Below are 114,200 nucleotides of genomic sequence, written 5' to 3' on the forward strand. Positions count from 1 at the left end.
ACGCGACGGTGACAGCGGCATCACCACCCTCGCCGCCGGCACCCTGCCGCTGGGGCTGTTCACCGACCGGCACATGATCGATCCGGCCGCGCTCGACGCCTCGCTGCACGCGCTCTTTCTCGACGCGCATGTGGTGGACGGGGAGACCCGCACCAATCTCCCGGTCCGCATCCGCTCGCTCCGCCTCTGGCAGCCCGGCGTGGCAATCGCCAAATCCGTTACCCACCGGACCCACGAAAGCCGGTTCACCACCTCCGTCGACATCACCCTCCATGCCGCCGACGGCAGCGTGGTCGCGGACGTGCGCGGACTGGTGCTGCGCGAGGTCGTGCTCTCGCGGCGGAGTGACGAGGAGCGGCGTTTCCGCGTCACTTACGACGCGCTGAGGCAGGCATCGGCTACGCCTGCGGGCGCGGTCGATCTCGCGGGCCTGACTGCCGAGCCGCTGGATGCCTTCCTGCTGCTGCGCGGCTTTGTGCGTTCCCTCGTGCGCGAGACCATCGTCGCGCTGGCGGGGGGACTCGATGTCGTGCCCGCACGCCTCATCGCCGTCGGTCGACTGGCGGCCGAGGCGGAGGGGCGCCTCACCGCGCTCATGGACCAGTTCGCAGCGACCGGCCTGGCCGAGCGAACCGCGGAAGGCTGGCTCATCACTACGGCCGAGTTGCCGCCGTCAGATCTGCTCTTTCGTACGCTGGCCGAGCGCTATCCCGAGGCCAATGCGGAAGTCCGGCTCGCGGCCCAGCTGAAGGCGACGCTGGCACCGCACCTTGCGCAGGGCGCTTCTCTGGAACTTCCGCCTTCGCTCGCCGACCTCGTCGCCGAGGACGGCATCGCTTTCTCTGCCGGCCTCGGGGCGGTCCGGGCGGCAGTGGAGGAGCGCATCGCGGCCTGCGCCCCCGTGCGTCCGCACATCCTGCTGCCGCGTCCCTGGACCGCCGGGCTGGTGCGCACGCTCCTCCCCTTGGTCCGCGAAGGGCTTGTCCAGGTGACGTTGGCCGGGGCGGACGCAGCCGGCTTCGAGAAGGTGACGTCGCGCACAGGAGCCGGTGATCTCTTCTTCCTCGACACCGCAGCCGCGGGCGGGGACGAGGCGCCCGACTTCGCTCCGGTCGATCTGGTGGCGGGGCTCGCAGCCCAGGCGCCTTTCGGCGGCGATCCGGCCGAGGCCGCGCGCATCGGCGCAATCGCCGCAGGTGCCCGGTGCCTCGTCGCCGAGCCCCCCTTCGACGGGCTCCTCGACGTCCTCGTTTCCCCGCAGCCGGCCGGCGCACAGCGAGGACAGATCGAGGTCCTTCTCGCGCACATGAACTGCGCGCCGGTAGAGGCGATCCCGCTCGCCGACGGCCTCTCCACAGCATTCAGCGGCCCTGTTGCGGCCCATTCGGACGGGCGGATGGCCGGTCCCGTTCTGGTCCTCGGCGGTAGCGGCACGGATGCATTCGCCCAAGCGCTGACGCGCGACGGCGACACCATCATCGACGACCTGATTCTTCCGTCCGTTGAGCGGTCCGAAGCACACGGGACGGTCATTTTCCCCGTCGCGTTCGAGCCAGCCTGGGCGCCCAGGGCCGCGCTGGTGCAGAGGCTGCTCGACCTCAAGCGCGTGCTCGAATGGGCGAATGCGAGCACGGGCAAGCTGACCCTTTGGCTCGTGACGGCCGGCGGCCGCCAGCTCGCCGGTGAGACCGTCGATCCCGCCGCCGTGGCCATCTCGGCCTTCTACCGCGTAGCGCTCAACGAGCATCCAGGCCTCGATCTGCGCCTCGTCGACGTAGATGCATTCGACGCCGAAGCCGCCCGCCGCGTGCGCGAGATCGTCGATCTGCAAAGCGCCGAGGCGGAGCGTGTCTCCCGCACGGACGGCGAGTTCGGCGTGCGCGTCCTGCGCGGCGAAGCCATCGCCCGGGAGAAGGTGTCAGACACCCGGCGGGTGCAGCTCGACGTGCCCCAGCAGGGCGCCGTCAGCTCCATGGAATGGGTGATGCGCGATCGCGTCGCGCCTCAGGGCGACGAGGTCGAAATCGAGGTGGCAGCGACCGGCCTCAATTTCCGCGACGTGATGCTGGCGCTCGGTGCGCTCGACGACGATATCCTCGGGCCTGGCCTCACCAGCGCCTCGCTCGGCTTTGAATGCGCCGGGACGGTGGTCCGCGTGGGTCCGCAGGTTAGCCATCTCGTCGTGGGAGACCGGGTGATGGGCTTTGCCCCGGACGCCTTTGCCTCCCACGTCACGGTGCCCGGCTGGTTCGCCTTCAAGGTGCCGGATGGTGTTTCGGAGGTGGCCGCGGCCAGCATTCCGGTGGCCTTTGCCACGGCGTGGTATGGCCTCGTAGAATGTGCGCGCCTGCGCGCCAACGAGACGGTGCTCGTCCACGGCGCCGCCGGTGGCGTCGGTCTTGCCGCCGTCGAGATCGCTCTTGCACGCGGCGCACGCGTGATCGCCACCGCAGGCACGCCCGAGAAGGCGGCTCTGCTCAAGGGTCTGGGCGTCGCCGCGGTCTACAATTCCCGGGACGTTGATTTCGCAGCGGAGATCGAACGCGACTTCGGCAAGGTGGACGTGGTGCTGAATTCGCTGGCCGGTGAAGCCATGACGGCCAGCCTGCAGCTGGTGAAGCCGTTCGGCCGCTTCGTGGAACTCGGCAAGCGCGACTTCCTCGCCAACACCAGCATCGGACTGCGGCCATTCGCCCGCAATCTCAGCTATTTCGGCGTGGACCTCGACCAGCTTCTGGCACACGACCCGGAACGCGCCAAGGCCATGATGCAGGACATCAATGCCGCCTTTGCGTCCGGCGCGCTCCGACCCATCCCATATCGGCTGATGGACGGGGACGAAGTGGAGGAAGCCTTCCGCCAGATGCAGGCAGCGCGCCACGTGGGCAAGATTGTCGTGCGTCCCCCGATGCATGGCAGGGTGCGTCCGCAGATGCCCGCGCTCGCGCTGCGCGAAGGCGTCCATCTCGTGCTGGGCGGCAATGGCGGCTTCGGGCTTGAGACGGCCCTGTGGCTGGCGGCCCAGACCGCCGGCACGGTGGCCATCGCCTCGCGCTCTGGCGTGCGCGCGGCCGGCGATCTTTCCCGCATCGAGGCGGCCCGCGCGGCCGGCGCGCGGATCGTTGTCGAGCAGGCGGATGCCCGCGACGAGGCGGCGCTTGAGGCTCTGGTGGAGCGGCTCGTCGCCGCGCACGGCCCGCTTCGCAGCGTGGTCCACACCGCCATGGTGCTGCGCGACGGCGCCATTCCCAACCTTGATGCGGAGAGCCTCGACGCCGTTCTGGCGCCGAAGGTCGATGGCGTTCTGACCCTCGACCGGATCACCGAGAGGCATCCGGTCGACCATTTCGTCGTCTACTCCTCCGCCTCGGCCATGATCGGCAGTCCCGGCCAGGGCGCCTATGTCGCGGCCAACGCCTTCCTGGAAGGCGTGGTGCGCAACCGCCGCGCGCGCGGGCTTCCGGGCCTTGCGGTCGCCTGGGGTGCCATCTCCGACGCCGGCGTCATCGCCAAGGACCAGGAACTCGGCCAGAGGCTGACGCGGGCCACCGGCGTCGCCGGCATCGCCTCCGCCGAGGCGCTCGGCTTCCTCGGCCGGCTGATGGCGCAGGGCATGGCGGCGGATGTGGTGAACGTCTATGCGCAGGTGAACCGCACCGCCATCGCCAGCCAGCTGCCGGTGCTGCGCACGCCCACCTTCCCCCGCCTGTTCTCTTCCGCGGCCGATGGGGCAGCGGGGAGCGGCGAGGATCTGATGGAGCAGATCGCCGGTCTCGGCGATGCGGAGGCGCGCGTGCTTCTGCGCGAGGTGCTGGGCCGCGAGGTCGCCGGCATCCTGCGCCTGCCGCCGGACGCGGTGACGGGTTCGGCGGCGCTGTCCGAACTCGGCATGGATTCGCTGATGGCTCTGGAGTTGCGCCTGACGCTGGAGAAGAAGTTCGGCTTCGAGCTGCCCCTGCTCTCCATCGGCAGCGGACGCACGCTGGACGATCTGGCGGCCGTCGCATTGTCGAGCCTCAGGACGCCCGAGAACGCCGAACCTGCCGAGACAGCCGCCTCGGCTGTGGTTCTGGCTCCCGAGGAAGCCGCTCTTGCGGCCCGGCACGGCGTGCGGCTCGACGCGGAGTCCATCGAGGCCCTGAGGCCCGTGCCATGAGCGGGCGTCGCGGACTGTCGGACGAGGATCTCGCGCACCTGCTGGGCGAGATGCGTGCGGGCACGGCGGCGCCAGCGCCCGCTCCCTCCCCCGCCTTCGTGGATCGGGACGGGCTGCTCTCATTCGAGAGCCTGCCGCGCTACAAGGAACTGACGGCGCAGCAAGCGGCGGCTGACATGCTGGGGCTGAAGAACCCCTACCACCGGCTGCACGAGGGACGATCCGGTGCCACCGCTCGCATCGACGGGCGCGAGGTCGTCAATTTCGCGAGCTACGATTATCTCGGCCTCAATGGCGATCCGCGCATCACCCGCGCCGTAGCCGCCGCGGTCGAGACGTGGGGCACAAGCGTCTCCGGCAGCCGCCTGTCGTCGGGTGAGCGTCCGGCGCATCTGGCGCTGGAGCGGGCGCTGGCCGACGTCTACGGGGCGCAGGATGCGGTCGCGTTCGTGAGCGGCCACGCCACCGCCATCGCCGCCCTTCCGACGCTGATGGGCCCGAAGGATCTCGTCGTCACCGACGCCTTCATGCACAACAGCGTGGTGCTCGGCGCCCAGTATTCGCCGGCCACCCGCCGCAGCTTCCCGCACAACGATCTCGATGCGCTGGAGACCATGCTGGGTCGCGAGCGCCACCGCTTCGAGCGGGTGCTGGTCGTCAGCGAGGGACTGTTCTCCATGGATGGCGACGGGCCGGACCTCGCCCGGCTGGTTGCCTTGAAGGAGCGGTTCGGCTTCTGGCTGATGATCGACGACGCGCACGGCCTCGGGGTGCTCGGCGCGACCGGACGCGGCATCGCCGAGCATGCGGGCGTCGATCCGCGGGCCGTGGATATCTGGTTCGGCACGCTGTCAAAGTCGCTGGTGAGCTGCGGCGGCTATATCGCCGGGCCGGCGGCGATGGTGAGCTATCTCAAGGCCTTCGCGCCAGGCATGGTCTACAGCGTCGGCCTGCCGGTGCCGGTGGCCGAAGCCGCGCGCACGGCGCTGGGCCTGGTGCTGGAGGAGCAGGAGCGCGTGCAGCGGCTCCAGGCCAACAGCCGGGCCTTCCGCGATGGTGCGGCCGCGCTCGGCCTCGACGTGGGGCCGTCCTGGGGTGCGGGCATCGTGCCGATCATGGTGGGCGAGACGATCCGGACCGTGATCCTCGCCCAGCGCCTGCTGGAACGCGGCATCAACGCGTTCCCGGTGCTGCCGCCGGGGGTGCCGGAACGCTCGGCGCGGCTGCGCTTCTTCCTCTCCGCATCGCATCGGCCAGAGCAGATCGACGCGGCGCTGACTGCGCTTTCTGAAGAGGCCACTGCGCTGGGCCTGATCAAGGATCGACCGCGCTGAGCGCATCGATCCACGCGGCGAAGGCGCGGTCCCAGTCAAGAAGCGGACGCTCCGCCAGTGCCCCCGCGCGAAGGACACTGCGAGCCGCCGCGTCCTCCACCAATCGTGCGGTGCCTGCGACGAAGCCGGGCACATCTCCGGGCCTGAACAACAGGCCGTTGACGCTGTTGCGCACCTGCCCGGGCAGGCCGCCGGCCTCAAGCGCGAGCACGGGAACTCCGCTCGCGAGGGCCTCGTAGACGGCAAGGCTGGCGTTCTCGAAGCGCGACAAGGTGGCGTAAAGATCGCTGTTGGCGAGAAGGACGCCAATCTCCGCGCGCGGCACCGGCCCGGCGAGGAAACCGCAGGGCAGCGCCGCGACCAGTTGCTCGACCTCCCCCCGCAGGGCGCCATCGCCGGCGACCACCACCGCCAGCGCATCGCCCAGCCTCTCGGCGAGCGCCGGCAGCACCCGCCGCCAGTCCGCCCAGCCCTTGTCGGCGGTCAGCCGGCCGGCGATCAGCATCACCGCCCGGCCATCGAGATCGGGACGGCCCCAGCGCGCGCGCCAGTAGCCGGGACGGCGCAGATCGGGACGGAAGTCCTGTGTATCCGTCCCGTTGAACCGGCCGGCGAGGCCGTTCGCGAGGCCGACACGTTGGAGCCGTGCAAGGGTGGCCGCGCTTGGGACAAGGGTGGCGTCGTAGCGATTGTAAAGCCGCGCCACCGCCCGCCAGAACGCCGCGCGCAGGGGGGCATAAAGACCGTAACGGCTGCCACCACCACCCAGATAGTCGGCGAAATTGGTGTGGAAGAAGGCGACCAGCGGCACGCGGTGGCGCCGCGCGAAGGCGTGGGCGGGAAGGCGGCGCAGGCCCAGGGCGAGACGCTCGGGCTCATCCACGTGAATGAGGTCGGGTCGGAAAGCGGCAAGCGCCCGGTCGATCTCGCCCCCGGCTTCCGGCACCACGTTGCGGTCCGACGCCGCCGCACCGAAGGGCGCACTCGGCAATCCCGCAAAGGTGACGGCCGGCGACAGACCGGCGGGTCGTGCGCCGTCCGCAGCTGCGGGCGCCAGCAGCAGCACCTCGTCGCTCCGCGCCACCAGCCGGCGAACGCGGGCATCGACGCTGACGGTGACACCATCGAGCACCGGCAGAACGCCGGAGGCGAGGATGGCGATCCTCATGCCGGCCTCCTCAAGCGGGGACCGGACTGGTGTCTGCCGGAACGGCGCCGAAGGCGCGGTACATGGCGAGAAGGTCGAGCGCCATGTCGCGCTCGGTGCGCTCGTAGGAAGTCGTCCGGCTGAGGGCCGCAGCGAGGCCGGGCTCGTCCACGAAGCGTTGGAGCACCAGAGCCAGCGCCTCGGCGTCGCCGCGCGGGAAGGAGAAGCCGTTGACGCCCTCCTCCACGAACTCGGTCATGCCCGGCACGTCGGAAACGATGACCGGCGTGTGCGTGGCGAGGGCCTTCAGCAGGGTCAGCGGTGCATTCTCGAACCAGGTGGAGGGCATGACCAGCACGTCCACCTCTGCCAGCAATCCTGCCATCTCCGCTTCCGGAAAGGTGCCGCGGAACCGCGCCGGCAAGGGCGGGACCGTCTGCTCGGCCACCGCGCGCAGATCGCGGGCATAGGCCGGTGACAGGCTCTCCGACCCCCAGATATCGACGGTGAAGGCATCGCGCGGCAGGGCCCGCAACGCCTGGAGCAGCAGGTGCGGCCCCTTGTGATAGGCGAGCTGGCCGATGAAGCCGAAGCGAACCGGACGGGCGGGCGCGACGGGCTTTGGCGTGCGGTCGATTTCGACGCCGAACGGCGAGCGGAACAGCGGCGGCCCCGCCCCATAGGCATCAAACAGCTCGGCAAGGAACGCGCTGGGCGCAAAGGCCGCCCGGCAATGGGCAAAAGCAACGCGCAGCACGTGCGCCCGGTCGCGAACAGCCCGCGCGTCGCGTCCGAGCGAGAACGGCAGCACGGGCGCGAGCGTGGCGGCCGTCACGGCGGCAGCGGAACGGACGGCGGGCTGCGCCAGAATGCGCCAGAATACGCTGTCCGGCCGCTCGGCCGACCGCGCGAGAAGGCCGCAGGACAGGCAATTGCTGCGGATCGCATTCGGCCCATGACACAGGCCGCCATCCGGCAGCTCCAGCCGGGTGGTGATGCAGAGATTGAAAAAGTCCGTCAGCGTCGCAAATGTCGGGATGCCCAGCCGCGCGGTCACATGCGGCAGAACAGCAGTGAAATTGGCGAGGTGACAGATGTGCACCACGTCCGGCGCGAGCGTGTGCAGGATGCGTTCGAGGAGCGGAGCAAGGCCGGGATGGTCGTAATCCTCACGGGCCGAGCGGGAGGGAGTCCGGTTGCGGTCGATCCGCACCACCGGAATGCCCTCGACTTCGTAGCGTACGATCTCCTCCGCCTGCTCGGGCTCGCCGGCCGACCGCGCGGTCACGACGGTAGGGGCATGTCCCAGCGCCTTGAACTGGCGCGCCAGCGCGAGCGTGTAGGCCTCGGTGCCGTAGACGTGGTCCGGATAGAAGGCGTGCACGAACAGTGCGACGCGCAATGGCCGCAGCGAGAGTCTCGGAACATCCTGCGGCACGCCGCGCATCGAATCTGAACCTCCTGCGATGCCAGCGATTGGCTTACTCTGCGTTGTGATAGCCGTGCAACCGATGTGAGATGACAACGTGTTACGGGGCCGCAACCACCCGAGGTAGACATTCGGCACGTTTTTGTTGCACCGCGAAAGGGAATGAGCGAAGGGATTGCAGACGGCTGGAGGTCAGCGCGAGCGGCGCCCGGGCGATCCTGCACGCCTGATCGCGGATTCCAGCCGCATCCAGGCCGAACTCGGCTGGCGGCCACGGTTCGACGATCTCGAGGTCATCGTCCGCTCGGCTCTGGACTGGGAAGAGACTCTGGCGCGCCGGCAGCTTCAGCCGGCCTGAGGCCTCAAGTGCCCTTCCTAGCCGCGGACGGCAGCCTCGCATAAACTGCGGCAGGCGCCCATTGATGCGCTGGCTGGATCGGGAGCGGCATGTTCGACGCGGTTATCATCGGCGGCGGTCCGGCAGGGGCGTCGTGCGCGCTCTGGCTGAAGATGCTCGGCTTCCGGCCCTGCATCGTCGAGCGCCGGCCGGTGCTGGGCGGGCTGGGAAACGACAATCCCTATCCCAACCAGTGGATCGCGCCGATCCGCGACAAGACCGGCATCGAGATTGCCGCCGAGGTCGACCGCCACATGCGCGACCACGACATCGTCTGTCGCACCGGCGAGGCGGTGACGGAACTGGAGGTGGTGCCCGGCGGCTTCCGCATCACCACCGCCACCGGCGAGATGGTGATGGGGCGCGCCTGCGTCCTCGCCACCGGCGTGCGGCCGGTGAAGGGCGGGTTCACGGCCTCGGAGAACATCATCATCGGCCCTGGCCAAACCCTGTTCAATGCGGACTTCGAGGGGCGCTCCGTCGCCATCCTCGGTGGCGGCGACAATGCGTTCGAGAACTACATCTTCGTGCGCAAGCGCGGCGCCGCCCGCGTCACCCTCTTCGCCCGCACCATCAGGGCGCGGCGCGAGTTCCTGGAGAAGGTGCCACCGGCGGACGTGCGCATCGGCCCCTATCCGGTGGAGCCGGACCTGCCGGCGGTGGCGGGCGAGCGGTTCGAGCGGTTCCTCGTGCTCTATGGCTGGGAGCCCTATCTGCCCTACGCGCGCCACCTGGGCCTCGCGCGGGATGCCCGCGGCTTCGTCGAGACCAGCCTCGATTGCGAAACCTCGGTGCCCAACCTCTACGCCATCGGCGAGATCGCGCAGCGGATGCATCCGTGCTGCGTCACCTCCATGGCCGACGGGGTGGTGGCCGCCAAGGCTATCCAGCGCACGCTGGAGCAGGACGCCGTGGCCCGCTTCGCTGAACGCGTCCGCCGCGCCGCAGCCGATGCGGCACCCACCGTGCACAAGCCGCGCATCAAGTAGACGCCCTCAGGAGGCGGCCACCGTCGCCCGGCCCGCGAGAGAGAGCCGCTCGCGGGCACCGGAAACCGCAAGACACGACGCCTCGGGCGCGGCGAGGGCGGCCGCGATCTCGGGCCGGCGCAGCAAAGCGGCCGATGCCTCATAGGCCGCACCAACCGACGCGAGCATGGGCGCCTGCGTCACCTCCGCCACCACGCAAGCGGGGCGCGGGGAGAAAACGACGATCCGGTCGGCGAGGCGCACCGCCTCGGTCACGTCGTGGGTGACGAACAGCACCGCCGCCCCTGCCCCTTCCACCTCTGCCCGCAGCAGCGCCTGGAGATCGTGGCGCAGGCCCACGTCGAGGGCGGAGAACGGCTCGTCCATCAGCACGAGATCCGGCGAAAGGGCGAAGGCGCGGGCGATGGCGACCCGCTGCATCATGCCGCCCGAGAGCTGGGACGGGCGCTTGTCCAGATCCCGCACCGAAAAGCCGAGGCGCAGCAGGATCGCCTCGGCGATGGCGCGCCGCTCGGTCTTGCCCATTCCCGCCGCCTTGAGGCCGAAGGCGGCATTGTCGCGCGCATCGGCCCAGGGCAGCAGGCGCGGGTCCTGAAACACCATGGCCACGCGGCGAAAGCCGTTCTCGACCCGTCCGGCGGTCGCCCGCTCGACCCCGGCAGCGATGCGCAAAAGACTGGTCTTGCCGCATCCCGACGGCCCGAGCAGAACCACGAGCTCGCCCGCGCCGATATGAAGGTCGATCCCGGCGATGATCTCGGCCTCGCCGAACCGCAGCATCAGGCCGCTCAGGGATAGCATCCTCATGCCTCCACCGAGACGGGTGCCGGATGCCCTCTCCCCGCCCTTCGACGCCGCAACGGCGCGAGGAGCAGGGCGTCGGCGAGGATCAGTGCGGCGATCGCGAGGACGATCCACGCCATGGTTTCCGGCAGGTCGAAGTGGGAGCGCGCGGTGGCGATGCCGCCGCCCACCCCGTCCGCACCGCTCAACACCTCCGCCATCACCGCAACCTTGAAGGAGAAGGCCAGCGCGGTGGCGACGGCCGGGATGAGGAAGTCCGCCAACGCCGGCAGGACCAGATCGGTGAAGCGCATGAGGGCCGGCGCGCGATAGAGCTGCGCCATCTCGGCGAGCGCGCGGTCGCGGCTTCGGACACCCTGGAGCGTGGCGATGAACAGGATGGGTGCAACGGTAATGGCCACGGTGAAGGTGGCGGCCGCGCCGCCGGGTCCAAACCAGAGCAGCGCGAGCACCACCCAGGCGATGGGCGGCGTGCCGAGAAGCGCGGTGAAGACGGGATAGGACATGGCGCCCACGGGCAGCACCAATCCCCCCGCCACACCTAAAAAGAAGCCGGCCGCGCCCCCCGCGACGCAGCCGGCCAGAGCGTGCACCAGTGTGGCCAGCAGCGCCGGCCCCGCCTTTCCGGTGGTGACGAGCCGGACGACGGCCTCCCCTGTCTCCGCAAGGCTCGGCAGCACGAACGGCCCGAAGGCCGCGGCCCCCCATTGCCACGCGCCGGCCAGAGCCAAGAGCCCCGCCGCCCCCCACAGCGTGGCGAGGAGCGCGGGAGAGAGCGTGCGTGCCGGAGCCGCCATCGCGGCGCTCAGAAGTCGAGATAGAAGCTGTCGGGCGGCAGCTTCCCAGCCAGGGCCTCCGGCTGGAAGGAAAGCAGCGTCTCGTAGAAGGCGACGAGGCCCGGCTTCAGCTTCGCCGCCGGCTCCGCAACCACATTGAAATGGGAGAGCGCGCTGGCGAGGATGGGCGCCTTCATGTCCATCTTCTCCTCGCCCAGCTGGCCGGCGGCGGCGGGATCGGACAGCACCCAGTCGCGGGCGCCCGGCAGACCGGCGGCCATGGCCTTGAGGAGTTCCGGGCTCTCCTCGATCAGCCGCTCATGCACGGCGATGCCGGCCATGGGCAGGCCGAGGCCGCCGTGCTGCTTCTTCCAGTCGTCCTGAAGGCTGATGGCACGGTTGAGCGTGCGGCCCTCCTTCTTCGCCATCATGATGGCGGCGGTGGCCGGCGGCTCGGAGAGGATGGCCGTGGTGGCCCGCCCGGCGGCGAGCATCTGCGCCGCCTCCATGGGGGTGCGCACATAGGTGATGGTCATGTCCTTGTCAGGGTCCATGCCATAGCCGCGGGCGATGGAGCGGAAGACGAGATCGGGCATGTCGTTCTTGAAGAAGCCGACCAGCTGCTTGCCGGCGAGATCCTTGAACGAGGTGATGCCCGTGTCGGACGAGATGACGAACAGATGGCCCATGGAGAGGATGGCGAACAGCTTCAGCGGCAGGCCGCGATTGGCGAGGTTCGCCGGCACATGGGTCGGGGTCGTGAACAGGCTGGTGCGGCCGGAGACGATGGCGGCGCGCAGTTCGTCGGTGTCGCGCCACAGGCGGAAGGTGGCGTCGGGTGCTGTCGCGTTGAGGGCACCGGACTGGAGCAGGCGCAGCAGCACGATGGTGGAGCCGTTCGGCGCGCCGAGAATCTCCAGCCCCTTCGCCGGCGCGGCGAGCGCCGCGCCCAGCGACGCGGCGGATGCCCCGGCCGCCGCAGCGGCGATGGCGCCCAACATGCGGCGCCGGTTGAGCAATACGGTCATGTCCAATTCCCCGGCAGAAAAAGCCGGCGCGGCCGGCCAAGCTATATCCATATCAATATAACAATTTCGCATCCGCACAAAGGCAAGTCGGCTGCGGCGGAACGGCCGCAGGTGGGAGCGCCGAGGTGGGCGCGAAGATCATCGGCAGGGCGGGAGGGTTGCTTTCGCGCCACAATGCGCGCCAGCTTCCTTCAGCAACCGTCGAAGTCCTTGGCCGCGCACGGCGAGCCGGGCAAGATCGGGCGAAATGGACCGCGGGGGGCGGCACAGGGGGGCGCGGATGGGTCGGGAGATCGGGCTGGAATTCAGCTCAAGCATCAGGTTCGCGGGACTGCGGGCGGCGATGATCGTCGCCGGGCTTGCCGCCCTCCTGCTCGCGTTCGGCGCCCCGGCCGGCGCGCAGACACTGGACCGCCTGGCAAAGGGCGACCCCTTCCGCATCGGCTATCGCCAGTTCGCCCCGCCCTATTCGTACGCTGCGAGCAACGGCCAGCCGGCGGGCTACATCGTCGATCTCTGCCGTGAGGTGGCGGATGCGCTCAAGCGCTCCCTCAAGCTGCCGAATCTTCCGGTTGAATACGTCAAGGTCTCGGCCGAAGACCGCTTCGAGGCGGTCCGCGACGGGCGCATCGACATCCTGTGCGAGCCCTCGTCCATGACCATGTCACGGCGGGCGCTGGTGGACTTTTCCCTCCCCACCTTCCTCGACGGTGCCGGCGTGGTCACGCGCGGTTCGGCTGTCAAAGGGCTGGAAGAGCTGCGCGGCAAGAAGGTCGGCGTGCTCAAGGGCACCACGACCGAGGAGACGCTGCGCTCCACCCTCGCGCAGATGGGCATCACCGCCACCATCGTCACCGTCACCGACCATCCGGACGGGCTGAAGCAGCTGGCGGACGGCAAGCTGGACGCCTATTTCGGCGACCGGGGCATCCTCAACTATCTGATCGCCAATACCGCGTTCGGCAATCGCCTCAGCCTCTCGGACCAGTATTTCACCTTCGAGACCTACGCGCTCGGCCTGCCGCGCGGCGACCAGGCATTCCGCCTTCTGGTGGACACCACCCTCGCCGACCTCTACCGCACTGACCGCATTCGCGACATCTATGCCAAGAGTTTCGGCAAGTTCCCGCCCGACCAGTTCCTGAACGCGCTGTTCGTCATCAACGGCGTGCCGAAATAGACAGGGCTTTTCCCCGAAGGCATATTTGTTGCTTATCGCGAGGGCCTGAGGACGCGGCAGATGCGCCGCGCCCGCCCCACCGGAGCGCGCCATGGCTCATGTCCATCGCATCGGAGCGAAGTCCTTCGTTTTCTCCGACCTCAAGGACCTGATGGCCAAGGCGACGCCGCCGCGGTCGGGCGACATGCTCGCCGGCATCGCCGCCGCCACGGCCGAGGAGAATGTGGCGGCGCGCATGTGCCTCGCCGACCTGCCGCTCAAGACCTTCCTCGCCGAGCCGCTCGTTCCCTATGAAGGGGACGAGGTGACGCGGCTCATCCTCGACAGCCACGACAGCCCGGCCTTTGTGCCGGTCTCGGCCATGACGGTGGGCGACTTCCGCGACTTCCTGCTCTCCCCCGCCGCAACGCCGCAGGTGCTGGCGGCCCTCGCGCCCGGCCTTATCCCGGAGATGGCGGCGGCCGTGTCCAAGATCATGCGCAATCAGGATCTGATCCTCGCCGCGCGCAAGTGCCGGGTGGTGACGCGCTTCCGCAACACCATCGGCCTGCCCGGCACCATGGCGGTGCGCCTCCAGCCCAACCACCCCACCGACGACGCAGCCGGCGTCTCCGCCGCCATCCTCGATGGCCTTCTCTACGGCTGCGGCGATGCGGTGATCGGCATCAATCCCGCATCCGACAGCGTCCCGGTCATCGACCGGCTGCTGAAGCTGATGGACGAGATCATCTCGCGCTTCGAGATTCCCACCCAGAGCTGCGTGCTGACCCACATCACGACTTCGATCGCGCTCATGGAGCGCGGCGCGCCGGTGGACCTCGTGTTCCAGTCCATCGCTGGAACGGAGGGGGCGAACCGCTCCTTCGGCATCGACCTGAAGCTGCTCGCCGAGGGCACCGATGCGGCACGGTCGCTCAAGCGCGGCACGGTGGGGCAGAACGCCATGTATTTCGAGACCGGCCAGGGCTCGGCCCTCTCCGCAGGCGCGCACCACGGGGTGGACCAGCAGACGCTGGAAGCGCGCGCCTATGGCGTCGCCCGCGCCTTCGATCCGCTGCTGGTGAACACGGTGGTGGGCTTCATCGGCCCGGAATATCTCTATGACGGCAAGCAGATCATCCGCGCCGGTCTGGAGGACCATTTCTGCGGCAAGCTGCTCGGCGTGCCGCTTGGTGTGGACGTCTGCTACACCAACCACGCCGAGGCCGACCAGGACGACATGGACACGCTGCTGACCCTGCTCGGTGCAGCGGGCGTCACCTACATCATGGGCATTCCCGGCGCCGACGACGTGATGCTGAACTATCAGTCCACCTCCTTCCACGATGCGCTCTACATCCGCGAGGTGCTGGGGCTGAAGCGCGCGCCGGAATTCGAGGCGTGGCTGGAGAAGATGGACATCACCGGCACCGACGGCCGCCTGCTGCCTGCCGACGCTGGCAATCCGCTGCTCGGCTATGTGGCGGAGCGTGCGGCATGATCGCGCGCGATCCCTGGTCAAAACTCTCTCGCCACACCCCGGCCCGCATCGCGCTGGGCCGCACCGGCGCGAGCCTGCCCACCGAGGAAGTGCTGCGCTTCGCCCTCGCCCATGCGCAGGCGCGCGATGCCGTACACACCCCGTTCGATGCGGCGCGGGTGGAAGAGGAGGTGCGCGGCCTCGGCTTTTCCACCCTGCGCGCCGAAAGCGCGGCGCAGGCGCGGGACGTCTATCTGCGCCGGCCGGACCTCGGCCGGCGTCTCTCCGATGAAAGCCGTACCCGCCTTGCACAGGCGGCGGGCGAGCCTGTGGACCTCGCGCTTGTGGTGGCCGACGGCCTGTCCTCGGCAGCCGTCCACGCCCACACGCTCCCCTTCCTGGCGGCGTTGAAGGCGCGCATCACGGATGCCGGCTGGACCACCGCGCCTGTGGTCATCGCCTCGCAGGCGCGGGTGGCGCTGGGGGACGAGGTGGGGCACCTGCTGAAGGCGCGCACGGTTGTGTTGCTTGTGGGCGAGCGACCCGGCCTCTCCTCCCCGGACAGCCTCGGCCTCTACCTCACCTACAATCCCAAGCCCGGCCGGTCGGACGCCGAGCGCAATTGCATCTCTAACGTGCGTCCGGAGGGTCTTGCCTACGATCTGGCCGCCTTCAAGCTCGCCTGGCACATTCGCGAGGCATTCGCCCGCCAGATCACCGGCGTCGAATTGAAGGACGAGAGCGATCTCCTGCTCGAAACCGGCCTGCCGCCGCAGCATCTGGGCGCGCGCTGACGGTTTTTGTCCGCGCCCTTGGGGAATGGCAACAAAGTTGCCTCTAGGGCAAGCGCGCCGGACCTTACCCCGGTGCAAGCGGAGGGCTGGGCATGGCCGAAGGCAGCAAATCCGGCGTCACCTACACCACGGTTGATGTTTCCTATTTCGAGCAGCGGGCCCTGAAGCGGCACGCGCGCGTCTGGTCGCTCTGGGCGCTGGGCGTCGGGGCGGTCATCTCCGGCCATTTCTCGGGCTGGAACCTCGGCATCGCCTCGGGCGGCTGGGGCGGCATGTTCATCGCAGCGGTCATCATCGCCATCATGTATCTCGGCCTCACCTTCTCCATCGCCGAGATGTCGCCGGCCCTGCCCCACACGGGCGCCGCCTATTCCTTCGCGCGCACCACCATGGGGCCGTGGGGCGGCTTCGTCACCGGCCTGTGCGAGAACGTGGAATATGTCATCACCCCAGCGGTGGTGGTGTCCTTCATCGGCTCCTACATGGGCTCCATCTTCGGCACGCCGCCGGCGTTCCAGCCGGTCTACTGGATCTTCGGCTACATCATCTTCGTGGGCCTCAACATCGCCGGCGTGGAACTCTCCTTCCGCGTGACGCTGGTGGTGACGCTGGCGGCGCTGGCCTGCCTCGTGGCCTTCTGGGTCAGCGCGCTTCCGGTGGCCAATTTCTCCCGCTGGGCGCTGAACATCGGTGTCGGGCCGGACGGCACGGCGGTGGAACTGCCCAACGGTGGCGGGCCGTTCCTGCCGTTCGGCATCGGCGGCGCGCTCGCCGCCCTGCCCTTCGCCGTCTGGCTGTTCCTCGCCATCGAGCAATTGCCGCTGGCGGCGGAAGAAGCGGTGGATCCGAAGACCGACATGCCCAAGGGCATCATGGCCGGCATGGCGACGCTCATCGTCTCCGCCTTCATGATCCTGTGGCTCAACTCCTCGGTGGCCAATGGGTCTTTCGGCCTCTCCACCTCGCTGGAGCCGCTGCTGGACGGCTTCAAGGCCATCTATGGCGACGGCCTCGCGCGGCTTCTCGCGCTGGTGGCGGTGATCGGGCTGATCGCCTCGTTCCACACCATCATCTATGCGCAGGGCCGGCAGATCTATTCGCTCTCACGGGCCGGCTACTTCCCGCGCGGCCTGTCCGTGACCCATGGCGGGCGCAAGACGCCGCACGTGGCCATGGTGGCCGGGGCTCTGATCGGCCTCGTCATCATGCTCGGCATCTGGTTCGCGCTGGGGGCGGAGGCAGGGGCGGCGGCCATCGGCGGCACGCTGCTCAACATGGCGGTGTTCGGCGCCATGCTCTCCTACGTAATGCAGGCCATCTCCTTCATCCTGATGCGGAAGAACATGCCGCACATCGAACGGCCCTATAAGAGCCCCTTCGGCATCCCGGGCGCAGTGGCGACCATCGTGATCGCCATCGTCACCATCTGGTTCCAGCTCTCCGACCCGATCTACCGCAATGGCGTGATCGGCGTGGCCATCTGGTTCGCAGCCGGCATCGCCTATTTCGGCATCTGGGGCCGACACAAGCTGGTGCTCTCACCGGAGGAGGAATTCGCCCTCTCCAAGGGCACGGCCGAATACAAGAGCTACTGACGGGGCCGCGGTCCGCCTTTCCCGGCGGACCGCATTGCCCGGATCAGACCACCGAAACCACGCGGAAGGTGTGCATCTCGTCGTCCTCGTGGACGGAGACATACTCGCCCACCTCAAACCGCTCGTCGCCGAAGCGGTAGCCGGCCTCGTCATCGTCGGCGCCGGAAATGTCGTAGCGAAACGCCCAGCTGCCGCCGGGCCGCCGCACCAGATGGCCCACCTCGTCGGCCTCATCGGGGCGGAACTTCACCACCCGGCAGCTGTCGCGGTGCTTGGCCCACTCCGCCGCATCAATGCGGCCGGCGCTGTCGAGGGGCGCCACGAAGCTGTAGCCGGAATTGCGGGCGCCGTCCGGATGCCCCTTCTCACGGGCAAGCTCCATGCGGATCTGACGGAAGCCGTGCGGCAACTGGGTCATGTTGTCTTCTCCCCGACCTTGCGGCCTGTGGCTCCGTCCCGAGCGCGGACATCACGATGCGTTGACGGAAGCCTGATTCTCGCCCCGCCTCCCGGTGCGGCCATAGGCAGCAAGGCGGCGGAGTGCGATGATGATGTCGCCCCGAAGGGCAACGGGTGGAAATGTGATTTTCCCCGATCCGGCACGCAAGGCATTTGACCTTCCGCAACGCCGAAGTCTCACATCCGTGAAACGGTAAATCCAATGGGCGCTGGGGGCTGCTCAGGTCCGGGGGTCATCGTCAGACGGGAGAAATGGACATGAACGACTCGGTGATGTTCCAGGGTCTCGCCCGCGCGCTGTCGCCCGCCACGCCGCCCATGGCTTGGCCGGTCGCCGCATGGAAGAACCTGTTCCTAGATTGCCCGATCGCGGTCAGCACGCATCTGCAGCAGTTCGTCGGCCGGCAGATGCAGGAGCAGATGGAGTTGCTCAGCCAGCTCTCGCGGGAGCAGAACCCGTCCGCCTTCGTCACCCGCGAAGCGGCCTTCCTGCAACAGTCGGCTCTCGCGTGGAGCACCGAGCTGGTCGCGGTGGGCGAGATTGTCCAGTCCAAGCTGCTGAACGCCACCCAGGCCGAGCAGCCGGAAGACCAGCCGCCGTTCGCAAAGGCGGCCTGAGGTTTCTGGGTAAGCCGAATTTATCGTTTTCCCCGGCCTGCCGGGGGAATTCGCGTGATGACCACCGGGCCGTCGGTCGCGGCGCAGCCTGCGGCCTCTCGCCCGTCCGGATTGCCCCAGCGGCGTCGTGGCGCCATGGTGGGACCGAAGCGTTCTGAATCGGTCGCCCCCTGTGCTTATCGTTGAAATCCCGTACCGCGACCCGTTCGCCGCGTTCCAGGCCTTCGCCGACGCCCCCCAATGCGCCTTTCTTGACAGCGCGGCGGAGGGCGACGTGCGGGCGCGCTGGTCCTATATCGGCGCGGATCCTTATGCCTTCATCACCTCCGGCCCGGACGGCGTCCGGCTGAATGGCACCCTTGTGCCCGGATCGCCGTTCGACGTTCTGGCGCGCGCGCTCAATCCCGGCGATCTGCCGCCCTGCCTCGGCCCCTCCTCCGCGCCGGTGCCGTTCCTCGGCGGCGCCATGGGCTATCTGGGCTATGAGCTGGGCCGGCATCTGGAGCGCCTGCCGCCGCCCCGGCCGGCGACGCCTTCCGTGCCCGAGATGGCCATGGGCCTCTACGACGCCATTCTCGCCTTCGACGGGCTGGAGAAGCGCGCCTTCATCGTCTCCAATGGTCGGCCCGAGACAGGCGAGGCGGCCGAGGCCCGCGCCCAGCGCCGTGCGCAGGAGCTGTTCGACCGGCTCGCCACGGCGCCCGCAGCGGCGCCCGCCCCCGATTTCAGCCGGACCGGCACGTTTGCGCCCGACCAGCCCCGCGCGGAGGTGGAAGCGGAAGTGGCGCGGGTGATCGAATACATCCGCGCCGGCGACATCTTCCAGGCCAACCTCACCCACCAGATGCGCGCGAAGGTGCCGGAAGGCCTCACCGACCTTGCCCTCTACACCCGCCTGCGCGCCCTGAGCCCCTCCCCCTTCGCCGCCTTCCTGCGCACCGGCGATGATCTCGCCGTGCTGTCCGCCTCGCCGGAGCGCTTCCTCTCCCTGTCCTCGGATGGGCGGGTGGAGACGCGCCCCATCAAGGGCACCCGCCGCCGCAGCGACGATCCTGCCGAGGACAAGGCGCTCGCCGACGCGCTCCTCGCCTCGGTGAAGGACCGGGCGGAAAATCTGATGATCGTGGACCTCATGCGCAACGACCTCTCGCGGGTCTCGCAGGTGGGGAGCGTGAAGGTGCCGGTGCTGTGCGGTCTGGAGACGTTCGCCAGCGTTCATCACCTCGTCTCGGTCATCGACAGCCGGCTGAAGCCCGGCCTCGGCCCGGTGGACCTCCTGAAAGCCTGCTTCCCCGGCGGCTCCATCACCGGCGCACCGAAGATCCGCGCCATGGAGATCATCCACGAGCTGGAGCCCACCCCGCGCGGGGTCTATTGCGGCTCGGTGGCGTGGATCGGCTTCGACGGGGCGATGGATTCCTCCATCGTCATCCGCACCATCACCCGCTCCGGCGACACGCTGCTGACCCAGGCTGGTGGCGGCATCGTCGCGGATTCCGATCCGGCGGACGAATATGAGGAGAGCCTGGTGAAGCTCTCGCCCATGCTGCGCGCGCTCTCGGGAGAGGGCGCATGAGGCTGTTCCTCGGCACCGGGCTGGTGGAGGAGGCGGAAGCGACCGTCTCCCCGTTCGATCGCGGCTTCACTCTGGGCGACGGCCTGTTCGAGACGCTGCGGGTGAAGGGGGGCAAGGTGCTGCGCGTGGACGCGCACCTTGCCCGCCTCGCGGCCGGCGCGGGCCTGCTGGGAATGCCCCTGCCGTCTCTCGACCTTGCCGCGGCGCTGGCACAGACCGCCGACGCCAATGGCCTGTCGGACGGCGTGCTGCGCCTCACCCTCACGCGCGGCACCGGCCCGCGCGGCGTGCTGCCGCCGGCAGAGCCGAAGCCTACCCTCGTGATAACCGCCGCCCCGCTCTCCCCGCCCCTGCCAGCCGCGCGCCTCGTGATTGCGCAGGGCACGCGCCGAAACGATCGTTCCCCGCTGGCGCAGGTGAAGTCGCTGAACTATCTCGACGGCATCCTCGCCCGGCAGGAGGCCGCGCGGCGCGGCGCAGACGATGCCATCCTCCTCAACACGCGCGATGGTGTGGCGGAAACGTCCATCGCCAACCTGTTCGCGGTCATCAATGGGGGGCTTGTCACGCCGCCTTTGTCCGAGGGCGTCCTGCCCGGCGTGATGCGGGCGGAGGTGATCGCCGCCGGGGCGCAGGAACGGCCGCTGACAGTGGACGACCTCGCATCGGCCGAAGAAATCCTGCTCACCTCGGCGCTCGGCATCCGCTCTGTCGCGTCGCTAGAGGGGCGCCCCCTCCCCTCCACCGCGGCTGCCGAGCGCCTGCGCGGCCTGATCGATGGCGCATGAGACGCCGGCGATGACCGCCCCGACACTGGCCACTGCCCGCCTCACGCTGCGACCGTGGCAGCCCTCCGACCGCGAGGGCCTTTGGCGGATGCAGTCCGACCCGCGCACCATGGAATTCCTCATGCCGGTGGCCGACCGCGCCGCGAGCGATGCAGTGGCCGATCGCGCCGAGGCCCATTTCGCCCGCCACGGGTTCGGCCTGTGGGTGGTGGAAGCACCGGGCGTCACCGACTTCGCCGGCTATTGCGGGCTGGTGCATGTGCCCTATGCGGAGCACTTCACGCCGGCGGAGGAGATCGGCTGGCGCTTCGATCCCGCCTTCTGGGGACGCGGCTATGCCACCGAGGCGGCGCGGGCGGCGCTGGATTTCGGGTTCGCGACGCTGGGGCTGGAGGAGATCGTCGCCATCACCGTGCCGACCAACTTTCGCTCGCGGGCGGTGATGGAGCGGCTCGGCATGGCGCGGGACGAAGGCGGGGATTTCGACCTGCCGTCCACGCCGCCGGGCCACCCGTTGCGGCGGCAGGTGCTCTATCGCCTCAGACGGTCATAAGTGCGGGCCTGACCACCGCCGCCTCTATGAGATCGGCGGCATCGATCACGCCGTGGCCCTGCGCCATCTCGGCCGCGATATGCCGCGCATTCTCGCGATAGCGTGGCTGCTCCAGCACGGCCCGAAGCGCGGCGGTGAGCCGCTTCTGGCTGGCGCGGCCGGCGGGCACGACTTCGGCGACGCCGGCATAGGCGAGTCGCGCGGCGGTGGCCGGCTGCTCGAAAGCGATGGGCATGGCGACGAGCGGCACGCCCTCGGCCATGGCATCGAGCACCGTGTTCATGCCGCAATGAAGCACGGCCGCCGCACAGCGCTTCAGCACCTCCTGCTGGGGCACGAAGGCGCGCACCTCGGCAAGATCGCTCAACCGGCCAATCTCGGCCTGTGAAAGAAGCCCGCCATGGGCGATCAGCAGGCGCACGCCCAGCTCCCGCGCCGCCAGCGCCACCTTGCGGAAGAGGTCCACCCGCGCCCCCTGCAATGTGCCGAGCGAGCAGAAAACGAGCGGCTTGTCCCCCACTTCCGGCAGCGGCGCCGTTGCGGCCGGGATGGCGGCAGCATCGCGCCAGGGGGAGCCGTAATGGAAGGTGGCGGGCAGTTCCGTGCGGGGAAAATCCAGCCCCTTGGGCATCTGCGCGACCGTCAGCAGCGGCGAGAAGCCGCCGTCGGCGAACGGATCGAGGCCAAAGGCTTCGCCATGCCGCGCCAGCACCTTGCGCATGGACGACATCAGGAAATCGGTGACGCGATAACCGCCCTTGTTGCGAACGAGCGCCTTCTCCCCCGCCTCATAGGGCCACGGCACGAACGGCGGCGGCACGCCCACCTCGCGGTTCAGCAGCAGCGCCGTCGCGGTGGAGACCACCGGCAGGCCGAGATGGCGCGCCACCAGCGTGCCGGCGGCCTCCGTCTGGTCGGCGATCACCGCGTCAGCACCGATGTCGCGCAGCACGCCGGGCAGGTCCCGGCAGAGCATGTCCGTCTGCGCGGCGGTCGCGCGCAGGGTACCGAGAAGACCGAAGAGGCCGGTGGGCTTGGCGAGGCGGTTCACATAGGTGTCGAGGGCGCCAGCGGGATAATCGCGCGCGCCGACCGCCGCGAAGCCCGCGCCCTTGCCCTTCACCAGCCGCTCGGCATCGGCCATGTGGACGAAGGTGACGCGATGACCTCGCGCGCCAAGCTCACGCGCCAGCACCAGCAAGGGGTTGTAGTGCCCCGGCAGCGGCGGGGCGACGACGGCGAAATGGGTCATCGCGGCCGGGTCCACAAATGCTTCGGCCGCGGCGGCTGGGGGCCGCTGCGGCGGGTGGCGAGGGCCAGGCCGATGCCCTGCATGAGATAGCCGATCTTCTGCGCCTTGGTGGTGGAGACGCGCGCATCCCACGCCTGCGCTCCGCGCCGGCGCACCTCGGTGCCGATGGCGCGATAGACGCAGCGGGCCGCGCCCACGGCGGCGGCGGCGCGGAACGGCAACGCGCCCATGCCGATCACGGCCTGCTCGTAGTAGGGCTCCGCGACATCCAGAAGCCGCGCGACGGCGGCGGCGACGGCGGCCCGATGCTCGGGCGCGGCGATCCCGGCCTCGGGCACGCCTTCCATGTCGAGGAAGGTGCCCGGCACATAGATGCGGCCGATGCCGGCATCCTCGATCACGTCGCGGGAGATGTTGGTGAGCTGGAAGCCGAGGCCGAGATCGCTCGCCCGGTCCAGCACCACCTCGTCCCGCGCCCCCATGATCAGCGCCATCATCACCCCCACCACGCCGGCCACGTGGTAGCAGTAGGTGAGCGTGTCATTGAGGGTGTCGTAGCGGCGGCCGTCCACATCCATGCGGAAGCCCTCGAGCAGGTCGAGGGGGTGGCGCTCGGGAATGTCGTTGCGGCGGACCACCTCGGCGAAGGCCGCGAAGGCGGGATGGGAGGACGGGACGCCGCGATAGGCCCGGCGGGTCTCCTCGAACAGCGCGTCCAGCCGCTCGGCCGGCGTCTGGGCGCTGGCGATGCGGCCGTGGCCCAGCTCCTGTCCGTCCACCACGTCGTCGCAGTGGCGGCACCACGCATAGAGCATCACCGCGTCTTCCCGCATCCGCGGCGCGAACAGGCGGGCGGCGGCGGCGAAGCTCTTCGAGCCCTTGGCGATGGCCTCCTCGCTCGCGCCCACCACGTCCGGAGCGGCATCCGCCCCGCTCATGCCGGCGACCGGGCGGGGATGCCAAGATCTTGGAGGATCAGGCCTGCCGTCGCCTTGGCCGAGCCCACCACGCCGGGGACACCCGCGCCCGGATGGGTGCCGGCGCCGGCGAAATAGAGGTTGGCGATCTTGTCGTCCCGGTTGTGCGGGCGGAACCACGCCGACTGGGTCAGGATCGGCTCCACCGAGAAGGCCGAACCGAGATGGGCGGAGAGTTCATCGCGGAAGCCGAAGGGCGTGAGGATGCGCGTGGTGACGAGGCTTTCCTTGAGCCCCGGCAGCAGGCGCTGCTCCAGATGGCCGAGGATGCGGTCGCGATACTTCGGTCCCTCCACCTCCCAGTCGATCTCCGCCTTGCCGAGATGCGGCACGGGGGAGAGCACGTAGAAGGCGGTGGAGCCCTCCGGCGCCAGCGACTTGTCGGTCACGGTGGGCGCGTGGAGATAGAGCGAGAAATCGTCCGGCAGGCGCGGGCCCTTGAAGATCTCGTCCACAAGGCCGCGATAGCGCGGGCCGAACAGCACCGTGTGGTGCTGGAGATGGTCCCAGGTGCGGTTGGCGCCGAAATAGATGACGAACAGCGACATGGAATGCCGCTTCTTCGCGAGCTTGGCGCCCTCCGCCTTCCCGCGCGCGCTGTTGCGCATGAGGTGGGCATAGGTGTGCACCACGTCCGCGTTGGAGGCGACGAGATCGAACGGGATCATCTCCCCGCCGACGCGCACGCCGGTGGCCCGGTCGCCCTCCACCACGATCTCATCAACCTTGGCGGAGAGGTGGATGGTGCCGCCGAGGTCGGTGAACAGCTTCACCATGCCGCGCACCAGCGCGCCGGTGCCGCCGCGGGGGAAGAACACACCCCATTTGCGCTCCAGCGCATGGATGAGGGCGTAGATGGACGAGGTGGAAAACGGGTTTCCCCCCACCAGCAGCGAGTGGAAGGAGAAGGCCTCCCGCAGGTGCTCGTCCTGTATGAAGCTCGACACCATGGAATAGACCGAGCGCCACGCCTGGAGCTTGGCCAGCTGCGGTCCCGCCTTCATCATGTCGGAGAAATTCAGGAACGGCACGGCGCCGAGCTTGAGGTAGCCCTCCTCGAACACCGCCTTGGAATAGGCGAAGAAGCGCCGGTAGCCTTCCACATCCGCCGGGTTGAAGGCGGCGATCTGGGCGTCCAGGGCGGTCTGCTCGTTCACATAGTCGAACTGCCGCCCGTCCGACCACAGCAGCCGGTAGAAGGGCGAGACCGAGATCAGGTCCACATAGTCGCTAAGGCGCCGGCCGGCCGCCTCAGCGACCTCTTCCAGGCAGGAGGGGTCGGTGATGACGGTCGGCCCGCCATCGAAGGTGAAGCCCTTGTCCTCGTAGACATAGGCCCGGCCACCGGGCTTGTCCCGCTGCTCGAAGATGGTGGTGGCGATGCCGGCCGCCTGCAGGCGGATGGCGAGAGCGAGCCCGCCGAAGCCGGAGCCGATGACGGCGGCGCGGCGGGGAGACTTGGTGACGTCGAGCATTATCTGGGACCGGTCGCGGATTTCGTCTCGGGGAGGCAGGAAAGCGCCTTCAGCACCGATACGGGCGGACGGCCCGTAAGGATGCGTGCCTTGTCCTTGAAGGTGAGGCGATCCCCGTAGAAGCGTTGGATCAGGTCCTCGGGCAAGCGGTAAAAGCGCTCGAGGATGGCATAGCGGCGATCCGGCGCGGCCGCGCGGAACAGCATCCGGTTGAGCAGCCGGAAGAAGCCTCGGCTTTCCCAGCGTCGGGCCGCGTGCTGGCGCACGAAGGCTGCGATCGCGGGGCCAGAGATATCCGGCAGCTCGCTCACGAGGTCCGCGAGTTCCAGTGCATCCGGCAGCGAATAGCCGGTGGTGGGGTGGAACAGCGCGGCGCGCAGCCCGACCCGCGCGACCCCCTGGGGCGCCTCGGCCAGGAAAGCGCCGATATCGCCGCCAAGGGCGATGGGCAGAACGCCTTCCTCCTCCCGCACCACGTGGTCGATCTCCCAGCCCTGCCCGGCGGCGTAGGCGGCGATGCGCCCGCGCAGGGTCTCGATGGGAAGCTCGGCGCCGCTGGAATAATAGGTGTCCTCGATCAGCACCGTCTGCGGATCGAGCGGCAGCACATAGACGAAGCGATAGCCGTCGATCTGCTCCACCCGCGCATCCATGATGAAAGGCCGATGCAGACCGTGCGGACGGGTGAGCTGAACCTCCTGGCCGAGGAACTTCTGAAAGCCGAGGTCAAGATGACGCGACGAAACCGGCCCGCGTCCGTCGATCACCGCTCCCGCATCGATGCGCTCGCCGCCGGCGAGGACGACATGATCGGCCGCCACATGGGCCACCTTGGCATTGAGGCGGATGGACGGATTGAGGCGCTCGTGCATCACCTGCGACATGCGCTCGGAGGTGATGGTGCCGTAATGGCCCTTGAGGATGCGCGAGTAGGCCGGGAAGTGCACGTCGTGCCCCATCCACACATGCGCGCGGAACGGGCTGAGGAAGGCGTGCTGCATGCGGCCGAAATCGCTGGAATGATAGGACCAGCTGTGGTTGCCGCCGACGCTTTCGCCGGCCTCCAGCAGCAGCACCCGGACGCGGCTGCGCCGTTCGGCGATGCGGGCGGCGATCAGGCAGTTGGCGAGCCCGGCACCGACAAAAACGATATCCATGCCCGCCCCGTTCCGTTGCCCAATTCCCTTGGGTTGCGCCTCCTGAAACCCGAATAAAGGGCGGCCGGCCGTGTGTCACCCCCTGCGTCAGCATGGATGCGGCCTGGTGCCGCTGCGACTCGGTCTCACTTGCGGGTGGCACGGCCGAGACTTACCTCACGGGAGCACACTGCGCCGGCGAACAATCGCCCGACCCGCGTGACGCCGGACGGGCAGACGCCCTCACCGGCCCGGGAGAAGACATGAACGAACAACATTGGCCGAGGCTCTCGCCCCTTTCGACGGGCGTGAGGGGCCGCTGCCCCCGCTGCGGCGAGGGCCACCTCTTCAATGGCTTCCTCACCATCGCTCCAGCCTGCGAGGTCTGCGGCCTCGACTATTCCTTCGCCGATCCGGCGGATGGCCCGGCCTTCTTCGTCATGTGCTTCGCCTGCGTGCCGGCGGTTCTCTTCGCCATCTGGCTGGAGGTGGCCTTCCAGGCGCCCTATTGGGTCCACCTCGTGACCACGCTGCCCCTCTTGCTGCTCACCTGCATTCCGCCCCTGCGACCGTTGAAGGGCTGGCTGGTGGCGAGCCAGTACTATTACAAGGCCGAGGAAGGCCGCCGCGTCACCGCCGACCCTTCAACGGCCCCGTCCGCCCCCGAGGGACGGACGGGCGCCTGATTCTTCTTCGCGTTCCCCTGCCTCAGCGGCCGAGCCCCATGGCGTGGGGCAGCCAGAGGGTGAGGCCGGGAATGTAGGTGATCGCGAGCAACGCGATCATCAACGGCACCAGCCAGGGCAGGATGGCCATGGTGGTGCGCTCCACCGAGAGCCGCGCCACCCGCGCCAGCACGAACAGCACCATGCCCAGCGGAGGGTGCAGCAGCCCGATCATCAGGTTCAGCGTCATGATGAGCCCGAAGTGGATCGGGTCGATGCCGAGCTTGAGCACGATGGGCAAAAGGATCGGCACCAGGATCGTGATGGCCGCGATGGTGTCGATGAAGCAGCCCACGAACAGGATGAGCAGGTTGGCCAGCGCCAGGAACACCCACTTGTTCTGGGTGAAGCCGAGGATGGCGTCCGACAGCATCTGCGCCGCCTGACTCGCCGTGAGCAACCACGCGAAGATGGACGCCGCGGTGACGATGAACAGCACCGAGGCCGTCGTCTCGATGGTGTCGAAGGTCGCCTTCGCCAGCGTCTTCAATGTCATGGAGCGGTAGCGCACGAGGCCTAGGAACAGCGACCAGATCACCGCCGCCACCGCCGCCTCGGTGGGGGTGAACCAGCCGAGGGTCATGCCACCGATGAGGATGACCGGCGTCATCAGCGCCATGACGGCGGAGAAATCGAAATACCAGTCGAGGGCGACGAGCACCGCCAGCGCGATGAGCACCGCCTGGTTGGTGGAGAGGCCGAGGGCCATCATCACATAGACCGCCGCCGGGAACGCCAGCACGATCACCACCTCAACGCCGGCCGAGAGCAGCTTCCCCCACTCGAACGCCGCATCCGAGCCCCAGCAGTTGCGCCGGGCGAAATAGGCGACCGTCGCCATCATCAGCAGCGTCATCACGGCGCCGGGCACCACCCCGCCGAGGAAGAGCGCGCCGATGGAGACGTTGGCGAGCATGCCATAGATGACGAACGGCAGGCTGGGCGGAATGATCGGCCCGAGCGTCGCCGAGGCGGCGGTGACGCCCACCGAGAATTCGGTGGAATAGCCATGATCCTTCATGGCCTTGATCTCGATGGTGCCGAGCCCGGCCGCATCGGCGATGGCGGTGCCGGACATGCCGGAGAAGATCACCGAGCCGATGATGTTCACCTGCCCCAGGCCGCCGCGCATCCAGCCGACCAGCGCCACGGCGAAGGCATAGATGCGCCCGGTGACGCCGGCGATATTCATGAGGTTGCCGGCAAGGATGAAGAACGGCACCGCCAGAAGCGGAAAGCTCTCCACGCCGGCGATCATGCGTTGGGCGATGACCACGTCCGGCACCGTGCCGCTGACGAGGATGTAGACGAGCGAGGCCCCGGCCATGGCGATGGCCACCGGCACGCCGCAGAGCATCAGGAAGAGGAACCCGCCGATGAGCAGCCACATGGCTCAGTCCCCCTTGTGATCGTAGGTGCCTTCGAACGCCTCGGGGCGTTCGAGCACGCTGTAGCCGCGGCGGATGTTGCCGACGGCGACCTGCACCGAGCGGATCAGCATCATCACGAAGCCGAACAGGACCGCGTAGTAGACGACGCTCTTCGGCGCATCGACCATCACCATGGGCTCGTCGCCGACGAGGGCGATGTAACGCACCATCAGCCACACGCCGTAGGCGATGAAGCTGGTGCGCACGAGGTCCACGAACAGCGAGAGCACCCGCCCCGCCGGCTCCGGAATGAAGCGGTAGATGAGGTCCACCTGGATGTGCCGGGAGAGCCGCACGCACATGGCCGCGCCGATGAACACCACTGCCACGAGGCAATAGGTGGCGAGTTCCTCGGTCCACGAGAAGCTGTCGTTCAGCACGTAGCGGGTGAAGAACTGGGTGAAGACCAGCCCCGCCATGATCCAGAAAATGGCGAGAGTGATCCAGTCCTCGAAAGCGTAGCCGGAGAGGTCCACCTCCTCCTGCTGCTCGAACGTATGGGCGAGTTCCTCGCCGGTGACGCGGGTGTGGACTTCTTGGGCCATGAAGGGGTCCGGGCTGAGGGAACGGGAAGAAGAGGGAGCGCTACCGCAAGCGCGAACGACAGTCAGACCCTACCGGCCAGCCCGTTCGCCTCCCCTCTCCCCTTGCGGGAGAGGGGCCGGGGGTGAGGGGTAGCGGTGTCGGAGTGGTCAGGGACTTCGGCGGTTGGGACGAGCGGATAGATACCCCTCACCCCAACCCTCTCCCGCAAGGGGAGAGGGAGCACGGCGGGACTACGGCGGGAGCAGGCGCCCCCGCCTGAGCCCTCACATGTTGCCCTTGATGGCCTGGATGCGGTCCCAGTCGGCCTTGCGATAGCCGAAGCTCTCGAAGGTGATGTTCTTCATCACGGTGTTGCGGAAGTCGTCCGTGTCCACCTCGATGATGGTGAGGCCCTTCTGCTTGAAGATGTCGAGCAGTTCCTTCTCCCGCTGCGCCACCTCGGCCGTGGCCTTGGCGGCCGCCTCCTGGGTGACCTCGGTGAAGATCTTCTGATCCTCGGGCGAGAGCTTCTTCCACAGGCTGCCGGAGATGATCGTGTTGAGGTGGTCCACGATGTGGCCGGTCAGCACGATGTTCTTCTGCACCTCGTAGAACTTCTTCGCCTCGATGGTGGTGAGCGGATTTTCCTGTGCATCCACCGTGCCGTTCTGGAGGGCGAGATAGACCTCGGCGAAGGCGATGGGGGTAATGTTCGCGCCGCAGGCCTTGGGCATGGCGAGATAGGCGGGGGCATCCGGCACGCGGATCTTGAGGCCCTTCATCTCGGCGCAGGTCTTGAACGGCTTGTTCGAGGTGGACTGGCGCACGCCATAATAGGTGACGGCGACGATATGGTTGCCGGTCTTGTCCTCGTAGCCCTTGGCGAGATCCTTGAACACGTCGCTCTTGGCGTAGGCGAGCAGGTGGTTCGCATCGCGGAAGGTGTAGGGGTAGTACGTGACGCCGATGGGCGGATAGGCCTTTCCGGCAAAGCTCGAGCCGGAGATGATCATGTCCACGGTGCCGAGCGTCAGCCCCTGGTTGATGTCGCTCTCCTTGCCGAGCTGCGAGGAGGGATAGACATCGATCTGGTAGCGCCCGTTGGTGCGCTTGGCGATCTCGCCCGCAGCCCAGACGGAGGCGGTGTGGAAGGGCTCGGACGGCTCGTAGACATGCGCCCACTTGAGCTTGGTCTGGGCGCTGGCCGGCCCGCCGAGCGTAAAGGCAGCCGCAAAGGCGAGCGCGGCCGCAAGGCCACGGCGACGGTCGATCATCAATTTCCTCCCACACGGAATGCGGCGTCTTTGTCCGCTTTTTGCTTGATGCAGCGTGGTTTCCGGCCGGGGATTAAATCGTTTTGAATCTCGGCCGGACGCCGCTCTTCCCCATGGTACTCGGTCCAAGGCGCGGGGCAAGGCTCATGTCGACACGAGTCACACTTGCGCGTCTGACGCGCACACGGAGCGTCGCTCGCCTAGCGGCCGGGAGCCGGCGCGCCGTCGTCCACCGCCTGATGCCCCGCCGCCCCCTTGTGCGCGAAGAACTGCGTGACACCTGCGGCGATGGCGTCCGCCATGCGGTCGCGGCCGGCTTCAGAGGTGAGTTGCTTGAGGTCGTCGGGGCTCGACATGTAGCCGAGTTCCACCAGCACGGAGGGCACATCGTGGGCCCGCAGCACGCGGAAGCCGGCGGATTTCAAGGGCGTGCCATGCATCCGCGTCGCCGCCTTCATGCTGCCGACCAGCGTGCGGGCGAACAAGGCGGAGAAATTGCGCGTCTCCCGCTGGGCGAGGTCCACCAGAATGCCCGCCACCTCGTCGGTCTCGTCGGAGAGATCGACGCCGGCGATGAGGTCCGCCTTGTTCTCCTTGTCGGCCAGATGGGCGGATTCCGTGTCGCTGGCGGTCTCCGACAGGGTGTAGACGCTGGCGCCACGTGCCCTGCCGTCCCCCCGGGCCAGCGCATCGGCATGGATGGAGATGAACAGGTCGGCCCGGTTGGCGCGGGCGATGCGCACCCGGTCGGCGAGGGGGATGAAGGTGTCGGTGGAGCGTGTCAGCACCACCCGGTACCCGCCCGCCTTCTCCAGGCGGTCGCGCACGGCGAGGGCTGTTTCCAGCACGATGGTCTTTTCGACAAAGGCCGAATAGCCGGACGTGCCGGAATCTATGCCGCCGTGGCCGGGATCGATGACGATGACCGGACGCGTGTCGCCAGCCGGCGGCGCGGCGACGGGCGCAACCGGTAAAGCGGTGCGCTGCTCGGCCTCGGTGGCGATGGAGCGGGCGAAGGCGGCGGGATCGGCCTTCACCAGATCCACCACGAGGCGGGCCGGCTGGTCATCCACCGCATCCAGCACGAACGCCTTGTCGATGGCGACCGGTCCGGACACCTCCAGCACCATGCGCGCCTTGCCCGGGGCGAAGACGCCGAATCGGTAGGCCGTCACCAGCCCCCGTCGCAACTGGCTGGCGTCGGGCCTCAGGGCGAAGGTGACGTCGGAGAGGTCGAGAATCACCCGGGGCGGGTTGGCGAGGGTGAAGGCCCGGAAGGCCGGGGCACGATCGAGGTCGACGATCAGGCGCGTGCGCTTGGCGTCGCCGGCGAGCCGCGCCTCACGCGCCAAAGCCGGAGCCGGTGCCGCTGCGCCCCCCTCCCCCTGCGCTCGGGCGGGGCCGGTGGCGAGTGCCATAAAAGTGAACAGGAACAAGAAAGCGGCAGCGCCGCGCAGCCCCCGTGGCGGGACAACGGACAAGGCGGCGGGGCCGGGCCGGCGTCGCATCATCGCAATCTCACCCTCGTTGGGGCTGCCCTTCGGCAGCGTCCGGAGCGGGCCACAAGAGAGGGGCAGGCATAAGGCGGGGCGTGTAAACGAGCCGTTGACGGAGCGCTATAGCCGTCCGGCGCGAGGTTCAGGACGCATGATCCTTGCCAAGCGGGAAGTCGGGCGGGTAAGAAGGGAACCGTACACAGTTCGCGTTCCGGAACAGGCTCTTCGGCCCCGGTTGCCGCGGCTGCCGCAGGGTGTGTCGAGAATCCGGGCGGGTCGCTGCGCATGCGATAGCCCGGGATCAAGGCAACGCCCATTGCCGATGGCGGCACCCTCAGGGACGATCCCCCGTCACCGAGGACCCTTTAGGCAAGCGCCGGACCGGCGCGGGCGGCATGCCTCGAAGCCAGCTTTGCCGATGGTCCGCGAGGGGACGATCTGGGGAATCGGGCGAGTGTGTACCGTGGTCGGAACGAGGCGCCCGCCTCCGCCCCGGCCTGAACCCTTCATCGAGGAGCGGGTAGCCGAGGGCATGGAATTTTTTCCGCACGACATGCGCGCTGAGCGCGCTTCCGTGTGCCCCGCCCCCGAGCGTGCGAGCGACGCGCTTGGGCGTACCTGTGCCTCCCCTTCTTCCTCACGTCATCACATCCGGCGCCAGAACGGCGTCGCGGCAGCGCCCGCAGGGGTCGAGCCGCGGCCGTCGCGGAGCATTGCTCCCGGCGCCGTGAAGAGAGATTTCCATGGCCAACAAGATGCTCATCGATGCGACCCACCCGGAGGAGACCCGGGTCGTGGTCGTGCGCGGGAACCGGGTCGAAGAATTCGACTATGAGTCCGCATCCCGCAAGCAGTTGCGGGGCAACATCTATCTCGCCAAGGTGACGCGCGTTGAGCCGTCGCTCCAGGCGGCCTTCATCGAGTACGGCGGCAACCGCCACGGCTTCCTCGCCTTCAGCGAGATCCATCCCGACTATTACCAGATCCCGGTCGCCGACCGCCTCGCCCTGATCGAGGAGGAGGAGCGCGCCGCGCGCCTTGCCGAGGACGAGGCCGACCTCAAGGACCGCCGCCGCGAGCGCAGCCGCGCCAGGCGCTCCCAGCCGGACCAGAGCATCAGCACCGCCGTCGAGCCGGCGGAACACCCGGCCCCCGAGGCCGGCGAGACGCTTGCCGCCGATGGGTTTGAAGTCGCTGAAGACGCGGCGCCCGCGCAGGACGCCGTGACCGAGGCCCCCGCCGAGGCCGGGGCGGCTCCGTCCGAGCATCATGCCGAGCCGATGAGCGCGCTGGTCGCCCCCGCCGAGGCCGCGGAAGCCGCTGCCGCCGTGGTCGAAGCTGCCATGGACGCGCCGCTGGGCACCCCCCTCCCCGCCCCGCAGGAGCAGGCGGCGGATGACGAGGACGCCCTGCGTCGCCGCGAGGCCGCCGAGGGCGAGAGCGATCCCGCACCGATCCTCGAAGGCGACGCGGTGATCCGCGAGGAGGTCGCCTTTACCTCCGCGCCGGGCGAGGACGAGGCGCCCCAGTCGGAGACCGACGAGGACGACGACGCCGAAGAGGACGAAGACGAGGACGAGGACGAAGAGGACTCGGACGAGGCTTCGGAAGAGAAGGCCCCTGAGGAAGCCGCGCGCGAGGAGCGCTCCGACGACGAGGAGCAGCCCCGCTCCCGCCGTCATCGCGGCCGCCGGCATGATCGCAAGCGCGACAAGGACGAGGACGAAGACGAGGACGACAGCGATGTCGACCAGATCGACGAGGAAGAGGAAATCGAGCACCTCGGCGCCGACGAGGACGCCCTCGAAGAGGTGCCGGAGCGCGCGCCGCAGCGCCGCGCCCGCAGCTACAAGATCCAGGAAGTCATCCGTCGCCGTCAGGTGATGCTGGTGCAGGTGGTCAAGGAAGAGCGCGGCAACAAGGGCGCGGCCCTCACCACCTACCTCTCCCTCGCCGGCCGCTATTCCGTGCTGATGCCGAACACCGCCCGTGGCGGCGGCATCTCCCGCAAGATCACCAATGCCGTTGACCGGAAGCGCCTGAAGGAAGTCGTGCAGGATCTGGAGGTGCCGGAAGGGATGGGCATCATCCTGCGCACCGCAGGCGCCAACCGCACCAAGACCGAGATCAAGCGAGACTTCGAATATCTCCTGCGGCTGTGGGAGACGGTGCGGGAGATGACGCTCTCCTCCACCGCGCCGAGCCTCGTCTACGAGGAAGGCTCGCTCATCAAGCGCGCCATCCGCGACCTCTACAACAAGGACATCGACGACATCCACGTCGCCGGCGAGGAGGGTTTCCGCGAGGCCCGCGACTTCATGCGCATGCTCATGCCGAGTCATGCGAAGTCGGTGATGCCCTATCGCGAGCCGCAGCCCATCTTCGCCCGCTATGGGGTGGAGCAGCAGCTCGATGCCATGTTCTCCCCCGTGGTGCAGCTGAAGAGCGGCGGCTACATCGTCATCAATCCCACCGAGGCGCTCGTCTCCATCGACGTGAACTCGGGCCGGGCGACCCGCGAGCACCATATCGAGGACACCGCCCTCAAGACGAACCTCGAAGCTTCCGAGGAAATCGCCCGCCAGCTGCGCCTGCGCGACCTTGCCGGCCTCATCGTGATCGATTTCATCGACATGGAGGAGAAGCGCAACAACCGGTCGGTGGAGCGAAAGCTCAAGGATTGCCTCAAGAACGACCGCGCCCGCATCCAGATCGGCCGCATCTCGCACTTCGGCCTGCTGGAGATGTCGCGCCAGCGCATCCGCACCGGCGTGCTGGAAAGCTCCATCGAGGTGTGCCCGCACTGCGGCGGCACCGGGCACGTGCGCTCGGCGGCCTCCGTCTCGCTCCAGCTGCTGCGCGCGCTGGAAGAGCAGCTGCTGCGCTCGCAGACCCACAATCTCGTCGCCCGCACCCGCACCGAGGTGGCGCTTTACGTTCTGAACCAGAAGCGCGCTCATCTGCGCGAGCTGGAGGAGCGCTTCAGCGTCACCCTCTCCGTCGCGGCGGACGAGAGCGTCACCGGCCACCAGCCCTTCATCATCGAGAAGGGTGATCTGGCCGCCCCCGCGCCCGCCGCCCCGCGGCCGAGCACCGTGGTGCAGCCCGACTCCATCCTGCCCGACGAGGATTTCGTCGAGGAGGACGAGGAGGAGATCGTCGAGGAAGCCGAGATTGAAGCCGAGGCTGAGGCCGAGGCGTCCGAAGGCAATGGCGAGCGCTCCGACGAAGCCGGCCGCAAGCGCCGCCGCCGTCGCCGCCGGCGGCGGGGCGATCGCGAGGAAGGCCGCGAGAGCGCCGAGGGAGCCGAGGGCGAGGAGGAGGATGACACCTCCGCCGAAGGTGCCGAGGCCCAGGATCATGCCGCCGATGGCGCGCGCGACGACAGCGCCCGCGAGGATGACGAGCGTGACGACGAGGAGCGCGGCGAGGACGACCGCGCCGATGGCGAGCGTTCCGACGACGAGAACGGCGACCGCCGTCGCCGTCGCCGCGGTCGCCGGGGCGGACGCCGCAACCGCCGCGAGCGCGACGATGACGCTCCGGGAAGCGCTGACGGCGAGAGCGATGGCTCCGATGAGACCGACGACGAGCAGCCGGTGGCTGCAGAGTCTGAGGTCGCGGCAGCCCCCGTCACCTCGCCCACATTTGCCGAAGCTCCTGCAGAAGCCCGGGCCGAGCCTCTCGCCGAAGTCCCCGCCACGCCGGTCCCTGCACCCGAGCCGGTGGCGGAGAGTGCCGAGGCGGCGCCCCGCCGTCGTCGCTCCACCATCCGCGAGAAGGCGCCGGTGATCCTGTCCGAGGGCGGCATCGCCACTCCGGCCGCGCCCGTTGCAGCGGAAGCCCCTTCTGAGCCGGCCGTCGAGCCTGCCCCTGAGGTGGCAGCTTCCGAGGCTGCGGCGCCCGAGGCGGAAGCGCCCGCTGCCGAGCCGGCCCCGGCGCCCGAGACGCCCGCCGCGCCGGCCGAAGAGACCGCGCCCCCCGCCAAGCCCCGCTCGGGCTGGTGGCAGCGCAAGCTGTTCGGCGGCTGATGGCCATCCGGCCTGACTTGTCCTGAATGTGAAAGGGCCTCCTTCCGGAGGCCCTTTTCATGTCGGGTGTCCGGTTCGGAGGGAGCCTTGCGTCCCTCAGCACCCTTCCGTCGCGAAGAGGCCACGTTTCGCCCCCATAGCGGTGGCCGTGCGAGTCCATGAGGGCGGACGCGGTGGGGGTCCGTGCAGACCCCTTTACCGTGACGGAGCGTCAAGGTCTGAGCGGGTGTGGTGAGCGGTTGCCTTGGGACTTCGCGTTTCCCAATGTAGTCGCTTCGCATCGACGCCAAGTCGGGTTATGGCAAGTCGCGCTCAGGCAGACCGCGGCCATGACGGGGTTGGCTGTCGTTGGTGGTCGGCGCGGACGGCGTGCGGTCAGTGCCCGGCTTAGGGCGTCCCTCGGGTTGCGGCGGGAGGAAGCTGCGAGATGCGGGTGATTTTGAGGTTCCTGGGTTTCCTGTTCGCGCTCGCGACGCTGGTGCTGCTGGCAGGCGCGGCGGGAGCAACCTATCTGGTCTGGAAATATTCCCAGGACCTGCCCGACTACTCCCAGTTGCAGAATTACGAGCCGCCTGTCATGACGCGCGTCCATGCGGCGGACGGCGCGCTGGTGGCGGAATATGCCAAGCAGCGGCGCCTCTATATTCCCATCCAGTCCGTGCCGCGCCTCGTGATCGAGGCGTTCCTCTCGGCCGAGGACAAGAATTTCTATGAGCACGGGGGCATCGATCCCACCGGCATCTTCCGCGCGGCCCTGACCGCCGCGCAGAATTACGGCAAGAACGTCCGCGCCCAGGGCGCCTCCACCATCACCCAGCAGGTGGCCAAGAACTTCCTGCTCACCAACGAGCGCAGCCTCGACCGCAAGATCAAGGAGGCCCTCCTCGCCCTGCGCATCGAGCGGGCCTATTCCAAGGATCGCATCCTCGAGCTGTACCTGAACGAGATCTATCTCGGCATGGGCGCCTACGGCATCGCCGCGGCGGCGCTGGTCTATTTCGACAAGTCCGTGGACGAGCTGAACGTGCAGGAGGCGGCCTATCTCGCCGCTTTGCCGAAGGCGCCGTCCAACTACAACCCCTTCCGCGAGCGCAGCCGCGCCACCGACCGCCGCAACTGGGTGATCGATCGCATGGTGGAGAACGGCTTCGTCTCCCCGCAGGAGGGAGAGGCGGCCAAGAAGGCGCCGCTGGAGGTCACGCCCCGTGCCACGGGCGCGCAGATCTTCGCCGCGGAATATTACGCGGAAGAGGTGCGTCGGCAGATCTATGAGCGCTACGGCGAGCGCAAGCTCTACGAAGGCGGCCTCTCCGTGCGCACGCCGCTCGATCCCAAGCTGCAGGTGCTGGCGAAGAAGACCCTCACCGACGGCATGGTGCGCTATGACGAGGAGCGTGGCTGGCGCAAGCCCGTTACCCACATCGAGCTCGTGCCCGGCGACGACTGGGGCGTGAAGTTGGGCGAAATCAGGGAATGGACCGACATTCCCTGGCGCCTCGCCATCGTGCTCGACGTGAGCAAGGACAATGCCCGCATTGGTCTCCAGCCGTCGCGCACCAAGTCCGGCCAGCGCTCCATCGAGCGCGAGATCGGCCTGATCCCGGCCGAGGGCGCCAAGTGGACGCGCAAGCCCATCAGCCAGGTGCTGAAGCCCGGAGACGTGGTCTATGTGGAGCCGCTCGGCGGCGCCGGTGGACAATGGCGCCTGCGCCAGCCGCCCGGCGTCGAGGGCGCCATGGTGGTGATGGAGCCCACCACCGGCCGCGTGCTGGCCCTTTCCGGTGGCTTCTCCTACGACGAGAGCCAGTTCAACCGCGCCACCCAAGCCATGCGGCAGCCGGGCTCCTCGTTCAAGCCCATCGTCTATTCGGCCGCGCTCGACAACGGCTACACGCCGTCGACCATCGTCATCGACGCCCCGTTCGAGCTTGAGCAGCAGGGCCAGGAAACCTGGCGGCCGGAGAACTACTCCAAGAAATATTACGGCCCGCAGACGCTGCGCTTCGGCCTTGAGCAGTCGCGCAACGTGATGACGGTGCGCCTCGCCAACGACGTGGGCATGCCCATCATCGCCGAATACGCCAAGCGCTTCGGCATCTATGACGACATGCCGCCCTACCTCGCCATGGCGCTCGGCTCCGGCGAGACCACGCTGATGCGCATGACCGGTGCCTACGCCATGATCGCCAACGGCGGCCGCAAGGTGACGCCGTCGCTGATCGACCGCATCCAGGACCGCTATGGCCACACCATCTATCGCCACGACGAGCGCGAGTGCCGCGGCTGCGAGGCGACCAAGTGGGAGAACCAGCCCGAGCCGTCCCTGATCGACCGGCGCCCGGTGGTGCTCGATCCCATGACCGCCTACCAGATCACCTCCATGATGGAGGGCGTGGTGCAGCGCGGCACGGGCACGGCGCTCAAGGAACTGGGCAAGCCCATCGCCGGCAAGACCGGCACGACCAACGACGAGAAGGACGCCTGGTTCATCGGCTTCACGCCGGAAATCGTGGTCGGTATCTATCTCGGCTACGACAAGCCCAGGCCCATGGGCAAGGGCTCCACCGGCGGCCTCCTCTCCGCGCCCATCGCGCGCGACTTCATGAAGGTGGCCATCGCCGATCGTCCGGCCATCCCGTTCCGGGTGCCGGCCGGCATCAAGCTGGTTCGCATCGACCGCAAGAGCGGACAGCGCACCAGCGCGGGCGACGGCAATGCCATCCTCGAAGCCTTCAAGCCGGGCACTGCCCCGCCGGACGGCTATTCGGTGGCTGGCTATGCGGGCACCGACGGGTCAAATCCCGAGCCCGTCACCCCGGTGGCCCGAAGCGGCACGGGCGGCCTCTACTGAGGCTCTTATCGTACTCCTGATGCTCCGCTGCCCCCTCCTTCGCGGCGGCAGCGGAGCCATAGGCCGGCCCTTGAGCGTGGCCGTGCGTCAGTATGCTGCAACGCTGGTGATGGCGGTCCTGCGGGCACGCGCCTGCAAGGATTCTCGGCGGATACGGTGCCATGGCGACCGCGTCCCGGGACGCCGCTGCGAGCCCGGATTTTGACGCAGATTAACCTCATTCTTGTACCGTTCCTGTACAAGCGCCCAGAGATAGGTAAGCTAGTCACGCATGCCACTGGGTAAGCTGAAGATGTTGCGGGCGGACGGCCCGATGGCGTCCTCTTGACGCTTGGGGCCCACGGCCGGGAGCTTCAGCCATGGACGGGAAAATGGCGGATCGCCCAGCAGCTGCCCGCGCCCAAGGCCGCGAGGCCGTTGTCTTCTTCGACACGAACAACCTCGTCACCTTCATCAACACGGCGGCCGAGCGCCTGTGGGGATTGAGTCAGGCCGAGGCGATCGGGCGCGACGTGGGCGAACTCATCCCCGGCGCAAGCGAGGAACGGGGGGGTGAACTTCCCCTCTCCATCGTGCGTAACGATGGCTCGCTCCTGGAGGGCGTCGTCTCCGTCACCCGCGCCCAGCACAAGCGCGAGACCTATTACATCGCATTCGTGCGCCCCGCGCTGAGCCCCGTGGCGCCGCAGATGAGCCTTGGAATCCTGGCCGCGGTCGCCGAAAAGACCGACCGGGGCGTCCTCGTCGCCGACGCGCACGGCAAGGTGATCTACGCCAACTCCGCGTTCCATGACATGCTGGACGCCGGTATTGAAGGGCCGACCGGCCTCACCCTCGCCGAGCTGTTCTGCGGACGGCTCGGAAACGGCGGGTTCGCCGAACACATCAAAGACGCCATGGAACGGCGCATCTCCCTTGCGGAGGATGTCTCGCTCAAGGGCAAATCCGGAATGGAGGTCTGGGTGTCGGCAAACGTCACTCCGGTCATGGACCGCCAGACGGGCGAACTGGAGCAGGTGGTCGCCGTCATCGCCGACATCACCCACACCCGGCTCGTGGAAGACTTGCAGCGCCAGGTGCTCGGCGCGCTGGCCGCCGATGCGCCCATGGCCGACATCATGGACATCCTGTGCCGCAAGGTGCAGGGCCTCGCGCCCGACGCGCTCTGCTCCATCCTCGGCGTCACCGCGGACGAGCGCCTCACCGTGCTCGCCGCCCCGAGCCTTCCAGCGGAGTTTTCCGCTGCGGTGGAGGGGGTCGCCATCGGCCCCAGGAGCGGCAGCTGCGGCACGGCCGCCTTCCGCGGGGTGCCGGTGCTGGTGGAGGACATCGCCACCAGTCCCCTCTGGGAGGACTTCCAGGACCTGCCCGTCCCGCCCGGCATCACCGGCTGTTGGTCCATCCCGGTGAAGCTGCGCGGCGGCAAGGTGGCGGCCACCTTCGCCTTCTATTTCAAGACCGCGCGCGGCCCCACGCCGTGGCTCGAGAACGTCGTCGCCGCCTGCTCCGATCTCTGCGCGCTGGCGCTGGAGCGCTTCGAGGCCAAGAAGCGCATCGAGATGCTGGCCAACGTGGACACGCTGACCGGCCTCGCCAACCGGCGCCAGCTCCATGCGATCCTTGAGGAATTGCTGGTGGAGGCCCGCACGCTCGAGCAGCCGCTCGCCGTGCTCTACCTCGACATCGACCACTTCAAGGATGTGAACGAGACGCTCGGCCATTCCACCGGCGACGAGCTCCTGGTGGAGGTGTCGCGCCGGCTCAAGGCGCAGCTTCGCACCGGCGACGTGGTCGGACGGACCGGCGGCGACGAGTTCCTCATCATCGTGCACGACTGCACCGCGGAGGAGGCGGCCCGCATCGCCCGGCGGCTGCTGGAATATGTGGCGGCGCCCATCACCGCGCAGGCGCTCCACCTCACCATGTCCGCGTCGGTCGGCATCGCGCTCTTTCCCGAGCACGGAGCCGATGCGGAAACACTGCTCAAGCACGCTGATACCGCCGTGCATGAGGCCAAGCGCAAGGGGCGCGGCAAGTTCCATTTCTTCACCGAGGAACTGAACCGGCGGGTGCTGGACCGGCTCGTGCTTTCGGTGGCGCTGCGCGAGGCGATCCAGAACCGCGCCCTGCGCCTCGTCTACCAGCCGCAGGTGCTGCTTGCGTCCGGCGCGCTCCATGGCGTCGAGGCGCTCTCGCGCTGGACGGACCCGATCTACGGCGATGTGCCCGCCACCCGCTTCATTCCGCTCGCCGAGGAATACGGCCTCATCGAGAGCATCGACGAATGGGCGGTGGAAACCGCCTGCCAGCGCATCGCCGCCTGGCGCGCGGAGGGCGTGGACGTCCCGCACGTCTCGGTGAACCTCTCGCCGCTCAGCTTTCGCGGCGGCGATATCGTCGGCTTCATCTCCGGGGCGCTGCGCGAGTACGACCTGAAGCCGTCGGACCTCAGGGTCGAGATCACCGAACGGGTGATGATGGACCAGCACCCGAACTCCTTCGCCACGGCGCGGGCCATCGAGGCGCTCGGCGTGCGCATCGCCATGGACGATTTCGGCACCGGCTATTCCAGCCTCAGCGCCCTCTCGCGCCTCCCCATCGCCGAGCTGAAGATCGACCGCTCCTTCATGCTCTCCATCGAACAGGACCAGAATGCCCAGGCGCTGGCCACGGCGGTGATCCGCATCGGCCACAGCCTCGGCATGACGGTGGTGGCGGAGGGCGTGGAGACGCAGGCGCAGGCCGATCTCCTGCGATTCCTCGGTTGCCACGCGGCGCAGGGCTTCCTTTTCGCCCGTCCCATCGAAGCGGCGGACGTCGGCACCTGGCTCGCCGCGCAGCGAGCCCGGTGAGCCATTTCTTCGCCTGATCCCCTTCCCCGCCGGCCCGGCGTTTACACCCGCGCGCCCCGCCGCTATTTTCCGCGGCCCTCAGCCGGAGAAAGATGAGCCATGCGCGCGGAACTCGCCGCAAAAGTCGACGAGATCAAAGCCTCCCTCGACCTGTTGCGGTCCCACCTCGACGTGGACCGCTCGCGCCGGCGCCTGGCCGAACTCAACGCCATCGTTGAAGATCCCAAGCTCTGGGACGATCCCGAGCGGGCGCAGAAGCTGATGCAGGAACGCACCAGCCTGGAGGACGGTCTCGGCGCCATCGATCGGGTGGAGCGCGACCTTGCCGACAACATCGAGCTGATCGATCTCGGCGAGTCGGAAGGCGACGAGGGCGTGATCTCCGAGGCCGCAGCATCCCTCGACGGGCTGAAGGCGGAACTCGCGCGGCGCGAGCTGGAGGCCCTGCTGTCCGGCGAGGCCGATTCCAACGACAGCTATCTCGAAGTCCATGCCGGTGCCGGCGGCACCGACAGCCAGGACTGGGCGGAGATGCTCCTGCGCATGTACCGTCGCTGGTGCGAACGCCACGGCTTCAAGGTGGAGCTGATGGACGAGAGCCAGGGCGAGCAGGCCGGGTTGAAGTCCGCCACCATCCAGGTGAAGGGCCACAATGCCTATGGCTGGCTGAAGACCGAGGCGGGCGTCCACCGCCTGGTGCGCATCTCGCCCTTCGATTCCAACGCGCGGCGGCAGACCTCCTTCGCCTCTGTGGATGTCTATCCCGTGGTGGACGACCGCATCGTGGTGGACATCAAGGAAGCCGACGTGCGGGTGGACACCATGCGCTCGGGCGGCGCGGGCGGCCAGCACGTGAACAAGACGGAATCGGCGGTGCGCCTCACCCACATTCCCACCGGCATCGCCGTGGTGAGCGAGGGCGACCGCTCCCAGCACAAGAACCGCGCCACGGCCTGGAACATGCTGCGCGCCAAGCTCTACGACCTCGAGCTGAAGAAGCGCGAGGCGGAGGCCATGGCCGAGCAGGCGGCAAAGACCGACATCGGCTGGGGCCACCAGATCCGCTCCTACGTGCTCCAGCCCTACCAGCTGGTGAAGGACCTGCGCACCGGCGTCACCTCCGGCACGCCGCAGGAGGTGCTGGACGGCGATCTCGATCCCTTCATGCAGGCCGCCCTCGCCCAGCGCGCCTATGGCGGCGGGCCGGAGAGCGTCGACGACGTGGACTGATCCCCCGGGGAAATCAGTCCGGCCACCGGCCATTCCGCCCTCCGACGGGTAATGTCGGAGACGCGACAATTGGGGCCGCCTGAGCAGCGGCCCCGTTTTTGCTTCAGCTTTCCCGCCCCGTCCGGGCCTGGGAAAGCTGTTGTGATGACCGAACTCTTCGCCATCTGCGCCACCTACGAAATTCAGGATGGCGACGCCCGCGGCTTCGTGCTCGCGCGGCTCGACGCGGACGGCAACAAGAAGGCGTGGCCGATCTTCATCGCCCGCCGCGGCAACAGCTTCCACGGCTACGAGAATGTCTGCCCGCACGAGGGCAAGCGGCTCGATGCCTATCCCGGCGAGTTCCTGGACCGCGAAGCCAATTTCCTCGCCTGCGGGCGACACCAGGCGAAGTTCGACCCCGACACCGGCGTCTGCTTCATCGGCCCCTGCAAGGGCAAGTCTCTCACCCCCATCGAGATCGTCGTGGATGACGGCGACGTCTGCCTCGTCAACGTTCCCCTCGCCGAGGAGGACGGCCTAGACGTGGAGGACCCCAACGAGATGCCCGAGGTATTGATTACCGGCGATTGAGGCACACGCCTCCGCTGGACAAGAGGTCGTGTCCGAAGGGCACGGCAGACCGGGGCCTCGTGCCCGGTCCGGCCATCCACGGCCGGCGCACACGAGGGTCTCCACGGCACGCCTTTTGGGGCACGCCCATAACGACCTCACCCAAGGACTTTCCCATGACCGCTGTTGCTGACACGCCTTTTGCCAAGCTGAGCACCGAGGGCCGCCTGCTGAAGCCGACCCTGAATGCCGACACCCACGTCGCCGGCCGCTTCGGCTTCCGCGGCGAGATTGCCTATGACGGGCCGGAGACGGTGCTGAAGGAGGTGTTCTCGGTCGCGGAAGACGGCAAGCCCGCCATCGGCTTCCTCGCCGGCTCCATCACCAGCTACGAGAACCTGCCCAAGCTGGTGGAAACGCTCGGCGCCGCGCTGGACGGTGACGGCAAGTATTTCGTCTATATCTCGGACCTGCCCCAGGGTAACCGCCTGCTGATCCGCTTCGGCGACGTGAAGATCTTCGCCATCTTCCTCGATGAGACCTCGGTCTACAACGAGCTGATCGACACCTTCTACGTGGACAAGGTGAAGCTCAAGAAGTTCGACACCGCCGCCAAGCTCGACGCCCTCGCCGACGTGGGGCTGAAATATGCGGAAGTCGCGCACTACAAGGAAGTGTCCTACGAGGACGGCCTCGCCATCAAGAACGCCGCCTGATCAGGCATTGTCCGGGGACGGAGGGCTGCCCCGCCTCCGTCTGCCCGCCACCGACATTGCCCCGAGCCGTTCGCGCAAAGTTGTCTTCCTGCAATTTCAGCCGGACAGATAAATTTTGCATCCGATTGACGGTAAAATAGTCCGACACACAGCCTGCCTTTCTGGCCTCGTCCGAATATCGCGACGAAGTTTTTGTCTTGTGCCTGCAAAATCAACCCCATAGCTTGGCCGCGTTTTGGCTATCCGCGCGAAACGTCGGCGGACCATCGGGGGCACTCGAATGGCGAGGTTTTTTTCAGGGAGAATGCTGACGACAGCAATTCTCGGTTTCGCTCTTGCCGGGTTCACGTCAGGCGCGGCGCGCGCCTTCGGTGGGGGCGACTGCAACATGTTCGCTCAGTCGAACATCGCGCGGGTGCAGGAGATATCCATCGATACCGGAGGCGCGGATTTCGGCGACTTCCCCCACCTGTTCGGGTCCCCCCTCGGCAAGGCGATCATCTGCTGGGCGAGCGATGGCCGCGTGGCGGTCCGAGGCACCCTGTTCGCCGATAACTTCCGCGAGCCCATCCAGGCCATTCTGAAGGTGCGCTTCCGCAGCAACAACGGTACCTGGACGCCCTTCGCGCAGGGTGACGTGTCCGGCAACGGCGGCCTGGTCGCCTTCCAGAGGTTCTTTCGCACCTCGCCGCGCGGGCAGTTCAACCGCGTCCAGATTCGGTTGGAGACCTTCCGGGACTCCGCCCTGCCGAACGACCGGGCGATTACGGTCGCGGACGAGATCTTCCGGCGCTGAGCCGGTCCCACAGATCTGACCTGAAGCGGTGGGTTGGTCCGGAAGGATTTGGGTCCGGCCCAAAACGCAAAATGCCCGGGACCGTGGTCCCGGGCATTGTTTTTACCGAAGAAGCGAACCCCCTCAGCTACAGCCGGTCGTCCCGCCGCAGGTATCGCACTTCAGGCAGGTGCCGTTGCGCACCATGGTGAAGTTCATGCACTCGGGGCAGGCTTCGCCCTCATAGCCCTTGGCCTTGGCCTCGGCGCGGGCTTCGGCCTTGCGGGCGGTGGCGGACCAGGGGAGCGACTTCTCCATCAGGCTCTCGACTGCCGCTTCCAGGTGCTCCACCTCGGGCGAGGCCTCGGCGAGTTCGGCGGTGTCGGCCTTCAGCGCGGTCGCACCGACGGTGGTCGCACGGAGCATGGTCACGTTGTCGGTGCCCGAACGCGGCTCGGGGGCCACCGGCTGGGACACCAGCAGGTTCACCGTCTTGCCGCGCACGAGACCCTTGGAGACGATGCGGGCCGACGGATTGGTCGGCGCCTTGCCCTCGTCCACGCCCTTGCCGAGGGCGTCGAAGCCGGTCTCGGAGAGGTCCACGTGGCCGAGATCGTTGCGGCCGAGATAGCTCACCGCCAGCTCGCGGAACACGTAGTCGAGCATGGACGTGGCGTACTTGATGGTGTCGTTGCCCTGCACCGGGCCGGCAGGCTCGAAGCGGGTGAAGGTGAAGGCATCCACATACTCATCGAGCGGCACGCCGTACTGGAGGCCGAGCGAGATGGCGATGGCGAAGTTGTTGAGGAGCGAGCGGAGCGCCGCGCCCTCCTTGTGCATGTCGATGAAGATCTCGCCGAGGCGGCCGTCATCATATTCGCCGGTGCGCAGATAGACCTTGTGGCCACCCACCACCGCCTTCTGGGTGTAGCCCTTGCGGCGGTCGGGCATCTTCTCCCGCTCGCGCACGCGGTGCTCGACGATGCGCTCCACCACCCGCTCGACGATCTTTTCCGTGACCGACGCGGTGCGGGCCGCGTTGGGCTGGGCGAGCACGGCGTCCAGCGCGTCGTCCTCCTCCTCGTCATCCGCCACCAGCTGGGCGTTGAGGGGCTGGGAGAGCTTGGAGCCGTCGCGATAAAGCGCGTTCGCCTTCAGCGCGAGGCGCCAGGACAGCAGGTAGGCCGCCTTGCAATCCTCGACGCTGGCGTCGTTGGGCATGTTGATGGTCTTGGAGATGGCACCCGTGATGAAGGGCTGCGCCGCCGCCATCATGCGGATGTGGCTTTCGACCGAGAGGTAGCGCTTGCCGATGCGGCCGCACGGGGAAGCGCAGTCGAACACCGGCAGGTGCTGGGCTTTAAGGAAGGGCGCGCCCTCCAGCGTCATCGCCCCGCAGACATGCACATTGGCGGCGTCGATATCGACCTTGGAGAAGCCGAGGAAGGCGAGCAGGTCGAACTTCGGGTCGGCAAGCTGGGCCGCCGGCACCTTCAGGCTGTTGGCGAGGAATTCCTCGCCGAACGTCCAGCGGTTGAAGGCGAACTTGATGTCGAACGCGGTCTTCACCGCGGCCTCGGCCTTGGCGATGGCCGCGTCGTCGAAGCCCTTGGCCCGCAGCGAGCCGTGGTTGATGGCCGGCGCATTGGCGAGCGAGCCGTGGCCCACCGCATAGGCCTCGATCTCGGCGATCTCGGCTTCCTTGTAGCCGAGGGTGCGCAGCGCCTCGGGCACGGCGCGGTTGATGATCTTGAAGTAGCCGCCGCCGGCCAGCTTCTTGAACTTCACCAGCGCGAAGTCGGGCTCGATGCCGGTGGTGTCGCAGTCCATCACCAGGCCGATGGTGCCGGTGGGGGCGATCACCGAGACCTGCGCGTTGCGGTAGCCGTGCTTCTCGCCCAGCTCCAGCGCCTTGTCCCAGGCCGCGGTGGCATGGGCGACGAGGCGGGTGTCCGGGCAGGACAGGTGATCGAGCGGCACCGGGGCGATGGAGAGGCCCTCATAGCCCTCGGCGATGCCATGGGCGGCGCGGCGATGGTTGCGGATCACCCGCAGCATGGACTGGGCATTGGCCGAATAGGCCGCGAACGTGCCCAGCTCCTTCGCCATCTCGGCGGAGGTGGCATAGCAGACGCCGGTCATGATGGCCGAGAGCGCGCCGCAGATCGCACGGCCCTGGGGCGAGTCATAGGGAATGCCGCTCGACATGAGCAGGCCGCCGATATTGGCATAGCCGAGGCCGAGCGTGCGGTACTCGTAGGAGAGCTCGGCAATGCGGCGCGAGGGGAACTGCGCCATCAGCACCGAGATTTCCAGCACCACGGTCCACAGCCGCACGGCGTGCTCGTAGCTCTCCACGTCGAACCGCTTCTCGGCGTCGCGGAACTGCAGCAGGTTCAGCGAGGCGAGGTTGCAGGCCGTGTCGTCGAGGAACATGTATTCCGAGCACGGATTGGAGGCGCGGATCTCGCCGGCCGCCGGGCAGGTGTGCCAGTCGTTCACCGCGGTGTGGAACTGGATGCCGGGATCGGCGCAGTGCCACGCGGCCGAGCCGATCTTCTCCCAGAGCTCGCGGGCCTTGATGGTCTTCGCCACCTTGCCGTCCGTGCGGCGGATGAGCTTCCAGTCCTCGTCGGCCTCGACAGCGCGCAGGAAGTCGTCGGTGACGCGGACGGAATTGTTGGAGTTCTGGCCGGCGACGGTGATGTACGCCTCGCCGTCCCAATCGGTGTCGTAGATGGCGACATCGATGTCCTTGTAGCCCTGGCGGGCATACTGGATCACCCGGCGGATGGCGGCATCGGCCACCGCCGCCTTGCGGGCGGCCTTGATCTCGCGCTTGAGGGCCGGGTTCTTCTCCGGGTCGAAGCAGTCGTCGCCATTGCCCTCGCAATTCACGCAGGCCTTGAGCACGGCCTTGAGGTGCTTGGCATTGAGCTTGGAGCCGGTGACGAGGGAGGCGACCTTCTGCTCCTCGATCACCTTCCAGTCCACATAGGCCTCGATATCCGGATGGTCGGCATCGACCACCACCATCTTGGCGGCGCGGCGGGTGGTGCCGCCGGACTTGATGGCGCCCGCCGCGCGGTCGCCGATCTTGAGGAAGCTCATGAGGCCGGACGAGCGGCCGCCGCCGGACAGCTTCTCGCCCTCGCCGCGCAGCGCGGAGAAGTTGGAGCCGGTGCCGGAGCCGTACTTGAACAGGCGCGCCTCGCGCACCCACAGGTCCATGATGCCGCCGTCGCTCACCAGATCGTCGCTGACCGACTGGATGAAGCAGGCATGCGGCTGGGGATGCTCATAGGCCGAGGTGGAGGCGGTCAGTTCGCCGGTCTGGTAGTCCACATAATAGTGGCCCTGCCCCGGCCCATCGATGCCGTAGGCCCAGAACAGGCCGGTGTTGAACCACTGCGGCGAGTTGGGCGCGGCCATCTGCATGGCGAGCATGTAGCAATGCTCGTCAAAGAAGGCCTGAGCGTCGGCCTCGCTGTCGAAATAGCCGCCCTTCCAGCCCCAGTAGGTCCAGGTGCCGGCCAGACGATCGAACACCTGCTTGGCCGAGGTCTCGCCGACAAGGCGCTCCTTCTCGGGCAGGCCCGCAAGCGCCTCGTGGTCGGCCACGGAACGCCACAGGAAGGAGGGGATGGAATTCTCCTCCACCTTCTTCAGGCGCGCGGGCACGCCGGCCTTGCGGAAATATTTCTGGGCGAGGATGTCGGACGCGACCTGCGAGAACTGCGCAGGCACCTCGATGCCCTCCTGGCGGAAGACCACGGAGCCGTCGGGGTTGCGGATCTCGCTCACGGTCTCGCGGAACGGAATGTCCGCGTAAGGGGAACGACCCTCTTGCGTGTAGCGGCGTTCGACGCGCATGACCGGTGCTCCTTCGGCTCGGCCCCGCTCGGGCCGATCATTCTACAGGACGAATATGGCGGACGTGACAAACCGACGGGCATGGCGCAGCGCGCCGCGCCAGGCGGGTTGGAAATTCGCGGGTTCCGGGAGGCCCGCCAGCATTCACCGATACGTACCCGTGGGATGCCGGCTGCCGAGGACCGAACGCTAGTGCGAGTCTGGCCTGCCGGTCAAACCCCTCTTTGCCACCAATTGGGGCCATCCAACCCCTCTTCCTACTATATATGGTGCCTACCCGCAGGTTATCAAATTCCTAACGAGCCTTGCGCCGGCTCGATTTTCACGTGCCCGTGACAGACGCGAGCCCGGTGGCGGGAGCGGAGAAGTCATCACCGTCATCCACAGCTTGCGGTCGGGGATGGGGATGATCGGCGCCGATCCGCCATGCACTGCCCGCAGGGCGGCCTCTCGCCGGCTCAGGACGCAAGCACTGGCGAAGGTGGACGCAATAAACTATCAGAACCCGCAAACAGCCTGCGCGCCGGCCTTCTCTGCCCCCTGCCGTCGCGACAGAAAATTGCCGGACCCTTCAGCCGCCGCCAACGGCTCCCGGCCTTTACGGGGCGCAGTTGGAAAGTACCGGCATGTCCACGACCTTCGCCGCCGATGCGGCGCCAGCAGCCAATCCCCGCTCCCGCGTCATCCTCGCGAGCCTGATCGGCACCACCATCGAGTTCTACGACTTCTACGTTTATGCCACGGCGGCGGTGCTGGTGTTTCCGCACCTGTTCTTCCCGGCCGGCAATGACACGACGGCGCTCCTCGCCTCGTTCGCCATCTTCGGCGCGGCCATGGTGGCGCGTCCGCTGGGCGCCATCTTCTTCGGCCACCTCGGCGACAAGAAGGGCCGCAAGATCACACTGGTGGGCGCGCTGCTCACCATGGGCATAGCTACCTTCCTCATCGGCCTGCTGCCCACCTTCCAGACGGCCGGCTGGTTCGCGCCCCTGCTTCTGGTGATCCTGCGCCTTGCGCAGGGCTTCGCGCTGGGTGGCGAGTGGAGCGGCGCGGCGCTGGTCGCCACCGAGAACGCGCCGGCCGGCAAGCGCGCCGTCTACGGCACCTTCCCCCAGCTCGGCGCCCCCATCGGCTTCATCATCGCCAACGGCCTGTTCCTCGCCATCGCGGCGCTGATGCCGTCGAGCGATCCCTCCCGCCCGTCCGACGCCTTCCTGTCGTGGGGCTGGCGCCTGCCGTTCCTGTTCTCGGCGGTGATGGTGATCGTGGGCCTGTGGGTGCGCATGTCGCTGGTGGAGAGCCCGGCCTTCGCCAAGGCGCTGGAGCACGGCCGCATCCAGAAGCTGCCGCTGGCCGCAGCGTTCAAGACCCACTGGCGCGAGCTGATCCTCGGCACCTTCTACATGCTCGCGACCTACGTGCTGTTCTACCTGATGACCACCTTCTCGCTCAGCTACGGCCGCGCGCCCACGACGGCGGCGGTGCCGGGGCTCGGCTACGACTACCGCACCTTCGTGCTGATGATGATCGGCGGCGTGGTATTCTTCGGCATCTTCACCCTGGTGTCCGGCCCCTGGGCCGACCGCTGGGGCCGCCGCCGCACGCTGATCGGCATCACCGCCGCCATCGTGCTGTTCGGCCTTTTGTGGGTGCCGATCCTCTCCGCCGGGCCGGTGGGCGTGATGGCGTGGCTCATCATCGGCTTCACGCTGATGGGCCTCACCTTCGGCCCCATGGGCGCGCTGCTGCCGGAGCTGTTCCCGGCCAACGTGCGCTACACGGGCTCGGGCATCTCCTACAATGTCTCGTCCATCCTCGGCGCGGCGGTGGCCCCGTTCATCGCGGTGGCGCTGTGGAGCTATGGCGGCGGCAGCCCGTTCTGGGTCGGCGTCTATCTCTCGGTCATGGCGCTGCTCACGCTCGCGGCGCTGGTGATCGGCAAGGAAACCCGCGACGTGAACATGGACCACTGAGGGCCTGACGCGCCGCACGTCGCACGCCTCTTGCGCCGGACGGGAAAAGGGAGTGAACCTCCCGGGTCCCGTCCGCGTAGGAAGGTGCGTCATGACAGCCGCTCCATCCCTCCTGTGGTTCCGCGACGATCTGCGCCTCGCCGATAACCCGGCGCTGAACGCCCTCGCCGAGGCCGGCGCGCCCATCGCCGCGCTCTATGTCCTGGATGAGGACAGCCCGCATATCCGCCCGCTCGGCGGCGCCGCCCGCTGGTGGCTCGCCCAATCCCTGCGGGCGCTCAGGACCGACCTCTCCCATCACGGCATTCCCCTGATCCTGCGGCAGGGGCCGGCCACCCGCATCGTGCCGGAGGTAGCAGCCGCGCTCGGCGCCGCCACCGTCGCCTTCAACGACCGGGCGGGCGAGGCCGAGGGCAAGCTGGACCGCGCCATCACCGCGCGGCTGGCGGCCGAGGACCGCCGCGTGCTGCGCTTCTGCGCCCACCTGCTGCATCCGCCCGGAACGGTGCTGGGCGGATCGGGGCGCATGCCGCGCACCTTCTCCTCTTTCCATCGCGCGGCCCTGCGCGAGCGCGATCTCTCCCCGCCCCTTCCCGCCCCGAAGCGCCTCAAGGGCGTCACCCGTGCGCCGGATGGCGACACGCTGGAGAGCTTCGCGCTGGAGCCGGAAAAGCCCGACTGGGCCGGCGGCCTGCGGGCCGACTGGAGTGTCGGCGAGGCGGCCGCGCGCGCGCGCCTGTCGGCCTTTATCGCCGACGGCCTGAAGGGCTACGCCACGGGCCGCGACCGGCCGGACCTCGATCACGTCTCCCGGCTCTCGCCGCACCTGCGGTTCGGCGAGATATCCCCGCGGCAGATCCTCTTCGCCGTCCGCCACGCGGTGGACGCGGGCGAAGTGCCGAGCCCGGACGCGGCCAAGTTCGAGGCCGAACTCTATTGGCGCGAACTTTCCTACCATCTCCTCGCCGAGGAGCCGGACATCGCCCGGCGCAATATCCAGCCGAGCTTCGACGCCTTCCCCTGGCGCGAATGCTCCGGCGAATTGAAGGCGTGGCGGCGCGGCCTCACCGGCTATCCACTGGTGGATGCGGGCATGCGCCAGCTCTGGCAGACGGGCTGGATGCACAACCGGGTGCGGATGGTGGTGGCCTCCTTCCTCGCCAAGCACCTGCTCATCGACTGGCGCTCGGGCGAAGACTGGTTCTGGGACACGCTGGTCGATGCGGATGCCGCCAACAATGCCGCGTCCTGGCAATGGGTGGCCGGCTCCGGCCTCGATGCCGCGCCCTATTTCCGCATCTTCAATCCGGTGATGCAGGGCGAGAAGTTTGATCCCGAGGGCACCTATGTGCGCACCTACGTGCCCGAGCTGAAGCGCTTGCCAGCGAAGCTCATCCATCACCCGTGGACCGCGCCGCAGGATACCCTCGCCGCCGCAGGAATCAGGCTGGGCCACACCTATCCCAAGCCCCTCGTGGACCACGCCGCCGCCCGCGACCGCGCCCTGCGCGCCTTCGAGCATCTGCGGCACGCGGCCCCCGCCGAAGCGCGCACGGCTGCCCGCTGACACTTCTTCCCGGCGCAATCCCATGCGTTTGCGCCGGCCTGCCAACGCCGCTATTGAGGGGAAACGCGCGCCGAGGCAGCATAAGGCCCATTAAATTTCACATTGCGATGAAGGTATTTCTTCCATGATCCGTAACGGCCTTGTGGACTCCATCGGAAACACACCCCTTATCCGTCTGAAGCGGGCCTCCGAGGAGACCGGCTGCGACATCCTCGGCAAAGCGGAGTTCCTCAATCCCGGCCAGTCGGTGAAGGACCGCGCGGCGCTCGGCATCATCCAGGACGCGGTGGCCCGCGGCGAGTTGAAGCCCGGCGGGGTGATCGTGGAAGGCACGGCGGGCAATACGGGCATCGGCCTCGCGCTGGTGGCCGCTCCGCTCGGCTTCCGCACCGTGATCGTCATTCCCGAGACCCAGTCCCAGGAAAAGAAGGACATGCTGCGGCTCGCCGGCGCGACGCTGGTGGAAGTGCCGGCCGTGGCCTACGCCAACCCGAACAATTACGTGAAGGTCTCCGGCCGCCTCGCCGAGGCGCTGGCAAAGACCGAGCCGAACGGTGCCATCTGGGCCAACCAGTTCGACAACGTGGCCAACCGGCAGGCCCATATCGACACCACGGGCCCGGAAATCTGGGAGCAGACGCAGGGCAAGGTGGACGGCTTCATCTGCGCCGTGGGCACCGGCGGCACGCTGGCCGGCATCGGCATGGCGCTGAAGGCCCGCAACAAGGACATCAAGATCGGCCTCGCCGATCCCATGGGCGCCGCGCTCTATTCCTACTACACCACCGGCGAACTGAAGGCCGAGGGCTCCTCCATCACCGAGGGCATCGGACAGGGGCGCATCACCGCCAACCTCGTCGACGCGCCGGTGGATGCCGCCTTCCAGATCCCGGACGAGGAGGCGCTGCCCGTGGTGTTCGACCTGCTGGAGCACGAGGGCCTGTGCCTCGGCGGCTCGTCGGGCGTGAACGTCGCCGGCGCCATCCGCCTCGCGAAGGAGCTGGGGCCAGGCCACACCATCGTGACCATCCTCTGCGACTACGGCACGCGCTACCAGTCGAAGCTGTTCAACCCCGAATTCCTGCGCTCCAAGAACCTGCCGGTGCCCGAATGGCTGGAACGCAAGGCCGAGGTGCCGAACGTCCTCGTCTGACGGCTTGACGCGGGGCGCGTTCCAGCCGAGGAAACCGCGCCCCGCCCGAACGCGAGCGAGATCGTCATGAGCACTGCGTCCGAGACTACCCTGCCGGTGGACACCCCTGAGAGCCCGTTCGTCTCCACCGAGTGGCTCGCGGCCAATCTCGGCGCGCCGGACCTTGTGGTGGTGGATGCCTCCTGGCACATGCCCGCTTCGGGCCGCAGCGGCGCCAAGGAATATCTCGCCGAGCACATTCCCGGCGCGGTGCATTTCGACATCGACACCATCGCCGATCACTCCACCTCCCTGCCCCACATGCTGCCGGACGCGCACAGCTTCGCCGTGGCCGTGGGGGCGCTGGGCATCGGCGATGGCCTGCGCATCGTGGTCTATGATTCCGTCGGCCTGTTCTCCGCGCCGCGTGTGTGGTGGACCTTCCGCGCCTTCGGCGCGGGCGACGTGAAGCTGCTGGATGGCGGCCTGCCCAAGTGGAAGGCCGAAGGCCGCCCGCTGGAGGATGGCCCGGTGCGCCGCCTGCCGACGAGCTTCACCCCGCGCTTCGACCATTCCCTCGTCGCCGATATCGAGCGTGTGGATCAGGCACTCAAGACCGGCTCCGCGCAGGTGCTGGACGCCCGCCAGGACGCCCGCTTCCGTGGCGAGGCGCCGGAGCCGCGCGAGGGCCTGCCCTCCGGGCATATGCCGGGAAGCTTCAACCTGCCGCACGGCCTGCTCGTGAAGGACGGCCGCCTCGTGCCGCCGGCCGAGCTGCGCAAGGCCATCGACGGCTCCGGCCTCGACCTCGCGCGCCCGGTCATCACCTCGTGCGGCTCCGGCGTCTCCGCCGCCATCCTCTGGGTGGCGCTGGAAATGGTCGGGAAAGCCCCCCTCGCCCTCTATGACGGCTCGTGGACCGAATGGGGCGCGAGCGGCAAGGAGATCGCCGTCGGCTGACGGCGCGCAACCTGGAACGGGGCCGCGCCTGCGGCAGCGTGGGCACTGCAAAAGGATTTGCGGTGCAGCGCAAAAATGGTATCTCATCTCATACGTTTGAATGAGGTGAGCTGCCTTGGCGTCCGCAGGAACCGAGGATCGTGAGCGCCGGTTTCGGCGCCGGCCCTCCTTGTCACGTGTCGTCGGCGGATCGTCTCAGGATGATCGACGTCGCTTCGAAACGATCAGCAGCGCCTCAGGCCCCGCCTCGATATCCGTGACGCCGTAATGCGCGGCAAAGCCGCGGCACCCGAGATTGGCTCCCTGTCGGAAGATTTGCCCGCCATGTCGATTCTTGATGCGAAGCAGTCGTCGTCGGTCTTCGGCAAACCGAGCTTCTCGCTCTCGCACCGCATCCACCGGGCGGTGTGGAATGTGACGTGGCTCCTTCTGGCCTCGTGGACGCCACCGCCGCTCCATGCCTGGCGTCGTTTCCTGCTGCGGCTGTTCGGCGCCAAGATCGCGCCGGGCGCGCGCATCTACGGCTCGACCAAGGTCTGGTATCCGCCCAACCTCACCATGGGGCGGCACTCCGTCATCGGCTGGGGCACCCTCGTCTACACTCAGGACAAGGTGGAGCTTGAGGAGTTCGCCAACGTGGCCCAGCGCTGCCACCTGTGCACCGGCTCCCACGACATCGACGATCCCGACTTCCAGCTCATCACGCGCCCGATCCTGATCCGCCGCCACGCCTGGGTCGCCTCCGACGCCTTCGTCGGACCGGGGGTCACCATGGAGGAAGGCTCGGTTCTCGGCGGGCGGGGTGTCGCCTTCAAGTCGCTCGCCGCCTGGACCGTCTACGGCGGCAACCCGGCCCGCGAAATCCGCAAGCGCAGGCCGGTCGCCTGAGGCCCCGTCTCCCGAAATATCCGGTTGGAGTTCATTGCGATGTCGAATGATCGCCGTCTGCTAATTACGGGTGGATCCGGGTTCATCGGGTCTGAACTGGCACGCCTCGCCGGCGAGGCCGGCTTCGAGATCGTCAACCTCGACATCAAGCCGCCTGTTGAGGCTGCGCAGAAGCCGATGTGGCGCCAGCTCGACGTGCGCGACGCCGACGCGGTCCGCCGCGCGGTCCTGGAGGCTCAGCCGAGCCACATCGCTCACCTCGCCAGCGATATCGACGTCAACATCAAGCACCTGCACGAATTCAAGACCACCATCGACGGCACCCGCAACGTGCTGGCCGCGGCCGAGGCCCTGCCCGGCCTCAAGCGCTTCCTGCACACGTCCACCCAGTATGTGGTGCGCCCCGGCGTGGTGCCGAAGTCGGAAACCGACTACGTGCCCTACACCGTCTACGGCGAGGCGAAGACCGAGACCGAGCGGCTGGTGCGTGCGAGCAAGGTCGGCGATTGGATCATCGCCCGTCCGACCGTGATCTGGGGTCCCGGCCATCCGTCCTTCGCCCAGCAGATCTGGCGCCGCATGGCCGAGGGGCGCTATCGCCACCCGGCGACCGCCAAGCCGCTCATGCGCGGCTACGGCTATGTCACCAACACCGCCTGGCAGATGCTGAAGCTGCTGGAGGCACCGCGCCCGAGCCTGTCCCACACCGTCTATTATCTCGGCGACGGCATGATCGAGTACGGCGCCTGGGCCGATGCCTTCTGCGTGCCGCTCACCGGACGCCCGGCCAAGCGCCTGCGCACGGAAGGGCTCTGGGCACTGGGCGCCATCGGCTCGGCCATGCGCGCCGCGGGGCTGCCGGCCCCTTACGACATGGGCCGCTATTTCCGCATGACCACCCCCGGCCCGACCGACTTCGGACCCATCAACGGGGTGGCGAACCCGCTCCAGGTCTCCTTCGACGAGGGCGTCGCCCGCACGCTGGTCTGGTTGCGCCAGGTGGATCCGGTGCTGTTCGCCGGCGACAAGGCGGCAAGGCAGGCGGCCTGACCGAGCAGAAGGCCCCGGCGGAGCGGCATCGTCTCCGCCGGCCGCGGACGGAGTGCCCAGCTGCCCGGCGCGGGTTTCGGCATGGCCGTATCCGCGTTTGCGGTATCTCAGTCAGGCGCGCTGATGTGAGAGGCAAGGCGATATCGCCTAGGGATCGAGTTCGGTATCCCAGTAGAGATAATCCAGCCAGCTCTCATGCAGGTAGTTCGGCGGGAAGTGCCTGCCGTTATGGTGGAGATCGTGGACGGACGGCTGGAAGGGCGTCTGCGCGGGCCACATCCCCGCATCCGCCGGCATATGGCCGCCCTTGCGCAGATTGCACGGGGAGCAGGCGGCGACCACATTCTCCCAGGTCGTCTGGCCTCCCTTCGAGCGTGGAATCACGTGGTCGAAGGTGAGATCCTCTCGGGAGCCGCAATATTGGCAGGAGAAGCGGTCGCGCAGGAAGACGTTGAAGCGGGTGAAGGCGGGCTGCCGGGTCGGCTTCACGAAGGTGCGCAGTGAAACGACGCTGGGCAGCCGGATTTCAAAGCCCGGACTTCGCACCGCCTTGTCGTAATATTCGACGATGTTCACCCGGTCGAGAAAGACCGCCTTGATGGCATCCTGCCAACTCCAGACCGACAGCGGGTAATAGCTCAACGGGCGGTAGTCCGCGTTGAGCACGAGCGCTGGCCAGGCACCTGGTGACAAAGCAGTGGTCAAGGACCGAACTCCTCGTCTTCGCACCCGAATCGCGCCTGACGATCCCGGTACGCGGCGGATACTCTATATGCTCCGTGTCACTGTTGTGAAGCCGAGGCCAAACCACGGCCATTTCCGGGCATTTACTCGCTCCGCCGGCCGCGCCTGCTTCCGTTACCGTCTCAGCGCGGCTTTGCTGCGAGGAACTCGGCGAGGAAGGCGCCGCCATGGGCGAGGCCGCCATCGTCGATGCCGTGCCCGAGCCCCTGACTGAGGTGCCACTCCACCGGCACGCCGGCATCGGCGAGGCCGCGGGCGGAGGCAAACAGGGCCTGGGCCGGTATCACCTCGTCCTCCGTGCCGTGCACCAGAAGGATGGGCGGTCGCGTGCTGAGTTGCAGGTCGCGCGGCACCCCGCCCGCCGCCTCCACCCACAGCCCCGAATAGGCGACAACGGCGGCCGGTGCCACGGCGGCGGTGGTCGCGATCTTCAGCGCCATCATCGCGCCCTGGCTGAAACCGACCAGCGCCAGCCGCGACGGCGGCAGATCGTATTTCGCCAGCTCCTCCTCCAGGAACGCAGCCAGCACAGGCGCCGCAGCCTCGGCACCGCGGGCCAGTTCGTGGGGCTCGCGGAAGCTCAGCGGGAACCACTGCCGGCCCACCGGCGCGCCTTCGCAGGGGTCGGGGGCGTGGGGCGAGATGAAAGCGGTGCCGGGCAGCAGGTCGGCCCAGGCGTTGCCGAGGTCGATGAGATCGCGCCCGTCCGCGCCATAGCCGTGCAGCAGCACGACGAGGCTGTCAGGCGCGCCGCCGTGGCGCGGGCGCAGGCGCGGGCCGTCGAGAATGGGCTCGTCGAGGGAAACGCCGTCGAGGGGAAAGGACATGGGGCACGCTCTTCTCAGGCCGGGGCGCCGAGGCGGGCGCGCCGCGCACCATAATACGCCCACAGCAGATGCGCCGCCACGCCACGCAGCGGCCGCCAATCCTCAGCGATGGCGCGCAGGCCGAGGGCCGTGCAGCGGCCGCCCAGCTCGAACGCATCGCCCATCGCCACCTGGAGCGCGAGGTCGCCATGGGGAAAGGCATCGGCGCGGCCGAGGCAGAACAGGAGGTAGATGTCGGCGGTCCAAAGCCCGATGCCGGGCAGCCGCGTCATCACCTCGGCCGCGGCATCCGCCTCCATGCGCGCCACGGCCTCAAGGTCCACCTCGCCTTCCGCGAGCGCGCGGGCGATGCCGGTGAGGGTGCGGATCTTCGGTGCGGACAGGCCGGCCCCGCGCAATGTCTCCACCGGCGCGGCCAGCATGGCCTCCACCGTGGGCGTCCCGCCCATCGCGGCCTCGAACCGGGCGGAGATGGCCCGTGCCGAAGCGACCGACAATTGCTGGGCGATCACCACCGCGCACAGACCGGAAAATCCGGGCGGCCGGCGGCGCAGGGCCGGGCGGCCGGCCACCTCGGCCACCGGAACGAGGCGATCATCCAGCTCGAGCAGTTGCGCGAAGGCGCGGTCGAACACGCCCTGGTCGGTGAGCAGCGGCTCCTTCATTCCGCAAATCCGCAGGCTTGTCTGTCACAACGGGATATCGCTCTAATAGCGGACGCCATGCCCCAGCCTCCCCTTCCCTTCGTCTGCCGCTTCGCACCGAGCCCCAACGGCCGGCTGCATCTCGGCCACGCCTTTTCGGCGCTGGTGAATGCCGAGGCGGCGGCCCGCACGGGCGGCACCTTCCTGCTGCGCATGGAGGACATCGACACCACCCGCTGTCGACCCGAATTCGAACAGGGCATCCTCGACGACCTCGCCTGGCTCGGCATCGTGCCCGCCGCGCCGCCGCGGCGCCAGTCCGAGCACTTCGCGGACTATGCCAAGGCAATCGCGCGGTTGGAGGCCATGGGCCTCGTCTATCCCGCCTTCGAGAGCCGCTCCGACATCGCGCGCGCGGTGATCGAGGCGGAGGCAAAGGAGGGGCACCCGGCCCCACGGGACCCGGACGGGGCGCCGCTCTATCCCTTCCAGCGCTCAGGGCTGTCCGATGGGGAGCGCGCACAGCGGCGGGCGGCGGGCGAGCCCTATGTGCTGCGGCTCGACATGGCAGCGGCGATGGAGGCTATCGGCAGTGGGCCGCTCTTCTGGCCGGAAGCCCGGGATCTGCCGGAAGGATCGGCCGTCCCGGCGCCAGCCGATCCGGCGCAGTGGGGCGACGTGGTGCTGGCGCGGCGGGACGTGCCGACGTCCTATCATCTCTCAGTGGTGGTAGACGACGCGCTGCAGGGCATCACCCGCGTCATCCGCGGCATGGACCTGTTTCACGCCACCTCGGTCCACGTGCTCCTGCAGCGGCTGCTTGGTCTTGCGACGCCGGTCTATCACCACCACCGGCTGATCCTCGACGGCAGCGGCCATAAGCTCTCCAAGAGCAATTCGGCCACCAGCCTCCTCGCGCTCAGAAACTGCGGCGCGACACCAGAGGACATCCGCGCGCGACTGGGGCTCGATCCGCTTCAGCCGACCCCAAGGATGTAGAGCCAGAACGCCACGGTGACCACCGCAAGCCCGGTGGAGAGCGAGACCGCGCTGGTGGAGGTGGCCACCCCCACACCATAGCGCTGCGCCAAAAGATAGCCGTTGACGCCGCTCGGCATGGCCGCGAACAGCACCGCCACGCCGGCCCACACCGGCGGCATGCTGAACACCATGGTGAGCGCGAACACCGCCGCCGGATGGACGATGAGCTTCAGGAAGCTGATGAGCGCCGAGGGCAGGAGATCGCCGCCCGCCATGCCGTAGCGCTTCAGCGACAGGCCGAGCGAAATGAGCGCGCACGGCGTCGCGGCGGCGGAGAGAAGGTCGATCATCTGCTTCGGCACGCCCACGGCCTGGATGCCCACCACCTTGGCCAGCGCCCCGGCATAGATGCCGAGCAGGATGGGGTTGAAGGCGAGCGCCTTGCCGAGCCGCATCATGGTCGCGCGGGAGAAGCCGTGGCTACCCTCCAGCATCACGGTAGCGGCCACCAGCATCACCGGCAGGTGGATGGCGATGAGCAGGAACAGCGGTACCGCTCCGGCCTCGCCATAGGCCTTCAGGATCAACGGCACGCCGACGAACACGGTGTTGGCCTGGCCCGCGGCGAAGCCATGGATGACCGCCTCCTGCCGCCCCCGCCCGAACAGCCGCTCCGCCGCCACCATGGCGATGGCGAACACGAAGAAGGCGCCGGCGAAATAGGCGATCCAGTAGCCCCACGGCTGGGCCTCGGGCAGCTTCGATTCGGTCAGCGTCTTGAAGATGAGGACCGGCACAGACAGGCTGAACACGAACTCCGCCAGCCCGTCCGTCGCCCGTTCGCTGACGAGGCCGACCCGGGCGGAGATGTAGCCCACCAGCACCATGCCGAACACCGGCAGGACGATGACAGAAATGTCCGCAAGCGTGTTGAGCATGGCCGTTTCCGTCAGGCCGCCCGCATCTGCGCCGTCTGCTCGGCGGTCGTGAGGTCCGCCGTGCGGACGCCCACCATGACGCCGAGCCTCTGGCTGAGGCGTACGGCGACGGCCTCCTCCGCGGCGAACGCGATGGTGACGCTTAGCGTGTCTTCGTCCGTCCGGCAGTCGACGCGGCTGGGCAGGACGTCGTGGATCACGAACGGCTCCAGCAGGCGCAGCAGCAGGTTGGTTTCCGGCTCGGCCGCGACGGCGAGGCGAAACGAGGACTGTTGCGGACGGACAGGGGAGGAGCCGTCGCGATGAGCGGCGGGTTCACGGCTGGACATGGGGGACGATCCGGACTGGTGCGGGCCTTGCCGCGCAATTCTCTGGGCAGTCACCTGATGGGCCTGCCCCGGCGGAGGATCGCGCCGCGGCCGTCGACGGCCTCAGGCGCGCAAGTCTACCCGGCCGACAGGGTCGACCGGGCGAGGAATTCGCCGAAGGGCCGGAAGGTGGGCCGGCATATGGCATCCGGAACGAAGCATGACGCGGACGTTAGGCTCCTCGGAAGGGACCGTCAACCGATGGGCAAATCGTTTTAGCCGTAAAATGCCAGCGAACGGAGATCCAAAACGCAAACGGCCGGGCAGTGCCCGGCCGCGAACGCTGGGTCCGTCGCCGAAGCGGCGATCAGCCCTCGTCGTCGTCGTTGTGCTCGGGCGGCACGAGGCCCTGGAGGCCGGCGAGCAGCTCTTCCTCGGTCATGCGGTCGAGCATGACATCGCTGTCCTCGCCACCGGAGCTGTCGCTGGACGCGATGAGCGGCACGGCCTCGGGCTCGGGCTCATCCACCTCGGTGTACTTCTGCAGCGAGTGGATGAGGTCTTCCTTGAGATCCTCGGGGCTCACGGTCTCGTCGGCGATCTCGCGCAGGGCGACGACAGGGTTCTTGTCGTTATCCCGGTCGATGGTGATCTGCTGGCCGGACGAGATCATGCGCGCGCGGTGGGCGGCGAGCAGAACCAGCTCGAACCGGTTGTCCACCTTGTCGATGCAGTCTTCTACGGTGACACGGGCCATCGGCTCGTCACTCCCTTATGCGCGATGCGCACAGAATACAGGCCTTGAGAAGAGGGCGTCGATACAGCAATTCGGCCAAAGGGGCAACCCCGCCGGCCAAGCGCCGCGCCTTTTTCGCTTGCCTTGAACGGTTCTTCGTCGGAGAAAGGCGACAGGACGACGTGGTTTGCAGCCGTTCCCGTTCTGCCCTTCCCATTCCATCGGCGGACCTTTGTATGCAGGGCCAGGAAAAGATCGCTCTTCTCATTGATGGCGCCAACCTTTATTCCGCGACCAAGGCGTTGGGCTTCGATATCGACTACAAGCGGCTCCTCAAGGAGTTCCAGAGCCGCGGATACCTCCTTCGCGCGTTCTACTACACGACGCTGATCGAGGATCAGGAATATTCCTCCATCCGGCCGCTGCTCGATTGGCTGGACTACAACGGCTATTCGGTGGTCACCAAGCTTGCCCGCGAGTTCACGGACGCGCAGGGCCGGCGTCGCGTGCGCGGCAACATGGACATCGAGATCGCCGTGGACGCCATGGAGCTCGCCGAGCACGTGGACCACATCGTGCTGTTCTCCGGCGACGGCGACTTCCGCTCGCTGGTGGAGGCGCTGCAGCGCAAGGGTGTGCGGGTCTCGGTGGTCTCCACCATCTCCACCCAGCCGCCGCTGATCGCGGATGACCTGCGCCGTCAGGCGGACGTCTTCATCGATCTGGTGGACCTCCAGCCCAAGATCGGCCGCGACCCGTCCGAGCGGCAGGGCCGGATGCAGGAGACGCCCCGTTTCCTCGAGCGGCGCAGCGCCACGACCGCGGCCGGCGACGGCAACGACTGACGCCGCCGGTGCCCGCCAAGATGGCTGCCAAAGCGGCCGCCGCTGCCCCGGCATCCGAGCCGGGGCGCGACTGCCCGCTGTGCCCGCGCCTCGTGGACTTCCGCGAGGAATGGCGGGCGAATGAACCCGCATGGCACAATGCGCCCGTGCCTGCCTTCGGCCCGGTCGACGCGCCGCTGCTGATCGTCGGCCTCGCGCCGGGTCTGCGGGGTGCCAATCGCACGGGCCGCCCGTTCACCGGCGACTATGCCGGCGACCTGCTCTATGCGACGCTGATCGAATACGGCTTCGCGCGTGGCCCCTATGCGGCGCACCCGGAAGATGGCCTGACCCTCACCGGCGCGCGCATCGTCAATGCCGTGCGCTGCGTGCCGCCCCAGAACAAGCCGACGCCCGAGGAAATCCGCACCTGCCGGCCCTTCCTCTCCGCCGCCATGGCCGAAATGCCGGCGCTCCGGGCCATCGTCACGCTGGGCAAGATCGCCCACGATTCGACCCTTGCCGCGCTCGGCCAGAAGGCCTCGCGGCTCAAGTTCGGCCACGGCGTTTCGGACGAGGTGGGCAGCGTGCGGTTGTTCGCGAGCTACCACTGCTCGCGCTACAACACCAACACCGGCGTGCTGACGCCCGAGATGTTCCGCTCCGTCTTTTCCGCCGTCCGCGCGAACCTGGGCTGAGCTGCCTGGGCTAGGCGGTCAGTCCTGCCGCCCCCGGCGCAAATGGGCCAGCACGTCCGCCGCGTTCCGGTCCGGCGGGAAAACCGGATAGAAGACGTGGCTGATGGCACCCTCCTCGATGATGAGGGTGATGCGCTTCAGCAGCTTCGCGCCCTCCACCTCGAAGGTCGGTAGGCGGATGGCCGTGGTCAGCTCATGCCGATGATCGGAGAGCAGCGGGAACGGCAAATGGAGCCGCTCCACCGCCTCGCGCTGATAGTCGCTGTCCTGCAGCGACAGGCCGAACACATGCTCCACGCCAGCGTCGCGCAGATCCGCGAAGTGGTCGCGGAAGGCGCAGGATTGGGGCGTGCAGCCGCGCGCGCCGGGAATGGCGTCCCAGCCCTCCGGCAAGGGCTGGCCGGGCACGCCCGTACGCGGATAGGCATAGACCACCGTCAGGCCTGAAAGGCCGGACAGATCGATGTGCCGGCCGTCCGTCGCGGGGAGGTTGATGATGGGCAGTTCCAGCCCCGGCAGGTGCGCGGCGAGGCCGTCGTCTTCCGGCGACGGGAGGTCATCGGGCAGGCTGGTGTAGCCGGAAGTGCTCATGACGCGTCCCCCTGAGAGGTTTCGTAGGAGATGAATTCGAGCAGCGACCCGTCCGGATCGCGGAAATAGACGCTGGTGCCGTGGCCACGGGCGCCGAAGCGACGCACCGGGCCGAGTTCGGGCGTGATGCCATGGGCGGCGAGGTGCGCCACGGCCTCCGCGATCGGGCCATCCCAGCGGAAGCACAGATCGGAATTGCCCGGCTGCACCGGCAGACGCGCCACCGGCACCGGATCGACGCCCGGCCCATGCAGGTTCAGCTGGCGGTCCCCGAAGCGGTAGGCGAAGCCCGTGCCCACCGTCACCACCTCCGCGCCGAGCACGGAGGCATAGAAGGCGTTGGAGCGGGCGAAATCGCTCACATGGACGACGCAATGGTCGAAGGCGATCTTGCCCGGCATGACGCCCCTTCCCTCACCCACGCTCGCGCATCAGGCGCGCCTTGTCGCGCGCCCAGTCGCGTTCCTTGGAGGCCTCGCGCTTGTCATGCGCCTTGCGGCCCTTGGCCAGCGCCAGCTCCACCTTGGCGCGACCGCGATCGTTGAAATAGATCTTGGTCGCCACCACCGTCATGCCCTCGCGCTCCACGGCCTGCCCGAGCTTGGCGATCTGCCGCTTGTGCAGCAACAGCTTCCGCGGCCTGCGGGTCTCGTGGTTGAAGCGGTTGGCTTCCAGATATTCGGGGATATAGGCGTTGTAGAGCCACATCTCGCCCTCCTTCTGGGCGGCGTAGCTCTCGCCGATGGTCGCCTTGCCGTTGCGCAGGCTCTTCACCTCGGTGCCGGTGAGGGAGATGCCGGCCTCGAACGTCTCGCCCAGCTCGAAATCGAAGCGGGCGCGCCGGTTATCGGCGGCGATCTTGCGGGGGGCTTCGGTCTTCTTGGATGTCATGATGGGGGAATGTGGTCGCAGCGCACCGCCGAAGCAAGCGGCTAGGGAATGGGTAGCCAGCCGTCAGGGGCGTCGGCGAGCGGTGTGGCAGATGCCGAGGACGGTGAGAAGGTCTTCCGCTGGTTCGATACGATAGACGATGACGTAAGGCCGCTGGCGGACAACCCATTCGCGGGTGCGATCTACCTCTCCACGCCGTCCGACGTTGGGAGCGATCTGCAACAACGTAACCGCTTTTCGGATATCGCCCAGGCCTCGGGAGGCCGCAGCGGGATTATCCGCTGCGATGAAACTGTGAATCTCGTCGAGATGGCGCAGCGCGGGGGCCGCAAACCGGACCCTCACAGCCCGAAGCGAGCCCACACGGCAGCCATCTCCTGCTCGCTGACAAATTCCATCGTGCCCGCCTCGATGGCGCGGAGCGTCGCCTCGATCTGCGCCACCTGTTCCGGCGTCAGCCGGTAGTTCGCGGCGTCGTCATCCTGCTCGTGCGCGAGAGCGAGAAGCAGGGCCGCGGCGCGGTCCTGCTCGGCGTCGGGCAGCTTGCGGATTTCCGCTATGGCTTCATCCAGCAACTTGGTCATGGGCGAAGCATAGCAGATGCCGCCTCAGTTGATGAGGCCGGCCTGCACCATGGCGCTGCGCACCACGGCGCGGGTGGTCTCGGAAACCGGCACCATGGGGAGGCGCGCCTCCTCGCTCATCTTGCCGAGGAGCGAGAGGGCATACTTGGTGGGCGCCGGGTTGGTCTCCACGAACAGCGCCGTGTGCAGCGGCATCAGCTTGTCCTGGATCGCCAGCGCCGCCTTGAAGTCGCCAGCGAGACAGGCCAGCTGGAACTCCGAGCACAGGCGCGGCGCGACGTTGGAGGCAACCGAGATGCAGCCGTGGCCGCCATGGGCCATGAAGCCGAGGGCGGTCGCATCCTCGCCCGAGAGCTGGATGAAGTCCGGCCCCAGCACCTGCCGCTGCAGCGACACGCGGGTCATGGAAGCGGTGGCGTCCTTCACGCCGGCGATGTTCTTGATCTCGAACAGCCGGGCCATGGTCTCGACCGACATGTCGATCACCGAGCGGCTCGGGATGTTGTAGATGAAGATCGGCAGGTCCACGGCGTCGGCGATCGCCTTGAAGTGGCGATAGAGGCCTTCCTGCGTGGGCTTGTTGTAGTAGGGCGTCACCACGAGGAGCGCGTCGGCACCGACCTTCTGGGCGTGCTCGGCCAGCGCGACCGCCTCGGCGGTGTTGTTGGAGCCCGCGCCGGCCATGACCGGAACGCGGCCGGCGGCCTGCTCCACGGTCCATTCCACCACGCGGTTGTGCTCCTCATGGGAGACGGTGGGGCTTTCGCCCGTGGTGCCGACCGGGACGAGGCCGTGCGTCCCCTCGGATATCTGCCAGTCCACGAAGGCACGGAACGCCTTCTCGTCCAGCGCGCCGTCGCGGAACGGGGTGACGAGGGCGGTGAACGAGCCGCGGAAACGGGACGCAGACGGGATGGGCGACATGGCGAACGCCTTGGGTTCCTGGGAGCTTGTGGTTGGCCGGGACCTGCCGCGAACGACCGGCCCGGCGCCGCGCCGGCTCGGGAGAGCGGCGGGTGCGGACCTTGACCCTTATCCTTTTGCCGCCCGGCCGGAAAGGGGGATGCGCTGCTACGATCGTTGCCATGAGGGCAAAATGCCCTTCGGGAATGGTAGCAAACTGCCGCAAGGGGGTAGCCTGCGGCAGATTTGCCCCGGAACAACCGCCAAGGTCCCGAAAGCCGTGGTTTCGCCCGGTTTTCGGACTTCATTGAGGTTAGGGTTTCGTCAACGCCGGTGGCCGAACATGCGGGTGGGGGAATACGCCACCACAGCCCGCGCCCGCGAGGAAGCTTCATGTCGTCTGTCTCGAGCCTGATGTCCGTGAGCGCGCTTGCGCTCGCCCTCGCCTGGAGCGGGGCGATGCCGGCGGTTGCGGAATCCGCGCCGACACCCCCGGCCAAGCCGTCCGCGTCCGCCTCCAAGGATTCGAAGTCGACCGACGCCAAGTCGAAGGATGCCCACGCCAAGGACACGAAATCCAAGGACAGCAAGGCGGCTGATTCCAAGGCCAAGGATGCCAAGGCAAAGGACGCCAAGGCCAAGGAGACGAAGTCCAAGGATGCGAAGTCGTCCACGCCGGCCAAGCCCGCCACGGCCGCAAAGCCCGCGGCGAGCAAGAGCGCGTCCACCAAACCGTCCGCCGGCAAGCCCGCTGCGGCACGCGTCGCGCCCACCGTCCATCAGCCAGCGCCGACAGTCGGCGCGTCGTCCAGCATCCCCGGCGGCGATCTCGCCGCGTTGAAGGTCGCGGTGAACGCCGCCCGCAACGGCCGCGCCGCCGAGGCCATGGGAGCGGCCCAGCAGCTCGACGATCCGGTGGCGCGCACGCTGGTGACATGGCTTGTCATCCGGCACGCGCCGAACGATCTCGGCTTCAACGCCATCAACGAATTCATCCAGGAGAAGCCGGGCTGGCCCACGCAGTCCACCCTGCGCCGTCGCGCCGAGCGCGTGCTGTTCCAGGAAAACAAGGACCCGGCGAAGGCGCAGGCCTTCTTCGCCGATCAGGCGCCCCTGTCCGGCGAGGGCAAAGTGGCGCTCGCGCGCTATCTCGTCTCCATCGGCAAAAGGCAGGATGCGGCCGAGTGGGTGCGCGACGCCTGGCGCAACGACGAGCTGAACGAGCTCTTCGAGAGCAAGATCATCGACGAGTTCTCGGGCTTCCTCACCCGCGCCGACCACAAGCTGAGGGCCGACCACTTCAGCTACAAGCCGGACACCGACCGCGCCATGCGCGCCGCCGCGCGCGCCGGTAGCGATATCGTGGCGCTCACCAAGGCGCGCATGGCGATCGCGCGCAAGGAAGCGAACGGCGAGAAGCTGCTCGGCCTCGTGCCGTTCACGCTGTCGAGCGACCCCGCCTATCTCTTCGCCAAGTCCCAACTGCTGCGCCGGGCCGACAAGCCTCAGGAAGCGGCGCGGGCCCTGCTCGCCGGCTCCAGCTCCGATCAGGTGCTGGCGGACCCCGACGAATGGTGGATCGAGCGCCGCCTCGTCGCACGTGAGCTGCTCGATGCCGGCGATTTCCAGACCGCCTACAAGGTCGCCGCCACCGGCGTGCCGCCGCAGGCTGACAATTATCGCGCCGAGCAGCAATGGACCGCCGGCTGGATCGCCCTGCGCTTCCTGAAGGACCCGAGCCGGGCGGCGCAGCATTTCGCCAAGGTCGATGACGACCAGAAGCATCCCATCACGCTGTCGCGCGCCTATTACTGGCAGGCCCGCGCGGCCGAGGCCATGGGTGATCGTGGCCGGGCCAATGCCGGCTATCAGGCGGCGGCCAAATTCCCGGCGACCTATTACGGCCAGCTCTCGCGCACCAAGCTCGGCATGGCCCCTGTCGTGCTGCGCGGCGCGCCCTCCCCGTCCTTCGGCGCGCGCGACACCTTCGCCCGCCTGGAGCCGGTGAAGGCGATCCGCATGCTCTATGCCGTGGGCGCGCGCGACATCCCGCTGACCATCTATTACGACCTCGCCTGGCGGATGGAGGATTCGAGCCAGCTCGCCATGCTCGCGACCCTCGCCGAATCCAACAACGATCCGCGCGGCGCGCTGGTGGTGGGCAAGGAGGGGCTCGCCGAGGGCCACCCGCTGGAGGCCGAGGCCTTCCCGACGTTCGGCCTGCCCAACTACAGCCCCATCGGCGACCCGGTGGACAAGGCGGCGGTCTATGCCATCGCCCGGCAGGAGAGCCAGTTCAACCCGGCGACCTATTCCAGCGCCAAGGCGATGGGCCTCATGCAGGTCACACCGGAGGCGGGACGGCAGGTGGCCAAGGTCACGGGCGTCTCCTATGACGAGCGCCGGCTCATGAGCGACCAGTCCTACAATGTGCAGTTCGGCGCCGCCGAGCTGGGCGAGCTGGTGGCGCAATATGGCGGCAACTACGTGCTGGCCTTCGCCGCCTATAACGCCGGGCGCGGCAGCGTCGCCAAGTGGATCGCCCGCTACGGCGACCCGCGCGACCCGGACGTGGACGTGGTGGACTGGGTGGAGTGCATCCCCTTCTCCGAGACCCGCAACTACGTGCAGCGGGTGATGGAGAACTACCAAGTCTACAAGGTGCGCTTCAACATCCCGAGCAAGCTCCAGATGGAAGCCGATCTGCGCGGCGGGCGCTGAGCCCGGCTCACCGCCGCCGACGGGGCGGCGGTGCTCCACCCTCGAGGATGGCTTTCGCCTGCCCCATCCAGTCCTCGCGCTCGATGCGGCCGGGGAAGGCGAGGTAGCTGCCGACCCAGGCGGCCTCTTCCGGCGTCCATGCGGCGATCTGCCGAAGATGGAAGATGCCAATCTCGTTGAGCCGCTGCTCGTTCTGCGGACCGATGCCCTTCAATTGCTTGAGATCGTCCGCTCCCTCGCCCTCCGGCGCGTCGAGGGCGGGCGGGCGCACCCCCGGCAGGCTCTCCGGCGGCCGTCGCCGGGCGCGTGGGGCGGGGCGGATCGGCGACTGCGTGGCCGGAGGCGGCGGCTCGTCCTCCTCCTCTTCATCCAGAGGCGGCACCGCATTCATGTCGGCGATGCCGAGCCGCGCGAACAGGTCCTGCTGGGGCGAGGGCGCGGGCTCGACCAGGACAGGCGGTTCCGGCTGGGGCTGAGGCGTGGCAGGAACGGGCGGACGCTCCACGACGGCGGGCGGTGGCAGGACTTCGGCCTGCACCGGTGGTTCGGCTGGGCGGTGCTTCAGGCCGAGGCGATAGCCGACCGCCAGCGCGGCAGCGAAGACGAGGGTGAGGAGCAGAGCCACCTCGATGGCAAAGGCGGTCATGGCCGGCTCCCCCCATTCCGCCCCAGCGCGTAGCCGGTGGCGAGGCCGATCGCGGCCGCGCCGATCACGTAAGGCCAAAGAGCGATGGCGAGATAGATCATGGCGCGCGCTCCTTCACCTCGATCTCGATGCGCCGGTTCAGCGCCCTGCCCGCCTCGGTATCGTTCGGCGCCACCGGCTGGCCGGAGCCGAGCCCTGCCGCCGTCAGCCGGTCGGAGGCTATGCCTTCCGCGCCAAGGGCCGCGACCACAGCCTTCGCCCGCGCCTCCGACAGACGCAGATTGGCTGCTCCATCGCCGACGCCGTCCGTATGGCCGGACACACGCACCAGACTGTCCGGGCATCGCTTCAGCACGGCGGCGATACGATCCACGAGGCCACGGCTCAGGGCATCGATGTCCGCAGTGGCGCCGACGAAACGCACCGTTCCCCGCGACAGCAGCTCGCCGACCAGCCGGCCGCATTCCGCGACGCTCACCGGCGGGGCGGGCGGGGCGAGCTGGAGCGCCGTCTCGATCACGAACGGCGGCCGGGCAGCGCGCTTGAGCGCGGCCTCCACCTCCCCGCCCACGGTCGCGTCGAGCACCGTTCCGCTCAGGCGCATCTGGGCATCGGCGACGCTCAGTTCGCCGGAGGAAAGACGGGACAGTTGCGCGAGCCCGGCGAGCACCGCATCGCGGAAGCCGGACGGCGCTCCGCCGCCGACCGCCGATACGTCATTGACCTTTTCGCGCAGGAAATCACGCTCCAGCGCGGTCTTGATGGCGACGTGGGCCGCCTCGTCCGGATAGAAGCCGGAGACCGTGAGTTCGCCGGCCTCCCGCCGCACCGAGAAGACATAAGGCGAGATGGACGGCGGCCGCACGCCCCTGGCATCGACCGTGACGCCGGCCGGCGGCGTGCGTACCGCCTGCACCACGGCGAGATAGCCCGCGGAATCGGCCGCCTCGCCCGACAGCACCATCCGCGTGCCCGTCACCTCGGCCGAGCCGGCATGCATCCGGGCGAGCTGGGCGACGGCAAAGCTGGCGGCGCTCGCCCACACCTCGGGCGCCGGGCCGCCGGAGGCGAGTTGCAGATCGTCGGCGACCGGCATGCCCTGAAAGCCCGAACGCGCGGCATCCAGCAGCAGGCGGCGGGCCTCTTCGGACGGCGCGAAGCCGGAAAGCTGCACCTGCTCGGGGTTGCGCTCGATCTGCCATGTAAACGGGGAGGCGCGCGGCGGCTCGACCGCGAAGCGCACGATCTGGAAGCCCTCGGGCGGCTGCCGGCGCAGCGTGAGGAGGATGTCGAAGGAGGTGAAACTGGGCGCGACGCCCTCGATCGAAAGGGTCGAATCGGAGAGCGTCACCCGGCCCTCCGGAAGCTGGGCCAGGGCCGAGCCGGCAAAGCGCACCGCCCGCATCCAGAGTTCCGCGCTCGGCGCGCCGTCGGCGAGCAAAGTGTCGTCCTTGATGCCGATGCCCGGCACGGTCGAGGACAAAGCCTTCGCCACTTCGGCCCGCGCCTCGGCCGAGGGAACGTAGCCGCTGAGCCGCAGCACCGTGCCATCGCGCACCGCCGACCACAGGAACGGGGCGGCGACCGGCGGGCGCACCTCGAAGCGCGCGAGCACCATGCCGCCGGGCAGCGGGCCGTGCAGGGTCTGGGCCAGTTCGTCATAGCTCGCGAGGTCGCGCGCCCGCCCCTCCAGCGCAATCGCGCCATCCGACAGGGTGAGCCGACCGGACGGGAGGCGCTTCAGCTGGCCAAGCCCGAAGATGACCAGCGCGGCGAAATCACCGGGCGGGGCGCCGCGGGCCCGCACCAGCCGGTTCTGTCCTGTGACCTGGTCCCCGCCGCTGCGGGCCGCCGCGACGATCCGCACCAGGCCATCGGCGGAGGGAACGTAGCCATCAACCGCGATCGCGCGTCCGTCTTTCACCGCGCTGAAGGTGAAGGGGTGCCGCTCCGGCAGCAGAGTGGTTGCGTCACGCACCACGCGGACGCCGAACAGGCCTTCCAGCGAGGCGCGCACCTTGGTCCGCGCCTCCTCGGCGAGGGCCTCGCCCTCCAAGGTGGCGTCGCGGCCCTGAAAGCGGGCCGAAGCCCAGGATTCGCCCGTCCGTGCGAGCACATCCCGCGCCGCCGAATCGAGGTCGGCCTGGATAGGCCCGCGGCCGAACAGGATGGCGCAGACCGTGAGCGTGGCGAGGGCTGCGAGGCCGGCCGCCAGAGGCCACAGGCGTCGCCAGATCCCGCCCCGGCGCGGCTGGACCTGCCGCGGCCCGTCCTCGCCCGCTCTTTTCACCTCGCCTTGCCGCACCACGCACACCCCGCTGTCCGCCCCGCTCTCGGGAGCCGGAAGGGGACTTCAGCATAATTCGCCGTCGCACCGGAAGCCTCGCGGGCGAAGACGGCATTAGAGGGGCGAGGCTGCGTGCCGGACGCCCTCAGAAATCGCGGGAGATGAACAGCAGCACCTGTTGCGCCCCCACCGAAGATTGCGCCGGCGAGAAGGGCGTTAGCCTGTAGTTCGTCGCGGCATTGGAATTGTAATCGTATTGCAGGGCAATGGTGAATTGCTTCACGGGCGTGAAGGCCAGGTAGCCGCCGACATTGAGGTTCGTGCCACCGGATGCGCCGTATGAGGCCTGCACGCCAGTATTGTTGAAGTCGTAGGCTGCATAGCCGCCGAAAAGGGCCGAACTCCAACGCTCGTTCCAATTGTGCAGGAACGAGGCCGTGGCGCTCCAGCCGGACACCTTGTGCACCTCACCGAAGGCACCGAGGAAGGCGTCCGGCGGGTCGTAGGCCCCGGATGGATCCTGCAGCCCCAGATAGGAGGTGGCGCCCTTCGCGTATGCCGCCTGGAGATAGAGCGTGTCGCCCTCGCCGAACGCGGGCAGGTTGAACATGGCGCCCGCCTGAAGCGCATAGCCCCAGCCGCCGTTCACCGTGGCGAGGGGCGTATCCAGCGTGGTCGCGCTGACCTGATGCAAGGCGCCGGACAGTTGCAGGTTGCCCCAGGACGCCTGTGACTTCAGGTTGGCCACCACGTCCGGAGCCCCTACCCCGGCCTGATAGTCACCCGGGCCGAAGAGGCTGGGGCCGCGGGCAAGAATTCCGCTCTGACGGTCCGCCGCGTCTTCCAGGGCGAGGGTGGTGCTGAGGCTCCGCGAGAGCTCGTAGGTGTAGGCGATCAGGTTCAGGCGGGTATCATCGCCAATGGTGGCGGCATCTGTGCCGAACACGTTGGCGTTGCCATAGAAATCAAAGAACGACTGGGTGTGGCCGACGGTGAAGCCGGCGAACTGCACGTAGATGTCGCGCAGGTCGAGCTGGGCGGATTGCTTCCCGGTCGGTGTGTTCGGGCCATCCGACCAGGGGTCGGACGTGCGCCACTGGTAGCGGGTTTCGAAATAGCTTCGAACGACACCATATTCCGTGTCAGTACGGGTATCGATGATGAGGGCGCCCGTGGCGATCGAATATGTCTTGTCGTAATTCGGCGGGAAGGCGGAATAGGTGTTGTAATAACCCTCGCCCCAAAGGTATCCGCCGATACGCAGGCAGGTGTCTGTGCCCGGGATGAAGAAAAACCCCGGTCCTTGTGCCGTGCAGGCCCTCACGCGACCGCCGGCTGCAGGGGGCGAGAGCAAGTCCGCGGCCGCCGCCTGCCCCTGCGCCCAACCGGCCACGATCCCGCCGACCGCTCCGAGAAGGATCAGGCAGGGGAGACAGCGCATTACGATGGCGCGGGCGACCGGCATCCACCCCTCTCGCGGTACTCACAAGCGGCCAGCAGCGGGCTCAACGTGCGCAGACGCGCAAATCCTCCGTTGCCACCTCTAGATGGCACTCACGGAACAACTCGCGCGGTCGGCGCTGGAAGCGGCAAAATGAAAACACCGCGCCGCGATCCGCTCATCGCTCAAGCGCAGCATAACGTGAAGTAGATTCGAGCGATGCCGAAATCATGCGGGCGCCAGAACTTGGTGGCGCGGCCAGCAAATCGACGCGCACTGTAGGGCGCGACCTGATCTCGAATGAATGTCGTACGGGATCACGAAAACAAAAAGCTCCTGCAGGGTGCAGGAGTGCAGACAAAGAAAAACCCCGGTGGTTGCCCACCGGGGTTCTTCGTCCGATCGCGAAGGATCAGAAGTTGCGCTGCACGCGGATGCCGCCCGACACGATGTCGGTGGAGCCGCCAACCAGCGAACCCTGGGGATTGCCGGCAGCGTTGACCGAAGCGTAGTTGTTGAGCGGCACGGAACCGTCAACCTTGGTGTACAGAATTTCCGCGCCGATATCGAGGTTCTTAACAGGCGACCAGATGGTGTTGAAACCCACCTGCCACATGTTGAAGTCCTGGGCGGCGACGATGTTGGTCGGCACCGAGTAGGACAGGTAGCCAGCGTAGATCGCCGACCGCAGGCCGGGGGTCCAGTAGTGGCGGAACTGGCCCTGGATGGCCCAGCCGGTGGTGAGCGCGGGCTGACCGAAGAGGTCGGCCACGGCGTCAGCCACGGTGTAGAAGGCGCCCGACGGGATCAGCGAGCCACCAACCTGGGTCAGGCTGATGGAACCGACCGAGGTGGAACGACCCTGCGCGGTGCCGGACAGGCCGATGTAGGACGCAGCGCCCTGCTCGTAGTTGGCCTGCAGGTAGAGGCTGTCGCCGGCGGCAAGCATGGGGAGCTTGAACTCGGCGCTGCCGCCGAGAGCCCAGCCCCACTGGTTGGTGGTGCCCATGCCCGGGAAGAAGCCGGCATAGAGCGGCAGCGAGGTCACGACCTGATGCAGAGCGCCAGACAGCTGAACCATGCCCCAGGCGCCATCATAGCGCAGGTTCGCGACGATGTCGGGAGCCTGCTGACCGCCCTGGTAGTTGGTGTAGGTCAGGCCGGTCGCGCCGGTCGTGACGTTGAACACCGGCTGGAAGGTCGAGCCGGTCATCTGCACGCCGGTCGTACGGTTCGCGGCGTCTTCAACCGACAGGGTCGCCGAGAAGCCGTTGCCGAACTGCGCGGTGTAGGCCAGCACGGTGTTCCACATGTTCGAACCCGCATACGGGGTGGTCAGCATGTAGCCGACGCCCGTGTCGAAGAACGACTGGGTGTAACCGAACGTGAAGCCCGAGAACTGGATGAACGCGCGCTCGAAGTAGAGGTTGTTCGCCGGACCGACGCCAGCGCCCGAAGACGAGTTCCACTCGGCGCCGAAGCGCACGTAGGAGCGGAGCGTGCCGTAATCGGTCTGGGTGCGGGCGTCGAAGTCGACGACGCCGCGGACGCGGGTCAGGTAATCCGGATCATCACCATCCTTGAAGGGATAGGCGAAAGTGCCAACGCCAGGACCGTTGAAGTAGGTGCCGGTGTTGGAGGAGATGGCCGGGTTGAAGGTGCCGACGGAGTTCACATAAGTATCGAAGCGGGCGTAGCCGCCGATCTTGATGCAGGTGTCGGTGCCGGGGATGTAGAAGTAGCCCGCGCCGTAGGCAGAGCAGACCTTCACGTATTCAACCGGCTTTGCCTTGACAGGCAGGTCGGCGGCCTGGGCTCCAGCGACCGCGACGAGACCCGCCGCGCTGCCGAGGAGAAGGCTCTTCACCATCTTCATCGTGACCTCCAAGTTTGGTTCCGAGGGAGCGAGTTCCGCTTCGCCGGTGCGGCTGCACCCCGAGAGGGTTCTTGCCCCGATTCCCATTCCGCGTTCAGACCCCCCGAACACGGACCGGTCGACCGGGGACTGCCCCCCTTCGTCGCAAAGCCAACATACAAAAGGCCAACCTGTGATCAATCCAAACCACGCCGTTCACGGCCTCGCGAGGGTGCTTTTCCAGCGGGTGTTGCAGGAATGGCACGCTGGGTGATGGCCTACCTTGATACCAAACCCCGGGCCAGGGGCTGCGGGGGATGATTAGGGTTAAGCCATTGATAAAAATTGTGTATTTTTGCAACACCCGGTTCCGCCGCGTGCTTGAACTGGACCATTGAGGCCGCCCGTTCTCTCCGGCGGGGAAACCCACCATGGTGCCGCCGTCTTGGACCGCCGAGCCGGCTCCGGACCCTCGCGCGGCCCCGGTCGTGGTGACGACGGATGGGGCGGGTGCCCTGCGATTGCGGCAACCGTTTTCGCCGCCGCACCATACCGTGCAAGGGTTTCCCTTATGGCAGCCCGGCTCGAATCGCGAGGCCCGGTTCGCCCAGCCCTTCAGCGGTGGGCGAAATGCCGGGCGCCGGCCACGCACAGCACCACCACACCGGTGGCGGCGAGCATGGGCCAGGCGATGCTCTCCCCGAGTACCGCAGCCGCCAGCATCAGCCCGAGGAAGGGCTGCAGCAGCTGCAACTGCCCGACCCCGGCGATTCCGCCCAGTGCGAGGCCGCGATACCAGAAGACGAATCCCACCAGCATGCTGAACACCGAGACGTAGGCGAGACCCGCCCAGGCCGGCAGCCCGATTCCCGCCCAGCCATCGGGACGGACCGTCAGGGCGATCGCCGCCATGAATGGCAGCGCCAGCAGCAGCGCCCATGAGATGACCTGCCAGCCGCCCAGGCGCCGCGACAGCGTCGCGCCCTCGGCATAGCCGAGCCCGCAGAGCACGACGGCGCCGATCATCAGCAGGTCTCCCGACAGGGAACCGTCCGCACTGCGTGACAGGGCAAAGCCCGCCACGGTCGCCGCTCCGACGCAGGAGAACAGCCAGAACGCCGGCTTCGGACGCTCGCCGCCGCGGAGCACGCCGAAGATGGCGGTCGCGAGCGGCAGCAGGCCGATGAAGACGATGGAGTGCGCCGCCATGATGTGCTGCAGCGCCAGTCCGGTAAGCAGCGGAAACCCGACCACCACGCCGACGGCGACGATGGCGAGAGAGAGAAGGTCGCCCGCGGCCGGCCGCACCTGGCGATGTGCCGCCAGAAATACCCCGGCGATGAGCGCGGCGATGACGGCGCGCGCGGAGGTGAGGAAGAGCGGCGAGAAGTCGGCGACGGCGAGCCGCGTCGCCGGCAACGAGCCACTGAAGATGACGACGCCGAGAAATCCACTGCCCCAGCCGGCTGCATTGCGTTCCATGGTGCCTCGCTTTCGCGGCCCGCGATACGCCTGCGCCGGTGGCGGAGACAGCCACACTCACATACAATTCTGCCAAACTGTATGAGTCCACGGAGCCAAACAGTGGCCTTGCCAAAGCTCGCCACGACGCGCACCGAGGCCCTGATGGCGGAGATTTGGCGCCGCATCGCAGGCGGCGCCCTTACGCCCGGCGACCGGCTGCCGTCGGTCCGCCGCTTCGCCACGGCGATGGGCGTCTCTCCTTCCACGGTGGTGGAGGCCTATGACCGGCTGGAAGCGGAAGGTGTCATCCGCGCGCGCCGAGGCTCGGGCTTCTACGTGACGGGCGCGGGCCTGCCACCGCGCGATCCGCCGCTGATGGCGCTGGGCCAGGCGGATGCGCCGCGCGCGCCCGATATCGACCCCTTCTGGGTGTCGAAGCAGTCGCTCGATGCCGGGCCGTCCGTGCTCAAGCCCGGCTGCGGCTGGCTGCCGGACGACTGGATGCCCGTCGCCGCCCTGCGGAAAGGTCTGCGAACGCTCGCCCGCGCAGACGGCGCGCTGCTTACGGAATATGGCAGCACGCGCGGCCCGCTGGCGTTGCGCCGGCTGCTGCTCGGGCGGTTCGCCGAGGAGGGCATCGGTGCAACGCTCGACCAGGTGATGCTCACCGGTTCGGGCACGCAGGCCATCGATCTCGTCTGCCGGCTGCTGCTGCGGCCGGGCGATGCCGTGCTGGTGGACGACCCCTGCTATTTCAATTTCCATGCGCTGCTGCGTGCCCACTCCGTCCGCGTCATCGGCGTGCCCATGACGCCCGCGGGGCCGGATCTTGCCGCCTTCGAGCAGGTCCTCGCGGAAGAATCGCCCCGCCTCTACATCACCAACTCCGCGCTCCAGAATCCGACCGGCGCCACCCTCTCCCCCCAGACGGCCCACCGTGTCCTGACCCTCGCGCAGGCGCGCGGACTCACCATCGTAGAAGACGACATCTTCGCTGATTTCGAGCCGGCCCCCTCCCCCCGCCTCGCCATCCTCGACGGGCTGAGCCGGGTGATCCGCATCGGTAGCTTCTCCAAGACCCTCTCCTCGGCCATCCGCTGCGGCTACATCGCGGCACGGCCGGAATGGATCGAGGCGTTGAGCGACCTGCAGATTGCCACCAGCTTTGGCGCCGTCAGTCCCGTGGCGGGCGAGCTGGTGGCGGGCATCCTGACCGGCGGCGGCTATCGCAAGCACATGGAGGAGGTGCGTCACCGCCTGACGCGCGCCCGGCTGGCGGCGGCCGAACAACTCGGCCGGCTCGGCATTGTCCCGTGGCTGATGCCGCGTGGCGGCTTCTATCTCTGGTGCCGCCTGCCGGAGGGGCTTGAGTCCGCGATGATCGCGGCACGCTGCCGGGGAGAAGGGGTGATCCTCGCCCCCGGCAACGTCTTCAGCGTGGCCCAGACCGCCGGTGCCTTCCTGCGCTTCAACGTAGCGCAGATGAGCGATCCGCGTGTTCTCGCGGCGCTGGCACGGGCCATGGGGTGAGCCGGGCGCGCCTACATCTCCTCGTTCAGGGCATAGACGCGCAGACGGTGCCCGTCCGGATCGAGCGCGACGAAGCTTCGGCCAAATTCGAGGTCGATGGGCGGCAGCGCGATCGCCGCGCCCCTGGCCAGCCATTCGGCGTGCCTCGCATCGACCGCTTCGGGCGCATCCACCTTGAAGCCGATTTCACAGCCTCCGCCGGCGGCGATCGGCGCAGGCGTCACGCCGCTACGTCCCCACAGGCCCAGGCCCAGGCCGGACGGAAGGATGAACATGGCGAAGGTCGGGCTCGCCTCGACGGGCTGCGTTCCAAGGAGCGTCGCGTAGAAGGCGGCGCTCGCCGACGCATCGGCGACGTAAAGGAGAATGTTGTTCTTGCTGGCCATTTGCGGGTTCCTGTCGTGATGGACAGGCGAGACCCTAGTGTTCACCACTGCCAGATTCCGGCAGCATCACGCGTCCGGGCGGTCCTTTTTCTGCGCGATCCGCCATTGCTTCAACAGCGCCTGACGGCGCGCGGGATAGCGCTCCTCCAGCAGGTCAGCGACGGCGATGCGGTCGGTGCGGAAGGAGCGGAAGTCCTGGCGCAGCTCGCACCACCCCAGCAGCACGCGCACATGATCAAAGAAGGCCAGCGCGAACGGCCAGACGACACGCTGCGACGGCGCACCCGAGCCGTCGCGATAGGACATCGACAGCTTGCGTTCCGTCCTGATCGCCTTTCGCAGAACGGCAGGATCGATTGCGTCGGCTGGAATATCCGCACCCGGGGCGATCAGCAGGGACGACGCGTCCAGTTCGTCCCGCAGGTCAGGCGGCAGCACGGCGGCGATGCGCGCCAGCGCGCTCAGGGCCGCATCGCGCAGGTGGCCGTCCGCCCGCTCCGCCACCCAGCGGGAGCCGAGGACGAGCGCCTCGATCTCCTCCGTCGAAAACATCAGCGGCGGCAGGAAGAAGCCGGGCTTCAGGACATAGCCGACGCCGGGCTCTCCCTCGATGGTCGCGCCCTGCGCCTGGAGGCTGGCGATGTCGCGGTAGAGGGTGCGGATGCTGACGCCGACCTCATCCGCCAGAACCTTGCCGCTCACCGGGCGACGATGGCGCCGCAAAGCGTGGAGGAGATCGAGGAGGCGTTCCGAACGGGACATGCCCGCAAGTCTACACCGCCGGCTGCTGCCAGAAAGTGGCAGGTTGGCCATGCCGGCCCCAACGCGCAAAGGGTTGTGGATCCGCCATCAAATTTCACCTTGGCCGAGGCTGTTTTAGTGCCGAGGGTCCATTGCTGGCTCACGGCATCGGTCAATCTGGCACATTCTTTTGAGCCAATTCTGGACCTATCGATTAGCCGTAGAGCTGTCATGGTCTGAGCCAGAAAAAGATCCGAACGTCGAATGACGTCGAACCTTCCTTCCGACCAGAGGGGTCTGGACCATGAGTTTCGATCGCTTCGCCTTCACCAGAAGGCAGGGCCTGAAAGCCGTACTCGCGTCCGCAGCCGGAGGAGCCCTGGGTGCGTTCGGGCGTCTTGATGCCGCGCAGGCACAGACCCGCGCCGAGACCCTGCGCCATGTGCTCGCCGGCACGGTGAACACCCTGGACCCGACCACGCCGGGCGCCACGCGCGAATCCTTCGGCCTCTCCACCGCCGTGTATGATCGCCTGGCCTCCTATGGCCGCAAGCAGGTCAACGGCTCCTGGGTCTTCGACTTCGACAACATCCGCGGCGAGCTGGCGGAGAAGATCGACCGCTCGGCCGACGGGCGCACCTTCACCTTCCACCTGCGCAAGGGCGCCACCTGGCACGATGGCGCACCGGTCACGGCCGAGGACGTGAAATGGTCGCTTGATCGGGCCGTTTCCGCCAAGTCCCTCGCGGCGGGGCAGATCGCCACCGGCTCGCTGACGAAGCCGGAGCAGTTCAAGGTGGTCGGCGAGGGTGTGGTCGAGGTCTCCCTCGACCGGCCCGACCGGCTCGCGCTCGCCAATCTCGCTGTGCCGCTCTCGCCCATGTTCAACAGCACGCTGGCGCGCCGCAACGCCACTGCGGATGATCCGTGGGCGCAGAACTGGCTCAAGGAAAACACCGCCGGCGGCGGCGCCTACATGGTGGAGCAGTACAAGTCCGGCCAGCAGACCATCCTGAAGCGCAACGAGGCGTGGAAGAATGGTGCCGGCGGCGCGCTGCCCTACTTCAAGCGGGTGATCGCCCAGACCGTCCCGGAAGCCGCCACCCGCGCGAACCTTCTTGAGCGCGGCGACGCGGACATCGCCATCGATCTCCAGTCCAGCGACATCAGCGCGCTGGAGGCCCGCGGCAAGATCAAGCTGGTGGCGACGCCGCAGATCAACGGCTTCACCGCCATCGTGTTCAACACGCGCATGGCGCCGTTCGACAATCCCAAGGTGCGGGCCGCGGTCGCGGCGGCGCTTCCCTACGAGGCCATGTTCGAGGCCGCGCTGTTCCGCCGGGGCCGCCCCCTGTTCGGCGCCACGTGGACCGACGCGCCGAACGGCGCCTTCCCCCAGCCCCTGCCCTTCAGGACCGACGCCGCCAAGGCCAAGGCACTGCTGGCGGAAGCCGGCTTCCCTGACGGGTTCAAGACCACCTTCTCGTTCTCGGCGGGCGTCGCCGCCGTCGCCGAGCCCATGGCCACGCTGATCCGTGAAGCCCTCGGAGCCATCGGCGTGGATGTCTCCATCCAGAAGCTGCCCCCCGCCCAGATGGCCAGCATGGAAGTGGAGCGGCGGGTGCCGTTCTTCATTTCGGCGGGGACGGCCTGGCTGCCGGCGCCGGACTATTTCCTGCGCAACTATTTCACCGGCGACCACCGCTGGAACTTCAGCGGCTTCTCCAACCCGAAGCTGGACGCGCTGGCCCAGGCCGCGCGCTTCGAGGCCGACGCGGCCGCCTATGAGGCGACCTGTCGCCAGATGGTCGACATCGTGGCCCGCGACGTGCCCATGATCATGGTCTGGCAGCCCAACCAGGACGCGGTGATGGCGCCGGTCATCGACGGCTACACCTACTGGTTCCATGGGCAGGTGGATTACCGAGACCTGCGCAGGGCCTGAGGGCATGTCCACGCTGCTCAACATCGGTCGCAGGGTGGGGAGGCATCTTCTCGCCTCCCTGCCGGCGCTCTTCGGGGTGGTCCTGTTCACCTTCCTGCTGATGCGCGTCCTGCCGGGCGACCCGGCGGCGTTCTTCGCCTCCGGGCCGAATGCCGGACAGGCCGAGATGGCCCAGATCCGCGAGACGATGGGCCTCGACCGGCCCATTCCCGAGCAGTTCCTGCGCTATGTGGGCGATCTGGCCCGTGGCAATCTCGGCCAGTCCATGACCACCGGCCAGCCGGTGATCGCCGATCTCGCAGAGCGCATGCCCGCCTCGCTGGAGCTGACGCTGTTTGCGCTGGTGCTGGCTCTGGCGCTGGCCCTGCCGCTCGGCATCGTCGCGGCGCTGCGGCCGAACTCGCTCATCGATCACGGGGTGCGCTTCCTCTGCACCCTCGGCGTGTGCGTGCCGACCTTCGTCACCGGCCTGCTGCTGATCTACGTCTTCTACTATCTGCTCGGCCTCGCGCCGGACCCGACGGGGCGCATCGACATCTTCGCGGCCCCGCCGCCGGGGATCACCGGCTTCCTGCTGGTCGACTTCCTCCTGGTGGGGGATCTGGCGGGCTGGAAGGCGGCCTTCGGGCAGTTGATCCTGCCGGCCTGCACCATGGCGCTTTTCGTGCTCGCGCCGTTGGCGCGCATGACACGGGCCTCCCTGCTGGCGGTGCTCGGCTCGGACTTCATCCGCACCGCGCGCTCGGTGGGCATGTCGGACTGGCGGGTGGTCGTGGTCTATGCGCTCAGGAACGCCCTGCTGCCGGTGCTGACCATCATCGGCATCGTCTTTTCCACCATGCTCGGCGCCAACGTGCTGGTCGAAAAAGTGTTTTCCTGGCCGGGCATCGGCTCCTACGCGCTCGACGCGCTGCTGGCCTCGGACTATGCGCCGGTGCAGGGCTTCGTGCTGCTCATCGCGGTCATCTTCGTGATGGTCAATCTCACCATCGATGTCCTCTACGGCATCGTCGATCCGCGGATCTCCCTGAAATGAGCGCCACGCTTCGCCATGCCGGATGGGTGCTGCGCGGCAACCCGGTGACGGCCGGCGCGGCGGCGGGCGCCCTGATGCTCGTCACCATCGCCATCCTCGCGCCGTGGATCACCCCTTATGATCCCATCGCCTCCAACGTCCCCGCCGCGCTCCAGCCGCCCTCCGCGGCCCATTGGGCGGGCACCGACCAATTGGGCCGTGACATCTTCAGCCGCCTGATCGCCGCCACGCGGCTCGATCTCGGCATCGCCGTCTCCGCGGTGCTCCTGTCGTTCGTGGCAGGTGCCACCATCGGCGCCCTGTGCGGCTATGCCGGCGGCCGCATCGACCGGTATGTCGGGCGTCTGGTGGACGTTCTGATGGCCTTTCCCCTGTTCGTCCTGGCCATGGCTCTGGTGGCCGCGCTCGGCAACCGGGTGGAGAACATCGTCATCGCCACCGCCCTCATCAACCTGCCCTTCTACATCCGCTTCGCCCGCGCCGAGGTGAACGTGCGCCGCCATGCCGGCTGGGTGGAGGCCGCCCGTGCCGGCGGAGAAAGCCACGTCACCATCGTGCTCGCATATCTGCTGCCCAACATCCTGCCGGCCATGGCGGTGCAGATCTCGCTCAATCTCGGCTGGGCCATCCTGAACGCGGCGGGCCTGTCCTTCCTCGGCCTCGGGGTACAGGCCCCGACCCCGGAGTGGGGGATCATGGTGGCCGAAGGCGCCCGCTTCATTGGCAACGGCCAATGGTGGCTGGTGGCCTTTCCCGGCCTTGCGCTGATGCTGGCCGTGCTGTGCTTCAACCTGCTCGGTGACGGCCTGCGCGACATCCTCGATCCAAGGATGCGCACGTGAGCGGCCCCCTCCTCGACATCCAGAACCTGCACGTCGCCTTCAGCACCCGCGAGGGACTGGTGGAAGCGGTGCGCGGCATCGACCTCACGCTCGCGCCGGGCGGCACGCTCGCGGTGGTGGGCGAGAGCGGCTCTGGCAAATCGGTCACCGCCTATGCGGTGACGCAGCTCCTGGATCGGGCCGCGCGCATCCCCAAGGGGCGCATCCTGTTCCGGGGCGAGGACATCACCCGCGCCGATCCGGCGCGCATGAAGGCCCTGCGCGGGGCCGCCATCTCCATGGTGTTCCAGAGCCCGCGCACCGCCCTCAACCCCATCCGCTCCATCGGCCTGCAGGTCATGGACGCGATCGCCGCCCATGAAAACCTGCCCAAGGCGGTGCTGCGGGCCCGCGCGCTGGAGCTGCTGGAAGCGGTCCGCATCCGCGATGCGGACAAGCGGTTCGACGCCTATCCGGCGGAGCTGTCGGGGGGCATGTGCCAGCGGGTGATGATCGCCATGGCCATCGCCTGCAACCCCTCCCTGCTCATCGCCGACGAACCGACCACAGGCCTCGACGTCACCACCCAGAAGACGGTGATGGATCTCATCGCCGGGCTCACCGCGGAGCGCGGCATGGCGCTCATCCTCATCACCCACGATCTGGGGCTGGCCGCCAGCTATTGTCGGGATGTGATGGTGATGCAGCAGGGCCGCGTGGTGGAAGCCGCCCCTGCTGTCGACATCTTCCGACATCCCTCCCATCCCTATACCCGCAGGCTGGTGGCCGCCTCCCCCACGCCGACCTCCACCGTCGAAGAACTGGTGGGCGAAGCACCACGCGCCCCGCGCGCGGCCCCGAGGGCCCCCCGCGAGGCGCGGGTGCTGCTCGATGTCTCGAACATCGTGAAGCGCTTCGACAGCACGCTGGCGGTGGAGGATGTCTCCCTCACCCTGAAAGCCGGCGAGAGTCTCGGCCTGGTGGGCGAATCCGGCTCGGGCAAGAGCACCCTCTCGCGCATCGTCTGCCGCCTCGCCGATGCGGACGGCGGACGGATCATGTTCGATGGGGTGGACATCGGCGCCATCCCTCTGCGGACGTTCCACGACTCCCCCTGGCGGCGCGAGATCCAGATCGTGTTCCAGGACCCGCACGAGAGCCTCAATCCCCGCTTCACAGCCTTCGAATGCATCGCCCGGCCGGTGCGGCGCCTCGCCAAGCTCACCGACGCCGCGCAGGTGAAACGGCGGGTGGAAGAGGTGGCCGAACGCTGCGGCCTGTCGCGCGACCTGCTGACGCGCTTTCCCCATCAGCTGTCCGGCGGCCAGAAGGCCCGCATCGGCATCGCCCGCGCCATTGCGGTTGAGCCGCGCCTCTTGGTGCTGGACGAGCCCACGGCGGCCCTCGACGTTTCCGTTCAGGCGGTGGTGCTGAAACTGCTCGACGATCTGCGGCATGACGAAGGACTCTCGTTCCTCTTCGTCAGCCACGACCTCAACGTGGTGCGGATGATGTGCGAGCGCACCATCGTCATGCGTCACGGGCGCATCGTTGAAGAGGGGGAAAGCCACGCCCTCTTCCGCAATCCGCAGGCCGCCTACACCCGCGACCTGCTCGGCGCCATCCCCCATTTCGAACCCGTGCAGACCGCCACCGCCTGAGGCCGTGGCGAGGCAGGAGAGAACCGACGTGACGACGAGGCTATGGGACATCGGCACAGACATCGGCGGCACCTTCACCGATATCATCGCCGTCAGGCCCGACACCAATGAGACGCGGATCGCCAAGGTTCCTTCCCGACCCGACGCGCCGGTCACCGCCATGCTGGAAGCCCTGGCGGCGGTAGGCGTCGCGCCGGAGGCGGTGCGCCGCTTCGTCCATGGCACCACCCGTGTCACCAATGCGCTGGTGGAGGAGCGGCTGCCGCGGGTGGCGCTGGTGGCGACGGCCGGCTTCGAGGACGTGCTGGAAATCGCCCGCTACCGTCGCGAGGAACTCTACCGCCTCGACATCCGGCCCAAGGCGCTGCCGCTGGTGCCGGCGAGCCTGTGCTTCGGCATCCGCGAGCGCCTCGACCCCACCGGCAAGGTGATCGAGGCCCTGGACGCGGCCGAGATCGAGCGCCTCAAGGCGTGGCTCGTGGAGAACAAGGTGGAGAGCGTCGCGATCTGCCTGCTGCATTCCTATGCCAACCCGGAGCATGAAAAGCAGATCGCGGCGGCCATCGAAGGCGTGGTTCCCCACGTCTGCGTGTCGCACGAGATCAATCCCGAGGCGCGCGAGTACGAGCGTGCCTCCTCCACGGCCTTCAACGCGGCGGCCATGCCCATCGCCGTGGAATATCTCACCGAGCTGGAGCGTCGCTTGCCCATCGGCGCGGGCTTGCAGGTGTTCCATTCGGCCGGCGCCATGGTGCCCGTGCCGGCGGTCAAGCGCCGGCCGCTGGTGATGGCCATGTCCGGCCCCGCCGCCGGCGTGTCCGCCTCCGCCCGCATCGCCCGCACCCTCGACCGGCCGCGCGTGCTCACCTTCGACATGGGCGGCACCACCACCGACGTCTGCCTGATCGTCGATGGCGCCGCCGAGATGACCGACACCCGCATGATGGGCGGCCGCCCCCTGCGCCAGCCCATGCTCGCGGTGCATTCCATCGGCGCAGGCGGCGGCTCCATCGTTACGCTCGGACCGGGCGGCCTCGCGGTCGGCCCGAAGAGCGCGGGCTCCATGCCCGGGCCGGCCTGCTACGGGCGCGGCGGCGACCGGCCCACCATCACTGACGCCAATGCAGTGCTCGGCTATCTCGATCCCGAGGCGCGGCTCGGCGACACCATCCAGATCGACGTGGAGGCGGCGCGGCGGGTCATCGCGCCCATCGCCGCCGAACTGGGCTTGGGCATCACCGAGACCGCGCTGGGCATCGTCAAGGTGGCGGGTGCCGCCATGGCGCGGGCCTTGCGGCGCGTGACGGTCGAGCGGGGCGTGGACGGGCGCGACTGCACCCTCCTGGCCTTCGGCGGCGGCGGCCCCATGCATGCGGCGGGTCTCGCCGACATGTACGGCCTCTCGGAAATCATTGTGCCAGCCGCCTCCAGCGCGTTCTCGGCGCTTGGCTGCCTGACGGCCGACTTCTCCTTCCTCCAGCAGGGCACGGTGCGGATGCCGCTCGCCGACTTCCCGCACGCGGCCTTCGCGGCGCGGGTCGCGGAGCTGTCGGGCGAAGCGACCGGGCCGCTGCTGGCCAACGGCATCGCGCGGGAGGAGATCGCCGTGGAGCATGTGGCGCTGATGCGCTACAGCGCCCAGAGCGACAGCATTCCCATCCCCTTCGCGATGCCGCTGGACCTTGCGCGGCTCGAGGCCGACTTCCATCGCCGCCACCGCGACCTTTTCGGCTACGCGACGGACGAGGCGTGCGTCATCGAAGCCCTCCGCATCCAGGCGCTGAAGCCCTCGTCGGTTCCCTTCTCGCGTCCGGACGTGGGCCGCGCGCAGGGGACGGCGCGCACACGCCTGTGCGTGTTCGACGCCTACGGCCCCGTCGAGACGTCCATCCTGCCGCGCGAGACCTTGTCCGGCGCGGTCCATGGCCCGGCCATCATCGAGGATGCGTGGTCCACCGTGGTGGTGCCGCCCGGCTGGCAGGTTCGCCCCGACGATCTCGGCAATCTCTTCATGACGCGGAGCGCAGCATGAGCACCCTGGACCCCTTCGTCGTCGAAGTGATCCGCCACGGCCTTTCGGCAGCGGCGGAAGAGATGAGCCTCGTCATGACCCGCTCCGCGCGCTCGCCGCTGCTGCGGGAGGCCGGCGATCTTTCGTCCGCCATCATGGATGCGGCCGGCGGCCTCGTGGGACAGGGCCGGGACATCCCCATCCATCTCGGCGCCATGTGCTACACGGTCCCGGAACTCTTGAAGGTCTATCCCGCAGCGACCATGCGGGAGGGCGATGCCATCGTCTACAACGTGGGCGCGCTCGGCGGAAATCACCTCAACGACGTGAAGGTCGCCCGCCCCGTGTTCGTGGACGGCCGGCTGGTGGCGTTCGCCCTGAGCCTTGCCCATTGGCCTGATGTGGGCGGCACCTGGCCGGGCAGCTATCTGGCGAAGGCGGTGGACACCTTCCAGGAAGCCATCCGCATTCCGCCGCTGCTGATCGCCAACACGGACGGCGTCAACCGTCCGGTGCTCGACTTCATCCTCGCCAATGTCCGCGACCCAGTGTCGTGCGAGGGCGACCTGCTGGCGCAGCTCGCTGCCACCAGCGCGGCCGAGCGGCGCATCCACGAAATGTGCGCGCAGCACGGCACCGACACCTTCGTCGCCGCGATGGCGCGCCTCCACGACCTCTCCGAAGCCGAGATGCGGGCGGCCATCGCCGACCTGCCGGACGGCACCTATGAGGGCGAGGATTTCCTCGATGACGGCGGGCCGGACGACGCCCCCTCGCGCATCCATGTGCGCATCGAGATTCGCGGCGACGAGGCCACGTTCGACCTCTCCGGCTCCGCCGACCGCGTCGCCACCTTCTGCAACACCACGCCCTTCATCGCCCGCTCCGCCGTGGTCTACGCGGCGCGCATCCTGAGCGGGCGGGACATGCAGCAGAATGCCGGCGCCCTGCGACCGCTCACCATTCTCACCCGGCCGGGCTCCATCCTGGAGCCGGGCTGGAAGGCGGCGGTGGCGGCCGGCAACCACGAGACCTCCATGCGGGTCGTGGATGCGGTGTTCCGGGCCATGGAGAACGTCATCCCCGAACGTCTTTCGGCGGGTGGCCCCGCCACCTCCGGCCTCCTCGCCTTCGCCGAGCCCCTGCCGGACGAGAGCTGGCGGATGCTCTACGAGGTCCATGGCGGCGGCGAAGGTGCGCGGCACGACCGCGATGGGGCGCCGGCCACGCGCGTGCACCTCGCCAACACCTCCAACACTCCGGCCGAGGTGATCGAGGCCAACTACGCCATCCGCGTGGAACGCCAGTCCATCCGCCGGGGCGCCGGCGGAAAGGGACGGCACGTGGGCGGCGACGGCATTGTGCGCAGCTACCGGGTGCTGGCGCCCTCCATGTGGTTGACCACCTGCGTGGAGCGCACGAAGATTCCGCCCTATGGCCTGCAAGGGGGAGAAGCGGGCGCGCCCTATGTCATCACCCTCGAGCGCGGCGGGGTCGTCTCGGCCCTGCCGGGCAAAGCCAACCTTCTGCTTGAGGCGGGCGATCTCGTCACCATAGAGGGATGCGGCGGGGGAGGATTCGGGGCGCCCCCGCCTTCGAGCTGAGGAGCGCGTAACGGTGCCGAGCCACCCCAGGGAACGCCGCGCCGCCGGGCCTGCTGCCGCCGGGCGTCGCATTTCCATGGCGGGGCTCGGCCTGGACCGGAGTTCCGACCTGCCGCTCTACCAGCAGGTCGCCGCCCATCTGCGCAATCAGGTCCTGGACGGCCGGCTCAAGGCCGGCACGCGGCTGGCCGGGTCGCGTACGCTCGCGGAGGAGCTGGGGTGCTCGCGCGCCATCGTCCTCACCGCGTTCGACCTTCTGTATTCGGAAGGCTACCTGCGCTCGGTGCCGCGTGGCGGCGTCGAGGTCGCGGCCGTGGCCAAGTCCTCGGGTGCGGCCGTGCCGGTCGCCGAAGCCGGGGTCGACGGGGACTGGCTGTCCGACGCGTGGCTGGCAGTGCTGGAGACCGGCTACGAGTTCGATCTCGGCTCGCCCTTCAGCCCCGGCGCCCCGGACCTCTCCACCTTCCCGTTCGAGGTCTGGTCACGCATGCTGCGCCAGAGCTGGGCGAACCCGCCCGCCTCGGCCTGCATCGACATGTCGCCGCTCGGCTGGGGACCGCTGCGCGAGGCGACGGCGGAATATCTCGGCGCGGTGCGCGGCCTGCTGTGCCAGCCCGATGAGGTGGTCATCACCTCTGCCAGCTCCGGCGCGCTCAACCTGTGCAGCCGGATGCTGCTCAATCCCGGCGACGAGGTGTGGGTGGAGGAACCCGGCTTCATCGAGGCCCGCTGGAGCCTGAAGGCTGCCGGCGCGAAGCTGGTGCCCGTACCCGTGGACGACAAGGGGCTGGTGGTGGAGGAAGGCATCCGCCGCGCGCCCAACGCCAAGGTGGCCGTGGTGACGCCCTCGCACCAGTTTCCCCTCGGCGTGCCCATGGCGCTGGAGCGGCGGCAGGCGCTGCTGGAATGGGCCAACCGGCAGGGTAGCTGGATCATCGAGGACGACTACAATTCGGAATTCCGCCACCGCGGCAGCATGACGGCCTCCCTCAAGTCGCTCGATCGCTCGGGGCGGGTGGTCTATCTCGGGACGTTTTCCAAGGTCATGCTGCCGAGCCTGCGCATGGGCTATCTGGTTGCGAGCCCGCGCTTTGTCGACGCCTTCGGCCGGGGGCGCGCGCGGGTGGACGTCCATCCCGCAGGTACGGCCCAGCTCGCCCTGGTGCGGTTCCTGCGCGAAGGCCACCTGCTGCGCTACCTCAGACGCATGCGCAAGGTCTACGGGGAACGGCAGAAGGCGGTGATCGACGCTGTCGATGCGCTGCTGGGCGACAAGGTGGAAATCGCCTCGCTCCCCGCCGGCCTGCACCTGACGGCACAGTTCCGTCCGGGCCTTGCGGACCGCATCAGCGACACGGACATTTCGCGCCGCAGCCTGGGGACCGGTCATTTCGTGCAGCCCCTCTCCCAATGCTACGTGGGGCCGGCGGACCGTCAGGGCCTCATCATCGGCTATGGACGGCTCCCCAAGGAGGAGGCGTTCAACAAGCTCTCCGCCGTCGCCGCTCTCTTTCCGGCCTAGGATTCTGGCTCACCGATTATCCCTGAAACTGGAGCTGTCGCGATCCAGCGCCCCTTCCTAGGTTCGCTCCCATGACGGGTAAGGAACGCGCAATGAGCAGGCTGCTTCGGACGGGTCTTAACGCTGGCTCAGCCGCGCCGCTGGTGGTGGGGGGCGAAGGCGTCTATTTCCACCTCAGCGACGGACGCAAGGTTCTCGACGGCAGCAATACCGGCGGCCCTCTGGGCCATGGCCATCCGCGCATGGCGGCTGCGCTGCGCGAGGCCGCCACCCTGCCCATGGTGAGCGAGGGCTGGAACTGGCGCGGGCGGGACGCTGCCGCCGAGCGCCTCTTCGAGGTGGGGCTGAGCGAGGAGGCGCACTGGGCGGGCGCGGTCCGCTTCTGCCTGAGCGGCAGCGAGGCCAACGACCTCGCCCTCTCCCTATCGCAGGCCCTGACGGGAAGAAAGGCCATCGCCACCCGCGAGCGTGCCTACCACGGCCTTGTCGGCCTGAGCCGCGACGTCACTGTGCAGCCGCACTGGCATGGCGGCCTCGCCGCTCCAGGCGAGACCAAGGTGCCCCCGCCCGGCGCCCAGGTGCACGTACTGCCCGCCCCCGACGGCGCGCTCTATCTCGCCGATGCCACCCCGTCTGCGGGCTCTACGGCCGAACGCCTCGCGGGCGAGGCCGGCAAGCTGGCCCAGTCGGCCGCCGTGATCATCGACTATACCCAGGGCGGCTTCTACCATGACGCCGCCTACCAGGATGCGATGGCCGACTTGGCACGCCGCAACGGCGCGCTGTGGATCGCCGACGAAGTGGTGACGGGCCTCGGCCGCGCCGGCCGCACCTTCGCCTTCACCGGAGGCCAGAGCCGGCCGGATATCGTGACGCTGGGCAAGGGCCTCGGCGGCGGCATGGCGCCGGTTGCGGCCATCATCCTCTCCAAGGATGTGCTGGCCGAGCTGGACGGCAGGAGCTGGCAGAATTACGGCACCTTGCGCGGCCATCCCATGGCCATGGCTGCCGTGTCCGCCTATCTGGACATCCTGGTGGAGGAAGACCTGCTGGCCCGCGTCGCGGCGCTGGAGACGCTCTTCGCCCGCCGCCTGCGCGAGATCGCCGGCCGCCATCCCAGCGTCGCGCGGGTTGCCGGACAGGGGCTCCACTGGACCATCGAACTGTTCGGCCCCGACTGGCGCGACTGGCGGGCCGACACGGTTGAGGCTCCCATCGCCTCTCGGGTCGCGGCGGGCGCGCTCGCCCAGGGCGCGGTGATCGGCACCAGCGGGGAGCAGGTGTCCCTCTTCCTCGCGCCGCCCCTCATCATCTCGGAGCAGGAAGCCGAGACGCTTCTTGGCATCCTCGATGAAAACCTCTGCCTCGCGGATCGCGAGCACAACATGACAATGGAAGGCGCTCGGGGATGAACGAGATCGAAAACATTCTCGCCACGGTGCAGGGCTATTTCGACGCGCTTTACTTCGGCAGCGTCGAAGGCTTCCGGAAGGCGTTTCATCCGCAGGCGCAGCTCTTCTCGTCCGAGGGTGGGAACACCGCAGCGCTGGGTATGGACGCCTATATGGAGCGGGTGGCGGGACGAGCCGCCCCGGCCTCCCGCAACGACCCGCGCCATGACGAAGTGATCGCCGTGACGCTGACCAGCCCCTCCACCGCCCATGTGCGTGTGCGCGACGCCCTGCTGCCCAACCGCTTCGTCGATGACCTGCTGCTGGTGAAGTATGCCGACGGCTGGAAGATCGTCTGCAAGGCCTGGGCTTACGACCCGCTCGCCAGCGCGTAGGACGGACGAGAGGGGGCGGCGCCCCGTTCGATGCCGGCGTGATGCGGTGAGCCGCGTCGATCCCGCGCCAGGTCGAGGCGTTCGCAGGGCCGCCCCCAGGCCATCTTCAAGATTGAATCGCCGGCGGAGCTGATGCTCCCGCCGGCGCATCTGTTGTTGATCGGGTTGGGCGTGGCTCCCCTCACGCCCACGTGCGCTGTTGCAGACGGTCAAGGACAGGCTTCTGCCGCTGCAACAACACCCGACGGGCGATATCCCTGCGCATATGCTCGCGAGAGCTGCCTCCCCCGACTTGGGGCGCCCGCTCTCCAATGTTGGGTTGCTCGTCCGCTCGCTCAGGCCGAGCGCCGAGGGTGCCGAGCAAAGCCGTCACCCCGCAGATATTGAGCAATCCGCCAAGGCTACGCCCTGTCGCATCCGCATTCACGGCGGGTGCGACAGCCCGGACCATCCGTGCGCATTCGCGCATGGCCTCGAATTGCCGAGGGCAAGGTGCGAATCATGGGAACGGGATTTCAGCCGCCAGCGTCGGTGGATGGAGCAAAAGCCAGTGCCGACGCGGGGAATGAAATGGCGGAGACGGAGGGATTCGAACCCTCGAGACCCTTTTGGGGGTCTGCTCATTTAGCAAACGAGTGCCTTCAGCCTCTCGGCCACGTCTCCAGCGCTCCCCTCCTATGCCGGACCGCTGCGACCTTTGCAAGGCGTGCCGGCTACCGGCATGCGAGCTTCTCCCCGTCAAACGTGCGGGGCTGCACCGGAACGCTTGCGACTTGGGCGGCCCGAAGGGTGCAAGGGACGGGGACTCACACCATGGCGCGAATCTCGGCCGCCAATGCGTCGAATACCCCTCCCCAGTCTCCCGCTTGGGTCTGCCGGAACAGGCGCACGCTGGGAAAGAACACACTGCGTTCGCCGGAATATCCCCAGCGCCAGTCGGGCACAGCCCGCAAAGCCGCAAATGCAGGGAAGGCCCGCGCACCGCAGAGATGGATCAGCGCCGTGTCGCTTGAGACGACCAGATCGAGGTGGTGGAGCACGCCGACCGTATCGAGGAAAATACCGTCCGCGTTAAAGCCGTTGCCAAGCTGGAAGATCGAGTCGGCAAACGGTACCTGCCGAAGCTGCTCGGTGCCCTCTCCATGCTGGAGGCTCACCAGACGGACGCCCGGCAGTCTGGCCAGCGGCTCGAACGCCGCCAATGGAATGGAGCGACCCACGTCGACAGCGCGCGACGGGTTGCCCTGCCAGTTGATGCCGATCGTAAACGTCCCCTCCTCCCGCACCCATCTCCACTTCGCGATGCGATCGGCCGGTGCCGTGAGATAAGGCGCCGACGGCCATTTCGTGGGATCCGGCTGGAGCAGGAGCGGCAGACTGCCGGCTGGAATCCAGCGCACGCCCGGCTGCGTGGTGTCGATCTCCGAGAGGTTGCCCACCACGGTCACGCGCGCGTCGAGGTTCCGCATCAGCGGCACCAGCCCGGGACGCGTCAGCAGCACCGTGCGGATGCCGCCGTCGGCCAGCAACCGCACCAGCCGGCCGAAAAGCAGCTCATCTCCGATGCCCTGTTCGCCGACAACCACCAGCAATTCCGGCCTCTCCTGCCCGTCCCACCGGATGAAATCCAGCGGCCGGTAGGGCGGCGGCAGAAGGTGCTCGCGCGATTCGTAGGCGGCCCATCCCCGCTCCCAGCGCCCCCGCGCGAGTTCGTCGGCCGCGGTCATGAACCGGCCGTTGGGCTCCTGCGGATCCACTTCAAGGGCTGCGTCCAGGGCCGGACGGATCTCCTCCGTCCGGCCGAGATCGGCGAACAGCCGGGCGCGCGTCACATGAGCCGGCGCAAGGCGGGGATCGATGGCGATGGCGCGCTCCACATCGGCCAGCGCACCGGCGAAATCGCCTTCCGCCCGGAGCACCTCGGCCCGGTGCTCGCGGAAAAGAGCCGCCTCGGGCGATTGCGCGAGCGCGAGGTCGCACTGCGCGAGGGCGGCGGGAAACTCCTCCAGATGCCGCAGCACGAAAACGAGCACTTCGCGCGCCTTCATGTCCTTGGGGTCTCGCTCCAAGGCCGCGAGAAAGCAGTCGCGCGCCTCGCGCAGCTGCCCGCTGGCCATGAGGCTCCGGCCCTTGATGACATAGCCCTCCCCTGCCCTCGGGGCGAGCCGGATCGCCTGCGTCGCGGCATTGGCCGCCTCGCTCTGGCGATCGAGCGCAAAGAGCGTCGACGCCTTGTCCGTCCAGAATCGCGCCTCGCCCGGACGCTGGGAGATGAGGATGTCGAGATCCTTCAGCGCGGCCTCCGCCCGGCCGAGCCGCTGCAAGGCAACCGAGCGGTTGGCCCGTGCCTCGACCGATTTTGCGTCGATCTCCAGAACCCGGTCATAGCGGGCCACCGCCTCTTCGAGGCGATCGAGCCGCGCCAGTGTGTTGGCCGCGAGATAGTGGGCCTCCGAGAGGCCCGGATCGAGTTCAGCCGATTTCTCGAACGCGCCGAGGGCGCGGTCCCACTTCTCCTCGGCCTGGTAGACCGCGCCCATGATGAGCTGGGCGTGCGGATTGGACTTGTGGCCGTCCCGCGCCTTGCGCGCGACCGCATGGGCTTCCTTGGACCGGCCGGACTGGAGAAGCGCCAGCGTGAGCAGGCGCGCGACCTCGAAGGAATTTGGCGCGTCGCGCAGGATCGCACGGTAGATGGGGATCGCCTGATCGAGGCGCCCCTCCCGATGCAACGCCCCAGCGCGCGCGAGGTCGGCCCGGAAATCCTTCTGCATCGCGCCCCCCAATGGCGTGTGTGGTACGTCCGCGAGGTCGCGCGATCCGGGTTGCCCTCAGGTGCGGGCGCGCTGGCCGAACAGGATGCTCTGGGCTTCCTTGTCCTTGGAGAGATCGTGCTTGGCGCGCTCCTCCTGGTTCACCGCAAGGCCCCGCTGCACCGCGGGCCGGGCGAGCACGCGCTCCAGCCACGCCTTGAGGTGGGGAAATTCCTCGATGTGCTGGCCCTGCCGCTCCCACAGCTTGGCCCATCCGATGCAGGCGATGTCGGCGATGGAATAGTCGCCGGCGAGATACTCCCGGTCCTTCAGGCGCGTGTTCATGACGCCGTAGAGCCGGTGCACCTCATTGGTATATCGCTCGACCGCATAGGGGATCTTTTCCGGCGCGTAGATGCGGAAATGGTGCGCCTGCCCGGCCATGGGGCCGAGGCCGCCCATCTGCCAGAACAGCCACTGCTCCACCTCGACCCGCTTGCGCTCGTCGGAGGGATAGAACTGCCCGGTCTTGCGGCCGAGATACTGGAGAATGGCACCCGACTCGAACACCGAGATCGGGGCGCCGCCGGGGCCGTCGGGATCGACGATGGCGGGCATCTTGTTGTTCGGGGAGATGGCGAGGAAGTCGGGCTGAAACTGGTCGCCCTTGCCGATGTTCACGAGCTTCACCGTGTAGGGAAGCCCGCACTCCTCAAGCATGATGCTGATTTTGTAGCCGTTAGGCGTCGGCCAGTAATAAAGCTCGATCGGCGAAGACTCGACTGCGGCCATCATGCCCTCCCTGCGGCCTGTGCCGCCGCTTCGGTAAGACGTAGACACCCCCCGGTGTCGGGGCAAGGGGGGACCACCGAAGGCGCCCGCCTCCTAGGCCAGAACGATCTTGAAGCCCTCGTGGGAGTTCGAAAAGCCGAGCCGGCGGTAGAATCGGTGCGCATCGGTGCGCAGCTTGCTGGAGGTGAGCGCGAGCGTCACCGCGCCTTCCGCAGCGGCCTTCTCGATGGCGAAGCGCACCATGGCCTCGCCGATGCGCCGGCCGCGCAGGCTTTCGTCCACCTGCACCGCCTCGATAAGCGCCCGCTTCGCTCCCCGCCCCGGCAGGCTGGTCACGAACATCAGCTGGAACGTGCCCACGACACGCCCGTCCAGTTCTGCCGCGTAAAGGCACGCCCGCGGATCGTCCGCGATGGCGGCAAAGGCGGCGCGATAGTGATCCAGCGCCTCCGGCGCGGTTGTGTCGCCGTGGCCGCCCAGCGTGTCGGAGGCGAATAGCGCCACCAGCGCGGGAAGGTCCTCGGTGCGGGCCTCGCGGATCTGGAGGCCGCCGGGCACGGCCAGCTCGGGCGTCACCGGCACAGCGGATCGTCCGGCGGGAGAATGGTCATCTGCCAGTCACTCCAGCGGTGGGGATTCATCCACGGGGACCACCATTTCACCGACACTTCGATGGTATTTTGATCCGCCGGCGGCAGGAGCAGCTTGGGCAGGCCGTTGAAGATGCCGGTGACGCGGGCGCAGCCGGTGGTGGGGCGGGACGGCGGCCGGTACTGGTTCTCGCGCACGATGACGACCCGCGCGCCGGGAATGGCCGCCCTGAGCCGGCCGGCGGACGTGCGGTCGTCGGCCACGAGGGTCGGCGCGTCGCCGAGCTTGTTCGCGATCGCCACCTGGAGCTTGTAGAGCGGCTCGGCCGCGATGCAGCGCCCGCACAGCCGGGGGTCGGGCCACAGGGGCACCACCATCCGCGAGATCATGATGCCGCCGCTGACCACCGCCAGCAGGGTGAGATAGATCCACACCCGCGGACGCCAGCCGCCGAGCCGTTCCAGCTCGGCGAACAGATAGACCGGCAGCAGCAGCAGGAAGACGTGAAAATAGCGGTCGCGCAGGCTCGCGGTGCCCATGGCCAGCGTCGAAGCGAAAGTGACGACGATGCCGATGACGATGACGGACCGCAGCACGCGCCGCGCGGCGCCCCGCTCGGGGGCGTCGGGCGTGGCCCCGTCGCCGCGATTGTAGGGAAGGAACACCAGCGCGACGACCAGCACCAAAGGCAGCACATAGCCGAACAGGGCACCGACCATGGTGGAGACCACCGCGTCCCATCCCGCGCCGGTGATGCCGATGGTCTGGGCCGTGGCCTCGGCCACGTTCTGGCCGTAGTGCCAGAGGGCGAAGCCGTAGATGCCGAGGGGCACCGCCGCTACCACGAACGTGACGAGAAGGCGGGGATCGAGAATCACCTTCCGGTACGTCGGCTCCAGCAGGCAGGCCACCAGCAGCACGCCGATGAAGGCCACGAAGCCGAACTTGCCGAGCGTGCCGGCGGCGATCCACAGGCCGAGCCCGGCATAAAGGCCAAGGCTGCGATGGCGGCTCAAAGCCATCACCGTGAGGAAGGCGCCGGCGATGGCGACGATCATCACGTTGGAATGGGTCAGGATGCGATGGCTGTGATAGCCGAGCACCCAGATGAACGAGAGCGAGAAGGTGGCGAGCGCCTGCAGCCGGGGATCGGCGATCATCCGCCGCGCCACCCGGTAGACCAGCATGGCGCAGGCGAACAGCAGCGTGTAGCGCAGCACCGCGAAGGACAGGGTGCCGACGCCGAACACGCGCTGCAGGGCCCACAGGAGCCAGTCGAACAGCGGCGGGTTGCGCGGGACGTACGACAGCTGCAGCGACTGCACCATGTAGCTCTCGATGGCGTCGTCCGCGTTCACCGCGATCTCGAACACCACTGCGATCACCGCATGCAGCACCATCCAGAGGCCGACAATGAAGGCGACGCCTTCGGGCCGGGCCCAGAAGGGAACGGCCCCCTGCGCGCCAGCCGCTGCGGGCGCGGACGCATCCCTGTCGAGATAAGTGTCGGTCACGGGGCACTCCTCATCAGCGCCTCTATACCGGCGTGCCGCCTGCTGCGCCACCGCGTGGGGCGCGGGGCTGCGGCGGCCAGCGATGCCGGAACGGCCGGGGAAAACTAGAGGGTTTCGAGCACGATGAAGCGCTCGCGCCCGCCGGCGGCCAGCGCCGCCTCGGAGACCTCATGCACCAGCATTTCATCGACGCGGGCACCGGCCGGGCCGGCGCGGCACGCCGTGAGCATGGCCTCGACCACGTCCGGCGGACCTGCGAAAACCGCCTCGACGGCACCGGAACGGCGGTTGCGCGCGAAGCCGAGGAGGCCGCGCCCCGCCGCCTCCCGCGCGCACCACGCGCGATAGCCGACACCCTGCACCCGCCCGCGCAGCATCACATGGACATAGCGCATGGGCGCCTATTCCGTGCAGGCGCCGGGCGGGTTCAGCGCCTCGAACGAGGCCATGGCGCCGACCAGGGCGAAGCGGCCATAGTCGATCTTGAGGCTCCCCACGACGCCATTGTCATAGAGTGAGAAGCTCATGACATAAGCGGGCGTGCGGTCCACGCCGCCCTCGTCGAAATAGCTGATGGTGACGGGGTAGAAGGTGCGCCCGGCGAGCGTCGCCTTGGCCGGCGCCGCGAGGCGGGTCTCGTCGGTGCTGGGACGGCCGATGACGGCCAGCGTGTCGAACACCTTCTGCGGGTCGGTCGCGCCGTCGTAGACCTTGGCCTGATAGACGCTTTCCCCGGCCGCGGCCGCGGCCAGCACCTTCTTCACATGCTCGGTGGGCATCAGGATGTCGCCCTTGAGGGTGAAGGTGGCCGACTCGGGCTTGGTGACGACGACCCGCAGGGCCGGCGGCTCCTGTCGCTCGACATTGGCCTCAAGCTCCAGCCCGTCGTCGTCGCCGCCCTGGGTGGTGGCGAGGAAACGATAGGTCTTGCCGGCGCCGTCTTCCCAGGCCTTGGAGGTGACGGTCTGCCGCAGCGGCTCGCCACCGGTGGAGGCGGCGCTCTGCTGGCTGGTGACGGTGGTGTAGCCGGCGCAGGCGTCGCCGGTGATCTCGTAGCGAATCTCGCCGTTCATCTCCTCGAGCTGGCCCGAGGGCTTGGAGCCGTCGAGGGAGAGGCGGTAGGTCGCCTTGTGCGGCAGCAGGTTCACCGCGCCGGCGGGCAGCGCGGAGAAGCACCACAGGCCGGCCATCGTCGCCGCGGCGAGGCGCAAATGCTTGGTCATGTCTCAACTCCTTCCGGGCGTCCGGCGCGGACAACGCATGCGTGCCGCCCGCTTATCGCGTTGCTTGCGCCGGCGCGGCTCTTCGGCGAAGAGGATGGCTTAATTGCGCGCTGCATATGGCAGGAGGCCATCATGACTTCATCCGTCGAAAAGAAGCTCGCCGAACTCGGAATCACTTTGCCGAGCCCCAAGCCGCCCATCGCCAATTATGTGCCGGCGGTGCGCACCGGCAACCTGCTGTTCATTTCCGGGCAGGTTTCCGTCGACGGCGACGGCAAGATCGCCACCGGCAAGCTCGGCGCCGGCGTCAGCATCGAAGCCGGCCAGGCTGCCGCGAAGCTCTGCGCCATCAACATCCTCGCCCAGGTGAAGGCCGCCATCGGCGACCTCGACAAGGTGGTGCGGATCGTGAAGCTCGTCGGCTTCGTCAATGCCACGGGCGACTTCACCGACCATCCCAAGGTCGTCAACGGCTGCTCGGACTTCTTCGTCGAGGCGCTGGGCGACAAGGGCCGCCATGCGCGTTCGGCCGTGGGCGTCTCCGGCCTGCCCTTCGATGCCTCGGTGGAAGTCGAAGCCATCGTCGAGATCGCCTGAGCGGAGAGACCCATGGGAGACCTGAGCTGGATCACCGCCCGCCCGGTCGCCCATCGCGGCCTGCACGACAAGGCGCGCGGCATCATCGAGAACGCCCTGTCGGCCGCCGAGGCGGCGGCCGACGCGGGTTATCCCATCGAGCTGGACATCCAGATCAGCGCCGATGGCGAGGCCGTGGTGTTCCACGACTTCACCCTCGATCGCCTCACGGCGGCCAAGGGCGCGGTCTCGGCGCTCAGCGCTGCGGAGTTAGGGCGCACGGCGCTGGCGGGCACGCCGGACACGATTCCCACCCTCGCCGCCTTCCTCGCCCGCGTCGGCGGGCGGGTGCCGCTTTTCATCGAGATCAAGAGCGCGTTTTCCGGCGACACGCGGCTCGTGGCGCGGGCGGTGGAGGTGCTCAAGGGCTATGGCGGCAAGGTCGCGCTGATCTCCTTCGACCCGCAGATGCTGGCCGAGGCGAAGGCCCGGGCGCCGCACATTCCGCGCGGCATCATCGCCCAGGCCCGCTATGACGGCGCCCACTGGCCCGGCATGACGCCCGAGCGCGCGCGGATGCTGGCGGACATGGATCACCATACCTCGAGCGGCTACGATTTCATCACCTATCACTTCACCGATCTGGAGCATCCGGCGCTGATCGCGGCCCGCGCGCGGGGCGTGCCCGTGACCGCCTGGACGGTTCGCAGCCCGAATGATGCCGCCCGCGCGCTGGCAGGGGCCGACCAGATCGTCTTCGAGGGCTTCACGCCGCAGGGATAGGGGCGTAAATCTGCGGCGTCCTGTCGCGGTGGTCAGGCTCTGCCGCAATGCACACTTAAGCTCGATGCCCGACGCCCACATCCGCATCCTGCCCAACCTGTCCGAGATCAAGGCGGCCGAATGGGACGCCTGCGCGGCGGGTGGGGCGGCCCGCCCCGAACCGTTTGTGAGCCACGCTTTCCTCTCCGCCTTGGAGGAATCCGGCTGCGCCGCCGCGCGCACCGGCTGGCTGCCGCAGCACCTCGTGCTCGACGGGCCGGACGGCAAGGCCGCAGCAGTCTGCCCCGCCTATCTGAAGTCCCATTCGCGCGGGGAATATGTCTTCGATCAGGGCTGGGCCGACGCCTATATGCGGGCGGGTGGAGAATATTACCCCAAGGTGCAGGTGGCGGTGCCCTTCACCCCCGTCACCGGCCGGCGCCTCCTTCTGAAGGATCCCGACGATCCGGTGGGCCGGCTGGCGCTGGGCGCCGGCATCAAGCAGCTGGTGCGGCTGCGCGGCGCGTCCTCGGCCCATGTGACCTTTTCCACCGAGGAGGAATGGGAGGAGCTCGCATCCCTCGGCTTCCTCAAGCGCACCGACCGGCAGTTTCACTGGACCAATTCGGGCTACGCCACCTACGACGATTTCCTCGCCGAACTCGCCTCGCGCAAGCGCAAGGCGCTGAAGAAGGAGCGGCGGGAGGCCATCGCGGATGGCATCTCCATCGAGTGGCTCACCGGCAAGACCCTGACGGAAGAGGCCTTCGACGCCTTCTTCATGTTCTATCTCGACACCGGCGGCCGCAAATGGGGCACGCCCTATCTCAACCGCCAGTTCTTCCAGCGCGCCGCCGAGCGGATGGCCGACCAGATCCTGCTGGTGATGGCGCGGCGGGACGGGCGCTACATCGCCGGCGCCCTGAATTTCATTGGCGCCGAAACGCTCTATGGCCGCTACTGGGGCGCGGTGGAGCACCACCCCTTCCTGCATTTCGAGGTCTGCTACCATCAGGCCATCGACTATGCGATCGCCACCGGCCTCAAGGTGGTGGAGGCCGGCGCACAGGGCGAGCACAAGCTGGCGCGGGGCTATCTGCCCAAGGCCACCTATTCCGCTCACTACATCGTGCACCAGGGCCTCGCGGGGGCCGTCGCGCAGTATCTGGAGCGCGAGCGCACCCATGTGGAGGAGGATTCGGCCGTACTGACCGAGCTCGGCCCCTTCCGGCGGTGCGTGGAGGAGGAGCAGGACTGAAGGCCCAAGGCGGCCTCACGCTTCCGTTCCCCCTCTTCGCCACGCGACATCATCCGCCCGGTTGCCCGGCTCACGGGCGGGTCGCTATAGTCCCCCCGCCAATTTGGGGACAGGCGATGACGTATTGCTGTGGGGTTCTGGTCCGGGACGGTCTGGTGCTGATCGCCGACACGCGGACCAATGCGGGCCTCGACAACATTTCCACCTTCCGCAAGCTCCACATCTTCGAGGAGCCGGGCCATCACGTGCTGGGCCTTGCCACGGCTGGCAACCTGTCCGTCTCCCAGTCCGTCGTCAGCATGCTGCACGAGGGCGTGGAGGATCACGAAGTCGGGGAGCGCAGGCAGCTGCGCGACTGCCGGACCATGTTCCAGGCCGCCCAGCTCGTGGGCACCGCCATCCGCCAGGTCCACAAGGTCAACGGCGCCTTCATGGAGCAGTCGAACGTCAGCTTCGACGTGTCCTTCCTGCTCGGCGGCCAGATCGCCGGCGACAGCCTGCGGCTCTACATGGTCTATTCCGCCGGCAATTTCATCGAATGCACGCAGGACACGCCCTTCCTGCAGATCGGCGAGCACAAATACGGCAAGCCGGTGCTGGACCGCGCGGTGAACTACGACATGGAGATTTCCGAGGCGCTGAAATCGAGCCTCATCTCCATGGATTCCACCATGCGCTCCAACCTCGGGGTGGGCCTGCCCATCGACGTGATGGTGGTGACGCCGGATTCGCTCCGCTCCGAGCTGATCTATCGCATCGAGCCCGGCGAGCCCTATTTCCACGATCTGCGGGAGCGCTGGTCGGCCGCGCTGCGCTCGGCCCACGCCTCCATCCCCAAGCCCCCCTACCTCAAGAACGGCCGCCCACGGGTGGTCAACGAGGCCTGAGGCAAGCTCAGGCCGAATGAAAAAGGGCGCCCCAGCGGGCGCCCTCTTCATTTCGGCGGCCTCGGAGGCCGTAGATCAGGCCGCCTTGGGGGCGAGCTTGGCGGTGACGATCTTGTCCGGATCCTTCACGGGCTCGCCGCGCTTGATCTGGTCGATGTTCTCCATGCCTTCGATCACCTCGCCCCACACCGTGTACTGGCGGTCGAGGAAGCGGGCGTCGGTGAAGCAGATGAAGAACTGGCTGTCGCCGGAATCGGGATTCTGCGCGCGGGCCATGGAGCAGGTGCCGCGGACGTGGGGCTGGGCATTGAACTCCGCCTTCAGCTTCTTGCCCGAGCCGCCCATGCCGGTGCCGGTCGGATCGCCGGTCTGGGCCATGAAGCCCTCGATCACGCGGTGGAACGGCACGCCGTTGTAGAAACCCTGGGAGACCAGCTCCTTGATGCGGGCGACATGGCCGGGGGCGAGGTCGGGGCGGAACGCAATGGTCACCGGGCCCTTGGTGGTTTCGAGGATCAGGACTTCATCGCTCATCAATCTCTTCCTTCACTTGCGGCGCACCGGGCGCCGGTCGGGGAAACCGCAGCGGCGGCTGAGCCGGCCGCGGCGGGGCATCTTCTGGCTGGCGCCTATTTGGCGTCGGCGGCGACCTGCATCTTCACGATCTTGTCGGGGTTGGACACCGAACCGCTGGAGCCGGAGCCCTTCTTGATCTTGTCCACGAACTCCATGCCCGACACCACCTGGCCCACCACGGTGTATTGGCCGTTCAGGCTCGGGGTCTCGTCGAACATGATGAAGAACTGGGAATTGGCGCTGTTGGGCGAGGAGGCGCGGGCCATGCCCACCACGCCGCGCTTGAACGGCACGTTGGAGAATTCCGCCGGCAGGTTCGGATACTTGGAGCCGCCGGTGCCGTTGCCATACTGGCCGTCGCCGGTCTGGGCCATGAAGCCGTCGATGACGCGGTGAAACGGCACGTTGTTGTAATAGCCCTCGCGGGTCAGCAGCTTGAGCCGCTCCACGTGCTGCGGGGCAAGATCGGGGCGCAGGGCAATGACGACGCGGCCATAGGGCGTGTCGAGATAGAGCGTGTTCTGCGGGTCCGGCTTGGTCTGGGCCGCCGCCGGCAGCGCGAAGGCGAGCACGACGAACGCTGCGGCGAGGAAACGGCCGAGAAGGCGCGTCATATGGGTCACTCCCGGAAAGCCCCGGCCTCGGGGCGGTTTGGCCGCATGGGCACGGCGGCGAATGAGGGCGCTATCGCTTGAACTTGGCATCGAGCCGCGCCAGCACCTGCGGCGGCACGAAGGCGGAGACGTCCCCGCCCATGGACGCGATCTGCCGCACGAGAGTGGCGGTGATGGGGCGCACGCGGGGCGAGGCGGGCAGGAACACCGTCTGGATGCCCGGCGCCAGCGTGCCGTTCATGCCGGCCATCTGCATCTCGTAGTCGAGATCGGTGCCGTCGCGCAGGCCGCGGATGAGCAGCGTGGCGCCGAGCTGTTGGGCGGTGGTGATGATGAGATTGTCGAAGGTGACGGCCTCGAGCGTCGCGTTCTCCTCCGCCGCCACCGGCCCGCACACCTCGCGGAGCATGGCGAGCCGCTCTTCGGCGGCGAACAGCGGCGCCTTGCCGGGATGGATGCCCACCGCCAGCACCAGCCGGTCGGCAAGGCGGCAGGCGGAGCGCACCACGTCCAGATGGCCGTTGGTGAGCGGATCGAAGGAGCCGCCATAGATGGCGGTGCGCAGGGTATGTTCGCTCATGCGGCCTGTCTTCAGCCTGTTCTGATCCCGCAAGGCCTAGCCTTGCGGGCGCCGGGACGCAATGGGGGGCGGGAAAGCCCCCTCCCCGCTCAGACCTCGAACGAGCCGCCGCTCTCCGGCACCACCACCTTCACGGGGTGGCCCTTCAGCGCCTCGACGAAGGCGGAGGCATCGGGCACCAGGATGGGGAAGGTGCCGTAGTGGATCGGCACCACGATCTCCACGCCCGGCAGGAAGCGCTTCACCGCCAGCGCGGCGACCTCCGGCCCCATGGTGAAGCGGTCGCCGATGGGGATGAACACCACCTTCGGCGCGTGGATCTCGCACAGCAGGGCCATGTCGGAGAAGATGTCCGTGTCCGCCATGTGCCACACGGTCGGCTCGCCCGGCGCCTTGATGATGAGGCCGGTGGGATTGCCGAGATATTCGGACGGGGCCGCGGGGCCGCCCGAGGAATGGTCGGCGCGCACCATGGTCACGCTGAAGCCGCCGAGGTCGAGCTTGCCGCCGGTGTTCATCATCTGCGGCGCATTGCCGGCGCCCTTGGCCGAGAGGTAGGCGCACAGCTCGGGATTGGCCACCACCGGCAGGGTCCGGCTGGCGTCGGCGGCGTCCTCCACCAGCGAGAGCGTGTCGCCGATATGGTCGCCATGGCCGTGGGTGAGCAGGATGTGCGTCACCCCGCGCGAGGCGTCCTCCACGGTGGAGCGGAAGCTGGGGTTGCCGGTGAAGAAGGGGTCGATGAGGACGGCCTTGTCGGCGAAATCAAGCCGGAAGGCGGCGTGGCCGTACCAGGTGATCTTCATGGGATTGCCTCTGGTGGCTTCATGCGTGCGCGGGATGGTCCGGCATGGCGCCGGCGCGCGAGGAAGGGTTCGGGGCGCGGAGTATCCCGGAAGCCCCGCGAACGCGCAATCTCCTCAGCCGATGGTCGACAGCGAGGGGAAGGTCTCGATCAGCCAGTAGCTCGCATGGGCGATCCATCCGGACATGAAGGCGATGCCGGTGAGCACCAGCAGCGCGCCCATGGCCTTCTCCACCATCGGGAGCATCTTGCGCATGTGGACGAGGCCGCGCAGAAACGGCCGCACGGCGAACGCCGCCGCGAGAAAGGGCACGCCCAGCCCGAGAGAATAGATGGCCAAAAGGCCCGCGCCCTTCGAGACGGTGGCCTCCGACCCCGCCACGGCGAGGATGGCACCCAGCACCGGGCCGAGGCACGGCGTCCAGCCGAAGGCGAAGGCGAGGCCCATCACGAAGGCGCCCCACAGCCCCGTCGGCGCATGCACATGCGCCCGCGCCGTGCGGTGCAGGAGGTGGATGCGGAACACGCCGAGGAAGTTCAGCCCCATGATGATGATGGCGATGCCGGCGATGATGGACAGCACATCGAGATGGGCGCGCAGAAGGTCGCCGATGGCCGAGGCCCCCGCCCCCAGCGCCACGAACACCACGCTGAAGCCCGCGACGAACAGCGCCGCGCCGACCAGCGCCCGCCGCTCCACCTCCTTCACCGGCTCCGCGCCGGCGAGGTCTTCCAGCGTGCTGCCGCCGAGAAAGCACAAATAGGGCGGCACCAGAGGCAGGACGCAGGGGGAAACGAAGCTCGCAAGGCCGGCGAGGAAGGCGGCAGGCAGGGTCACGTCGGCCATTCTTGGGTCGCGGCTCTCTTCTGGTGGACGGGAACGCCCCTTCTTTGCGCTCCTATTGAAGCCCCGCGCCGGCCGGGGCAAGCCACACATCGCCGCGCTCGCCGGCTTGTGAGCGGCGGCCTGCGCGGTTCGCGCGCGCTCCCGGCCCTTGCGGGCGCCGCAATTCGGGGACATCTCAAGGGAATGAGCGACGAGCGCACTTCCCCCCGGCGACCGCAGGTGTTCCGCCTCGACGAGGCGAACATCACCCTGGCCCCGCCCGAGATGGCGGAGGTCGAAGCCGCCCTGCCCGTTCCTGTGCCGGTAAAGCCGAAGCGGGGCTGGGGCCTGTCCCTTGCCGGGCTGTTCTGGTCGGCCCTCGGCGGAGTCCTGAGCCTTGCCGCCTATGTGGGGCTGAGCAAGCTGGTCGAAGACCTCTATGCCCGCGCGCCGTGGCTCGGCTGGGTGGGCATCGGGGTCACCGCCCTCCTGCTCATCGCCGCCGTGCTGATCGTGGCGCGCGAGGTGGCGGGGCTCTCGCGGCTGGCCCGCCTCGACGACATCCGCGACCGCGCCGAGCGGGCCCTGGCCGAGGACGACCGGCCACTCGCCGAGGGCGTTGTGAAGGACGTGCTCAAGCTCTCGTCCCACGCCCCCACCCTCGCCCGTGCGCGCATGGATCTGGAAGGGCATCTCTCCGGCATCATCGACGGCGCCGATCTCGTGCGCCTCGCCGAGCGCACGCTGCTGCCGTCGCTGGATTCGCAGGCGCGACAGATGGTGTCGGACGCCGCCCGCAACGTTTCCGTCGTCACCGCCGTATCGCCCCGCGCGGTCGTAGACCTCGCCTTCGTGCTCTACAGCGCCGTGACGCTGATGCGCCGGCTCGCCTATCTCTACGGCGGGCGTCCCGGCACGCTCGGCACCTTCCGCCTCGTGCGCCATGTGCTCGGGCACCTTGCCGTGACCGGCGGCATGGCGGCGGGGGACACGCTGGTGCAGCAGCTCGTCGGTCAGGGGCTTGCCGCGCGCCTTTCCGCCCGGCTGGGGGAGGGTGTGGTCAACGGCCTGCTCACCGCCCGGCTCGGCCTTGCCGCCATCGCCGTCACACGGCCGCTGCCCTTCACCGCTTTGCCCGCCCCGCGCCTCGCGGACGTGGCCACCGGCCTGATGCGCAAGGCGGAGGAAGAGGAAGCGGTCGTCTCACGCCGGCAATAGGTGTCGCGGCAGCGCCTCGGGCGTGTAGGTGACGGGCCGGTTGCGCCAGATCATCTCGGCGGTGGGCCACACCACGAACGCCCCCAGCGCCCCCAGGAACAGGGCAAAGGCCCATTCCTGCTGCAGGATGGCGAAGCCGAAGACCGCAAGAAGGCCGGCGAGCGCGGCAAGGCCGGCCGCAACCCTCATCCAGAAGCGCAGCGGGGCATATCCGCCTCGGCAGCGGGGCGTCGCGGCCGAGGCGGACAGCGCCCGGTGCAGGGCCCGGATGAACGCCGCATAATCCTCCCGCTGGTCGCGCACGCCGGTGAGCGAGATGCGCGAGGCGGAGCCCGCCTTCAGACGCGTGCCATCGCGCCCGGCGATCTCCATCTCGAAGCTCGGCGCGGCGAACTTGGCCGGCAGGAAGCGCAATTGCACCGAGGTGATGTCCACCAGCCTGAGCCGGCCCTCGCGCGGGCCGATGCTCCAGAGCAGCGCCTCCGGCACCAGTTCCAGCCGCACGCCCGCGCCGCCGAGGCGGGGCAGATGCGCATAGACGATCGATCCCGCGGGAGAAGTGGCCGTCACGTCAGCTCCCGCATGGCGGTGTCGATGCCGTGCACGGTGAGGGGGAACATGCGGCCTTCGAGGATGTGGCGCACGAGCCGGATGGATTCCGTATAGCCCCAGTGCGGCTCCGGGACAGGGTTCAGCCACACGGCCTTGGGATAGGTGGTGAGCAGGCGTTCGAGCCACAGCTTCCCCGGCTCGGCATTGTTGTGCTCCACCGATCCGTTGGCGAACGTGATCTCGTAGGGGCTCATGGAGGCGTCGCCCACGAAGATCAGCTTGTAGTCGTGGCCGTAGGTGTGCAGCACGTCGAACAGGGGAATGCGCTCGGAGGCGCGGCGGGCATTGGATTTCCACACGCTCTCATAGACGCAGTTGTGGAAATAGAAGTGCTCCAGGTGCTTGAACTCCATGCGCGCGGCGGAGAACAGCTCCTCCACCTGCTCCACATGCCAGTCCATGGAGCCGCCCACGTCGAGGAACAGCAGCACCTTCACCGCATTGCGCCGCTCCGGCCGCAGCTTCACGTCGAGATAGCCCTGGCGGGCGGTCTCGCGGATGGTGCCGTCGAGGTCCAGTTCGTCGGGGGCGCCGATGCGGGCGAACTTGCGCAGCCGGCGCAGGGCCACCTTGACGTTGCGGGTGCCGAGTTCGACCCCGTCGTCGAGATCCTTGAACTCGCGCTTGTCCCACACCTTCACCGCGCGGAAGTTGCGGTTGCCGTCCTGCCCGATGCGCACGCCCTCGGGATTGTAGCCATAGGCGCCGAAGGGCGAGGTGCCGGCGGTGCCGATCCACTTGGAGCCACCCTGATGGCGCCCCTTCTGCTCATCGAGCCGCTTCTTGAGCGTCTCCATTAGCTTGTCGAGGCCGCCCATGGCCTCGATCTGCGCCTTTTCCTCGTCGGTGAGGTGCTTCTCGACGAGCTTGCGCAGCCACTCCTCGGGGATGGACTGCCCCTCTTCGCCCAGCGCCTGCTCAAGCCCCTTGAAGCAGCGGCCAAACACCTGGTCGAAACGGTCGAGGTGGCGCTCGTCCTTCACGAGGCTCGCGCGGGCGAGATAGTAGAAGGCGTCCACCTGCCGGCCGGCCACGTCGCGGTCCATGGCCTCCATGAGGGTCAGATATTCCCGCACCGAGACCGGCACGCCTGCGGCCTTGAGCGCCTCGAAGAAGGCAATGAACATCGCGCCCTGACCCTTCCAACGCGGTATGTCGCGGGGCCGTTTCGCCCACCGGGAACGGATCATAGCGCGCCCGCTCACCGCCACGCAAAATCGCCGGCCGAGCGCCTCCCGCCAAGTGACACCGCAAAAAATCACACTGAAAAAGAAAAATGCCCCGGCACCGGCCGGGGCATTTTCTTGTCTGGAGAGGTCCCGCCGCCTTGGTGGCGGCGGAAATCCTCAGTTCAGGCCGTAAAGGTTGTTGTTGGTGCTGGACATGCTTTCCACGGTCAGCGCGCCGAGGAGCACGAGGTTCAGCAACTTGGTGAGTTCCACCGAACCGGCGTTGCCGATGTAAAGCACGTCCTTGTCCCGCATGGGCACCTTGGTGGAGAGCAGGTAGCCCGTCGGCTCGCGGAAGTTCACCTGATAGATGGTGGCGATCCGCTTCTCGGGGAGGTTCGAGACATCCACGCCCATCCGCTCCAGCGTGGTGCGGTTCTCGATGCGGAACAGGAAGGCCGACTGCGGGTCCGCCTGCGCATCCACGAGGCCCGACGCCTTGGCCACCGCCTCGCTGAGGCTGATGGCGTCGTTGTCGAAGTTGAACTGCCCCTGCTTGCCGGTCGCGCCGAAGGCCAGGAAGGTCCGCGGGCGGCTGAAGATGTAGATGGTGTCTTCGGGCTGCAGATAGACGTTGTTCGCGGGCTCGCGCACCAGCCGGTTGAAGCTGATGGTCGCCTCGCGGCCGCCGCGCTGCAGCGTCACGAACAGGTCGTAGCCCTTGCTGGAGGTGGCGCCGCCCCGGCTCACGGCGTCAAGCACGCGCTCACCCGTGGGGGTGAGCGGGAAGCGCACCGGCGCGCTCACTTCGCCGATGACCGTCACCGAATTGGAGCGCTGGGACTTCACCGAGACCACCGCCTGGGGCTCGATGGCGCGATTGCGCAGGCGATCGACGATTTCCTTCTCCACCTGCGCGGGCTGCAGGCCGGCCGCCCTCACCTGCCCGGCATAGGGCACGGAGATGTTGCCGTTGACGTCCACCGTCTGGGTGGGGATGTCGACGAAGTTACCGGCGCGCGAGGCCGCCTCGGCAGGGATGAAGAGGCCGCCCGAGGAGGCTTCGAAGATCGACACGCCGATGATGTCGCCGACGCCGATCTTGATGTCCGGCACCGGACGGCGATCGTTGCGGAACGTGCCGATCAGGCCCTGGGAGTCCATCGTCGAGAGCACGCTGACCACCTGGGCGGTCAGCGGCACGAGCTTGTAGCTCAGGCCGTCCGTGTCCTGCGTCGAGGGATTGGTCACCTCGACCGAATAGGGCCCGGATGCGGGAAGGAGATTGCAGCCGGCCAATGCGACGGACACGGCGACCGATACGGCCATCCCCGTCACACGACGGAACCGTCCAAGCCAATTTTCGGTGGCAAAATGCACTGCCAGAACCCCCGTGGGATGCGTGCTTCTACCTAACACGAGGGGGCAGGAGAGCATATTGCAGGGCAGCACGGAAATGGCTCAACGACGCCGTTTCCACCGCCTCTGTGGCTCATCGGCCACATGAAAAACCGTACTTGGGTAGGGCTGGATCGAGGGGAAAAGGTTAATGCTGCCAATGGGCTGCTAGTCTCGCTTTTTGCAAGCGGCGACGCAGCCGCGACTCAACGCGCACGCACGCTTGCAATGCAGCGCCACCGTCGCGCTCAGGTTGCGATGAGGAAGCGGTCCGCGCCCTCGAGCACCAGGCAGGTCAGATGGCCGGTGGCATAGGCGCCGGTGTCGATGTTGATCCGGTTGCTCAGAACTTCCGGGTCCTTCATGGGCGTGTGCCCGTGAACGATGCAGTGGCCGAACCAGTCCGGATGATCCAGGAACTCCCGCCGGATCCACATCATGTCCTCGCGGCTCTGCTCTTCCAGCGGGATGCCCGGGCGCAGGCCGGCGTGGACGAACGCGTAGTCCCCGCAGACGAAATAGCTGGTGAGCTGGCGCAGGAACGAGATGTGCTCGGCGGGCACGGCGGCGCGCCACTCGTTCCAGAGCCGGGCCTCGTCCGCACCGGCGGCGGGACGCACATAGGAGAAGACGGTCTCAAGCCCGCCCATGCGCAGCCAGCGCGAGAAGGACTCCTGCGACAGCAGGGATTCGAGCATCACCGCTTCATGGTTGCCGGAGATGCAGATGGCCTTGTGGTCCTTCTGCCGCCGCATCAAGGCATCCAGCACGCCGGACGATTGCGCGCCACGGTCCACATAGTCGCCGAGATAGACCTCGACGCAGTCCGGGCCGGGGTGAGCGGCCATGTCCTCGTCGATGGCGGCCTGGAGCGCGGTGAGCAGGTCGAGACGGCCGTGGACGTCGCCGACGGCATAGATGCGCATATGGTCCGGGACGAGCGGAATGGCCGGGTCGCGATAGTGTTCTGTCACGGTGCTGTTCGGGCGGATCTTCAGCATCGTCATGTCCGCAACATCCCTGCTGGTGTCAATGCCCCCGCACGAACCACTGGCAAGCCCCTAATATAACGCACAAGTTCGATTCTGGCGATCTTTTAGTTGCAGCGCAACAACAACAAGACACACAGACGTGAAGCCGTGCAATAATTTACCGCAGTGCGGTAGCGGGGGAGAGAATGACGTTCGAGCTTGCGGCACTGGCGGTCCTTTTCGAGGCCCTGCTGGGATATCCGGCCGGACTCGTGCGGCGGATCGGCCATCCCGTGATCTGGATCGGCCGCCTCATCCTTGTACTGGATCACCGGCTCAACCGGCCGGGATTCGCCCCGGGCCGGCGGCGCCTGATGGGTGTCGTTACGGTAGCGCTGGTGCTCGCGGCGGCCGCCCTGCCGGCCCTCGCGCTGGAGGTGGCTCTGCGTCCCCTCCCCTTCGGGCTGCTCATCCTTGGGCTGGCCGGGTCCAGCCTCATCGCGCAGCGCTCCCTGCACTGGCATGTGGCGCGGGTTGCCGACGCACTGGAGACCGGCAGCCTTGATGCCGCGCGCGAAGCCGTCGGCCATATCGTGGGGCGGGACCCACAGACGCTGGACGCCTCGGGCGTCGCCCGCGCCGCCATCGAGAGCCTTGCGGAGAATTTCTCCGACGGCGTGGTGGCTCCGACCCTCTGGCTGAGCGTGGCAGGCCTTCCGGGCGGTGCGGCCTACAAGGCGCTCAACACGGCCGACAGCATGATCGGGCATCTCACCGAGCGTCATGCGGCCTTCGGCTGGGCGGCCGCGCGGGCCGACGATTACGTCAACCTGCCGGCCTCGCGCCTCGCGGGAATGCTCATCATCGCCGGCGCGGCGCTGACGCCCGGTGCCCATCCCCGCCATTCCTATCGGGCCATGCTGCGCGACGCCCCGCGCCACCGCTCCCCCAACGCCGGCTGGCCGGAGGCGGCCATGGCCGGCGCGCTCGGGCTGCAACTGAACGGCCCGAAGGTCTATGCCGGCGTGCTCACGCAGGACGCCTATATGGGCGACGGCCGGCGCGAGGCGACAGCGCAGGACGTGCGCATGGCGCTGAAGGTCTACCGCCGCGCGGACGCCCTGATGATCCTGCTGGTGCTGGCCGGCGCGGGCGTGACCCTGCTGGCTTGAGGGCTCACCGCGCCAGCGCCAGCAGACGGTCGAGGTCGAGATGGGTGGCGAGATGGGCCGCCAGCGCATCCAGCGTTGCCTCAACGCCATCCTCATAGGCGATGCCGCCGCCCGCCCCGCCCAGCCAGCCGAGCACGGCGGCGCGGAAGGCATCGGAGGCGAACAGGCCATGCACATAGGTGCCGGCAACGCGGCCCGAGGCGGAGCGCGCGCCCTCCGGCCGCCCATCCGCGAGATGGCCGAACGGCCGCTCGCAATCGGCGCCGTGGGTTGCGCCCATGTGCATCTCATAGCCGTGGAAGGGTGCGCCCTCGGCAGTGCCGCGCACCTCCTCCAGCCGCTTCTCGCCGGCCAGCACCGTGTGGACGTCGAGCAGGCCGAGGCCGCGGGCGATCCTGGCCTCGCCCTCCACGCCCTCGGGATCGGCGATGGTCTGCCCCAGCATCTGGTAGCCGCCGCACAGACCCATGACTGCCCCGCCGCGCCGGGCGAAGGCGAGGATATCGTGGTGGAGGCCCCCGGCCTTCAACGCCGTGAGGTCGGCGATGGTGGCCTTGGAGCCGATCAGCAACACCAGATCGGTATCGAGCGGCAGGCTCTCATGTGGGCGGACGCGGCGCACCTCGACGCCCGGCTCGGCATCGAGCGGATCGAGATCATCGAAATTGGAGACGTGGGGCAGGATCGGCACGGCGATGCGCAGCCGTGCCCCGGCCTTGGGCGGCGGCGGCGCGGACAGGGCAAGGGCATCCTCCGCCGGAAGGCGGGCCGCATCGGGAAAGTGCGGCACGAGGCCGAGGGCCTCCCAGCCGGTGAGACGCGCGATCAGATCCATGCCGGAGGCAAACAGCGCCGGGTCTCCCCGGAAGCGGTTGACGATGAAGCCGCGGATCATGGCCGCATCGGCCGGATCGATCACCGCCTTTGTCCCGGCGAGGCTGGCGATCACGCCCCCCCGGTCGATGTCGCCGATGAGCACCACCGGCACGTCCGCCGCCCGAGCGAAGCCCATGTTGGCGATGTCGGCGGCGCGCAGATTGACCTCGGAGGCGCTGCCCGCCCCTTCCACCAGCACGAGGTCGGCCTCGCCCTTCAGCCGGGCAAAGCTGTCCAGCACGGCCGGCATGAGCGTCGGCTTGAGGGACTGGTAGGCGGCGGCCTTGGCCGTGCCGTGGACCTGCCCCTGCACCACCACCTGCGCGCCGGTCTCGCCCTGCGGCTTCAGCAGCACCGGGTTCATATGCACGCTCGCGCGCACCTGCGCGGCCCGCGCCTGAAGCGCCTGCGCCCGGCCAATCTCCCCGCCGTCCGCCGTCACGGCGGCATTGTTGGACATGTTCTGCGGCTTGAATGGCCGCACCTTGAGACCGCGCAGCGTGAAAGCGCGGGCGAGGCCGGCGACGATGAGGGACTTGCCCACATCCGAGCCGGTGCCCTGAAACATGAGGGCGCGGGCCATCAGAACTCGATGCCCGCCTGCGCCTTCACCCCGGCGGCGAAATGGTGCTTCACCAGCCCCATCTCCGTCACGAGATCGGCGGCGGCGAGAAGCTCGGGCTTTGCATTACGTCCGGTGACGACCACATGCAGGCCGGGGCGCCGCGCCGCGAGGGTGGCCACCACCTCGGCGAGGTCGAGATAGTCGTAGCGCAGGGCGATGTTCAATTCGTCGAGGATGAGGAGGGAGATGGTCTCGTCCGCCATCAGCTCGCGCGCCTTGCCGAAGGCGCGGGCCGCGGCGGCCTTGTCGCGGGCGAGGTCCTGCGTCTCCCAGGTGAAGCCCTCGCCCATGGTGTGCCAGCTCACGCGATCACCGAAGGCCTGAAAGGCGTCCTGCTCACCCGTCTGCCACGCCCCCTTGATGAACTGGACCACGCCGACCCGTCCGCCACGCCCCAGCATCCGCAACGCAAGGCCGAAGGCCGCCGTGCTCTTGCCCTTGCCGGGGCCGGTATGGACGACGAGCAGGCCCTTCTCGATGGTCTTTTCGGCCACCTCCTTGTCCTGCACCGCCTTGCGCTTTTCCATCTTGGCGCGGTGGCGGGCGGCGGCCTCGTCTTCGGCGGGAGAGGGGGGGACGGGATCGCTCACGGCGTCACTTCCTTCACGGTCAGGGGCAGGCCCGCCACCACCAGCACCACCTTGCGGGCGCGGACGGCGAGGCGTTGGTTGAGGAGGCCCGCGGCGTCGCGGAAGCGGCGGGCCAGCGCATTGTCGGGGACAATGCCGAAGCCGACCTCGTTGGCGACGCAGATGGTCGGCCCCGGCCGGGCGGCAAGGGCGGCGTCCAGCACCGCCGCCTCGGCGTCGAGGTCGTGGTCGGCGAGGAGATGGTTGGTGAGCCAGAGGGTGAGGCAATCCACCAGCACCGGCCGATGCGGCGGAAGCGCGCCAAGCGCGGCGGCGAGATCGAACGGCGCCTCCACCGTCTCCCACCCCTCGCCCCTTCGGCCGCGATGCTGCGCGACGCGCGCCTCCATCTCAGGGTCAGACTGGCCGCCATAGCCGAGCTGGGCCGTGGCGACATAGGTCCAGGGGCCGGCATGGCGCACGGTCTCGCCTTCCGCGAACCGGCTCTTGCCGGAGCGCGCACCGCCGAGGACGAGAACGAGATCGCAGGCCGACGCAGCCCCCGCCATCAGGCGCGCACCATGGCCGGCACGCCGAGGCACCGGTGTGAGGCGCGGCTTGCGCGGCCGGCCCGGCACAGTCTCATCACGTCTCCTCCCCGCCACCGCCGGCGAAACAGCCGCGACTATAGGCATGGGTTCCCCGCCCGCAAACCGACGCCACGGTGAATGCCAGGCGCGGGGATACCTCCGCAAACACCACCGCCGCGCCGCTCCCATCCCGATCGGCCGAACGGGGCAGGGAAAGCTTCGCGACCCCGTCTGGCGGGCCGGGCGCACTCGAAGCCACTTTAAGAGAACGATATTTTCATATAAATCAGTTATT

Annotated in this window: 97 protein-coding genes, 1 tRNA gene and 1 pseudogene (1 of these 99 only partly in view); 46 read left to right on the top strand and 53 right to left on the bottom strand. The window is 68.3% G+C overall.

The features are described from left to right. Nucleotides 1-4,156: the 3' portion of an SDR family NAD(P)-dependent oxidoreductase gene (locus V5F74_RS01785; RefSeq protein ID WP_394005928.1), read on the top strand. The gene continues 3,185 nt to the left of window position 1, outside the view; only the last 4,156 of its 7,341 coding nucleotides appear in the window; its start codon lies beyond the left edge, outside the window; its stop codon occupies nt 4,154-4,156. Beyond that, complete coding sequence (locus V5F74_RS01790; RefSeq protein WP_394005930.1) at nt 4,153-5,490, top strand: aminotransferase class I/II-fold pyridoxal phosphate-dependent enzyme; 1,338 nt, start codon at nt 4,153-4,155, stop codon at nt 5,488-5,490. The genes V5F74_RS01785 and V5F74_RS01790 overlap by 4 nt, the downstream gene beginning before the upstream one ends. Here the strand turns inward: V5F74_RS01790 and V5F74_RS01795 are convergent. Both V5F74_RS01795 and V5F74_RS01800 read right to left on the bottom strand, forming a co-directional pair. Further along, nucleotides 5,471-6,658 (bottom strand): glycosyltransferase, encoded by a 1,188-nt coding sequence (locus V5F74_RS01795; protein WP_029558206.1) that lies wholly within the window; start codon nt 6,656-6,658, stop codon nt 5,471-5,473. The two genes, V5F74_RS01790 and V5F74_RS01795, sit on opposite strands and share 20 nt — an antisense overlap. A 10-nt stretch (nt 6,659-6,668) precedes the next feature. Next, nucleotides 6,669-8,084, bottom strand: coding sequence for a glycosyltransferase (locus tag V5F74_RS01800; protein ID WP_051679198.1), 1,416 nt, complete (start codon nt 8,082-8,084; stop codon nt 6,669-6,671). A gap of 184 nt (nt 8,085-8,268) precedes the next feature. Between V5F74_RS01800 and V5F74_RS01805 the strand changes: the two are divergent. Beyond that, a pseudogene (locus V5F74_RS01805) lies at nt 8,269-8,424 on the top strand (UDP-glucose 4-epimerase GalE); the annotation flags it as partial. 89 nt (nt 8,425-8,513) lie between these two features. Next, nucleotides 8,514-9,452 carry an NAD(P)/FAD-dependent oxidoreductase gene (locus tag V5F74_RS01810; RefSeq protein ID WP_394005933.1) on the top strand — a complete coding sequence of 313 codons (939 nt, stop codon included), beginning with the start codon at nt 8,514-8,516 and terminating at the stop codon, nt 9,450-9,452. A gap of 6 nt (nt 9,453-9,458) precedes the next feature. On the opposite strand, the gene V5F74_RS01815 is transcribed toward V5F74_RS01810, so the two are convergent. From V5F74_RS01815 to V5F74_RS01825, 3 genes are read right to left on the bottom strand one after another with little or no spacing between them, the layout of a single operon-like run. Next, nucleotides 9,459-10,253 carry an ABC transporter ATP-binding protein gene (locus V5F74_RS01815; protein ID WP_394005935.1) on the bottom strand — a complete coding sequence of 265 codons (795 nt, stop codon included), beginning with the start codon at nt 10,251-10,253 and terminating at the stop codon, nt 9,459-9,461. A 2-nt stretch (nt 10,254-10,255) separates the two neighbouring features. Continuing rightward, entirely contained in the window at nt 10,256-11,053 is a 798-nt protein-coding gene (locus V5F74_RS01820) for an ABC transporter permease (RefSeq protein ID WP_394005937.1), read from the bottom strand. A gap of 8 nt (nt 11,054-11,061) precedes the next feature. Continuing rightward, the gene (locus V5F74_RS01825) at nt 11,062-12,060 is read right to left on the bottom strand and encodes an ABC transporter substrate-binding protein (protein ID WP_394005939.1); all 999 of its coding nucleotides are present in this window, start codon (nt 12,058-12,060) and stop codon (nt 11,062-11,064) included. A gap of 280 nt (nt 12,061-12,340) precedes the next feature. Here V5F74_RS01825 and V5F74_RS01830 point away from each other — a divergent pair, with 280 nt between their 5' ends. From V5F74_RS01830 to V5F74_RS01845, 4 genes are all read left to right on the top strand, one after another. Further along, on the top strand, nt 12,341-13,240 hold the full coding sequence (locus tag V5F74_RS01830) for an amino acid ABC transporter substrate-binding protein (RefSeq protein ID WP_197024043.1): 900 nt from the start codon (nt 12,341-12,343) through the stop codon (nt 13,238-13,240). 91 nt (nt 13,241-13,331) lie between these two features. After that, nucleotides 13,332-14,720: an ethanolamine ammonia-lyase subunit EutB gene (locus tag V5F74_RS01835; RefSeq protein WP_394005941.1), complete on the top strand. Its 1,389-nt coding sequence runs from the start codon at nt 13,332-13,334 to the stop codon at nt 14,718-14,720. Then, nucleotides 14,717-15,493 carry an ethanolamine ammonia-lyase subunit EutC gene (gene eutC / locus V5F74_RS01840; protein WP_394005943.1) on the top strand — a complete coding sequence of 259 codons (777 nt, stop codon included), beginning with the start codon at nt 14,717-14,719 and terminating at the stop codon, nt 15,491-15,493. Before V5F74_RS01835 ends, eutC begins: the two co-directional genes overlap by 4 nt. A gap of 92 nt (nt 15,494-15,585) precedes the next feature. Continuing rightward, entirely contained in the window at nt 15,586-17,088 is a 1,503-nt protein-coding gene (locus tag V5F74_RS01845) for an amino acid permease (RefSeq protein WP_394005945.1), read from the top strand. A gap of 43 nt (nt 17,089-17,131) precedes the next feature. Here V5F74_RS01845 and V5F74_RS01850 read toward each other — a convergent pair whose 3' ends face one another. Then, nucleotides 17,132-17,506 carry a hypothetical protein gene (locus V5F74_RS01850; RefSeq protein ID WP_024279394.1) on the bottom strand — a complete coding sequence of 125 codons (375 nt, stop codon included), beginning with the start codon at nt 17,504-17,506 and terminating at the stop codon, nt 17,132-17,134. A 299-nt stretch (nt 17,507-17,805) separates the two neighbouring features. Here V5F74_RS01850 and V5F74_RS01855 point away from each other — a divergent pair, with 299 nt between their 5' ends. The 4 genes from V5F74_RS01855 to V5F74_RS01870 all read left to right on the top strand — a co-directional run bounded on the left by V5F74_RS01855 (nt 17,806) and on the right by V5F74_RS01870 (nt 21,082). Beyond that, a complete protein-coding gene (locus tag V5F74_RS01855; RefSeq protein ID WP_155982315.1) occupies nt 17,806-18,165 on the top strand; it encodes a hypothetical protein in 360 nt (119 codons plus the stop codon). Between the two features lie 172 nt (nt 18,166-18,337). Continuing rightward, nucleotides 18,338-19,741, top strand: coding sequence for an aminodeoxychorismate synthase component I (gene pabB / locus V5F74_RS01860; protein ID WP_394005947.1), 1,404 nt, complete (start codon nt 18,338-18,340; stop codon nt 19,739-19,741). Beyond that, nucleotides 19,738-20,529: an aminotransferase class IV gene (locus tag V5F74_RS01865; RefSeq protein WP_394005949.1), complete on the top strand. Its 792-nt coding sequence runs from the start codon at nt 19,738-19,740 to the stop codon at nt 20,527-20,529. Before pabB ends, V5F74_RS01865 begins: the two co-directional genes overlap by 4 nt. Nucleotides 20,530-20,539: 10 nt before the next feature. Continuing rightward, entirely contained in the window at nt 20,540-21,082 is a 543-nt protein-coding gene (locus V5F74_RS01870) for a GNAT family N-acetyltransferase (protein WP_394005951.1), read from the top strand. On the opposite strand, the gene V5F74_RS01875 is transcribed toward V5F74_RS01870, so the two are convergent. Genes V5F74_RS01875 through crtY form a run of 4 tightly spaced genes read right to left on the bottom strand, consistent with a single transcriptional unit; the run spans nt 21,069 to nt 25,943 of the window. Continuing rightward, nucleotides 21,069-22,334 (bottom strand): glycosyltransferase, encoded by a 1,266-nt coding sequence (locus tag V5F74_RS01875; RefSeq protein ID WP_394005953.1) that lies wholly within the window; start codon nt 22,332-22,334, stop codon nt 21,069-21,071. The genes V5F74_RS01870 and V5F74_RS01875 overlap by 14 nt on opposite strands. Continuing rightward, nucleotides 22,331-23,272, bottom strand: a complete 942-nt coding sequence (locus V5F74_RS01880; protein ID WP_394005955.1) for a phytoene/squalene synthase family protein — start codon at nt 23,270-23,272, stop codon at nt 22,331-22,333. The genes V5F74_RS01875 and V5F74_RS01880 overlap by 4 nt, the downstream gene beginning before the upstream one ends. Then, on the bottom strand, nt 23,269-24,786 hold the full coding sequence (locus V5F74_RS01885) for a phytoene desaturase (RefSeq protein WP_394005957.1): 1,518 nt from the start codon (nt 24,784-24,786) through the stop codon (nt 23,269-23,271). Before V5F74_RS01885 ends, V5F74_RS01880 begins: the two co-directional genes overlap by 4 nt. Further along, entirely contained in the window at nt 24,786-25,943 is a 1,158-nt protein-coding gene (gene crtY, locus V5F74_RS01890) for a lycopene beta-cyclase CrtY (RefSeq protein ID WP_029558189.1), read from the bottom strand. The genes V5F74_RS01885 and crtY overlap by 1 nt, the downstream gene beginning before the upstream one ends. 242 nt (nt 25,944-26,185) lie before the next feature. Between crtY and V5F74_RS01895 the strand changes: the two genes are divergently transcribed. Next, nucleotides 26,186-26,608, top strand: a complete 423-nt coding sequence (locus tag V5F74_RS01895) for a DUF983 domain-containing protein (protein ID WP_394005959.1) — start codon at nt 26,186-26,188, stop codon at nt 26,606-26,608. Nucleotides 26,609-26,630: 22 nt separating this feature from the next. On the opposite strand, the gene V5F74_RS01900 is transcribed toward V5F74_RS01895, so the two are convergent. The 4 genes from V5F74_RS01900 to V5F74_RS01915 form a co-directional block, all read right to left on the bottom strand. After that, on the bottom strand, nt 26,631-28,037 hold the full coding sequence (locus V5F74_RS01900; protein ID WP_394005961.1) for a TRAP transporter large permease: 1,407 nt from the start codon (nt 28,035-28,037) through the stop codon (nt 26,631-26,633). A 3-nt stretch (nt 28,038-28,040) separates the two neighbouring features. Continuing rightward, nucleotides 28,041-28,622, bottom strand: coding sequence for a TRAP transporter small permease (locus V5F74_RS01905; RefSeq protein WP_029558186.1), 582 nt, complete (start codon nt 28,620-28,622; stop codon nt 28,041-28,043). 264 nt (nt 28,623-28,886) lie between these two features. Beyond that, the gene (locus V5F74_RS01910; protein WP_394005963.1) at nt 28,887-29,876 is read right to left on the bottom strand and encodes a sialic acid TRAP transporter substrate-binding protein SiaP; all 990 of its coding nucleotides are present in this window, start codon (nt 29,874-29,876) and stop codon (nt 28,887-28,889) included. 200 nt (nt 29,877-30,076) lie between these two features. Then, nucleotides 30,077-31,294 (bottom strand): N-acetylmuramoyl-L-alanine amidase, encoded by a 1,218-nt coding sequence (locus V5F74_RS01915; protein WP_394005965.1) that lies wholly within the window; start codon nt 31,292-31,294, stop codon nt 30,077-30,079. A gap of 821 nt (nt 31,295-32,115) precedes the next feature. Between V5F74_RS01915 and V5F74_RS01920 the strand changes: the two genes are divergently transcribed. From V5F74_RS01920 to V5F74_RS01950, 7 genes are all read left to right on the top strand, one after another. Beyond that, entirely contained in the window at nt 32,116-35,403 is a 3,288-nt protein-coding gene (locus V5F74_RS01920; protein WP_394005967.1) for an Rne/Rng family ribonuclease, read from the top strand. 427 nt (nt 35,404-35,830) lie between these two features. Next, nucleotides 35,831-38,254: a penicillin-binding protein 1A gene (locus V5F74_RS01925; RefSeq protein WP_394005969.1), complete on the top strand. Its 2,424-nt coding sequence runs from the start codon at nt 35,831-35,833 to the stop codon at nt 38,252-38,254. Between the two features lie 359 nt (nt 38,255-38,613). After that, on the top strand, nt 38,614-41,106 hold the full coding sequence (locus V5F74_RS01930) for an EAL domain-containing protein (RefSeq protein ID WP_029558181.1): 2,493 nt from the start codon (nt 38,614-38,616) through the stop codon (nt 41,104-41,106). 99 nt (nt 41,107-41,205) lie between these two features. Then, entirely contained in the window at nt 41,206-42,336 is a 1,131-nt protein-coding gene (gene prfB, locus V5F74_RS01935) for a peptide chain release factor 2 (RefSeq protein ID WP_024279410.1), read from the top strand. Nucleotides 42,337-42,480: 144 nt separating this feature from the next. Further along, on the top strand, nt 42,481-42,909 hold the full coding sequence (locus tag V5F74_RS01940; protein WP_250166123.1) for a Rieske (2Fe-2S) protein: 429 nt from the start codon (nt 42,481-42,483) through the stop codon (nt 42,907-42,909). Nucleotides 42,910-43,064: 155 nt separating this feature from the next. Then, complete coding sequence (locus V5F74_RS01945) at nt 43,065-43,604, top strand: hypothetical protein (protein WP_029558178.1); 540 nt, start codon at nt 43,065-43,067, stop codon at nt 43,602-43,604. A 280-nt stretch (nt 43,605-43,884) separates the two neighbouring features. Further along, entirely contained in the window at nt 43,885-44,400 is a 516-nt protein-coding gene (locus V5F74_RS01950; protein WP_394005972.1) for a hypothetical protein, read from the top strand. 123 nt (nt 44,401-44,523) lie between these two features. Here the strand turns inward: V5F74_RS01950 and V5F74_RS01955 are convergent, their stop codons facing one another. Next, nucleotides 44,524-48,252, bottom strand: coding sequence for a vitamin B12-dependent ribonucleotide reductase (locus V5F74_RS01955; RefSeq protein ID WP_394005974.1), 3,729 nt, complete (start codon nt 48,250-48,252; stop codon nt 44,524-44,526). Between the two features lie 626 nt (nt 48,253-48,878). Here V5F74_RS01955 and V5F74_RS01960 point away from each other — a divergent pair. The 6 genes from V5F74_RS01960 to V5F74_RS01985 all read left to right on the top strand — a co-directional run bounded on the left by V5F74_RS01960 (nt 48,879) and on the right by V5F74_RS01985 (nt 55,822). Then, the gene (locus V5F74_RS01960; protein ID WP_394005976.1) at nt 48,879-50,225 is read left to right on the top strand and encodes an MFS transporter; all 1,347 of its coding nucleotides are present in this window, start codon (nt 48,879-48,881) and stop codon (nt 50,223-50,225) included. A 91-nt stretch (nt 50,226-50,316) separates the two neighbouring features. Then, a complete protein-coding gene (locus V5F74_RS01965; protein ID WP_394005978.1) occupies nt 50,317-51,792 on the top strand; it encodes a cryptochrome/photolyase family protein in 1,476 nt (491 codons plus the stop codon). Nucleotides 51,793-51,916: 124 nt separating this feature from the next. After that, on the top strand, nt 51,917-52,945 hold the full coding sequence (locus V5F74_RS01970; RefSeq protein WP_029558173.1) for a cysteine synthase A: 1,029 nt from the start codon (nt 51,917-51,919) through the stop codon (nt 52,943-52,945). 66 nt (nt 52,946-53,011) lie between these two features. Next, entirely contained in the window at nt 53,012-53,884 is an 873-nt protein-coding gene (gene sseA, locus V5F74_RS01975) for a 3-mercaptopyruvate sulfurtransferase (protein ID WP_394005980.1), read from the top strand. A 324-nt stretch (nt 53,885-54,208) separates the two neighbouring features. Continuing rightward, on the top strand, nt 54,209-54,772 hold the full coding sequence (locus V5F74_RS01980) for a putative colanic acid biosynthesis acetyltransferase (protein WP_374251020.1): 564 nt from the start codon (nt 54,209-54,211) through the stop codon (nt 54,770-54,772). A 39-nt stretch (nt 54,773-54,811) separates the two neighbouring features. Continuing rightward, nucleotides 54,812-55,822, top strand: a complete 1,011-nt coding sequence (locus V5F74_RS01985) for an NAD-dependent epimerase/dehydratase family protein (protein ID WP_394005982.1) — start codon at nt 54,812-54,814, stop codon at nt 55,820-55,822. Nucleotides 55,823-55,969: 147 nt separating this feature from the next. Here V5F74_RS01985 and V5F74_RS01990 read toward each other — a convergent pair whose 3' ends face one another. The 3 genes from V5F74_RS01990 to V5F74_RS02000 form a co-directional block, all read right to left on the bottom strand. Continuing rightward, a complete protein-coding gene (locus tag V5F74_RS01990) occupies nt 55,970-56,527 on the bottom strand; it encodes an HNH endonuclease (RefSeq protein ID WP_394005984.1) in 558 nt (185 codons plus the stop codon). A gap of 161 nt (nt 56,528-56,688) precedes the next feature. Further along, on the bottom strand, nt 56,689-57,393 hold the full coding sequence (locus tag V5F74_RS01995; RefSeq protein ID WP_394005986.1) for an alpha/beta hydrolase: 705 nt from the start codon (nt 57,391-57,393) through the stop codon (nt 56,689-56,691). Nucleotides 57,394-57,407: 14 nt separating this feature from the next. After that, entirely contained in the window at nt 57,408-58,058 is a 651-nt protein-coding gene (locus V5F74_RS02000) for a DNA-3-methyladenine glycosylase family protein (protein ID WP_394005988.1), read from the bottom strand. A gap of 57 nt (nt 58,059-58,115) precedes the next feature. Here V5F74_RS02000 and gluQRS point away from each other — a divergent pair, with 57 nt between their 5' ends. Continuing rightward, entirely contained in the window at nt 58,116-59,036 is a 921-nt protein-coding gene (gene gluQRS, locus V5F74_RS02005; protein WP_394005990.1) for a tRNA glutamyl-Q(34) synthetase GluQRS, read from the top strand. Here the strand turns inward: gluQRS and V5F74_RS02010 are convergent. From V5F74_RS02010 to rpoZ, 3 genes are all read right to left on the bottom strand, one after another. Continuing rightward, entirely contained in the window at nt 59,015-59,956 is a 942-nt protein-coding gene (locus V5F74_RS02010; RefSeq protein ID WP_394005992.1) for an AEC family transporter, read from the bottom strand. The two genes, gluQRS and V5F74_RS02010, sit on opposite strands and share 22 nt — an antisense overlap. Before the next feature lie 11 nt (nt 59,957-59,967). Beyond that, nucleotides 59,968-60,285, bottom strand: a complete 318-nt coding sequence (locus V5F74_RS02015; RefSeq protein WP_394005994.1) for a hypothetical protein — start codon at nt 60,283-60,285, stop codon at nt 59,968-59,970. Nucleotides 60,286-60,631: 346 nt separating this feature from the next. Continuing rightward, nucleotides 60,632-61,021, bottom strand: coding sequence for a DNA-directed RNA polymerase subunit omega (gene rpoZ / locus V5F74_RS02020; RefSeq protein ID WP_024279425.1), 390 nt, complete (start codon nt 61,019-61,021; stop codon nt 60,632-60,634). 215 nt (nt 61,022-61,236) lie between these two features. Here rpoZ and V5F74_RS02025 point away from each other — a divergent pair, with 215 nt between their 5' ends. Together V5F74_RS02025 and V5F74_RS02030 are read left to right on the top strand one after the other, a co-directional pair. After that, the gene (locus tag V5F74_RS02025) at nt 61,237-61,845 is read left to right on the top strand and encodes a LabA-like NYN domain-containing protein (RefSeq protein ID WP_029558161.1); all 609 of its coding nucleotides are present in this window, start codon (nt 61,237-61,239) and stop codon (nt 61,843-61,845) included. A gap of 20 nt (nt 61,846-61,865) precedes the next feature. Continuing rightward, a complete protein-coding gene (locus V5F74_RS02030) occupies nt 61,866-62,522 on the top strand; it encodes a uracil-DNA glycosylase (RefSeq protein WP_394005996.1) in 657 nt (218 codons plus the stop codon). Between the two features lie 18 nt (nt 62,523-62,540). Here V5F74_RS02030 and V5F74_RS02035 read toward each other — a convergent pair whose 3' ends face one another. The 6 genes from V5F74_RS02035 to dapA all read right to left on the bottom strand — a co-directional run bounded on the left by V5F74_RS02035 (nt 62,541) and on the right by dapA (nt 65,512). Next, nucleotides 62,541-63,113 (bottom strand): peroxiredoxin, encoded by a 573-nt coding sequence (locus V5F74_RS02035; RefSeq protein WP_394005998.1) that lies wholly within the window; start codon nt 63,111-63,113, stop codon nt 62,541-62,543. After that, complete coding sequence (locus V5F74_RS02040; protein WP_024279429.1) at nt 63,110-63,514, bottom strand: VOC family protein; 405 nt, start codon at nt 63,512-63,514, stop codon at nt 63,110-63,112. The genes V5F74_RS02035 and V5F74_RS02040 overlap by 4 nt, the downstream gene beginning before the upstream one ends. Nucleotides 63,515-63,527: 13 nt before the next feature. Beyond that, nucleotides 63,528-64,004, bottom strand: a complete 477-nt coding sequence (smpB, locus tag V5F74_RS02045) for an SsrA-binding protein SmpB (protein ID WP_024279430.1) — start codon at nt 64,002-64,004, stop codon at nt 63,528-63,530. Between the two features lie 63 nt (nt 64,005-64,067). Further along, the gene (locus tag V5F74_RS02050; RefSeq protein ID WP_394005999.1) at nt 64,068-64,367 is read right to left on the bottom strand and encodes a type II toxin-antitoxin system RelE/ParE family toxin; all 300 of its coding nucleotides are present in this window, start codon (nt 64,365-64,367) and stop codon (nt 64,068-64,070) included. Further along, nucleotides 64,346-64,588, bottom strand: coding sequence for a hypothetical protein (locus V5F74_RS02055; protein ID WP_024279432.1), 243 nt, complete (start codon nt 64,586-64,588; stop codon nt 64,346-64,348). Before V5F74_RS02055 ends, V5F74_RS02050 begins: the two co-directional genes overlap by 22 nt. A 24-nt stretch (nt 64,589-64,612) precedes the next feature. Beyond that, nucleotides 64,613-65,512 carry a 4-hydroxy-tetrahydrodipicolinate synthase gene (gene dapA / locus V5F74_RS02060; RefSeq protein ID WP_155982317.1) on the bottom strand — a complete coding sequence of 300 codons (900 nt, stop codon included), beginning with the start codon at nt 65,510-65,512 and terminating at the stop codon, nt 64,613-64,615. A gap of 372 nt (nt 65,513-65,884) precedes the next feature. Here dapA and V5F74_RS02065 point away from each other — a divergent pair, with 372 nt between their 5' ends. Beyond that, nucleotides 65,885-68,212: a lytic transglycosylase domain-containing protein gene (locus V5F74_RS02065; protein ID WP_394006002.1), complete on the top strand. Its 2,328-nt coding sequence runs from the start codon at nt 65,885-65,887 to the stop codon at nt 68,210-68,212. A gap of 7 nt (nt 68,213-68,219) precedes the next feature. Here the strand turns inward: V5F74_RS02065 and V5F74_RS02070 are convergent, their stop codons facing one another. The 5 genes from V5F74_RS02070 to V5F74_RS02090 form a co-directional block, all read right to left on the bottom strand. After that, nucleotides 68,220-68,858: a hypothetical protein gene (locus tag V5F74_RS02070; protein ID WP_394006003.1), complete on the bottom strand. Its 639-nt coding sequence runs from the start codon at nt 68,856-68,858 to the stop codon at nt 68,220-68,222. Between the two features lie 97 nt (nt 68,859-68,955). Continuing rightward, the gene (locus V5F74_RS02075; RefSeq protein ID WP_394006005.1) at nt 68,956-71,166 is read right to left on the bottom strand and encodes an OmpA family protein; all 2,211 of its coding nucleotides are present in this window, start codon (nt 71,164-71,166) and stop codon (nt 68,956-68,958) included. Nucleotides 71,167-71,290: 124 nt separating this feature from the next. Then, the gene (locus V5F74_RS02080) at nt 71,291-72,610 is read right to left on the bottom strand and encodes a porin (RefSeq protein ID WP_394006007.1); all 1,320 of its coding nucleotides are present in this window, start codon (nt 72,608-72,610) and stop codon (nt 71,291-71,293) included. Nucleotides 72,611-72,998: 388 nt separating this feature from the next. Then, on the bottom strand, nt 72,999-74,357 hold the full coding sequence (locus V5F74_RS02085) for a porin (RefSeq protein WP_394006009.1): 1,359 nt from the start codon (nt 74,355-74,357) through the stop codon (nt 72,999-73,001). Between the two features lie 699 nt (nt 74,358-75,056). Next, nucleotides 75,057-75,923 carry a DMT family transporter gene (locus V5F74_RS02090; RefSeq protein WP_394006011.1) on the bottom strand — a complete coding sequence of 289 codons (867 nt, stop codon included), beginning with the start codon at nt 75,921-75,923 and terminating at the stop codon, nt 75,057-75,059. A 144-nt stretch (nt 75,924-76,067) separates the two neighbouring features. Here V5F74_RS02090 and V5F74_RS02095 point away from each other — a divergent pair, with 144 nt between their 5' ends. Continuing rightward, nucleotides 76,068-77,435, top strand: a complete 1,368-nt coding sequence (locus V5F74_RS02095; protein WP_081837850.1) for an aminotransferase-like domain-containing protein — start codon at nt 76,068-76,070, stop codon at nt 77,433-77,435. Between the two features lie 11 nt (nt 77,436-77,446). On the opposite strand, the gene V5F74_RS02100 is transcribed toward V5F74_RS02095, so the two are convergent. Further along, the gene (locus tag V5F74_RS02100) at nt 77,447-77,821 is read right to left on the bottom strand and encodes a VOC family protein (protein ID WP_029558149.1); all 375 of its coding nucleotides are present in this window, start codon (nt 77,819-77,821) and stop codon (nt 77,447-77,449) included. Nucleotides 77,822-77,887: 66 nt separating this feature from the next. Continuing rightward, complete coding sequence (locus V5F74_RS02105; RefSeq protein WP_374251250.1) at nt 77,888-78,583, bottom strand: helix-turn-helix transcriptional regulator; 696 nt, start codon at nt 78,581-78,583, stop codon at nt 77,888-77,890. A gap of 283 nt (nt 78,584-78,866) precedes the next feature. On the opposite strand from V5F74_RS02105, the gene V5F74_RS02110 reads away from it, so the two are divergent. The 9 genes from V5F74_RS02110 to V5F74_RS02150 all read left to right on the top strand — a co-directional run bounded on the left by V5F74_RS02110 (nt 78,867) and on the right by V5F74_RS02150 (nt 90,948). Further along, nucleotides 78,867-80,507 (top strand): ABC transporter substrate-binding protein, encoded by a 1,641-nt coding sequence (locus tag V5F74_RS02110; protein ID WP_029558147.1) that lies wholly within the window; start codon nt 78,867-78,869, stop codon nt 80,505-80,507. A gap of 4 nt (nt 80,508-80,511) precedes the next feature. Then, entirely contained in the window at nt 80,512-81,543 is a 1,032-nt protein-coding gene (locus tag V5F74_RS02115; RefSeq protein WP_024279444.1) for an ABC transporter permease, read from the top strand. Beyond that, on the top strand, nt 81,540-82,385 hold the full coding sequence (locus V5F74_RS02120) for an ABC transporter permease (protein WP_029558144.1): 846 nt from the start codon (nt 81,540-81,542) through the stop codon (nt 82,383-82,385). Before V5F74_RS02115 ends, V5F74_RS02120 begins: the two co-directional genes overlap by 4 nt. After that, a complete protein-coding gene (locus tag V5F74_RS02125) occupies nt 82,382-84,025 on the top strand; it encodes a dipeptide ABC transporter ATP-binding protein (RefSeq protein WP_394006015.1) in 1,644 nt (547 codons plus the stop codon). Before V5F74_RS02120 ends, V5F74_RS02125 begins: the two co-directional genes overlap by 4 nt. Before the next feature lie 28 nt (nt 84,026-84,053). Next, entirely contained in the window at nt 84,054-86,057 is a 2,004-nt protein-coding gene (locus V5F74_RS02130) for a hydantoinase/oxoprolinase family protein (protein ID WP_394006017.1), read from the top strand. Next, complete coding sequence (locus V5F74_RS02135; RefSeq protein WP_394006019.1) at nt 86,054-87,640, top strand: hydantoinase B/oxoprolinase family protein; 1,587 nt, start codon at nt 86,054-86,056, stop codon at nt 87,638-87,640. The genes V5F74_RS02130 and V5F74_RS02135 overlap by 4 nt, the downstream gene beginning before the upstream one ends. A gap of 13 nt (nt 87,641-87,653) precedes the next feature. Then, on the top strand, nt 87,654-89,162 hold the full coding sequence (pdxR, locus tag V5F74_RS02140; RefSeq protein ID WP_394006021.1) for a MocR-like pyridoxine biosynthesis transcription factor PdxR: 1,509 nt from the start codon (nt 87,654-87,656) through the stop codon (nt 89,160-89,162). Nucleotides 89,163-89,254: 92 nt separating this feature from the next. Then, nucleotides 89,255-90,574 carry a class-III pyridoxal-phosphate-dependent aminotransferase gene (locus tag V5F74_RS02145; RefSeq protein ID WP_029558139.1) on the top strand — a complete coding sequence of 440 codons (1,320 nt, stop codon included), beginning with the start codon at nt 89,255-89,257 and terminating at the stop codon, nt 90,572-90,574. Then, nucleotides 90,571-90,948 carry a nuclear transport factor 2 family protein gene (locus V5F74_RS02150; RefSeq protein ID WP_029558138.1) on the top strand — a complete coding sequence of 126 codons (378 nt, stop codon included), beginning with the start codon at nt 90,571-90,573 and terminating at the stop codon, nt 90,946-90,948. Before V5F74_RS02145 ends, V5F74_RS02150 begins: the two co-directional genes overlap by 4 nt. A gap of 571 nt (nt 90,949-91,519) precedes the next feature. Here V5F74_RS02150 and V5F74_RS02155 read toward each other — a convergent pair. The 7 genes from V5F74_RS02155 to V5F74_RS02185 form a co-directional block, all read right to left on the bottom strand. Further along, nucleotides 91,520-91,611 (bottom strand) — tRNA-Ser (locus V5F74_RS02155). A 143-nt stretch (nt 91,612-91,754) separates the two neighbouring features. Beyond that, the gene (locus V5F74_RS02160) at nt 91,755-93,722 is read right to left on the bottom strand and encodes a tetratricopeptide repeat protein (protein WP_029558137.1); all 1,968 of its coding nucleotides are present in this window, start codon (nt 93,720-93,722) and stop codon (nt 91,755-91,757) included. 57 nt (nt 93,723-93,779) lie between these two features. Then, entirely contained in the window at nt 93,780-94,493 is a 714-nt protein-coding gene (locus V5F74_RS02165; protein WP_024279463.1) for a glutathione binding-like protein, read from the bottom strand. Nucleotides 94,494-94,586: 93 nt separating this feature from the next. Further along, entirely contained in the window at nt 94,587-95,075 is a 489-nt protein-coding gene (locus V5F74_RS02170) for a GNAT family N-acetyltransferase (protein WP_394006024.1), read from the bottom strand. Further along, nucleotides 95,066-96,598 carry an ArnT family glycosyltransferase gene (locus V5F74_RS02175; RefSeq protein WP_394006026.1) on the bottom strand — a complete coding sequence of 511 codons (1,533 nt, stop codon included), beginning with the start codon at nt 96,596-96,598 and terminating at the stop codon, nt 95,066-95,068. Before V5F74_RS02175 ends, V5F74_RS02170 begins: the two co-directional genes overlap by 10 nt. Before the next feature lie 104 nt (nt 96,599-96,702). Beyond that, nucleotides 96,703-96,993, bottom strand: a complete 291-nt coding sequence (locus tag V5F74_RS02180) for an acylphosphatase (protein WP_394006028.1) — start codon at nt 96,991-96,993, stop codon at nt 96,703-96,705. A gap of 6 nt (nt 96,994-96,999) precedes the next feature. Beyond that, nucleotides 97,000-97,821, bottom strand: a complete 822-nt coding sequence (locus V5F74_RS02185; protein WP_374253293.1) for a cell envelope integrity EipB family protein — start codon at nt 97,819-97,821, stop codon at nt 97,000-97,002. 132 nt (nt 97,822-97,953) lie between these two features. Between V5F74_RS02185 and V5F74_RS02190 the strand changes: the two genes are divergently transcribed. The 4 genes from V5F74_RS02190 to V5F74_RS02205 all read left to right on the top strand — a co-directional run bounded on the left by V5F74_RS02190 (nt 97,954) and on the right by V5F74_RS02205 (nt 101,304). Next, nucleotides 97,954-98,418, top strand: a complete 465-nt coding sequence (locus tag V5F74_RS02190; protein ID WP_394006030.1) for a RidA family protein — start codon at nt 97,954-97,956, stop codon at nt 98,416-98,418. Between the two features lie 12 nt (nt 98,419-98,430). After that, nucleotides 98,431-99,180, top strand: a complete 750-nt coding sequence (locus tag V5F74_RS02195) for a glycerophosphodiester phosphodiesterase family protein (RefSeq protein WP_394006032.1) — start codon at nt 98,431-98,433, stop codon at nt 99,178-99,180. 64 nt (nt 99,181-99,244) lie between these two features. Continuing rightward, nucleotides 99,245-100,417, top strand: a complete 1,173-nt coding sequence (locus tag V5F74_RS02200; RefSeq protein WP_029558130.1) for a GNAT family N-acetyltransferase — start codon at nt 99,245-99,247, stop codon at nt 100,415-100,417. 116 nt (nt 100,418-100,533) lie between these two features. Beyond that, on the top strand, nt 100,534-101,304 hold the full coding sequence (locus V5F74_RS02205) for a proteasome-type protease (protein ID WP_024279471.1): 771 nt from the start codon (nt 100,534-100,536) through the stop codon (nt 101,302-101,304). A 75-nt stretch (nt 101,305-101,379) separates the two neighbouring features. On the opposite strand, the gene V5F74_RS02210 is transcribed toward V5F74_RS02205, so the two are convergent. The 5 genes from V5F74_RS02210 to V5F74_RS02230 all read right to left on the bottom strand — a co-directional run bounded on the left by V5F74_RS02210 (nt 101,380) and on the right by V5F74_RS02230 (nt 104,726). Then, nucleotides 101,380-101,838: a peptidylprolyl isomerase gene (locus V5F74_RS02210; RefSeq protein ID WP_029558129.1), complete on the bottom strand. Its 459-nt coding sequence runs from the start codon at nt 101,836-101,838 to the stop codon at nt 101,380-101,382. A gap of 95 nt (nt 101,839-101,933) precedes the next feature. Further along, nucleotides 101,934-102,494, bottom strand: a complete 561-nt coding sequence (locus V5F74_RS02215; protein ID WP_029558128.1) for a peptidylprolyl isomerase — start codon at nt 102,492-102,494, stop codon at nt 101,934-101,936. A gap of 70 nt (nt 102,495-102,564) precedes the next feature. Continuing rightward, nucleotides 102,565-103,074 carry a pantetheine-phosphate adenylyltransferase gene (gene coaD / locus V5F74_RS02220; RefSeq protein ID WP_029558126.1) on the bottom strand — a complete coding sequence of 170 codons (510 nt, stop codon included), beginning with the start codon at nt 103,072-103,074 and terminating at the stop codon, nt 102,565-102,567. An 89-nt stretch (nt 103,075-103,163) separates the two neighbouring features. After that, a complete protein-coding gene (locus V5F74_RS02225) occupies nt 103,164-103,880 on the bottom strand; it encodes a metal-dependent hydrolase (protein ID WP_024279475.1) in 717 nt (238 codons plus the stop codon). 114 nt (nt 103,881-103,994) lie between these two features. Beyond that, complete coding sequence (locus V5F74_RS02230) at nt 103,995-104,726, bottom strand: cytochrome c biogenesis CcdA family protein (RefSeq protein ID WP_029558124.1); 732 nt, start codon at nt 104,724-104,726, stop codon at nt 103,995-103,997. A 183-nt stretch (nt 104,727-104,909) separates the two neighbouring features. On the opposite strand from V5F74_RS02230, the gene V5F74_RS02235 reads away from it, so the two are divergent. Next, entirely contained in the window at nt 104,910-105,923 is a 1,014-nt protein-coding gene (locus tag V5F74_RS02235; protein WP_250168416.1) for a YcjF family protein, read from the top strand. Here the strand turns inward: V5F74_RS02235 and V5F74_RS02240 are convergent. The 4 genes from V5F74_RS02240 to V5F74_RS02255 form a co-directional block, all read right to left on the bottom strand. Then, on the bottom strand, nt 105,909-106,493 hold the full coding sequence (locus V5F74_RS02240; RefSeq protein ID WP_394006037.1) for a hypothetical protein: 585 nt from the start codon (nt 106,491-106,493) through the stop codon (nt 105,909-105,911). The two genes, V5F74_RS02235 and V5F74_RS02240, sit on opposite strands and share 15 nt — an antisense overlap. Next, nucleotides 106,490-107,662 carry a vWA domain-containing protein gene (locus V5F74_RS02245; protein ID WP_394006039.1) on the bottom strand — a complete coding sequence of 391 codons (1,173 nt, stop codon included), beginning with the start codon at nt 107,660-107,662 and terminating at the stop codon, nt 106,490-106,492. The genes V5F74_RS02240 and V5F74_RS02245 overlap by 4 nt, the downstream gene beginning before the upstream one ends. A 219-nt stretch (nt 107,663-107,881) precedes the next feature. Next, entirely contained in the window at nt 107,882-109,033 is a 1,152-nt protein-coding gene (locus V5F74_RS02250) for a polysaccharide biosynthesis/export family protein (protein ID WP_374253305.1), read from the bottom strand. A 317-nt stretch (nt 109,034-109,350) separates the two neighbouring features. After that, nucleotides 109,351-110,109 (bottom strand): metallophosphoesterase, encoded by a 759-nt coding sequence (locus tag V5F74_RS02255; protein ID WP_245279380.1) that lies wholly within the window; start codon nt 110,107-110,109, stop codon nt 109,351-109,353. A gap of 170 nt (nt 110,110-110,279) precedes the next feature. Between V5F74_RS02255 and cbiB the strand changes: the two genes are divergently transcribed. Then, nucleotides 110,280-111,245, top strand: a complete 966-nt coding sequence (cbiB, locus tag V5F74_RS02260; RefSeq protein ID WP_394006041.1) for an adenosylcobinamide-phosphate synthase CbiB — start codon at nt 110,280-110,282, stop codon at nt 111,243-111,245. Between the two features lie 4 nt (nt 111,246-111,249). On the opposite strand, the gene V5F74_RS02265 is transcribed toward cbiB, so the two are convergent. Genes V5F74_RS02265 through cobU form a run of 3 tightly spaced genes read right to left on the bottom strand, consistent with a single transcriptional unit; the run spans nt 111,250 to nt 113,884 of the window. After that, complete coding sequence (locus V5F74_RS02265; protein WP_394006043.1) at nt 111,250-112,704, bottom strand: cobyric acid synthase; 1,455 nt, start codon at nt 112,702-112,704, stop codon at nt 111,250-111,252. Further along, the gene (gene cobO / locus V5F74_RS02270) at nt 112,704-113,336 is read right to left on the bottom strand and encodes a cob(I)yrinic acid a,c-diamide adenosyltransferase (protein WP_029558115.1); all 633 of its coding nucleotides are present in this window, start codon (nt 113,334-113,336) and stop codon (nt 112,704-112,706) included. The genes V5F74_RS02265 and cobO overlap by 1 nt, the downstream gene beginning before the upstream one ends. Beyond that, the gene (gene cobU / locus V5F74_RS02275; protein ID WP_029558113.1) at nt 113,333-113,884 is read right to left on the bottom strand and encodes a bifunctional adenosylcobinamide kinase/adenosylcobinamide-phosphate guanylyltransferase; all 552 of its coding nucleotides are present in this window, start codon (nt 113,882-113,884) and stop codon (nt 113,333-113,335) included. Before cobU ends, cobO begins: the two co-directional genes overlap by 4 nt. Nucleotides 113,885-114,200 lie beyond the last annotated feature (316 nt).

It is taken from the genome of Xanthobacter aminoxidans (assembly GCF_043193615.1).
GTDB classification, from domain to species: Bacteria; Pseudomonadota; Alphaproteobacteria; order Rhizobiales; family Xanthobacteraceae; genus Xanthobacter; species Xanthobacter aminoxidans.

Excerpts from the sequence above, each read along its gene's own strand:
- V5F74_RS01790 (WP_394005930.1), top strand. The coding sequence starts at position 4,153 with ATGAGCGGGCGTCGCGGACTGTCGGACGAGGATCTCGCGCACCTGCTG.
- V5F74_RS01795 (WP_029558206.1), bottom strand. The coding sequence starts at position 6,658 with ATGAGGATCGCCATCCTCGCCTCCGGCGTTCTGCCGGTGCTCGATGGT.
- V5F74_RS01800 (WP_051679198.1), bottom strand. The coding sequence starts at position 8,084 with ATGCGCGGCGTGCCGCAGGATGTTCCGAGACTCTCGCTGCGGCCATTG.
- V5F74_RS01810 (WP_394005933.1), top strand. The coding sequence starts at position 8,514 with ATGTTCGACGCGGTTATCATCGGCGGCGGTCCGGCAGGGGCGTCGTGC.
- V5F74_RS01815 (WP_394005935.1), bottom strand. The coding sequence starts at position 10,253 with ATGCTATCCCTGAGCGGCCTGATGCTGCGGTTCGGCGAGGCCGAGATC.
- V5F74_RS01820 (WP_394005937.1), bottom strand. The coding sequence starts at position 11,053 with ATGGCGGCTCCGGCACGCACGCTCTCTCCCGCGCTCCTCGCCACGCTG.
- V5F74_RS01825 (WP_394005939.1), bottom strand. The coding sequence starts at position 12,060 with ATGACCGTATTGCTCAACCGGCGCCGCATGTTGGGCGCCATCGCCGCT.
- V5F74_RS01830 (WP_197024043.1), top strand. The coding sequence starts at position 12,341 with ATGGGTCGGGAGATCGGGCTGGAATTCAGCTCAAGCATCAGGTTCGCG.
- V5F74_RS01835 (WP_394005941.1), top strand. The coding sequence starts at position 13,332 with ATGGCTCATGTCCATCGCATCGGAGCGAAGTCCTTCGTTTTCTCCGAC.
- eutC (WP_394005943.1), top strand. The coding sequence starts at position 14,717 with ATGATCGCGCGCGATCCCTGGTCAAAACTCTCTCGCCACACCCCGGCC.
- V5F74_RS01845 (WP_394005945.1), top strand. The coding sequence starts at position 15,586 with ATGGCCGAAGGCAGCAAATCCGGCGTCACCTACACCACGGTTGATGTT.
- V5F74_RS01850 (WP_024279394.1), bottom strand. The coding sequence starts at position 17,506 with ATGACCCAGTTGCCGCACGGCTTCCGTCAGATCCGCATGGAGCTTGCC.
- V5F74_RS01855 (WP_155982315.1), top strand. The coding sequence starts at position 17,806 with ATGAACGACTCGGTGATGTTCCAGGGTCTCGCCCGCGCGCTGTCGCCC.
- V5F74_RS01865 (WP_394005949.1), top strand. The coding sequence starts at position 19,738 with ATGAGGCTGTTCCTCGGCACCGGGCTGGTGGAGGAGGCGGAAGCGACC.
- V5F74_RS01870 (WP_394005951.1), top strand. The coding sequence starts at position 20,540 with ATGACCGCCCCGACACTGGCCACTGCCCGCCTCACGCTGCGACCGTGG.
- V5F74_RS01875 (WP_394005953.1), bottom strand. The coding sequence starts at position 22,334 with ATGACCCATTTCGCCGTCGTCGCCCCGCCGCTGCCGGGGCACTACAAC.
- V5F74_RS01880 (WP_394005955.1), bottom strand. The coding sequence starts at position 23,272 with ATGAGCGGGGCGGATGCCGCTCCGGACGTGGTGGGCGCGAGCGAGGAG.
- V5F74_RS01885 (WP_394005957.1), bottom strand. The coding sequence starts at position 24,786 with ATGCTCGACGTCACCAAGTCTCCCCGCCGCGCCGCCGTCATCGGCTCC.
- crtY (WP_029558189.1), bottom strand. The coding sequence starts at position 25,943 with ATGGATATCGTTTTTGTCGGTGCCGGGCTCGCCAACTGCCTGATCGCC.
- V5F74_RS01895 (WP_394005959.1), top strand. The coding sequence starts at position 26,186 with ATGAACGAACAACATTGGCCGAGGCTCTCGCCCCTTTCGACGGGCGTG.
- V5F74_RS01900 (WP_394005961.1), bottom strand. The coding sequence starts at position 28,037 with ATGTGGCTGCTCATCGGCGGGTTCCTCTTCCTGATGCTCTGCGGCGTG.
- V5F74_RS01905 (WP_029558186.1), bottom strand. The coding sequence starts at position 28,622 with ATGGCCCAAGAAGTCCACACCCGCGTCACCGGCGAGGAACTCGCCCAT.
- V5F74_RS01910 (WP_394005963.1), bottom strand. The coding sequence starts at position 29,876 with ATGATCGACCGTCGCCGTGGCCTTGCGGCCGCGCTCGCCTTTGCGGCT.
- V5F74_RS01915 (WP_394005965.1), bottom strand. The coding sequence starts at position 31,294 with ATGGCACTCGCCACCGGCCCCGCCCGAGCGCAGGGGGAGGGGGGCGCA.
- V5F74_RS01920 (WP_394005967.1), top strand. The coding sequence starts at position 32,116 with ATGGCCAACAAGATGCTCATCGATGCGACCCACCCGGAGGAGACCCGG.
- V5F74_RS01925 (WP_394005969.1), top strand. The coding sequence starts at position 35,831 with ATGCGGGTGATTTTGAGGTTCCTGGGTTTCCTGTTCGCGCTCGCGACG.
- V5F74_RS01930 (WP_029558181.1), top strand. The coding sequence starts at position 38,614 with ATGGACGGGAAAATGGCGGATCGCCCAGCAGCTGCCCGCGCCCAAGGC.
- prfB (WP_024279410.1), top strand. The coding sequence starts at position 41,206 with ATGCGCGCGGAACTCGCCGCAAAAGTCGACGAGATCAAAGCCTCCCTC.
- V5F74_RS01940 (WP_250166123.1), top strand. The coding sequence starts at position 42,481 with ATGACCGAACTCTTCGCCATCTGCGCCACCTACGAAATTCAGGATGGC.
- V5F74_RS01945 (WP_029558178.1), top strand. The coding sequence starts at position 43,065 with ATGACCGCTGTTGCTGACACGCCTTTTGCCAAGCTGAGCACCGAGGGC.
- V5F74_RS01950 (WP_394005972.1), top strand. The coding sequence starts at position 43,885 with ATGGCGAGGTTTTTTTCAGGGAGAATGCTGACGACAGCAATTCTCGGT.
- V5F74_RS01955 (WP_394005974.1), bottom strand. The coding sequence starts at position 48,252 with ATGCGCGTCGAACGCCGCTACACGCAAGAGGGTCGTTCCCCTTACGCG.
- V5F74_RS01960 (WP_394005976.1), top strand. The coding sequence starts at position 48,879 with ATGTCCACGACCTTCGCCGCCGATGCGGCGCCAGCAGCCAATCCCCGC.
- V5F74_RS01965 (WP_394005978.1), top strand. The coding sequence starts at position 50,317 with ATGACAGCCGCTCCATCCCTCCTGTGGTTCCGCGACGATCTGCGCCTC.
- V5F74_RS01970 (WP_029558173.1), top strand. The coding sequence starts at position 51,917 with ATGATCCGTAACGGCCTTGTGGACTCCATCGGAAACACACCCCTTATC.
- sseA (WP_394005980.1), top strand. The coding sequence starts at position 53,012 with ATGAGCACTGCGTCCGAGACTACCCTGCCGGTGGACACCCCTGAGAGC.
- V5F74_RS01980 (WP_374251020.1), top strand. The coding sequence starts at position 54,209 with ATGTCGATTCTTGATGCGAAGCAGTCGTCGTCGGTCTTCGGCAAACCG.
- V5F74_RS01985 (WP_394005982.1), top strand. The coding sequence starts at position 54,812 with ATGTCGAATGATCGCCGTCTGCTAATTACGGGTGGATCCGGGTTCATC.
- V5F74_RS01995 (WP_394005986.1), bottom strand. The coding sequence starts at position 57,393 with ATGTCCTTTCCCCTCGACGGCGTTTCCCTCGACGAGCCCATTCTCGAC.
- V5F74_RS02000 (WP_394005988.1), bottom strand. The coding sequence starts at position 58,058 with ATGAAGGAGCCGCTGCTCACCGACCAGGGCGTGTTCGACCGCGCCTTC.
- gluQRS (WP_394005990.1), top strand. The coding sequence starts at position 58,116 with ATGCCCCAGCCTCCCCTTCCCTTCGTCTGCCGCTTCGCACCGAGCCCC.
- V5F74_RS02010 (WP_394005992.1), bottom strand. The coding sequence starts at position 59,956 with ATGCTCAACACGCTTGCGGACATTTCTGTCATCGTCCTGCCGGTGTTC.
- V5F74_RS02015 (WP_394005994.1), bottom strand. The coding sequence starts at position 60,285 with ATGTCCAGCCGTGAACCCGCCGCTCATCGCGACGGCTCCTCCCCTGTC.
- rpoZ (WP_024279425.1), bottom strand. The coding sequence starts at position 61,021 with ATGGCCCGTGTCACCGTAGAAGACTGCATCGACAAGGTGGACAACCGG.
- V5F74_RS02025 (WP_029558161.1), top strand. The coding sequence starts at position 61,237 with ATGCAGGGCCAGGAAAAGATCGCTCTTCTCATTGATGGCGCCAACCTT.
- V5F74_RS02030 (WP_394005996.1), top strand. The coding sequence starts at position 61,866 with ATGGCTGCCAAAGCGGCCGCCGCTGCCCCGGCATCCGAGCCGGGGCGC.
- V5F74_RS02035 (WP_394005998.1), bottom strand. The coding sequence starts at position 63,113 with ATGAGCACTTCCGGCTACACCAGCCTGCCCGATGACCTCCCGTCGCCG.
- V5F74_RS02040 (WP_024279429.1), bottom strand. The coding sequence starts at position 63,514 with ATGCCGGGCAAGATCGCCTTCGACCATTGCGTCGTCCATGTGAGCGAT.
- smpB (WP_024279430.1), bottom strand. The coding sequence starts at position 64,004 with ATGACATCCAAGAAGACCGAAGCCCCCCGCAAGATCGCCGCCGATAAC.
- V5F74_RS02055 (WP_024279432.1), bottom strand. The coding sequence starts at position 64,588 with ATGACCAAGTTGCTGGATGAAGCCATAGCGGAAATCCGCAAGCTGCCC.
- dapA (WP_155982317.1), bottom strand. The coding sequence starts at position 65,512 with ATGTCGCCCATCCCGTCTGCGTCCCGTTTCCGCGGCTCGTTCACCGCC.
- V5F74_RS02065 (WP_394006002.1), top strand. The coding sequence starts at position 65,885 with ATGTCGTCTGTCTCGAGCCTGATGTCCGTGAGCGCGCTTGCGCTCGCC.
- V5F74_RS02070 (WP_394006003.1), bottom strand. The coding sequence starts at position 68,858 with ATGACCGCCTTTGCCATCGAGGTGGCTCTGCTCCTCACCCTCGTCTTC.
- V5F74_RS02080 (WP_394006007.1), bottom strand. The coding sequence starts at position 72,610 with ATGCCGGTCGCCCGCGCCATCGTAATGCGCTGTCTCCCCTGCCTGATC.
- V5F74_RS02090 (WP_394006011.1), bottom strand. The coding sequence starts at position 75,923 with ATGGAACGCAATGCAGCCGGCTGGGGCAGTGGATTTCTCGGCGTCGTC.
- V5F74_RS02095 (WP_081837850.1), top strand. The coding sequence starts at position 76,068 with ATGGCGGAGATTTGGCGCCGCATCGCAGGCGGCGCCCTTACGCCCGGC.
- V5F74_RS02100 (WP_029558149.1), bottom strand. The coding sequence starts at position 77,821 with ATGGCCAGCAAGAACAACATTCTCCTTTACGTCGCCGATGCGTCGGCG.
- V5F74_RS02105 (WP_374251250.1), bottom strand. The coding sequence starts at position 78,583 with ATGTCCCGTTCGGAACGCCTCCTCGATCTCCTCCACGCTTTGCGGCGC.
- V5F74_RS02110 (WP_029558147.1), top strand. The coding sequence starts at position 78,867 with ATGAGTTTCGATCGCTTCGCCTTCACCAGAAGGCAGGGCCTGAAAGCC.
- V5F74_RS02115 (WP_024279444.1), top strand. The coding sequence starts at position 80,512 with ATGTCCACGCTGCTCAACATCGGTCGCAGGGTGGGGAGGCATCTTCTC.
- V5F74_RS02120 (WP_029558144.1), top strand. The coding sequence starts at position 81,540 with ATGAGCGCCACGCTTCGCCATGCCGGATGGGTGCTGCGCGGCAACCCG.
- V5F74_RS02135 (WP_394006019.1), top strand. The coding sequence starts at position 86,054 with ATGAGCACCCTGGACCCCTTCGTCGTCGAAGTGATCCGCCACGGCCTT.
- V5F74_RS02145 (WP_029558139.1), top strand. The coding sequence starts at position 89,255 with ATGAGCAGGCTGCTTCGGACGGGTCTTAACGCTGGCTCAGCCGCGCCG.
- V5F74_RS02150 (WP_029558138.1), top strand. The coding sequence starts at position 90,571 with ATGAACGAGATCGAAAACATTCTCGCCACGGTGCAGGGCTATTTCGAC.
- V5F74_RS02160 (WP_029558137.1), bottom strand. The coding sequence starts at position 93,722 with ATGCAGAAGGATTTCCGGGCCGACCTCGCGCGCGCTGGGGCGTTGCAT.
- V5F74_RS02165 (WP_024279463.1), bottom strand. The coding sequence starts at position 94,493 with ATGGCCGCAGTCGAGTCTTCGCCGATCGAGCTTTATTACTGGCCGACG.
- V5F74_RS02180 (WP_394006028.1), bottom strand. The coding sequence starts at position 96,993 with ATGCGCTATGTCCATGTGATGCTGCGCGGGCGGGTGCAGGGTGTCGGC.
- V5F74_RS02185 (WP_374253293.1), bottom strand. The coding sequence starts at position 97,821 with ATGACCAAGCATTTGCGCCTCGCCGCGGCGACGATGGCCGGCCTGTGG.
- V5F74_RS02190 (WP_394006030.1), top strand. The coding sequence starts at position 97,954 with ATGACTTCATCCGTCGAAAAGAAGCTCGCCGAACTCGGAATCACTTTG.
- V5F74_RS02195 (WP_394006032.1), top strand. The coding sequence starts at position 98,431 with ATGGGAGACCTGAGCTGGATCACCGCCCGCCCGGTCGCCCATCGCGGC.
- V5F74_RS02200 (WP_029558130.1), top strand. The coding sequence starts at position 99,245 with ATGCCCGACGCCCACATCCGCATCCTGCCCAACCTGTCCGAGATCAAG.
- V5F74_RS02205 (WP_024279471.1), top strand. The coding sequence starts at position 100,534 with ATGACGTATTGCTGTGGGGTTCTGGTCCGGGACGGTCTGGTGCTGATC.
- V5F74_RS02210 (WP_029558129.1), bottom strand. The coding sequence starts at position 101,838 with ATGAGCGATGAAGTCCTGATCCTCGAAACCACCAAGGGCCCGGTGACC.
- V5F74_RS02215 (WP_029558128.1), bottom strand. The coding sequence starts at position 102,494 with ATGACGCGCCTTCTCGGCCGTTTCCTCGCCGCAGCGTTCGTCGTGCTC.
- coaD (WP_029558126.1), bottom strand. The coding sequence starts at position 103,074 with ATGAGCGAACATACCCTGCGCACCGCCATCTATGGCGGCTCCTTCGAT.
- V5F74_RS02225 (WP_024279475.1), bottom strand. The coding sequence starts at position 103,880 with ATGAAGATCACCTGGTACGGCCACGCCGCCTTCCGGCTTGATTTCGCC.
- V5F74_RS02230 (WP_029558124.1), bottom strand. The coding sequence starts at position 104,726 with ATGGCCGACGTGACCCTGCCTGCCGCCTTCCTCGCCGGCCTTGCGAGC.
- V5F74_RS02235 (WP_250168416.1), top strand. The coding sequence starts at position 104,910 with ATGAGCGACGAGCGCACTTCCCCCCGGCGACCGCAGGTGTTCCGCCTC.
- V5F74_RS02245 (WP_394006039.1), bottom strand. The coding sequence starts at position 107,662 with ATGTTCATTGCCTTCTTCGAGGCGCTCAAGGCCGCAGGCGTGCCGGTC.
- V5F74_RS02250 (WP_374253305.1), bottom strand. The coding sequence starts at position 109,033 with ATGGCCGTATCGGTCGCCGTGTCCGTCGCATTGGCCGGCTGCAATCTC.
- V5F74_RS02255 (WP_245279380.1), bottom strand. The coding sequence starts at position 110,109 with ATGACGATGCTGAAGATCCGCCCGAACAGCACCGTGACAGAACACTAT.
- cbiB (WP_394006041.1), top strand. The coding sequence starts at position 110,280 with ATGACGTTCGAGCTTGCGGCACTGGCGGTCCTTTTCGAGGCCCTGCTG.
- V5F74_RS02265 (WP_394006043.1), bottom strand. The coding sequence starts at position 112,704 with ATGGCCCGCGCCCTCATGTTTCAGGGCACCGGCTCGGATGTGGGCAAG.
- cobU (WP_029558113.1), bottom strand. The coding sequence starts at position 113,884 with ATGGCGGGGGCTGCGTCGGCCTGCGATCTCGTTCTCGTCCTCGGCGGT.